We start from the raw sequence: 114933 nt of genomic DNA, 5'->3' as shown, positions 1-114933 counted from the left end.
TCCGACCAGTCACGCGCGCGTGCACACAGGTCCACGCGGGGTGTCGAGCCCACCTGGGGGAGGTGCTGCCGCACGAGCGTAGGTGTCATAGGTACGCGCCCCAATCCGCCGAGAGAAAAGCCGTGTGCCCGTCTCGCTGGAGTTGCCGGTCCTGCATGGCCCCCGTGCAGTGCGCTCGCACTGACCCCCGTATGCCAGGAAACTCCCGCCTCGGCGGTGCGTCCAGTGGAAAGCGAGCGCGGTTTGAGAGTTGGCTGTCGGACTGGCTGGATTTCACCTGCGCGCAACGTGGCCCGAACAATGTCCCGCCGACGGCGGCCGGGGCGGTGCCGGGGGAGTGCGACCGACCCGGTAACGTCCCCGTCGTCTCATGCGCTGACGAAGGTGACGGGACTCGCCGCGCGCGTGACCGAAACGGCCCTTGCGCACCGGCGAAACCCGTGGAGCGTCCCGCGTCGACATGATCTACGCGTAGGTACGTACGTACGCCTACGTCGGTCTACGCACCACCTTGTTATGAGCTGTGCGGCATTTCCGCAGATCAGCGCACCCGTCCTCGTCAGGGCGCATCAGTGGCAACTGACGGGTACGTGCAAATTATTTGGGATGCCCCGGAATCGGAACACAGCGGCACCCCGGCTCGTTGTCATTACGTGAGCACGACACAGACACCACCTGTTCTCGCCGCCGAGCTGGCGCAGGCGTGGGCCGACATTCAGCGGTACCACCCCGAGCTGCCGGACCTCGCCGCGCCGGAGTCACTGATCGGGGAGTCGTCGTCCGCGTGCGGGCACGAGCTCTCCTTCGAGCGACTGCTGCACGAAGCAGTCCATGGCATCGCCGCCGCGCGCGGCGTGCGCGACACGTCCCGGGCCGGGCGCTACCACAACCGCAGATTCCTTGCGATCGCCGAGGAACTGGGCCTGGACCACGCCGAGGAGCCGCATCCCAGCAGCGGCTTCTCGCTGGTCACGCTCAGTCCCGAGGCGAAGCGGCGCTACCGGCCCACCATCGAGCGTCTCCAGCGGGCCCTCAAGGCCCACTCGGCGGCGACCTCCTCGGGCGCCACCCGCGCCTTCCGGGGCCCGGCCGCGCGGCACGGGTCCTCGGGCGGCGGCGTCCGCGTCAAGGCGGTGTGCGACTGCGGCCGCAACGTCCGGGTCGTCCCGTCGGTCCTGGCCCAGGCACCGATCGTCTGCGGCGGCTGCGGCAAGCCGTTCCGCATCCCGGAGGTCGTGGGAGCGGCGTAACCGGGGCCGCGCGTACCGGCATCTCGTGGGTGCCGGAGCGGTCGAACAGAGGTGGGGTGCCGCCGGCCGGGGCCGGCCGGCGGCACCCCGTCACGCCGGGTTGCGCACCCGACGGCGTCACGGCGGCGCCGGGTGCCTCTCAAGCGTGCCCACGACAAGCAACCCTCGGCCGGAAGCGCCCCGCCGCGTGTGGCACAATGGCTAGCTGTACTCGACAGTCGCACAGGACCCCTCTCTCCTCCGGCTGACGCGTCCATCGGGCACTCGGGTACCGCAACCCCACGCGGCTCTCTCGCCGTGCCCAACCACGTCAAATTCAGGAGAACCCACTCCCGTGGCAGTCAAGATCAAGCTGAAGCGTCTGGGCAAGATCCGTTCGCCTCACTACCGCATCGTCGTCGCCGACTCCCGTACCCGCCGTGACGGCCGGGCCATCGAGGAGATCGGCAAGTACCACCCGACCTACAACCCGTCGGTCATGGAGGTGGACGCCGAGCGTGTGGCGTACTGGCTCTCCGTCGGCGCTCAGCCGACCGAGCCCGTGCTCGCCATCCTGAAGAAGACCGGCGACTGGCAGAAGTTCAAGGGCGAGCCCGCTCCGGCTCCGCTGCTCGTCGCCGAGCCGAAGCCCGCGCGCCCGTCGTTCGAGGCCATCGGCGGCGACGACGACAGCAAGGGTGAGGCGATCACCCAGAAGAAGAAGGCTGAGAAGAAGGACGAGGCTGCGGCTGAGTCCGAGTCGACCGAGGCCTGAGCATGCTCGAGGAGGCTCTCGAGCACCTCGTGAAGGGCATCGTCGACAACCCTGACGATGTGCAGGTGGCCTCGCGCGACCTGCGCCGCGGACGTGTGCTCGAGGTCCGGGTCCACCCGGACGACCTCGGCAAGGTCATCGGCCGTAACGGCCGTACCGCACGCGCTCTGCGCACCGTCGTGGGCGCCATCGGCGGCCGCGGTGTCCGTGTCGACCTCGTCGACGTGGACCACGTCCGCTGACGCTGTGCAGCACCGGCTCGGGCCGGGGAGGGCCACTGGGCCGTCCCCGGCCCGCAGTCGTATGACAGGAGAATGAACAGGTGCAGTTGGTAGTCGCACGGATCGGCCGTGCCCACGGGATCAAGGGTGAGGTCACCGTCGAGGTACGGACCGACGAGCCGGAACTGAGGCTCGCCCCCGGCGCCGTACTCGCCACGGAGCCCGCCTCCACCGGCCCGCTGACCATCGAGTCGGGACGCGTCCACAGCGGCCGCCTCCTGCTGCGGTTCGAGGGCGTCGCCGACCGCACCGCCGCAGAGGCGCTGCGCAACACCCTCCTGATCGCCGAGATCGACCCGGACGAGCTGCCCGAGGAAGAGGACGAGTACTACGACCACCAGCTGATCGACCTGGACGTGGTCACCGAGGACGGCACCGAGGTCGGCCGGATCACCGAGATCTCCCACCTGCCCTCCCAGGACCTGTTCATCGTCGAGCGGTCCGACGGCAGCGAGGTGATGATCCCGTTCGTCGAGGAGATCGTCACCGAGATCGACCTGGCCGAGCAGAAGGCCGTCATCGCGCCCCCGCCCGGCCTGATCGACGACCGCGCCGAGATTGCCTCGTCCCGCGAAGAGTCCGGGGACGACAAGGCATGAGGCTCGACGTCGTCACGATCTTCCCCGAGTACCTCGACCCGCTGAACGTCTCCCTCGTCGGCAAGGCACGCGCGCGTGGGCAACTGGACGTGCACCTCCACGATCTGCGGGACTGGACGTACGACCGGCACAACACCGTCGACGACACCCCGTACGGCGGCGGCCCCGGCATGGTCATGAAGACCGACCCGTGGGGCGACGCGCTCGACTCCGTGCTCGCCGACGGCTACGAGAGCGGCTCCCGTGAGCCCGCGCTCATCGTGCCCACTCCCAGCGGCCGGCCCTTCACCCAGGAACTCGCCGTCCACCTCTCCGAACGGCCCTGGCTGATCTTCACCCCGGCCCGCTACGAGGGCATCGACCGCCGCGTCATCGACGAGTACGCCACCCGCATGCCCGTGTACGAGGTGTCCATCGGCGACTACGTCCTCGCCGGCGGGGAAGCCGCCGTCCTCGTCGTCACCGAGGCCGTGGCCCGGCTGCTGCCGGGGGTCCTCGGCAATGCCGAGTCCCACCGCGACGACTCCTTCGCGCCCGGCGCCATGGCCAACCTGCTGGAAGGCCCCGTCTACACCAAGCCGCCCGCCTGGCGCGGCCGGGAGATCCCCGAGGTGCTCCTGAGCGGCCACCACGGGAAGATCGCCCGCTGGCGCCGCGACGAGGCACTGCGGCGCACGACGGCCAACAGGCCCGACCTGATCGAGCGGTGCGACCCGAAGGCCTTCGACAAGAAGGACCGCGAGATGCTGTCGATCCTGGGCTGGGAGCCCGACCCCGAGGGCGAGCCGTACGGCCGATTTTGGCGCCGGGCGGCCGGCGTGGAAGAATAGACCGCTGCTGTCCGTCCGTCCGGCGTGCGCCCCTGCCACAGGGGGACAGGACGTCCGCTCCGACCCGGGCAGCTTCCCATTGAAAGATCTAGATGCCGTTGATGACCTGTGGCATCAGCGAAGAAAGCAGACGAAATGTCGCACCTGCTCGACTCCGTCGACTCCGCGTCGCTGCGCAGCGACGTCCCGGCCTTCCGCCCGGGTGACACCGTCAACGTCCACGTCCGCGTCATCGAGGGCAACCGCTCCCGTGTGCAGCAGTTCAAGGGCGTGGTGATCCGCCGCCAGGGTGCCGGCGTGCGCGAGACCTTCACGGTCCGCAAGGTCTCCTTCTCCGTCGGCGTCGAGCGCACCTTCCCGGTGCACACCCCGATCGTGGAGAAGATCGAGCTCGTCACCCGCGGTGACGTGCGTCGCGCCAAGCTGTACTACCTGCGCGAGCTGCGCGGCAAGGCGGCGAAGATCAAGGAGAAGCGCGACAGCTGAGCGCTTTCCCGGGGTCACAGCGGGGCCGGATAGCATTCGGCCCCGATGGACACCGAAACACAGCCAACGGAGCGCGACCGCTCCTCCGAACCCGCAGCGGCGGGTGGGGAGGGACGGTCGCGTTTCGCGTTGGCGGACCGGATCGCCGCGTGGCTCCCCGGCGGTCGTATCAGCCTGACCCTGCTCGTCTGCCTGGTCTTTTTGCTGCTCCTCAACGTTTTCGTGGTGCGGCCGTTCCAGATTCCTTCCGGTTCCATGGAACCGGGGTTGAGGATCGGGGACAGGGTTCTCGTAAATGAGTTGGCATACCGTTTCGGAGCCGAGCCGCGGCGCGGGGACGTCGTCGTGTTCGACGGCAGCGACTCCTTCGGGGACGGCGACTACGTCAAGCGCGTCGTCGGTGTGGGGGGAGACCACGTGGTCTGCTGCGACCAGGAGGGGAGGATCCGGGTGAACGGCCGGTCGGTCGAGGAGTCGGCGTTCGTGTACCCCGGGGACAGCCCGTCCACGGTGACCTTCGACGTCGTGGTGCCCGACGGCCACCTGTTCGTGCTCGGCGACCACCGCGGCGACTCCAGCGACTCCCGTGACCATCTCGGCTCGCCGGGCGGCGGCATGGTGCCGGCCGGCGACGTCATCGGGCGGGCCGACTGGATCGTATGGCCCGTGGGGCATGCGACCCGGCTGGAGCGGCCGGGGGCGTACGCGCGTGTGCCGGAGGCCGTCGGCGCTGCGGTGGGCGCCGGCGGTACGGGGGGCGTGCATGGGTAACCGTGGTCGGCGGCGGGGTGCCGCCGGTGGGGGAGCGGACGATCCGCTGCCCACGGGGTCTCGGCGCGCCTCCGCTCCCAGCGGTGCGCCTGCCGGAGGTGGCCGCACGCGTGCGGAGCGGCGCAGGCTCCAGCGCAAGGTCAAGCGCAAGCGCCGACGCAGTGCCGTGAAGGAGATCCCCCTCCTGGTGGGGGTCGCCGTACTGATCGCGCTGGTGCTGAAGACCTTCCTCGTCCAGGCGTTCGTGATCCCGTCCGGCTCCATGGAGCAGACGATCCGCATCGGCGACCGGGTTCTGGTCGACAAGTTCACCCCGTGGTTCGGGTCCAAGCCCGAGCGCGGGGACGTCGTGGTGTTCAAGGACCCGGGCGGCTGGCTGAAGGACGAGCAGACGACGGTCAAGAAGGACGACCCGGTCGTGGTGAAGCAGGTCAAAGAGGGGCTGACGTTCATCGGGCTGCTGCCGTCGGACAACGAGAAGGACCTCATCAAGCGGGTGGTCGGGGTCGGTGGGGATCATGTGAAGTGCTGTGACGCGCAGGGGCGGATCACCGTCAACGGCGTTCCCCTGAACGAGGACTATCTGAACCCGGGCGACACCCCGTCCGACACGCCTTTCGACGTCACCGTTCCGCAGGGGCGGCTGTGGGTGATGGGCGACCACCGGTCCAACTCCGCGGACTCCCGCTCGCACCAGGGCACCGACTACGGCGGTACGGTCTCCGAGGACGAGGTGGTCGGACGGGCCATGGTCATCGCCTGGCCCCTCGGCCACTGGAGCACCCTGGACGAACCGTCGGCGTACGCGTCCGTGCACGACGCCGCCGGGGCCGACGTGGCGGGCGGGGCCGACGCGGAGGTGTCCGGGTCGGCCACGGCCGGCTCGCTGTCGCATAGGGTTGCCTCCGGTGATCCGGTGGATCACAAGGAAATGCTCCAGCTCCCGACCCCTGCGGAACTCCCGCTCGTTATGGGAGTGGTGGGCCTGCGTCGCGCACGGGGCAGGCAGCGACACAGAGTGAGGAGTTGGCGTGGGGGATGTGGCGGTTGGCGCTCGGTCCGGACACGACGGCGAGGAACACCGCGGACGCCCCGTGGAGTCCGCAGCCTCGACCGCGGACGGCGCCGTGACTTCGAGGACTGCAGGGAATGACCCCGACGTGATGGAGGACGGCGCGGTGCCGGGCGAGGCAGGGCGGACGGTGTCACAGGGTTCGGCGGCAGGGACCGCCGGGCCGAGGAAGCCGCGCTCCTTCTGGAAGGAACTGCCGATCCTCATCGGGATCGCGCTCGTGCTGGCGCTGCTCATCAAGACGTTCCTGGTGCAGGCGTTCTCCATCCCCTCGGCGTCGATGCAGAACACGCTGCAGGAGGGTGACCGGGTCCTCGTCGACAAGCTGACGCCGTGGTTCGGTTCCGAGCCCGAGCGCGGCGAGGTCGTCGTCTTCCACGACCCGGACAACTGGCTGGCCGGGGAGGCGACCACCGACCCCAACGCCGTGCAGAAGGTGCTCAGCTGGATCGGTCTGATGCCGTCGGCCGAGGAGAAGGACCTGATCAAGCGGGTCATCGGGGTCGGCGGTGACACCGTCGAGTGCAAGGGCACCGGGCCGCTCACGGTCAACGGCCATGCGCTGAACGAGCAGGACTACGTCTACGCCGGGAACACGCCGTGCTCCGACGACCCGGGTGGCGGGACGTTCAAGGTGAAGGTGCCCAAGGGCTACATCTGGGTCATGGGCGACCACCGGCAGGACTCGAAGGACTCGCGCTACAACCAGAACGACAGGCACCACGGCATGGTCCCGGTGAAGGACGTCGTGGGCCGCGCGATCGTCAAGGCGTGGCCGATCAACCGGTGGGGGACGCTGCCCGTGCCCGACACGTTCGGTCAGACGGGGCTGGACAAGCCGTCCTCTGCGGCCGCGGTCCTGCCCGCGGCGCCGGACGCGGTGGTGCTGGCAGGTGTCGTGCCGGTGGCTCTGTGGCGGCGTCGTCGGCCTTGAGGTTCTTCCGGCCGCCGTTCGTCCGCGGGTGAGCGCCGGCTGGTCGCGCGGTTCCCCGCGCCCATGAACGCGGCGGCCCGCGAGGCCGGGCCGTCCCTCCCACTGCCCGCCGGCCCCGGACCGGGCCGGGTGGGATCTCCCCGCCCGGCGGAGCCCACGGTAGGGTGCGGGGCCATGGGTGAGCGCATACGTGGTGGCGGCAAGGTGGGGCAGCGGGTCTCCGGGCTTGCCGTCGCGCTGGGGATGGTGTTGTTCCTGGGCGGGTTCGTCTGGGGCGCGGTCGTGTACCGGCCGTACACCGTGCCGACCCCCTCGATGACGCCGACGATCGACGTCGGTGACCGGGTGCTGGCCCATCGTGTCGACGGCAGCGACGTGCGCCGCGGTGACGTCGTCGTGTTCAACGACAAGTCGTGGGTGTCGAACGCCCCCGTGGTCAAGCGCGTGGTCGCGGTCGGCGGTGACACCGTCGCCTGCTGCACCGACGGCAAGCTGACCGTCAACGGCAAGCAGATCGACGAGCCGTATCTGGCCGCGGGCACTCCGGCCGAGATCATGAACTTCCCGAAGGTGACGGTCCCCAAGGGCCGGCTGTTCCTGCTCGGCGACGAGCGCCAGGGCTCGCTGGACTCCACCGCCCACCTCACCGACGCGGCCCGCGGCACGGTCGACGAGAGCGCTGTGACCGCGCGGGTCGACGCCGTCGTATGGCCCATGAAGGGCATGCTGGCCCGCCCCACCGGTTTCGAGCCGCTCGGGGCGCTGTCCGAGCCGGGGCCGCTGCGCTCCGTCGTCACCGTGATCGTCGCGGGCGCCTCGCTGGTACTCGCGGGCGGGGCCTACGGGCCGATCGCCAAGCGGGCGTCGCGCCGGTCCCGCCCGGCTGCGCGGACGGAGCCCGCCGGTGTCCGTTGAGGGTGCGCTGCGCAAGGTCGCGCGGGTGGTCCTGCTCGACCCCGAGGACCGGGTTCTGTTGTTGCACGGCCATGAGCCGGACGATCCGGCCGACGACTGGTGGTTCACGCCCGGCGGCGGCCTGGAGGGCGAGGAGACCCGTGAGGAGGCCGCGCTGCGGGAACTCGCCGAGGAGACGGGCATCACCGAGGTCGACCTGGGCCCGGTGCTGTGGCGGCGCACCTGCTCGTTCCCGTTCGCGGGCCGCCGCTGGGACCAGGACGAGTGGTACTACCTGGCCCGTACGACGACGACGGCGACCCGGGCACTGGCGCTGACGGAGCTGGAACGGCGCAGCGTCGCGGGAGCGAGGTGGTGGTCCTGTGCGGAACTGACCGGGACGCATGAGACGGTGTATCCGACCAGACTCGCCGAGCTGTTGCGCACTCTGCTCGACGAAGGCCCCCCGGGCCGGCCCGTGACCCTGGAGACGGAAATCGTCTAGGGGCGCGCGCGACTGGCGCACAATGGTGGGACCGCACGGCTGAAGGGGAACATGCCATGAGCGCCGAGGACCTCGAGAAGTACGAGACCGAGATGGAGCTCAAGCTCTACCGGGAGTACCGCGACGTCGTCGGTCTGTTCAAATACGTGATCGAGACCGAGCGGCGCTTCTACCTGACCAATGACTACGAGATGCAGGTGCACTCGGTCCAGGGTGAGGTGTTCTTCGAGGTGACGATGGCGGATGCCTGGGTCTGGGACATGTACCGGCCGGCTCGCTTCGTCAAACAGGTCCGCGTCCTCACGTTCAAGGACGTGAACATCGAGGAGCTCAACAAGAGCGATCTGGAGCTGCCCGGCAGCTGATGCCGCCGGTTGTGCCACCCGTGCGGGTGGCCGAGTTTTCCACAAGCGGTCAGCCGTCCACCAAGATCCACTTCTTGGTGGCGGGTGCGTGATCGTTGGCGCCGGAGGTGGTGCCGACATGAACGCACGCAGTGCCCTCGGCAAGTACGGAGAGACCCTGGCCGCCCGGCGGCTGACCGAGACCGGTCTCGCGGTCCTGGAACGCAACTGGCGGGCCGGACGGTCCGGAGAGATCGACATCGTGGCGCGGGACGGCGACGTCCTGGTCGTCTGCGAGGTGAAGACCCGCAGGGACGGCTCCTTCGAGCATCCGATGTCCGCCGTCACCCCGGAGAAGGCCGAGCGGCTGCGCGCGCTGGCCCAGCGGTGGATCCAGGCCCACGGAGGTGCCCCACCGGGCGGTGTCCGCATCGACCTCGTCGGGGTGGTCCTGCCACGGCGGGGCGCACCGGTCGTCGAGCATGTGCGGGGGGTGGCCTGACATGGGCTTCGCGCGTACGTGTTCCGTGGCCCTGGTCGGTGTCGAGGGCGTCGTCGTGGAGGTCCAGGCCGACCTCGAACCGGGCGTCGCCGCGTTCACCCTGGTCGGCCTCCCGGACAAGAGCCTGACGGAGAGCCGCGACCGGGTACGGGCGGCGGTGGTGAACAGCGGGGCCGAGTGGCCGCAGAAGAAGCTCACCGTGGGGCTCTCGCCCGCCTCGGTGCCGAAGGCGGGCAGTGGGTTCGACCTGGCCGTCGCCTGCGCCGTCCTCGGGGCCGCCGAGCGGATCGATCCCCGGGTGCTCTCCGACATCGTGATGATCGGCGAGCTGGGGCTGGACGGGCGGGTGCGGCCGGTGCGGGGCATCCTGCCCGCCGTCCTCGCCGCCGCCGACGCGGGGTACGAACAGGTGGTCGTCCCGGAATGCGCGGCCGCCGAGGCGTCGCTGGTACCGGGAGTGTCGGTCCTCGGCGTGCGCAGCCTGCGCCAGCTGATCGCCGTCCTGACCGACGAGCCCGTCCCGGAGGAGGAGCCCGACGAACTGGGCCGGCCCGATCCGCTGCTGGCCGGGCTGCGCATGCCGGGCACCGGCGCGGCCACCGGCATGCACAGCATCGGAGCGGCCCAGCAGGACACCGGTCACGACCTCGCCGACGTCGTCGGCCAGATCTCGGCGCGTACGGCGGTGGAGGTGGCCGCGGCCGGCGGGCACCACCTGTTCCTCGAGGGGCCGCCAGGAGCGGGCAAGACCATGCTCGCCGAGCGGCTGCCCGCCGTCCTGCCCCGGCTGACCCGGCAGGAGTCGCTGGAGGTCACGGCCGTGCACTCGGTGGCCGGGCTGCTGCCGCCGGGCAAGCCGCTGATCGACGTCGCGCCCTACTGCGCCCCGCACCACTCGGCCACCATGCAGTCCCTCGTCGGCGGCGGCGCGAACATCGCCCGGCCCGGCGCGGTCTCCCTCGCCCACCGGGGCGTGCTGTTCCTGGACGAGACCCCCGAGTTCCGCGGCCAGGCGCTCGACGCGCTGCGGCAGCCGCTGGAGTCGGGGCACGTCGTGATCGCGCGCAGTGCCGGCGTGGTGCGCTTCCCGGCGAGGTTCCTGATGGTGCTCGCGGCCAACCCGTGCCCCTGCGGGCGTTTCTCGCTCAGGGACAGCCTGTGCGACTGCCCGCCGTCGGTGATCCGCCGCTACCAGGCGAGGATCTCCGGCCCGCTGCTCGACCGGGTCGACCTGCGGGTGGAGGTGGACCCGGTGGGCCGGGCCGAACTCGCGCAGCGCGGTCCCGGCGGCGAGTCGACGGCGACGGTCGCCGCGCGGGTCCGGGCGGCCCGCGAGCGGGCGGCGGCCCGGCTGGAGGGCACCCCGTGGCGCACCAACAGCGAGGTACCCGGCCGGGAGCTGCGCACCCGCTGGCACGCCGCGCCGGGGGCCCTGGACGACGCCGAACGCAGCCTGGAGCGCGGGGTCCTCACGGCCCGCGGGCTGGACCGCGTGCTGCGGGTCGCCTGGACGGTCGCCGACCTCGTCGGCCACGACCGGCCCGACGCGACCGACGTGGCCCTGGCGCTGCAACTGCGCACCGGCGTTCCGCGCGGGGTCCCGATGGCCATCGGAGCGCTCGCATGACCGGCGGCCCCGGACCGGCCGAGGAACTGCTCGGCCGGGTCTTCCTCACCCGGGTCGTCGAGCCGGGGGAGGAGGCCGGAGGGCGGTGGGTGCGCCAGTTCGGGGTGGGTGAGGTCGTGCGGCGGCTGCGGGCCGGGGGACCGGCGCTGCCCGGGGTGAGCGCACAGCGCTGGGCCGGGTTGCTGGCCCGCGCCGGGCGGGCCGAGCCGGAGGCGGACCTCGCCGCCGCGCAGGCCGCCGGCGTGCGGTTCGTGGCGCCCGGCAGCTCCGAGTGGCCCGGGCAGCTCGACGACCTGGGAGACGCCCGCCCGCTCGGGCTGTGGGTGCGCGGCCGGCCCAGCCTGCGCATGTGGGCGCTGAAGTCCGTCGCCGTCGTCGGCGCCCGCGCCTGCACCGAGTACGGCGCCCACATGGCGGCCACCCTCGCCGGCGGCCTCGCCGAGCGGGGCTGGGTCGTCGTCTCCGGCGGCGCCTACGGCATCGACGGCGCCGCCCACCGCGGGGCCCTCGGCGCGGGCGGCGCCACCGTCGCCGTCCTCGCCTGCGGCGTCGACCGGCCCTACCCGCGCGGACACACCGAGCTGATCAACCGGATCGCCGACCAGGGGCTGGTGGTCGGTGAGCTGCCGCCCGGTGACCATCCGACACCGAGCCGGTTCATCCTGCGCAACCGGGTCATCGCCGCCCTGACCCGGGGCAGTGTGGTCGTCGAGGCGGCGTACCGCAGCGGCTCGCTCGTCACCGCGCGGGCCGCGCAGCGCCTCGGCCGTCACACGATAGGAGTACCCGGACCCGCCACCAGCGGTCTGTCGGCCGGAGTGCACGAACTGCTGCGCGGCGGCGCGACGCTCGTGACCGACGCGGCGGAGGTCGTCGAACTGATCGGCGACATCGGGGAGCTGGCCCCGGAGCGGCGCGGCCCGGTGCTCCCGAGGGATCTGCTGGCCCCCGGCGCCCGCCGGGTCCTGGCGGCGCTGCCCGGCCGCCGCGGAGCCCGCGCGTCCGACATCGCGCGCGACGCGCAGACCAGCCAGGACGACGCGATCGCGAGACTGTACGAACTCAGAGCCCTCGGTTACGTCGAACGACACGGCGACGACTGGAAGTTGACACGCCAGGCCGTGATGTCCGCCAGGGGCGCTCGCTCACCTGGCTGACGGCGTTCGTTCGGCCGTCCGGGGGAAGCCCGAAGCCCAGGGAAATTCCGGCGAGTTGGCGCCCCGGGCAGAGCGCGCGCGGCGAGTGCCGCGCTCCGCCGGGGCGCCCAGCGGAACGTATCTGCGGATCCTCCGGGACGCCTTCTTCGCACACCGCGATCCTTCAGTCACGCTACGCTCACAAGGATCGGCGACGACACCCCCACATTCACGCGTACGGCACAGCAGAACGGCACAAGGCGACGAATGCCCCAGCACACTTCCGGGTCCGACCGGGCGGCGATCCCCTCAGCCGCCCGTGACGGTGGCAGCGTGCGGCCGCCCGCTCCCTCGACGCTCGACGAGCTCTGGCGGTCGTACAAGGCGACCGGAGACGAACGGCTGCGGGAGCAGCTGATCCTGCACTACTCGCCGCTGGTCAAGTACGTGGCGGGCCGGGTGAGCGTGGGCCTGCCGCCCAATGTGGAGCAGGCCGACTTCGTCTCCTCCGGGGTGTTCGGGCTGATCGACGCGATCGAGAAATTCGACATCGACCGGGAGATCAAGTTCGAGACGTACGCGATCACCCGGATCCGCGGCGCCATGATCGACGAGCTGCGGGCGCTGGACTGGATCCCGCGCTCGGTGCGGCAGAAGGCGCGCAACGTCGAGCGGGCCTACGCCACGCTGGAGGCACGCCTGAGGCGCACCCCCAGCGAGCAGGAGGTCGCCGCCGAACTGGGCATCGCGGTGGAGGAACTGCACGCCGTCTTCAGCCAGTTGTCGCTGGCCAACGTCGTCGCGCTGGAGGAACTGCTGCACGTCGGCGGGGAGAGCGGCGACCGGCTGAGCCTGATGGACACGCTGGAGGACACCGCCGCCGACAACCCGGTGGAGGTCGCCGAGGACCGGGAGCTGCGGCGGTTCCTCGCGCGGGCGATCAACACGCTGCCCGAGCGGGAGAAGACCGTGGTCACGCTCTACTACTACGAGGGTCTGACGCTGGCGGAGATCGGCAACGTGCTCGGGGTGACCGAGAGCCGGGTCAGCCAGATCCACACCAAGTCGGTGCTCCAGTTGCGCGCGAAGTTGGCCGGTTTCGGGCGCTGAGCGCCGGCGAGCGGCCCGGGCCGGCAAGGGAGCGGGCCTGGCGAGTGACTCCCGTCCCGGGTGGCGCGTCCGTAAAGTGGTTGACGTGCCAAGGATTCGAGCGGCCTCCGTGGCCGAGCACCGGTCGATGCAGCGCGCCGCCCTGCTGGACGCGGCGCGTTCCCTGCTGTCCGAGGGCGGCACCGAAGCGCTGACGTTCCCTGCCCTCGCCGAGCGGACAGGACTCGCGCGATCGTCCGTGTACGAGTACTTCCGGTCGCGGGCGGCCGTGGTCGAGGAGCTGTGCGCGGTCGACTTCCCCGTCTGGGCGGCCGAGGTGTCGGCGGCGATGGCCGCGGCGAACGGGCCGCAGGCCACGGTCGAGGCGTATGTGCGCACGCAACTGGAGCTGGTGGGGGACCGGCGGCACCGGGCCGTGGTCGCCATCTCCGCGAGCGAGCTGGACGCGGGGGCCCGGGAGAAGATCCGCGCCGCCCACGGGGGACTCGTCGCGCTGATCGTCGAGGCGCTGGAGGAGATGGGGCACGGGCAGGCCCGGCTGACGGCGATGCTCGTCCAGGGGATCGTGGACGCGGCGGTGCGGCGCCTCGAGCTCGGAGCGGCGGAGGAACCCTCGGTGATCGCGGAGGCGGCCGTCGCGATGGTGCTGCGGGGCGTGCGCGGCTGAGCTCGGCTACGACAGCAGCGGAGCTGAGCTCCGCTCACGACGGCAGCGGTACTCCCAGCACCGGCAGCAGCCTCGACGTGCCCCCGTTGCGCAGGCGCGGTGGGAGCAGCAGCAGCGGGTTCAGGTAGGTCTCGGCTCTCCGCAGGCCCCAGTGCACGCACGGCAGCGCGCAGTGGGAGCCCGTCGGCTCCACCGTGCCGATCACCGCGCCCGCCGTCACCTCGTCACCCTGGCGCACCGAAGCCCGTACCGGCTCGTACGTCGTCCGCAGGGGTGGTGTCCCCGTCCCCCGCAGCTCCACCGACACCACCCCCCGGCCCGCCACCCGTCCGGCGAAGGACACCCGGCCCGCCGCCACCGTCCGCACGGCAGCCCCCGGCGTGGCCGCCAGGTCGGCTCCGCGATGGCCAGGGCCGTACGGGGAAGCGGGAGGAGACCACCCGCGGAGGATGCGCGGACGCACCCCGACCGGCCACGTCGTCGCCACCGCCGGCACCCGCGCTCGCGTACCCGAAGGCCCCGGCGGCGGCCCCTGCGCCCAGGCCAGCGGCGCCAGGACCGTCACCACCAGTCCCAGCAGCACCGCCCACATCACCCCTGCGTGTCGCTGTGTCCCCATGCCTCAGACGGTCCCGCACTCCACGCGACCTCGGCCGGGATCTGTGGACCACTGCCCGATTGTGGACAGCGGCGTCACCCGGCGCCCCGCCGGTCCCGTACACTTCTTCTGGCGATCCGGGTCACCGGGTCGACTTCGCACGCCCCGCTACGGCCACCGGAAACGGTCCGTATCAGCGCCCCTCGGTCCTTCGTGGCACGGCGCACCGCGGGCGTCAGGCGCGACCGCCGTCCGGCGGACGCGGCACAACCGAGAACTCAAGGAGATACGGCCATGGCCGTCGTCACGATGCGGGAGCTGCTGGAGAGCGGCGTCCACTTCGGTCACCAGACCCGTCGCTGGAACCCGAAGATGAAGCGCTTCATCTTCACCGAGCGCAACGGCATCTACATCATCGACCTGCTCCAGTCGCTGTCGTACATCGACCGCGCCTACGAGTTCGTCAAGGAGACCGTCGCCCACGGCGGCACGGTCATGTTCGTCGGCACGAAGAAGCAGGCGCAGGAGGCCATCGCCGAGCAGGCCACCCGCGTCGGCATGCCCTACGTCAACCAGCGCTGGCTGGGCGGCATGCTCACCAACTTCTCCACCGTCTACAAGCGTCTGCAGCGCCTCAAGGAGCTCGAGCAGATCGACTTCGAGGACGTCGCCGCGTCGGGTCTGACCAAGAAGGAGCTTCTCGTGCTCTCGCGCGAGAAGGCCAAGCTGGAGAAGACCCTCGGTGGTATCCGCGAGATGTCCAAGGTGCCCAGCGCCGTCTGGATCGTGGACACCAAGAAGGAGCACATCGCCGTTGGTGAGGCCCGGAAGCTGAACATTCCGGTCGTCGCGATCCTCGACACCAACTGCGACCCCGACGAGGTCGACTACAAGATCCCGGGCAACGACGACGCGATCCGCTCCGTCACCCTGCTCACCCGCGTGATCGCCGACGCCGTGGCCGAGGGCCTCATCGCCCGCTCCGGCGGTGGCGAGGGCAAGGGCGAGAAGGCCGCGGGCGAGCCGCTCGCGGAGTGGGAGCGCGACCTGCTCGAGGGTGAGAAGAAGGCTGACTCCTCCGAGGAAGCCGCTGCCCCGGCCGCCGAGGCTCCGGCTGCCGAGGCTCCGGCCGAGGAGGCCCCGGCTGCGGAGGCTCCGGCCGCCGAGGCCGCGCCGGCCGCCGAGGACGAGAAGGCCGCCGAGGGCGAGCAGGCCTGACCCGTCAGCGTCAGCGTTGACGGCGGGAGCGGTACTGAATCCGACGGCGCCTCCGGCGCGGTCGAGTCCGCTCCCGCCGTTCACCCGTAGGTCAGCGGCAGGGCAGCGGCCTCCGATCACATGGAGTCCGCACCCCGCAGATCTTGGATCCTCCAGACTTCGAGAAAGACTCACAGACTCATGGCGAACTACACCGCCGCCGACGTCAAGAAGCTCCGCGAGCTCACGGGCGCCGGCATGATGGACTGCAAGAAGGCGCTGGACGAGGCCGAAGGCAACGTCGAGAAGGCCGTCGAGGCGCTGCGCATCAAGGGCCAGAAGGGCGTCGCCAAGCGCGAGGGCCGCTCCGCCGAGAACGGCGCCGTGGTCTCGATCATCGCCGACGACAACTCCTCCGGTGTCCTGGTCGAGCTGAAGTGCGAGACGGACTTCGTCGCCAAGGGCGAGAAGTTCCAGGCCGTCGCCAACACGATCGCCGAGCACGTCGCCAAGACGAACCCGGCCGACATCGAGGCCCTGCTCGCCTCCGAGATCGAGCCCGGCAAGACCGTCCAGGCGTTCGTGGACGAGGCCAACGCCAACCTCGGCGAGAAGATCGTCCTGGACCGCTTCGCGCAGTTCTCCGACGGCTTCGTGCTCGCCTACATGCACCGCACGATGCCCGACCTGCCCCCGCAGATCGGTGTCCTCGTCGAGCTGGACAAGCCGAACGCCGAGGTCGCCAAGGGCGTCGCCCAGCACATCGCCGCCTTCGCGCCGAAGTTCCTCTCCAAGGACGAGATCCCGGCCGAGGTCGTCGAGTCCGAGCGCCGCATCGCCGAGGAGACCACCCGCGCCGAGGGCAAGCCCGAGGCCGCGATCGCCAAGATCGTCGAGGGTCGCCTCAACGGCTTCTTCAAGGACGCCACGCTCCTCGGCCAGCCGTACGCGCTGGACAACAAGAAGAGCGTCGAGAAGGTTCTGCAGGAGGCCGGTGTCACCCTGAAGCGCTTCTCGCGCATCAAGGTCGGCATCTGAGTCCGTACGGCGATCGACGCTCGACCCCGATAGGGTCGACATCAGTCGTCCCTGCCGTCCGCGCACGGCGTCACACGCGCGCGTGACGGACGGCAGCAGATCTGACGAGGAGGCCATTGCCGCATGGGATGTGAACCACGCCCCGCCGGCAATGGCCTTCTTCGCATGTGCACCACGTTGAAAGAGGCGGGATCCCCATGACCACCAAGCCCGACAAGAGCGATGACGGCAAAGTACGCGGCCGGTTTCTGCTGAAGCTGTCCGGAGAGGCCTTCTCCGGCGGCGGTGGGCTGGGCGTCGACCCGGACGTGGTGCACGCGATCGCCCGTGAGATCGCCGCCGTCGTGCGTGACGGCGCGCAGGTCGCCGTCGTCATCGGCGGGGGCAACTTCTTCCGCGGGGCCGAGCTGCAGCAGCGCGGCATGGACCGCGCCCGCTCGGACTACATGGGCATGCTCGGGACCGTGATGAACTGCCTCGCCCTCCAGGACTTCCTGGAGAAGGAGGGCATCGTCTCCCGCGTCCAGACCGCCATCACCATGGGCCAGGTCGCGGAGCCGTACATCCCGCTGCGCGCCGTGCGGCACCTGGAGAAGGGCCGCGTGGTGATCTTCGGCGCCGGTATGGGCATGCCGTACTTCTCCACCGACACCACCGCCGCGCAGCGCGCCCTGGAGATCGACGCCGAGGCGCTGCTCATGGGCAAGAACGGCGTGGACGGGGTCTACGACTCCGACCCGAAGGCCAACCCGGACGCCGTGAAGTTCGACTCGCTCGGCTACGGCGAGGTCATCACCCGCGACCTGAAGGTCGCCGATGCCACGGCCATCACGCTCTGCCGCGACAACAAGCTCCCGATCGTGGTCTTCGAGCTCCTGAAGGAGGGCAATATCGCCCGCGCCGTCAAGGGTGAGAAGATCGGCACGCTCGTGGGTGAACAGGGCAGCCGGGACTGACCGGAGAATCACCCCGACCCTGACCGGGGGATGGACAATGTCCTGCAGGTCGGGAACCGTGCAGGAAGAAGACGCGACGCAGCCGGCCGCCGACCACAGCCAGGAACCGCAGCCGGGCCTACTCAAGACACGCAGGAGCAAGTGGTGATCGAAGAGACCCTCCTCGAGGCCGAGGAGAAGATGGAGAAGGCCGTCGTGGTCGCCAAGGAGGACTTCGCCGCGATCCGCACCGGCCGTGCGCACCCGGCGATGTTCAACAAGATCGTGGCGGAGTACTACGGCGCGCCGACGCCGATCAACCAGCTGGCCTCGTTCTCCGTGCCGGAGCCGCGCATGGCCGTCGTGACCCCGTTCGACAAGACCGCCCTGCGCAACATCGAGCAGGCGATCCGCGACTCCGACCTGGGCGTCAACCCGAGCAACGACGGCAACATCATCCGGGTGGTGTTCCCCGAGCTGACCGAGGAGCGCCGCCGCGAGTACATCAAGGTCGCCCGCAGCAAGGGCGAGGACGCCAAGGTCTCCATCCGCTCCGTGCGCCGCAAGGCCAAGGACGCCATCGACAAGCTGATCAAGGACGGCGAGGTCGGCGAGGACGAGGGCCGCCGTGCGGAGAAGGAACTCGACGACCTGACGTCGAAATACGTCGCCCAGGTGGACGAGCTCCTCAAGCACAAGGAAGCGGAACTGCTCGAGGTCTGATGAACGACTCTTCCTGGGGGGCGCCGCCCCACGCCGGGCAAGCCGGGTACTGGGGCCCCGCCGACCAGGGGCCCGTCCCGGGCTCCGGCCCGGCGGGTCCCGCGTACGATGCGCAGGAAGCGCAGCAGACTCGCCCCATGCCCATCGTGCCCGACGGACCCGCACACGGCGGAGACCAGGATGACGACCGGGGGGCCGCTCGGCTGAGCGGCCCCTTGTTCCGCGACGAGAACGCGCGCGGCGGGAACGTCCGCGCCGGCAGCGTCCGGGACGACGACCTCCGCGACCACCGCGTCCGTACCGACACCTTCCGCCAGCAGAATCCGGAGCCCATGCCCGACGCCCCGCAGCCGGCGCCCGCCCCGCAGAAGAAGAGCGCGGGCCGCGACCTGAGCTCCGCCATAGGGGTCGGCGTCGGGCTCGGTGCGGTCATCATCGCCTCTCTGTTCATCGTCAAGGCCGTGTTCGTCGGCGTGATCGCCGTCGCCGTCGTCGTCGGCCTGTGGGAGCTGACCAGCAGGCTGCAGGAGCGCAAGGAGATCCGCGCGCCCCTGGTGCCGCTCGCGGTCGGCGGCGCCGCGATGGTGGTCGCCGGGTACGTGCGCGGCGCCGAGGGCGCGTGGGTCGCCATGGCGCTCACGGCGCTCGCGGTACTGGTCTGGCGGATGACCGAGCCGCCGGAGGGCTACCTCAAGGACGTGACGGCGGGCGTCTTCGCCGCCTTCTACGTGCCGTTCCTGGCGACGTTCGTCGCGATGATGCTCACCGCCGACGACGGCCCCTGGCGGGTGCTGACCTTCCTGCTCCTCACAGTGGTCAGCGACACCGGCGCGTACGCCGTCGGCTGGCGCTTCGGCAAGCACAAGCTCGCCCCGCGGATCAGCCCCGGCAAAACCCGCGAGGGCCTGCTCGGCGCGGTGACGTTCGCGATGGTCGCCGGCGCGCTGTCCCTGGAGTTCCTGATCGACGACGGCACCTGGTGGCAGGGACTGCTGCTCGGCCTCGCGGTCGCGGCGAGCGCCACGCTGGGCGATCTCGGCGAGTCGATGATCAAGCGGGACCTGGGCATCAAGGACATGGGCACGCTGCTCCCCGGTCACGGCGGCATCATGGACCGCCTGGACTCGCTGCTGCCGACGGCTCCGGTGGTGTGGCTGCTGCTGGTGCTGTTCGTCGGCGCCGGCTGACCGGCGCGCACGGCTGTGGAGTCCCGTCCTCCTGAGCGGAGGGCGGGGCTCGTCGTCGTACGGCCCGGCCTTCTGTCTTCTGGATGGCTGGGCGACGGATGCGGTGGGACGATTTCGGGTGTAAGCCCCGAACCGGCTCGCCCTGGAAAGGGGGCCACCATGTCCGGTTTCCACGATGAGATCGTTCTCGACTGCCGCCCCGACGAAGTGTGGACGTTCGTCACCGACCCCGCCCACCTGCCGGAGTGGCAGGCCAGCGCGGTGTCCGCCGAGCAGCTCGACGACGGCCCGTTCGGACTCGGCTCCCGGGTCCGGGTCACCCGGCACCTCGGCCGCCGCGACGTTCCCATGACGATGCAGTGCACCGAGTACGAGCCGGGCCGCTCGTGGAGCGTCCACGGGATCGACGGGCCGGTGCGCGGCACCTTCCGCGGCGAGGTCACCCCCGTCGACGAGGGCCGGCGCACCCGGCTGACCATGGACCTCGACTTCGAGGGCCACGGCCTCGGCAAGGTCCTCATTCCCCTCGTCGTACGCCCCCAGGTCCGCAAGGAGTTCCCGCGCAACGAGCAGTTGCTCAAGCAGCACCTGGAGCACACGACGGCGTAGGGCTTGCCGCGCCATTGCCGCGCCACTGACCGACGTAACGGGTGGCCGAACCGGCCGGGCAGGCCACCCGAGTCGATCTGCGACACTGGTACCACCATGCCCAAGCCCGGAGAACTTACGCTCTCTCAGAGCGAAGGGCCCCTCACCAGCAGTTCTTCCTCCTGGAAGGCGTGCCCTAGAAGGACTGGGCCGCCTGGGGGCCGTCATCCGCTGAGAGTCGGCGTCATCGTGCCTCTCGTGCAGCAGTGCAGTCGGAGTTAGCCGGCGGCAGTTCTTGCCTACGACCTGCTAGAAAGTCGTGCGCGACGAGGCGTGGCGTGGCCATACTGTCGTGGCGTGAGCCTGGACCAGAAGGAACAAGCAGCTCTCCAAGCGATGCTGCAACGCCTGGAGAGTATGAAGCCATTCGAAGCGTTGACCACGAGTAACTCCAAGGCGTGGGAGGTTGCGCCGGACAGCAGCCTTGCCCGCGATGACGCCAAGATCAATCCGTATCATCTGTCTCATTTGGCCTGGCAAGCCTTGGGGGTCGGTGTGATCACTTGCAGTGTCTCCGCTCCACTCTGGTCGGCGATCAACACCGTGCCATTAGTGGCCCCGCAGTAACTGTCGTCCTGCATATCTACGCTCAAGCGACGCTCCTGCGCGCTGCTTTCGAGAACGCTTCCCGTGCCGTTTGGCTGCTTGCCCCGTCGAACCGCTTGGTGCGGCTGCAGCGGCGGCTGTCCCTGCAAGAGGACAGCAACCATCATTCTGACCGTATGCATCAACTCTTAGGAGTAACTCCGCCTCGTGCTAGTGACGTTCGTAAGAAAGAGGTCGAGAATCTAGCAAAGGCGGCTGGCACCGCTCCCAGCGATGTCAAGAAGGCTCTGAAATTCGTTGGCTTCAAGAACGTGGTCCGGGACGCTGGGGAAAGCCTTGGCGTGGGTGCAGAGCGAGCTGAAGCGATCTGGAGTACCTGTAGCGCAATTGCGCATGGAGACGTTCACAATCTGAGCTTTCTCGCCCGCGAGATCGTTGGCACCCAGGGCAACGTGAACCTGGCGAAGCTCACCGGTGATACTAACGTTCTGCTGTGGGCAACCGACCTCTCCGTGAGGATGCTCCGCCACGGCTTCGCCCTCTACGAGCAGGCCGCGGCGAAACCGTAGGTCTAGATCGGGGCCTGCGTCGAGGCCAACACTTCATCAACAGCGCGGCGAGTTCGTTCCTGACTCGACGGCATCAGGTGCGCGTACACCCGCAGCGTCAGCCCCGGGTCGGAGTGGCCCAAGTACTCGCTCACGGCCTTGATGCTTTCGCCGGCGTCCAGGAGTACTGACGCGTAGAAGTGCCTCAGGGCGTGCATTCCGTGCTCGCGGGCGGACTGGTACTTGCCATTCTCCCCGGCCTCCGCGATCAGACCAGCCGACGCGAGGGCAGGCTTCCACTCCTGGATGTCAAGGCACCCGGCTGCGCTCGCGCTCCGCCGGGCGCGCTTCCCGGCTCCGCTGCGGGCGCCGCTCCTGCCTCCGGCCCGCTCCGCCCGCGCTGCGCCGACGCGCGCCCACGTGTGGATAGGGCCGGTGGCCATGAGTCGATCACCGCATAGCGCGGTCCCGGTCAGAACAATGCCTCCGGCGGGGGATCGGCCGGCACCGGGATGGAGGGGGCGCCGTCGCCGACTGCGAGTCCGATGTGGCGTGCGCGGGGAGCTCCCATCCCGTCCACCGTCGACCCAGGCAAAGCCGAGCAGACGCGGTCCATGGCGTCCAGGTCGTTCGTACAGTGGCGCGCTCCACCTGGACGCCATGGACCACGCCCGCTCCACGGTGTGTGGGTCGACGGCGGACGGGATGGGAGCTGGGGAGGGTGGTGGGTTGGGGAAGGGACTTTGAGCTCGGCTCAGACCCGCACGCACCCTCTACTGCTGCTGCTCTCCATAGGAGAGGTCGACACCCTTCCGCAGCTCCTCAGGGGTCTTAACCAGCGGCTCTCGGTCCCCAACTCGCAACTCATACTGAGTTGCGCCACTCGGGACCGCGGTGACCTTCAACGGCCAGGTGCAACTGTCGCCCACCACCTTGCCCGGAACGCCGCTACCGAGGCGCCCCTGCGAGAGCTCGTGTCCTGACTCATCAAGGAAGCGGACTCGGCTGCCAGGCCGCAGATCTGCGAAGTCATCCGTGCCGACGCAGCCCTCGTCCTCCTGGGCGTTGACCCACGAGTCAAAAACCGTGACCGTGCCAGTCGCCGTAAACTGGGGGCCCGAGGGCCCATCGTCGTCTCCGCTCAGGCCCCATGCAAGCCCAACAGCACCTGCCCCCACGACCACGCCCACGAGCCCGCTGGCGAGATAGGGCATCCATCTGCGCGTTGGGCGTTCTATCTCTCTGGCGCCCTTGCCGATCTGATCCTCTGACATAGAGCGATCTTGGCAACGAATAAGAGGTGTGGTCCCAGATGTGCCGAGATCGTGACCACATGCCAGTGGCGTTCCACAGCGGATGGCTTGTTGCGGTACAGCAGCGAAGTACAGCAACCGCACTGACCGCAGGCGACCATTCACAGCCCTGAGCAGCCTTGCGGCCAGCCCAGGAGACCTCAGCAACCCCCGTGCCTGTAGTTCGCATCTAGGGGCGCGGTGGCGCAAGCTTTTCGGCGTCTTTGGTGGCGCGCCCGGAGGCGGCGAGGAGCGCGAGCACCGCGAGCAGGGCCAAGAGGACGAGGACGAGCAGCAGGATCGTCAGAACTGTCGGGTGGTTCCAGAGTGCGAAGACCAAGGCCACGATCAGCAGCGCGGCCAGGGCGATCCAACGGCGGTGGGCCTGGGCCCAGGTTCCCGCTCGGCCGGTGCGGACCTGATGGGCGTACGCCCAGTGAGCCGCAGAGTCCGCGGCGCGCTCGGATGTGCCGCGGACCGCGCGCGGCAGCCGACCGGGACCGATCAGATAGGCGCCCAATGCAATGACCACACCGAGCACGATCGCCGTGCGGAGGCTGACCCGAAGGAAGTGCAGCAGCCTATCGAAGACGGCCGCGGCGGCGGCCTTCGACTGAACCTGGGGCGGGAGATGGTCCAGGTAGTAGCGGCGGGCGATGACCAGGACGATGGCGATGATCAGGCAGGCGAAGGCCGCGCCGAGAGTGGTACGGATCAGGGCTCGCCGTCGCCGGTGGGCAAGCAGCACCCCGGCGGCGCCGATCAGCATGACGATCACGGGGAACCAGTTCCCGATCGTGTCCAGCAGATGGGCGCCCTTGCGGATCTTGTCGAGTTGGTCGGACTGGAAGAGCACCATCTGCTTGTTGACATCGGGGATCTTGGAGGCCGGGGCCAGTCCGGCGTCGATGAGCGCCTGTTTGACCTGGTCGACGGCTTGGCCGACGTCCAGGGTGACGGTTCCGCCGTTCACGCCGATGGCTCCGCGGCCTTGGCCGGTCAGCGCGTGGACGACTCCGGCGTGGGCCTGTCGGTTGGCGGTCGTCCAGATTCGCTCGAAGCGGTTGCTCCGCACGAAGCGCGTGGCCACCTTCTGAACGGTGGCGTCGACCGCGGAGTCGAGCTGGGGGCCGAGCCCCTTCACGGCCTGTGCGGCCTTCGGCGGCAAGCCCTGCGCCTGGAGCCAGGCGGCGATGTCCGAGGCCGCCTTTTTGCCGTCGACCCGCACGTCGGCGGCATGGGTGATGCGCTTGATCGCCGCATCCTCGATCGCGGGGTCCGAGGCCAGCGGGGCGACCGTCGCCACGTACCGGTCGGTGTCCAGCGCGATGTCGTGCACCCACACGGTGAGCAGCGCGATCGGTACGAGGATGCAGGTGAGGACGATGAGCACCGCCGAGGCGGTGTTCCTGGCGATCCGAGCAGCCGGCGAGTCGCCCTTGTGCCCGCTCGGCGCCGCGTCACCAGTGTTCTTCTCGGCTGCACCGAATTCGGACGGCTCGTGGGGGCTGGTCATGGATGCTCCGGGACTCCTGGGCGGTTACCTGCCCCCATTGCCGCAGCTGCACGACGGAGCGGCACCCCCAGCCGGGCCATACGAGCGAGACGCGGTCAACCTCCCGAGCACGTGATCGTGCACGGCGAGACGAGCCTTTCCGATGGCGCGCGACTTGCGCACACTGCTATGGCTCCGTCGAACGAAGCTGGGTCTTGGGGATCCGTGACGTGAAGAACATCGCGAGGAGAGCGGCGAAGGCGAGGATGGCGAGTGCGGCGCACAGACCGTCGATCCCGGCGTTCGCGTTCGCGTCGAGTGCCGCCCTGTGACCTGCCTGCACTCGAAGCCCATGGCGTCCGCCTCACACAGCAGTGTTGGCGATAGCCGAGCGCCCTGGGCCGTCCCTGGGCCGTCCGAGGCCCACCAACGCTGACAGGCGACACCCACAGGTGACCGCCCCCACCCCGCTCCGGCCTGGGCTGCCGGAGTTGATCTGCGACACTGGTACCACCATGCCCAAGCCCGGAGAACTTACTTTTGTCGCGCCGCGCGGAGCCAAGACGCCGCCGCGGCATCTTGCCGATCTTTCGCCTGCCGAGCGCAAGGCGGTCATGGCCGAGATCGGGGAGAAGCCGTTTCGCGCCAAGCAGCTGTCGCAGCACTACTTCGCGCGGTACGCGCACGAGCCGGAGCAGTGGACCGACATCCCCGCCGGGGCGCGTGACAGGCTGCGGGAGGCGTTGTTCCCCGAGCTGATGACCGTCGTGCGGCATCTGTCGACCGACGAGGGGACCACGCGCAAGACGCTGTGGCGGCTGTTCGACGGGACGCTCGTCGAGTCCGTGCTGATGCGGTATCCGGACCGCGTCACCATGTGCATCAGCTCGCAGGCCGGGTGCGGCATGAACTGCCCGTTCTGTGCGACCGGGCAGGCCGGGCTGGATCGCAATCTGTCCACCGCCGAGATCGTGCATCAGATCGTCGAGGGCATGCGGGCGCTTCGGGACGGGGAGATCCCCGGTGGTGCCTCCCGGCTGTCCAACATCGTCTTCATGGGCATGGGCGAGCCGCTCGCCAACTACAAGCGGGTCGTCGGGGCCATTCGCGCGCTCACCGATCCCGCGCCCGACGGCCTCGGGCTGTCCCAGCGCGGCATCACCGTGTCGACCGTCGGCCTCGTGCCCGCCATCCACCGGTTCGCCGACGAGGGCTTCAAATGCCGGCTGGCGATCTCGCTGCACGCCCCGGACGACGAGCTGCGCGACACCCTCGTCCCCGTGAACACGCGGTGGAAGGTGCGCGAGGTGCTCGACGCCGGGTTCGAGTACGTCGAGAAGAGCGGGCGGCGGCTGTCCATCGAGTACGCGCTGATCCGGGACATCAACGATCAGGCGTGGCGCGGGGACCGGCTGGGGCGGCTGCTCAAGGGCAAGCCCGTGCACGTCAATCTCATTCCGCTCAACCCGACGCCGGGGTCCAAGTGGACCGCCTCCCGGCCCGAGGACGAGAAGGCGTTCGTCGAGGCCATCGCCGCCCATGGTGTACCGGTGACGATCCGGGACACCCGTGGGCAGGAGATCGACGGGGCATGTGGTCAGCTCGCCGCCACCGAGCGGTAATCTGACTGTCGTAACGACAACTTCATAGCCGGAACATCTTTCCGACAGGGGAGCGCCACAGCGCTGAGAGTGCGGCACCGGCCGCAGACCCTCTGAACCTCGCCCAGGTCATTCTGGGTAGGGAGATCGGTCATCACTCGAGCTGTTGCGCCCTGCCCGGGACACCCTGAGGCGTCCCGGGCAGGGCCGCGTCTCTTCCTGGTCACTCCAGGAGGAATGTCAGTGAGCATCACCAAGAGGGCCACGGTCGTGGTGGTCGGCCTCGGCCTCGTCACGCTGTCCGCGTGCGGGTCGGGCGGCAGTGAGAAGAGCGCCGCCGAGTCCAAGACCGTCACGCTCGTCAGCCACGACTCGTGGGCCGTGTCCAAGAACGTCCTCGCGGACTTCGAGAAGCAGTCCGGGTACAAGGTCAAGGTCCTCCCCGGCGGCGACGCCGGGCAGGCCGTCAACAAGGCCATCCTCACCAAGGACAACCCGCAGGGCGACGTCTTCTTCGGCGTCGACAACACCCTGCTCTCCCGCGCCCTGGACAACGGCCTCTTCCAGCCGTACGAGGCCAAGGGGCTCGGCGCCATCGGTGCCCGGTACCAGCTGGACCAGGGCAAGCACCGGGTCACCCCGATCGACTTCGGCGACATCTGCGTCAACTACGACAAGAAGTACTTCGCCGACCACAAGCTGACCCCGCCGGCTTCCTTCGACGACCTGGTCAAGCCGGAGTACAAGAACCTCCTCGTCACCGAGAACGCGTCCACCTCCTCGCCCGGCCTCGGCTTCCTGCTCGGCACCGCCGCCAAGTACGGCGACGCCGGCTGGCAGGACTACTGGAAGAAGCTCAAGGCCAACGGCGTGAAGGTGGTCGACGGCTGGGAGCAGGCCTACGACCAGGAGTTCTCCGGCTCGTCCGGCGGCAAGAAGGCGCACGGCGACCGGCCGCTGGTCGTCTCGTACGCCTCCTCGCCGCCCGCCGAGGTCGTCTTCGCCAAGCCGCAGCCGAAGACCGCGCCGACCGGCGTCGCGGCCGGCACCTGCTTCCGGCAGATCGAGTTCGCCGGGCTGCTCAGCAACGCGAAGAACACCAAGGGCGGCAAGGCGCTGATCGACTTCCTGGTCTCCAAGGAGTTCCAGCAGGACATGCCGCTGAACATGTTCGTCTACCCGGTGCTCGACGGCGCCAAGGTGCCCGCCGAGTTCACCCAGTACGGCCCCGCGGCCAAGGACCCCGAGACCCTGGCGCCGGCCAAGATCGCCGACCACCGCGACCAGTGGGTCAAGCAGTGGACCTCACTCGTACTGAAGTAGCCCGGCGCCCGGACCGCGCGGGGAGCGCGGCGCGGCTCGGCCTGATGGCCCTGCCCGTCGCGTTCTTCGCCGTGTTCTTCGCCTACCCCGTGGCCGCGATCGTCGCCCGCGGGCTCAAGGTCGACGGCGCCTGGCAGTTCGGGCGGCTCACCGACGTCCTCGGGCAGTCCGACATCCGGCACGTGCTGTGGTTCACCACCTGGCAGGCGCTGGTCTCCGCCGGGCTCACCCTGCTGCTCGGCCTGCCCGGCGCCTATGTCTTCGCCCGCTTCGACTTCCCCGGCAAGCGGCTGCTGCGGGCGGTGGTGACGGTGCCGTTCGTGCTGCCGACCGTCGTCGTCGGCACCGCCTTCCTCGCGCTGGTCGGCCGCGGCGGCCTGCTCGACCAGCTGTGGGGCGTACGGCTGGACACCACCGTGTGGGCGATCCTGCTCGCCCACGTCTTCTTCAACTACGCCGTCGTCGTGCGGACCGTCGGCGGTCTGTGGGCGCAGCTCGACCCGCGCCAGGAGGACGCGGCGCGGATGCTCGGCGCGTCCCGCTTCACCGCCTGGCGCACGGTCACCCTGCCCGCGCTCGCGCCGGCGGTCGCGGCGGCCGCGCTGATGGTGTTCCTGTTCTGCTTCACCTCCTTCGGCATCGTCCAGATCCTCGGCGGCCCCGGCTTCTCCACCCTGGAGGTGGAGATCTACCGGCAGACCGCCGACGTCTTCGACCTGTCCACCGCCGCCGTGCTGACGGTGGTCCAGTTCATCGCGGTCGGCGCGATCCTCGCCGTGCACGCCCGGACGGTACGGCACCGGGAGAGCGCCCTGAAACTGGTGGACGCGGCGACGACGGCACGCCGGCCGCGCGGCGCCGGGCAGTGGGCGCTGCTCGGCGGGGTGCTGCTCACCATCGCCGTGCTGCTCGTGCTGCCGCCCGCGGTGCTGGTGCAGCGCTCCCTGGACGGCGGCCTCGGCTACTACCGGGCGCTGACCAGCCAGGACGGCAACACCTTCCTCGTCCCGCCGATCGAGGCCATCGGCAACTCGCTGCAGTACGCCGTCGCCGCCACCGCGATCGCGCTGCTGATCGGCGCGCTCGCCGCCGCCGCGCTGACCCGCCGGGACGCCGGACGTCTGGTGCGCGGATTCGACGCGCTGCTGATGCTGCCGCTCGGCGTGTCCGCGGTGACCGTCGGCTTCGGCTTCCTGATCACCCTCGACAAACCGCCGCTGGACCTGCGCAGCTCCTGGATCCTGGTGCCGCTCGCGCAGGCGCTCGTCGGCGTTCCCTTCGTCATCCGGACCATGCTGCCCGTGCTGCGCGCGGTCGACGCACGGCTGCGGGAGGCGGCGACCGTGCTCGGGGCCTCACCGTGGCGGGTGTGGCGGGAGGTCGATCTGCCGATGGTGCGGCGGGCCCTGCTGATCGCCGCCGGGTTCGCCTTCGCCGTGTCGCTGGGCGAGTTCGGGGCGACCGTCTTCATCGCGCGGGCCGACACCCCGACGCTGCCGGTGGCCGTGGCCCGGCTGCTGGCGCGGCCCGGTGACCTCAACTACGGGCAGGCGATGGCCCTGTCGACGATTCTGATGGTGGTGTGTGCCGTGGCGCTGCTCGTCCTGGAGAGCCTGCGGGTGCCTGACCGGACGGGGGAGTTCTAGATGCTGCTCAGCCTCGACGCCGCGACCGTCCGCTTCGGCGAGCGGAGCGTCCTCGACGCCGTCGATCTCGATGTCGCCGTGCACGAGGTGGTGTGCGTGCTCGGCCCCAGCGGCAGCGGCAAGTCCACGCTGCTGCGGGCGGTCGCCGGCCTCCAGCCGCTGGACGCGGGCCGGATCCTGCTGGACGGCCACGACCAGGCGAAGGTGCCCGCGCACAAGCGGGGCGTGGGGCTGATGTTCCAGGACCACCAGCTCTTCCCGCAGCGCGACGTCGCCGGGAACGTCGCCTTCGGGCTGCGTATGCACGGCACCGGCAAGGGCGAACAGGGCGAGCGCGTCGGGGAGTTGCTGGAGCTGGTCGGTCTGCCCGGCGCCGGGCGGCGGGCCGTGGCCGCGCTGTCCGGGGGTGAGCAGCAGCGGGTCGCGCTCGCCCGGGCGCTCGCTCCGCGCCCCCGGCTGCTGATGCTGGACGAACCGCTCGGTCAGCTGGACCGTTCGCTGCGCGAGCGCCTGGTCGTCGAACTGCGGGAGCTGTTCGGCCGGTTGGGCACCACCGTGCTCGCCGTCACCCACGACCAGGGTGAGGCGTTCGCGCTCGCCGACCGGGTCGTGGTGATGCGGGACGGGCGCATCGCCCAGTCCGGCACACCCCTCGAGGTGTGGCAGCATCCGGCGGACGCGTTCGTCGCCCGCTTCCTCGGCTTCGACAACGTGGTGCCGGGGACCGTCGTCGGCGAGGCGGCCGACACTCCCTGGGGCAAGCTGCCGGTGCCCGACGGCTCCCCGCAGGGGCCGCGCGACCTGCTGGTCCGCCCGGCCGGGGTCCGGCTGACCGAGGTGGCGCAGGGCCTGCGCTGCACCGTCACCGCCCGCACCTTCCGCGGCACCCATGTCGCCGTCCGTCTCCAGCCCGAGGACGCGCCCCGTCTGGAGGCCGCCTGCGCGCTGCGCGAAGCCCCAGAGGTCGGCGCCGAGGTGGGCGTCGCCTTCGACGGGGCGGAGGTCGTCGTCCTCGGCTGAGGGACGCTTCCGGCACCGCCGCCGGGCAGGCGAACGGCCCGTCCCCGATCTTTTGGGGACGGGCCGTCGTGCGTGCGTGGGGTCAGCCGTTGTCCTTGGCCCCGCGGCGGCGCATGCCGAGGAAGACGGCGCCGCCGCCGACCACGACCAGGGCGCCCGCGATGCCGGCGATCAGACCGGTGTTGGAGTTCGCACCGGTCTCGGCGAGGTTGGAGTCACCGACCGCCGGGGACGGGGCGTTGCTCACGGTGCCCGCGGGGGCGGTGCTCGCCGGAGCCGACGGGCTCGGCGTGTCCTCGGCCGGAGCGGACGCCGACGGCTTCGGCGCCGGGCTGGCCGGCGGGGCCGGAGGCGTCGTCGGGGTGTCCTTCTTGCAGGCGGTGGGCGGCGTGGTGAGGTTCGGCGTGATGTCCTTGTCCACGATCGGGTGCTTCGTGTCGCCGGCCAGGACATGGACGCGGTAGATGGCGTTCGGCTTCCAGTCCTCGGCGAAGGTGATGGTCACACCCTGGGACGAGCCGGTGACGGTCTGCTCGCCGACCTTGTGGTCGTCGCTGCCCTTGTTCTCCAGGAAGACGGAGACGAGGGCCGGGGTGCCGGAGGCATCGACATCGGTGACGGTGATGACACCCTTGTCACCCTCGCACGCGGCCTTGGCGGAGAATTCGCTGATGTCGCAGGCGAGCGCGTTGCCGGCGACTGTGAGCGCGAGCGCCGCCGCGGCGGAGGCGACCCCGAGGGCGCGCACGGAACGGGCGGCAGTACGGCGGGATATGGACACGTTTGTCCTTACGGGATGCAACTGCGGGGGGTTGAAGGGGAGTTGCGGCGCCGAGGGGATGCGATCGCAACCGCCCGGCACCATAGCCCCCATGAGGCTCACAGGTTTATAAGCGTTCCATAAGAAGTGTCAACGCATATGCCCGCCAAGGACCTTGCCTTTGCCCTCTTATTAACCGGACAGATGTTTCAACGCCTCCGGCGCCTCCTCGATCCGGTCGACCAGCGCGATCCGGGACGCCATCGAGCGGTCCCGTGCGAGCGACTGCAGCAGCGGCCAGGCGGGCAGCCGCTCCGTCCAGTGCGCCCGGTCCACCAGCACCATCGGCGTCGCCTCGCCACGGGACCCGTAGTAGTTCGGCGTCGCGTTGTCGAAGATCTCCTGTACGGTGCCGGCCGCACCCGGCAGGAACACCACACCCGCGGTGCAGCGGGCCAGCAGGCCGTCCTCACGGGTGGCGTTGGCGAAGTACTTGGCGATGTGCGTGGCGAACGCGTTCGGCGGCTCGTGGCCGTAGAACCACGTCGGGATGCCGATCGACGTGCCGCCGCGCGGCCAGCGGGTACGCACCTCGAACGCGGCCCGCGCCCAGTCGGTGACCGAGGGCCTGAACGACGGTACCGGGGCGAGGAGTTCGAGGGCCGCGGTCAGCATGTCGTCGCCGAAGGGCGCCGTGTACGCGCCCAGGTTCGCCGCCTCCATAGCGCCGGGGCCGCCGCCCGTCGCCACGGTGAGGCCGTTGTGGGCCAGGACGCGGCCCAGGCGCGCGGCACCGGCGTACTCCCGGCTGCCGCGCGCCATCGCGTGGCCGCCCATCACCCCCACGACCCGGGCGCCGGCGAGGACTTCGTCGAGGGCGTCGGAGATTGCGTCGTCGTGGATCGAACGCAGCATGGAGGCGAATATGTCGCCGTCGGCCTTCGTCTGCTGGAACCAGGCGTAGGCGAGCGCGTCCGGGGTGGCCTCGTAGCCGCGGTCGAGGCCGGCGAAGAGTTCCTCGGCGGAGTAGACGAATCCCCGGTAGGGGTCGAAGGGCAGGCCGGGGACGGGCGGGAAGACCAGGGCGTCGGACGCCCGGACGCGGGCGGCTGCCTCGGGGGTCATCGGGCAGCCGAGGAAGACGGCGCCGGCGGTTTCCACGGACAGCAGCACGTCCGTACGGCCCGTCAGGTCCACTGCCTGGACCCGGAACCCGGCGAGAGTGCCGCGCCGGGCGACCACCTCGTCGAACCGGGCGAGGGACTCGATCTCACGGTCATGGGAGCCGTCGTACGGCTGGGCGGGTGTCGGGTGCACCCGCCCATGCTAGGCAAGGGGGTCCGTCAGCCCTGTACGGCCGCCGGGTCCATCCACATGATCTCCCAGGTGTGGCCGTCGAGGTCGTCGAAGGCACGGCCGTACATGAAGCCCATGTCCTGCGTCTTGCCGGTCGCGGTGCCGCCGATCTCGATCGCCCGGTCGACCAGCTCGTCGACCTTGTCGCGGCTCTCGGCGCTCAGGCAGATCAGCACCTCGCTGGTCGTCTTCGTGTCGGCGATCCCCTTGTCGGTGAAGGTCGCGTAGAAGGGCTTCGTCAGCAGCATCACCACGATCGTGTCGCTGATGACGACCGACGCGGCCTTCTCGTCGCTGAACTGGGGGTTGATCGTGTAGCCGAGGCCGGTGAAGAACTTCTTCGAGGCCTCGAGGTCGTTCACGGGCAGGTTCACGAAGATCATCTGCTGGGACATGGGGCCTCTTCCGTTGGTGGCGCGGTGTCGTCGAGGGGGTAGACGCCCGGACACCACGGAACTCATCGGTGGCCGGGGACACTTTTTCGCCCCGGTGTGCTCAGCGGGCGAGGGGCAGCGCGGCCAGTTCCGCCACCAGCAGCGTCAGCGGGCCGAAGACGGCCAGCAGGGCGGCCGCGCGCAGGGCCGCGGCCGAGCGCAGCATCATGGTCGGGGCGCCCAGCCGGAGCAGTGCCGCGATGGTGTCGGCCCGGTCCTGGCGCGCCTCCACGGCGGCGGTGAACAGCGTCGCCACCGCGCAGCCGGCGGTGACGAGGGCGCCCAGCGTGGTCAGCGGACCGAGCGCGGGCGAGCCGGCGTCGCGCAGGGCGGTCGTGGCGAACGCGGCCGACGCGACGGCGCAGACGACACCGAGGGGACGGCCGATGCGGGTGGCCTCCGCCATCAGCACCCGCCCGGCGAGCAGGCGCAGGGCACCCGGGCGGACGGCCTGCAGCAGGCGGCCGGTGAGGTGGGTGAGGCCGGGCCCGGCGAGGGCCAGGCCGACGGCGGTGAGCAGCCAGCCGAGGAGGACGGTGACCGGGCCGGTGGTCAGACCGCCGGGCATGGGCAGGGTCGCCGGGTCGGTGGTGCGGGTGGCGTAGGCCTCGGTGGCCAGGCCGGCGGCGAGAAGGGCGACGCCCCAGGGGAGGAGAGCGGTGGGGTGGGGCTCGGTGGGCGGTGCCGGACGGGTGCTCTCGACCGGAGTCTCCCGCGGACCGTCGGGATCGGTGGCCTCGCCCGGCGCTCGCGTGAGGACGTCCGTGTCCGCCGGTGCCGCCCCGGCGGCAGGGCCGGCCGGGGGCTGCGGCCTGCTCACCGGTTCGCTGCCCCGCAGGCGTGCGCCGAACCTGCCGTACGCCCCGAACGTCTCGCGGACCGCCGTGGTGCCGTACGCGCCGAAGCGGCCGTACGGGTGCGGGGTGGGCCGCAGGCGGGGTTCGCGGGGGCGTCGGGCGAAGGCGACCAGGGTCGAGGCGGTGACCGGCAGGACGGCGAGCAGGGTCAGCGCCGCCGGCACCGGCAGGGGCTGGTCCGCCGCGAGGAACTGGGACGCGGCGCCGTCGAACGGCATGCCGGTGAGGTCACCGCGCAGGTGCAGGAAGACCAGCAGGGCCAGCACCGAGCCCAGCACGGTGGACAGCGCCGTCGTCAGGGCCGCGATCGCCATCAGGCGGGCCGGGCCGAGGCCTACGGCGGACAGGCCGGGGCGGGGCTTGGTAGCGGGGTCGGTGCGGGCGACCGCCAGCGCGAACCACACCGTGGCGGCCAGCGGTACGACGCACCACGCCAGGCGCAGCAGCAGGGACGCCGGGGAGGCACCGGGGTGGCCCAGCGCGTAGCCGAGGGTGCACAGGAGCAGGAAGCCCGTGCCCGCCGAGGCCGCCGCCACCACCAGGCGGCGCAGATGGACGGCCGGGCGGGCACCGCGGGTCAGACGGAGAGCGACCACGCGGTCCGGCCTTCCGTCTCGGCGACCGGCGGCAGGTGCACCGTCTTCACCCGGCGCCCGTCGAGCAGCGACACGGTGCGGTCGGCGAGCGCGGCCGTCTCCGGGTCGGCGGTGGCCAGGACCACGGTGATGCCGTGCGAGCGGGCGGCCGTGGTGAGGGTGCGCAGGACGTGCGCGCGGTCGGCGCGGTGCAGGGGCGCGGTGGGCTCGTCGGCGAAGAGGACCGTGGGCGCCGGGGCGAGAGCGCGGGCGATGCAGGTGCGCTGCCGCTCGGCCTGGGTCAGCTCGTGCGGGCGCCGGCGGGCCTTGTCGCCGATGTCGACGCGCTCCAGCCACTCGGTGGCGGCGACCTTGGCGCGGCGCCGGCCGACGCCGCGCAGCATCAGCGGCAGGGCGGCGTTCTCCCACACGTTCAGCTCGGGCACCAGCAGCGGGGCGGGGTCGATCCAGCCGAAACGGTCGCGGCGCAGGCGCTCGCGGGTGACCGGGCCCATGGTGTGCAGCGGCATGCTGTTGAACCACACCTCGCCGCTCTGGGCCGGGGTGAGTCCGGACAGACAGCGCAGCAGCGTCGTCTTGCCGCTGCCGCGCGGGCCGCCGACGGCGAGGATCTCGCCCTCGCGCACGCCGAGCGAGACCCCTTGAAGCGCGGGGGAGCCGTCGCTGTGCGTGAAGTGCAGGGAGCGTGCCCAGAGCACGTCGTTGTCCGGCGGGGCCTCCATGGGCGTACACCTCGTGTCAGATCCGTAGTTCCCGTGCCATTCCCCCGTGCGGGGGAACGAAGGCAGGGCCGATCGGTCACTGGCACGCTAGGCAGCAGACGCCGGGAGCCCGGACAGCACGCGGCCCCGGGCTCCCGTTTCTCACTCGAACGGGGGCACCGGGGCCGGGATGATCATCCAGACGGAAGATCGGCCGGGGGATGACCGATCAGGACGCCGGGACGATCGGCGTTGTCGGGACGGTGAGGGCCGTCCGGACGGTCACAGCTTCGTCCACGCCTCCGTCAGCGTCGCGCGCAGGATCTGCTCGATCTCGTCGAACGTCTCCTGGGTGGAGATCAGCGGCGGGGCGAGCTGGATGACCGGGTCGCCACGGTCGTCGGCGCGGCAGTACAGGCCGTTGTCGAACAGCGCCTTGGAGAGGAAGCCGTACAGGACGCGCTCGGTCTCCTCGTCGTTGAAGGACTCCTTGGTGGCCTTGTCCTTCACCAGCTCGATGCCGTAGAAGAAGCCGTTGCCGCGGACGTCACCGACGATCGGCAGGTCGTGCAGCTTCTGCAGCGTGGAGAGGAAGGCACCCTCGTTGTCGAGGACGTGCTGGTTCAGCTTCTCCTTGTCGAACAGGTCGAGGTTGGCGAGGCCGACCGCCGCGGAGACCGGGTGGCCGCCGAAGGTGTAGCCGTGCAGGAAGGTGTTGTCGCCCTTGTAGAACGGCTCGGCGAGCCGGTCCGAGACGATGCACGCGCCGATCGGGGAGTAGCCCGAGGTCATGCCCTTGGCGCAGGTGATCATGTCCGGAACGTAGCCGAACTTGTCACAGGCGAACGTCGTGCCGAGGCGGCCGAAGGCGCAGATGACCTCGTCCGACACGAGCAGCACGTCGTACTGGTCGCAGATCTCGCGCACGCGCTGGAAGTAGCCGGGGGGCGGCGGGAAGCAGCCGCCGGCGTTCTGCACCGGCTCCAGGAAGACCGCGGCGACGGTCTCGGGGCCCTCGAAGAGGATCTCCTGCTCGATCTGGTCGGCGGCCCAGCGGCCGAAGGCCTCGGGGTCGTCGCCGAAGAGCGGGGCGCGGTAGATGTTGGTGTTCGGCACCTTGTGCGCGCCCGGTACCAGCGGCTCGAAGGGGGCCTTCAGGCCCGGCAGGCCGGTGATGGACAGAGCGCCCTGCGGGGTGCCGTGGTAGGCGACCGCGCGGGAGATGACCTTGTACTTGGTGGGCTTGCCGACCAGCTTGAAGTACTGCTTGGCGAGCTTCCAGGCGGTCTCGACGGCCTCGCCGCCGCCGGTGGTGAAGAAGACCTTGTTCAGGTCGCCCGGGGCCTCGTTCGCCAGGCGCTCGGCCAGCTCGACGGCCTTGGGGTGGGCGTAGGACCACACCGGGAAGAAGGCCAGCTCCTTGGCCTGCTTGGCGGCCGTCTCGGCGAGTTCCGTGCGACCGTGACCGGCCTGGACCACGAACAGGCCGGCGAGACCGTCGAGGTAGCGCTTGCCCTTGTCGTCGTAGATGTAGGTGCCCTCGCCCCGGACGATCGTCGGGACGGGGGAGTTCTCGTACGAGGACATGCGGGTGAAGTGCATCCACAGGTGGTCGTACGCGGACTTGCTGAGGTCCTTTGAGCTCACGGTTATCGGGTTCCCCACATGTAGGTCTGCTTCTTGAGCTTGAGGTAGACGAAGCTCTCGGTGGAGCGCACGCCGGGCAGGGCCCGGATGCGTTTGTTGATGACGTCCAGCAGGTGGTCGTCGTCCTCGCAGACGATCTCCGCGAGGATGTCGAACGAGCCCGCGGTCATCACCACGTACTCGACTTCCGACATGGCGGTCAGCGCGTCGGCCACCGCCTCGACGTCGCCCTCCACGTTGATGCCGACCATCGCCTGCCTGCGGAAGCCCACGGTGAGCGGGTCCGTGACGGCGACGATCTGCATCACGCCCTGATCGAGCAGCTTCTGGACGCGCTGGCGCACGGCCGCCTCGGAAAGGCCGACGGCCTTGCCGATGGCGGCGTACGGCCGGCGGCCGTCCTCCTGAAGCTGTTCGATGATGGCGAGGGAGACGGCGTCCAGATTCGGATTGCTGCCGTTCCTGGACTCACGAGGGGTGTCGCGGAGGGACTCGCGGGAGTCCCGTGCGTCCCTGGGGTCTGCGCTTCGACTGGCCACGACCTCACTGTGCACGACGTCTCGACAGTTGTGCAAGCCCTGATCGATGAAATTCGTTGTTTACGAGACCGAGACCGACGGATTTCGCAGAAGCGAGGGGATCAGGGGTGTTGAAAACGTGGGCGCAGCGATTAGTCTGGGCATCTCAGTGATTGGACACCGAACTTGGAGGGCCGGCAGTGAGCACCGAGCTGCGTCGTCTGCGCAACTACATCGACGGTGAGTTCCGGGACGCCGCCGACGGACGGACCACCGAGGTGGTCAACCCCGCGACGGGCGAGGCGTACGCGACCGCGCCGCTGTCCGGCCAGGCGGACGTCGACGCCGCGATGGAGGCCGCCGCGCGCGCCTTCCCGGCCTGGCGCGACACCACCCCGGCGGAGCGCCAGAAGGCCCTGCTGAAGATCGCGGACGCGTTCGAGGAGCGCGCCGAGGACCTCATCGCGGCCGAGGTGGAGAACACGGGCAAGCCGATCGGGCTGACCCGCTCCGAGGAGATCCCCCCGATGGTCGACCAGATCCGCTTCTTCGCGGGTGCGGCGCGACTGCTGGAGGGCCGCTCGGCCGGCGAGTACATGGAGGGGATGACCTCGATCATCCGCCGTGAGCCGGTCGGCGTCTGCGCGCAGGTCGCGCCGTGGAACTACCCGATGATGATGGCCGTGTGGAAGTTCGCCCCGGCGATCGCCGCGGGCAACACCGTCGTGCTGAAGCCGTCGGACACCACACCGGCCTCCACCGTGCTGATCGCCGAGATCCTCGGCGGGATCCTGCCCAAGGGCGTCTTCAACGTCGTCTGCGGTGACCGTGAGACCGGCCGTGCCATGGTCGAGCACCCGACCCCGGCGATGGCCTCCATCACCGGCTCGGTCCGCGCGGGCATGTCGGTGGCCGAGTCCGCCGCCAAGGACGTCAAGCGCGTCCACCTGGAGCTGGGCGGCAAGGCCCCGGTCGTCGTCTTCCAGGACACCGACATCGCCAAGGCCGTCGAGGACATCTCCGTGGCCGGCTTCTTCAACGCCGGCCAGGACTGTACGGCCGCCACGCGCGTGCTCGTGCACGAGTCGATCCACGACGATTTCGTCTCCGCGCTCGCCAAGGCCGCGTCCGAGACCAAGACCGGTCAGCCGGACGACGAGGACGTGCTCTTCGGCCCGCTGAACAACCCCAACCAGCTCAAGCAGGTCGAGGGCTTCATCGAGCGGCTGCCCGCCCACGCGCGCGTGGAGGCCGGCGGCAAGCGCGTCGGCGACCAGGGCTACTTCTTCGCGCCGACCGTCGTCTCCGGCCTGAAGCAGGACGACGAGATCATCCAGAACGAGGTGTTCGGCCCGGTCATCACCGTCCAGTCCTTCGCGGACGAGGACCAGGCCGTTCAGTGGGCCAACGGCGTCGAGTACGCCCTGGCCTCCTCGGTGTGGACCAAGGACCACGGCCGTGCCATGCGGATGTCGAAGAAGCTCGACTTCGGCTGCGTGTGGATCAACACCCACATCCCGCTGGTCGCCGAGATGCCGCACGGCGGCTTCAAGAAGTCCGGCTACGGCAAGGACCTGTCGGCGTACGGCTTCGAGGACTACACCCGCATCAAGCACGTCATGACGTCCCTGGACGCGTGACACCACCCCTGCGGGTGCGCTGAGGCCGACGGCCTCGGCCCACGACGCGCGGCCCCGGACGGAGGACGGACCGTCCGGGGCCGCGGTGCGTCCGGCGACGGGACGGGGGCCCGGGGCGGCGGGACGGGGAGGTCTGGGGCGGCGGCGTGTCCGGCGACGGGACGGGGGTGTCCGGGGCCGCTGTGTCCGGCGAGAGACGGGGGAACCCCGGGGCCCGCGGTGATCGACAAGGTGTCGGGCAGGCGCCGTTTCGCTCGACGCCGCGTCAATTGATCACGCGTGTCACCGGGCGGCATGCTGCGCCCATGGCCCTCCCACACCAGACCGTCTCCCGCCGTTCCCTGCTGCGCACCCTCGGCGGAACCACCGCGCTCGGTGCGCTGGCCGGCTGCGGCGTGCCCGCCGCGTACGTCCGGCCCGGCGACCGCGCAGCAGCCGACGCCTCGGCCCGCGACAGACGGCTGACCTGGGCGAACTGGCCGCTGTACATCGACACCGACGACGCCCACCCGAACCGGCGGCCCACGCTGGAGGCGTTCGAGAAGCAGAGCGGGATCGCCGTCGACTACGTCGAGGAGATCAACGACAACGACGAGTTCTTCGGCAAGATCAGCCCGGCGCTGATGAACCATCAGTCCACCGGCCGGGATCTCATCGTCATCAGCGACTGGATGTGCGCGCGGTTCGTCCGGCTGGGCTGGGTGCAGGAACTGGACCGCGCCCGGCAGCCCCATGTCGCCGAGCACCTGGACCCGCTGCTGCGTTCGCCGGCCTTCGACCCGGGCCGCAAGTTCACCGTGCCGTGGCAGTCCGGGATCACCGGCATCGCCTACAACCGCCGCAGGCTCGGCCGAGAGATACGGCACGTCGCCGACCTGTGGGCCGACGACCTGCGCGGCCGGGTCACCCTGCTCTCCGGCCTGGACGAGTCCTTCGCGCTGCTGATGCTGGGCAACGGCGTCGACATCACCCGGTGGACCGCGGACGACTTCCACCGGGTCTGCGACCAGGTCCAGACCCAGGTGCGGCGCGGCCAGATCCGCCGCTTCACCGGCAACGACTACACCAAGGACCTGGTCAGCGGCGACGTCCTGGCCTGTCAGGCCTACTCCGGTGACGTCATCCAGCTGCGCGCGGACAACCCCGACATCGAGTTCGTCGTACCGGAGGAGGGTGCCGAACTGTGGGCGGAGTCGCTCATGGTCCCGAACCTCGCCGCGCACAAGGCCAACGCCGAGCGGCTGATCGACCACTACTACCGGCCCGAGGTCGCCGCCGAACTGGCCGCCTGGGTCAACTACGTCTGCCCGGTCCCGGCGGCCCGGCACGTCCTGGCCGACTCGGACGACAAGGACACCGCGGCCCTGGCGGAGGACCCGCTGATCTTCCCGGACGCGGGCATGCGCCGCCGGCTCGCCATCGCCCGCGACATCACGGCCGAGGAGCGGGTGGATTTCGCGAAGCGGTGGAACAAGATCGCCGGGCTGTAGCAGAATCGCCCGTGTGGATAATTCATCGATCGGTGAAAACCTGTCCGCCCGGGTGACCTTCGGCCTGCTCGCGGCCTGGGCGCTCCACGACCTCGAGGAGCTGGCGGCCGGCCCGCGCTGGGTGCGGCGCAGCCTGCCCCGGCTGCGCGAGCGGTTCCCGGCCGTGCCCGAGCGGGCGTGGCGCGGGATGGAGGCCGTCGACGAGCGGGAGTTCCCGGCGGCGGTCGCGGTCGTCACCACCTTCGTCGCCGCGGCGTCCGCCGCCGGTCACGCCACGGGTGGCCGGTCGGCCTTCTACCAGGCCGCGCTGAACGGCTTCGGCCTGCACGGCCTGGTCCACATGGCGCAGGCCGCCGCCGTACGCGGCTATACCCCCGGGGTCGCCACCTCGCCGCTCCTCGTGGTGCCGTTCACCCTCTGGGCCCGCGGCCGCCTGCGCCGCGCCGGCGTACTGCGCCCGACCCGCCCCTGCGACCTCGCCGTCGGCCTGGCCACGGCGGGCGCCGTCACGGCCGTGGCACACGCGGTGGCCCGGCGGGCGGCCGGGCGGTGGCGCGGTGGGCGGTCGGGCGGTGGCGCGGTGGGCGGTCGGGCGGTGGCCTCGGCTAGCGGGTCGCCGCCGCCACGATCCGCTCGGCGACCGGGTTCGGGTCGTCGTCCTTGGCATCGGTGTCGCCGACGGAGTACACCACCACCCGGCTCAGGTCACGGGTCGCGGCGACGGCCGAGCTGTAGCCGTACCGCGCACCGGTCTTGAACCAGTAGGTGCGTCCCCCGGCCGTGTACGTCTGCAGTCCCGCGCTGTACGTGGCGCCGTCGATGCCGGCCGGCAGCGTGAACATCTCCTCCAGCTGCGGCCCCGGCACGATCCGGCCCCGGAACAGGGCGGTGATCAGCCGCTCCAGGTCGGCCGTGGTCGAGATCATGTCACCGGCCGCCCAGCGGTCCGCCTGGTTCCACTGCGTGACGTCGACCAGCGTCGTCGTCCCGTCCGGCTGCCGTACCTTCTGGTAGCCGTGGTGGTGCGGGCCGCGGATGCGCGGATCGGTGCCGGGGAAGTACGTGTCCCGCATCCCGGCCGGGCGCAGTACCAGCCGGATCGCCTCCTCGGCGTACGGGCGCCCGGTCACCTTCTCGATCAGCATCCCCAGGATCGTGTAGTTGACGTTCAGGTAGTGCTGCCGCTTCCCGGGGCCGAACTCCGGCCCCTTCGCCACCGCCGACGCGACCACCTGAGCCGGCGTGAGGGTGTCGAAGCGATGCGCGTACTGCTCGGCGAAGGAGTCCCCGAACCCGTCACCCGCCTGGACGCCGCTGGTGTGGTTCAACAACTGCCGTACCGTCACCGGCTCGTGGAACGCCGGCCCGAGCAGTCCGGGCAGATACCGCTCGACCGGCGCCCCGAGGTCGACGCGGCCCTGCGCCGCGAGCCGCAGCACGGTCGCCGCCGTCACCACCTTCGTCGTCGAGCCGGCCCGGAAGCGGGCGTCCGGATCTGCCGCCCGGCCACTGGCCAGGTCGTGCACACCCGAACTGCCGCGCCAGCGGCCGTCCGTGCCGCCGGCCCGGACCAGGGCGGCCGTGGCGTCCTCGTCGGGCAGCCCGGCGATGGCCGCCCGCAGCGCGGCGGCGTCCGGGTCGGACGTCCCCCGGGCGGCCGTCAGGGACTGCGGCGCGGGCGCGGCGACGGCCGCGGAGGCCGGCGTGGCCACCGTGACGGCGAGGGCGAGAGCGGCGGTGGCTACCAGGGTGCGGCGGCGAGGGGACATGGGCTGCTCCAGAGACCCGGACGAAGACGGTGCGTGATCATCGTCGTCGTCCGCACGGCTGCCCGGATCGTCTCCGAGGAGGGCTGCCGACCCTGGCCGGGCCCCCATCGACGCACCCGATGTGTCGGGGCACGGGTGGGGTCACCCCCTAAGGGCAGCCGCTGCCTCCGTGCCCCGCATAGCGGTCCTGCGCGGCGAGCACCTCGTCGCAGTGCTCGAAGGCCCATGCGCCGACCGCGTCGATCGGGGCGAGCAACGTCCGGCCCAGGGCGGTGAGTTCGTACTCGACACGGGGCGGCGCACCGCCGTACGCCCGGCGGGCGACCAGCCCGTTGAACTCCAGTCGGCGCAGCGTCTCGGTCAGCACCTTCTGGCTGATCCCGCCGATCAGCGCGCGCAGTTCACCGTGGCGCCGGGGGCCGGTGCCGAGGGCCCACAGCACTACCGCGTTCCAGGTGTTGGCGAGCAGGTCGAAGGCGAGGCGGGCCCGGCAGTCGGCGAGGAAGTCCTGGTCGGTGGTCACGTACCGAATGGTGCCTCAACCTCTGCCTAGCGTGGCGGTGTTGGTCGGGGAACGACGGAGGAGACGCGGATGCGCATCGGAATTCTGGGCAGCGGCGGCATGGCCGACGCGCTCGGCACACAGTGGCGGCGGGCCGGGCACGCGGTGTTCACCGGCGGCCGCTCCGGCGGGGACGGCGGCCTGCGGGAGGCGGCCCGGTTCGGCACGGACGCGGTCCTGCTGGCCCTGCCGTACGACGCCGTGGTGGACGTGGTCGTGGGGCTCGCCGACACACTGGCCGGGCGCACTGTGATCGACTGCACCAACCCGGTCGGCCCAGGATTCACCCTCCGCACGGCCGGCGGCCCCTCGGCCGCCGAACGCATCGCCGCAGCGGCACCCGCCGCGCACGTGGTCAAGGCGTTCAACCTCTGCCATGTCGACGTCTGGCGGCTGACCCCGCCCGTCTTCGGCGGTCGCCCGCTGGCGGTCCCGCTGTGCGGCGACGACGAGGACGCGCTGTCCGCTGTACGCCATCTCGTCCGCGACCTGGGGTGCGAGCCGCTGAACGCCGGGGGACTGACGGAGGCCGGTCTCGTGGAGGCCACGGCCGCGCTCCTCATCCGCCTGTGGGTGGGCGAGGGCGCGGACGCACAGGCGATCGCACCACCGCTCGCCTTCTAGGGCTGTCGTGTGGACGACGAGTGATCCGAACGACGCCCCGGGCTCTCGCGCAGGGAGTTGAGGACGTCAATGCGGTTGGTGGTGATGGAGTCGACGCCGGCGGCGATCAGGCGGCGCATGGCGCGGCGGGTGTCGGGGGTCCAGACGGACAGCAGGTAGCCGTCGCGGTGGACGCGCTCGGCCAGGGCGTGGTCCACCAGGGAGAAGCGGTAGTTCAGCCAGCGCGGCTGCACCGCCTCCAGCAGCGTGGGGCGCGGCGGCGCGAGGCTCGTCCAGGTGAGCGCGATCTCCGCGGAGGGGTCGGCGGCACGCACCGCCAGCATGGCCCGGGCCGCCGCGCAGTAGTACACGCGGTCCTGCGCGCCCGCCTCCCGGACCACGTCCACGACCCGGCGCGCTGCCCTCACGTCCGGCGTGCCGGGCAGGTCGAGCATCACCCGGCTGCCGTCCGTCGCCGCCAGCGCCGCCGCCAGGGTCGGCACCCCGCCGCCGGTCAGGCCCTCCACCTCGGCCAGCGACAGCGCGAGCAGCGGGCGGTCCTGCTCCCACAGCCGCTTCAGCGTCTCGTCGTGCAGGAGGACGGGGACGCCGTCCCGGGTGAGCCGTACGTCGATCTCCACGGCGTCCGCGCCCGCGGCGAGCGCGGAACGCAGGGAGGCGATCGTGTTCTCCCGGACGCGGTACGGGTCGCCGCGGTGCGCCACGGCCGTCAGGGTCTCCATGCGGGCCATTGTGACGGCAGCCGGTCCCCGGCCGTCGACCAAGGTCGTTCCGGGCCCGTCGACGGCAGCGGGCCGGTGATCGTCAGGCGGTGAGCCACCGCGCGGTGTACGTGTCGATCTCCTCGCGGATACGGGTCTTGCCGGCGTCGTCCAGGAAGGAGACGTCGACGGCGTTCTTCGCCAGCCCGGCGAGGCCTCGCTCGTCGAGGTCCAGCAGCCGGGCGGCGACCCCGTACTCGTTGTTCAGGTCGGTGCCGAACATCGGCGGGTCGTCGGAGTTGATCGTCACCAGGACACCGGCCCGCACGAACTCCTTGATCGGGTGCTCGTCGAGCGTGGCCACCGCGCGCGTGGCGATGTTCGACGTCGGGCACACCTCCAGCGGGATGCGGTGCTCGGCGAGGTGCGCGAGCAGCGTCGCGTCCTGCGCGGAACTCGTGCCGTGCCCGATCCGCTCCGCGCCCAGGTACGTCAGCGCGTCCCACACCGTCTGCGGGCCGGTGGTCTCGCCCGCGTGCGGCACCGAGTGCAGCCCGGCCGCGATCGCCCGGTCGAAGTACGGCTTGAACTGCGGGCGCGGCACACCGATCTCCGGCCCGCCCAGGCCGAAGGAGACCAGCCCCTCGGGGCGCACCGCGTCGTCCGTGGCGAGCCGGGTCGTCACCTCGGCCGCCTCCAGGCCGGCCTCGCCGGGGATGTCGAAGCACCAGCGCAGCACCGTGCCGAACTCGGCCTCGGCCGCCTTGCGGGCGTCCTCTATCGCCGTCATGAACGCCTGCTCGTCGATCCCGCGGCGCACGGAGGAGTACGGCGTGATGGTCAGCTCGGCGTAGCGCACCTGCTGGCGGGCCAGGTCGCGGGCCACCTCGTAGGTGAGCAGGCGGACGTCCTCCGGGGTGCGGATCAGGTCGACGACGGACAGGTAGACCTCGATGAAGTGGGCGAAGTCCGTGAACGTGAAGTAGTCGGCCAGCGCCTCGGGGTCGGTCGGGACCTTGGAGTCGGGGTGGCGGGCGGCCAGCTCGGAGACGATCCGGGGAGAGGCGGAGCCGACGTGGTGCACGTGCAGTTCGGCCTTGGGCAGACCGGCGATGAAGGCGTGCAGGTCGCGCGGGACGGGCGCGGCGGCTGCGTCGAAGTGCTCGGTCAAGGGTCCTCCCCGGGACGGCGCCCCGGCCGGCGGTGCCGGTGCCGGGACGCGGTGATCGGCTGATCGGTGATTCGGGATCATCGTAGGCCGGGACGGGGGAGGGGTGACGGGAGGTCCTGGGCGGGGGGTTCGCTCCTGTCGCTGTCGCTGTCGCTGTCGCTGTCGCCGGGCCGACCGGGGGGCTGGGGTGGGGCGTGCGGTCGCGCCGTAGCATGGCGGGACGTTCGCAGAGGGGGGATTCGCGCATGGCCGACGACACGGGGGCACCGGGGATACTGGGGACGCCTGAGAACGGGACCGCAGACCGGCCCGGCGCGGGGGAGAGCCCGAGGGTGTCGCTCGGCAAGGGCCCGGCGGCCGGGGGTGGGTCCGCCTCCGGTGACTCCCCGGCGCAGGCCACGGGCGCTGCGTCCGGTTCCGGCGGCCGTGCCGCCCCGTGGGCCGCTCCCGGCGCGGCGGAGGGGCCCGGACACGGACACGGTGTCGCCTCCTCGGGGCCGCTCGCCCCGTCACCCCTGCAGGAGCAGCAGACGTTCGCCTCCGTCCCCGGCGGCACGGACACCGCGCACTCCTGGCCCGAACCCAACCCCTTCGCCCCGCCGCCGTCGCACCACGTCGGCGGTGCCCATCCTTTCGCGCCGCCGCAGCCGGGCCATGTCACCGACGCCAACCCCTTCGCGCCCCCGGCCGTGTCCTCGTCGCCGGGTGAGCCGGTGCCGCCGCCGCCCATCGCCCCGGACGGTCCCGGCCAGGTCCCCTACGGCTACCCCGGCCCTCTCGGCTACCCGGGAGCGGCCGGCGGCGCCCATGGCCCCCAGGCCCACGGCTACCCGGCCGGCTACTACGGCTGGCCCGGCATGCAGCCCCTGCCCAGCAACGGCATGGGGACGGCGGGACTGGTGCTCGGCATCATCGGCGCCGTCATCTTCTGCGCGTGGCCGCTGGCCATCATCGCGGGTGCTCTCGGCGTGATCTTCGGCGCGATCGGCCGCAGCAAGGCCAAGCGGGGCGAGGCCACCAACCCCGGCCAGGCCCTCGCCGGCATCATCTGCGGCGCCGCGGGCATCGTCCTCGGCGTGGGCTTCCTGATCCTGGTGATCGCGACCTCCTGACACGGACGCGCATGCGAGCCGACGTCCCGGGCCGGGCGCGCAACGCCGGCCGACCCCTCATGCGAGGGGCGCCCCCCCCACGCCCCCACGCGAGCCGCCCGCCCCCTCACGCGAGCAGCGCCCGCCCACACCCCCACACGAGCCGCCCGCCGACCCTCACGCGAGCAGCGCCCGCCGACCCCTCACGCGAGCCCGTGACCCAACCGCTCCCGCGCCTCCATCAACGCGAAGCCCAGCAGGTTCGGCCCCTGCCACCGCTCCGGGTCCGTCGCCGCATCGTCGTCCGCCGCGAGGCCGATGCCCCAGACACGGTCGACCGGGCTCGCCTCGACCAGCACCCGGTCGCCCGTGTTCAGCAGGAACTCCCGCAGCTCCGGGTCGGCCGAGAACTTGTGCACGCTGCCCTCGACGACGATCCGGAACCGCTCGCGCGCCCACACCGCCTCGTCGAAGCCGCGCACCAGGCGCCCCGCCTTCTTGGCCTCGGCCGGGTGCGAGGCGGCCAGAACCCGCCGCTCCGCCTCCGCGTCGTCGAACAGCCGCGCCTTGCCGGCCATCATCCAGTGCTCGGCCGTGGCGTACCGCACGCCGTCGACCACGAACGGTGAGGACCACCACTGGCTCAGACAGCTCGCGCCGACCCGGCCGTCGGGCCGCGGCCGGTGTCCCCAGAAGCAGAGGTACTTGATCCTCGCCCCCGCGTGGACCGCCCTGACCAGGGCCTCCCGAGAATCGATCTTCGTCATGCACGCGAGTCTGGCACGCGCCACTGACACTGCGTCCGCCCTTTTCCGGTATCACTCGACACCTGGTCGACCGAATTCGTCGCGTAACCGAAAGGCAACAACGGAATCCCTTGTCCACGTCCCGGGCCTCTGTCAGGATCGGCACTCAAATCGAGCTGGAGCTACGCCACCCACCCCCCAGGGACAGCCACCCATCCCCACGGGACAGCCACCCACCTCCCTCACGGGACAGGGGTACGACGGCGGAGGAGAGCGACATGCACAACCCGGGCACCACCCCGGAGAGGTCCGCGGAATTCCCCGCACAGGAGCGTTTCGCGGACGGCGCGCAGTACATCGCGGGACGCCTCACCCGGGGCACCTCGGGCCGCACCCACGCGGTCGTCGACCCGGCCACCGGCGAGGACGTCTTCACCTACGAGCTGGCCGGCGCCGACGACGTCGACGCGGCCGTGGCCGCAGCCCGCGCGGCCTTCCCCGGCTGGGCCGGTGCCACACCCGGGGAGCGGTCCGACGCCCTGCACCGCTTCGCCGCGGTCCTCGCCGACCGGGCGGAGGACTTCGCCCGCGCCGAGTCGCTGCAGTGCGGCAAGCCGCTCAAGCTCAGCCGCGAGTTCGACGTGCCGGGGACGGTCGACAACACCGCGTTCTTCGCCGGTGCCGCCCGGCACCTGCAGGGGCAGTCGGCCGGTGAGTACTCCGGTGACCACACGTCGTACGTCCGCCGTGAGCCGATCGGTGTCGTCGGGTCCATCGCGCCGTGGAACTACCCGCTGCAGATGGCCGCCTGGAAGATCCTCCCGGCGATCGCCGCGGGCAACACCATCGTGCTGAAGCCCGCCGAGCTGACCCCGCTCACCTCGCTGCTGTTCGCCGAGGCCGCCACCGCGGCCGGTATCCCCGACGGCGTCATCAACGTCGTCACCGGGACCGGGAAGGAGGCCGGTGAGCGCCTGGTGGGTCACCCGGACGTGGCCATGACCTCCTTCACCGGCTCCACCGGGGTCGGCAAGCGGGTCGCCGAGGTCGCCACCGCCACCGTCAAGCGCCTGCATCTGGAGCTCGGCGGCAAGGCCCCCTTCGTGGTCTTCGACGACGCCGACCTGGACGCGGCCGTCAACGGCGCGGTCGCCGGCGCGCTCATCAACACCGGGCAGGACTGCACGGCCGCCACGCGCGCGTACGTACAGCGCCCGCTGTACGACGAGTTCGTGGCCCGGACAGCCGCGCTGATGGAGACGGTGCGGCTCGGCGACCCGTTCGCCCCCGGCACCGACCTCGGACCGCTGATCTCGCACGCCCAGCGCGACCGCGTGGCCGGCTTCGTCGACCGGGCGCGTGCCTACGCGCGCGTGGTCACCGGCGGGGAGGCACCCGGCGGCGAGCTGGCCAAGGGCGCCTACTACCGGCCCACCCTGGTCGCCGACGCCCCGCAGGACAGCGAGATCGTCCAGGCGGAGATCTTCGGCCCCGTGTTGGTCGTTCTGCCGTTCGACAGCGACGATGAAGGCATCCGGCTGGCCAACGACACCCCCTACGGCCTCGCCGCCTCCGCCTGGAGCCGGGACGTGTACCGGGCGAACCGGGCGACACGCGAGATCAAGGCGGGGTGCGTGTGGATCAACGACCACATCCCGATCATCAGCGAGATGCCCCACGGCGGTTACAAGGCGTCCGGCTTCGGCAAGGACATGTCATCGTACTCGTTCGAGGAGTACACGCAGATCAAGCACGTCATGTTCGACAACACGGCGGTCGTCAGGAAGGACTGGCACCGCACGATCTTCGGGGACCGATAGCCACGACGGGCCACCGACCACGGTCCACCCCTCCCGAAAGGGCAACCACGCGCATGGAGAGTTACGAGCCCGACCGCCTGACGCCGGCCCAAGCGGCCGCCATGCGGCGCAGCTTCCGCAGCGGCCGGGCCGCCCTCACCCGCCGTTCCCTGCTGCGCGCCTCCGCGGGCGGCGCGCTCGCGGTCGGCGGACTCGGGGCGCTGAGCGCCTGCGGGATCCCCGCGGCCGGCAAGACAGCGGGCGGCACGTCCGCCGAGGACCACTCGGCCCAGGAGAAGACCGTCAACTTCTCCAACTGGACCGAGTACATGGATGTCGACGACGCGGGCAAGCACCACCCGACCCTCGACCGGTTCACCCGGCGCACCGGCATCACGGTCCGCTACACCGAGGACATCAACGACAACAACGAGTTCTTCGGCAAGATCCAGCCGCAGCTCGCCGCGGGCCAGGACACCGGCCGCGATCTGATCGTCCTCACCGACTGGATGGCCGCCCGCCTGATCCGTCTGGGCTGGGTGCAGAAGCTGGACCCGGCGCACCTGCCGCACGCCTACGCCAACCTCTCGCAGCAGTTCCGCAATCCCGACTGGGACCCGGGACGGGCGTACTCCTACCCCTGGCAGGGCATCTCCACGGTGATCGCCTACAACAAGAAGGCACTGGGCGGCGTCGAGGTGAAGTCGGTCTCCGACCTGCTCGACAACCGCAAGCTCAAGGGCCGCGTCGGCTTCCTCACCGAGATGCGCGACAGCGTCGGCATGACGCTGCTGGACATGGGCAAGGACCCGGCGAAGTTCACCGACGACGACTTCGACGCGGCGATCGCCCGCCTGCAGAAGGGCGTGGACAGCGGCCAGATCCGCCGTTTCACCGGCAACGACTACACCTCCGACCTCACCAAGGGCGACCTCGCCGCCTGTCTGGCCTGGGCCGGTGACGTCGTGCAGCTGAAGGCGGACAGCCCGGACGTCGACTTCATCATCCCGGACAGCGGGTACATCACCTCGACCGACGTGATGCTGATCCCCAACAAGGCGCGTCACAAGACCAACGCCGAGCGGCTCATCGACTACTACTACGAGCCGCAGCCGGCCGCCGAGCTCGCCGCCTACATCAACTACGTCTGTCCGGTCGACGGCGTGAAGGCCGAGCTTGCAAAGATCGACAAGGATGCGGCGAACAACCCGCTGATCATCCCCGACAAGGCAATGCAGGCGAAGTCCCGCCCCTTCCGCTCCCTGACGCAGAAGGAAGAGACCGCCTACGAACAGAAATTCGCGAAGCTCACTGGGGCGTGACGATCATGACGACGACAGACAACAGCGGCGACGTCCGCCTCTCCGGGATCAGCAAGACCTACGGCGCCTTCACCGCCGTACACCCGCTCGACCTGACCGTGCCGCAGGGCTCCTTCTTCGCCCTGCTCGGCGCCTCCGGCTGCGGCAAGACCACCACCCTGCGCATGATCGCCGGCCTGGAGGAGCCCACCAGCGGCACCGTCCGCCTCGGCGACCAGGACGTGACCCGTCTGCCGCCCTACAAGCGGCCCGTGAACACGGTCTTCCAGTCCTACGCCCTCTTCCCGCACCTCGACATCTTCGAGAACGTCGCCTTCGGTCTGCGCCGGCGCGGCATCAAGAGCGTGAAGAAGCAGGTCGAGGACATGCTGGAGCTGGTCCAGCTCGGCGAGCAGGCGCGCAAGAAGCCGCACCAGCTCTCCGGCGGCCAGCAGCAGCGCGTCGCGGTCGCCCGCGCGCTGATCAACCACCCGAAGGTGCTGCTGCTCGACGAGCCGCTCGGCGCCCTGGACCTGAAGCTGCGCCGCCAGATGCAGCTGGAGCTCAAGCGCATCCAGATGGAGGTCGGCATCACCTTCGTGCACGTCACGCACGACCAGGAGGAGGCCATGACCATGGCCGACACGGTCGCCGTGATGAACGCCGGCCGCGTCGAGCAGCTCGGCGCGCCCACCGACCTGTACGAGAACCCGCAGACCACGTTCGTCGCGAACTTCCTCGGCACCTCCAACCTGATCGAGGCCGAGGTCGACACCAAGAGCGGCGACGACATCGTCCTGAAGGCGGGCGGCGGCAAGCTGGTGCTGCCACAGGCGCGCTGTTCCGCGCCCGCCACCGCCGGCGGCAAGGTGCTGGTCGGCATCCGCCCGGAGAAGATCGCGCTCACGCACGCCGACGACGCGGGCTCGATCCCGGAGGGCCGCAACCGCGTCACCGGAAAGATCGCCGACGCGAGCTTCATCGGCGTCTCCACGCAGTACGTCATCGACAGCCCCGTCTGCGACGAGCTGGCGGTGTACGTGCAGAACGTCGAGCGCGACGGCCGGCTCGTTCCCGGCGCCGACGTGGTCCTGCACTGGAGCCCCGCGCACACCTTCGGCATGGACGCGACCCAGGACATCGACGCGGGCACCGAGGAAGAGGCGGCGGCCTGATGTCGACGCTCACCGAGGCGCCCCCGCCGCTCACCCCCACCGCACCGGAGAAGAAGCCGCCGCGCAAGCGGGGCCGCCTCACGCCGTACTGGCTGCTGCTGCCCGGCCTGCTGTGGCTGATCGTCTTCTTCGCGCTGCCGATGATCTACCAGGGCTCCACGTCCGTGCAGACGGGCTCCCTGGAGACCGGCTACAAGGTCACCTGGCACTTCGCCACCTACTGGAACGCGCTCGCCGAGTACTGGCCGCAGTTCCTGCGCTCGGTCGCCTACGCGGCCGCCGCGACCGTGCTGTGCCTGCTGCTCGGCTACCCGCTGGCGTATCTGATCGCCTTCCGCGCGGGACGCTGGAAGAACCTGGTCATGATCCTGGTGATCGCGCCCTTCTTCACCAGCTTCCTGATCCGCACCCTCGCCTGGAAGACGATCCTCGCCGACGGCGGCCCGGTCGTCGGCGCACTGAACACGCTGCACGTCCTCGACGTCACCAGCTGGCTCGGCTGGACGGCCGGCGACCGTGTGCTGGCCACACCGCTCGCGGTGGTGTGCGGTCTGACGTACAACTTCCTGCCGTTCATGATCCTGCCGCTGTACACGTCCCTGGAGCGCATCGACGGGCGGCTGCACGAGGCGGCCGGCGACCTGTACGCGCGGCCGTGGACCACCTTCCGCAAGGTGACCTTCCCGCTGTCGATGCCGGGCGTCGTCTCCGGCACGCTGCTCACCTTCATTCCGGCGGCCGGCGACTACGTCAACGCCGAACTGCTCGGGTCCACCGACACCCGCATGATCGGCAACGTCATCCAGACACAGTTCCTCCGGATCCTGGACTATCCGACAGCCGCCGCGCTGTCCTTCATCCTCATGGCCGCGATCCTTCTCATGGTCACCTTCTACATCCGCAGGTCCGGGACGGAGGATCTGGTCTAAATGCCCTTCGTCAACTGGCTCAAGAAGAAGCTCGTCGTCATCGCGGGCCTGATCACGCTCGCCTATCTGCTGCTGCCGAACATCGTCGTCACGGTGTTCTCCTTCAACAAACCGAAGGGACGCTTCAACTACGAGTGGCAGCAGTTCTCCACGGACGCCTGGAAGGACCCGTGCGGCGTCGCCGACATGTGCGGCTCGCTCGGCATCAGCCTGCAGATCGCGGTGTGGGCGACCGTCGGCGCCACCCTGCTCGGCACGATGATCGCCTTCGCGCTGGTGCGCTACCGCTTCCGCGCCCGGGGCGTGGTCAACTCGCTGATCTTCCTGCCGATGGCGATGCCCGAGGTCGTCATGGCGGCCTCGCTGCTCACCCTGTTCCTCAACATGGGCGCGCCGCTGGGCTTCTGGACGATCCTGATCGCGCACATCATGTTCTGCCTCAGCTTCGTCGTCACCGCGGTCAAGGCGCGCGTGATGTCGATGGACCCGCGCCTGGAGCAGGCCGCGCAGGACCTCTACGCCGGACCGGTGCAGACGTTCGTGCGGGTCACCCTGCCCATCGCGGCGCCCGGAATCGCCGCGGGCGCGCTGCTCGCCTTCGCGCTCTCCTTCGACGATTTCATCATCACCAATTTCAACGCGGGCTCGACCGTCACCTTCCCCATGTTCGTGTGGGGTTCGGCGCAGCGCGGCACGCCCGTCCAGATCAATGTCATCGGTACGGCCATGTTCCTGGTCGCCGTCCTGTGCGTGCTGTTCGCCATGGCGGCAGGAAACCGCCGCGGCAAGCACAAGGCGTGAGTCCCTTTCCGTAAAACCCTGTAGGGAGTTGAAATCATGGCCCCGAGCGCCATGAGCCGTTGGACAGAGTCTCTTTCCGAAGCGCAGCCGGTCCCGTACTGGCTGGACGACCCCGGCAGGCCGCGTCCCGAGCCCGCGCTGACCACCGCCGAGACCTGCGACCTGCTGGTCGTCGGCGGCGGGTACAGCGGACTGTGGACCGCGCTGATCGCCAAGGAGCGCGACCCGCAGCGGGACGTGGTCCTGCTCGAAGGCCGTGAGGTGGGCTGGGCCGCCTCCGGCCGCAACGGCGGTTTCTGCGCCGCGTCCCTGACCCATGGCCTGCCCAACGGGCTGACCCGCTGGCCGGACGAGATCCAGACACTGGAGGAGTTGGGCCGGCGCAACCTCGACGAGATCGAGCAGGCCATCGCCCGCTACTCCATCGACTGCGACTTCGAGCGCTCCGGTGAGATCGACGTGGCGACCGAGCCGTACCAGGCGCGGGAACTGCGCGAGTGGTACGACGAACTGGAGGCGAAGGGTCTCGCCGAGGGCATCGAGTTCCTCGACGCCGACGCGGTGCGCGCGCAGGTGAACTCCCCGACCTTCGAGGCGGGCCTGTGGGACCGCCGGGGCGTGGCGATGCTGAACCCGGCCAAGCTGGCCTGGGGCCTCAAGCGCTCCTGCATCGACCTCGGCGTCCGCGTCTACGAGCACACCCCCGCGCTCACGCTGAAGACGTACGGCGCCGGCATGGCCGTACGCACGCCGTACGGCCAGGTCCGCGCCCGGCAGGTGGCGCTGGGCACGAACATCTTCCCCAGCCTGGTCAAGCGGGTGCGGTCCTACACCGTCCCCGTGTACGACTACGCGCTGATGACCGAGCCGCTGACGGCCGGGCAGCTGAAGTCGATCGGCTGGGAGAACCGGCAGGGCCTCGGCGACTCGGCGAACCAGTTCCACTACTTCCGGCTGTCCGCCGACAACCGGATCCTGTGGGGCGGCTACGACGCGATCTACCCCTACGGCGGCCGGGTGCGGGCCGAGTACGACGACCGCCCGGAGACCTACGCCAAGCTCGCCGGGCACTTCTTCACCTGTTTCCCGCAGCTGGAGGGCGTGCGCTTCACGCACGCGTGGGGCGGCGCGATCGACACCTGCTCGCGCTTCTCGGCGTTCTTCGGCACCGCCCACCAGGGCCGGGTGGCGTACGCGGCCGGCTACACGGGCCTCGGCGTCGGCGCGACGCGCTTCGGCGCGGACGTGATGCTGGACCTGCTGGCGGGGGAGCGCACCGAGCGCACGGCGCTGGAGATGGTCCGCAAGAAGCCGCTGCCGTTCCCGCCGGAGCCGTTCGCCTGGACCGGCATCGCCCTCACCAAGTGGTCCCTGGCCCGCGCGGACGCCCACGGCGGCCGCCGCAACCTGTGGCTGCGCACGATGGACAAGCTGGGGCTCGGCTTCGACAGCTGACCCTGTCGCATGACCCGGATCACCCCAACGGGTTGCCGCAACCCGCGTAATGCTCCCCGGAAGACCTCCCTCTCGTTCGTGACGTCCGCGACGCGCACCGCGCCGCGGCAGGTGCACGAGACAGGGAGGTCTTCTCATGGCAGCGGCGAAGACGGCGGTGGAGTGGCTGGCATCGGTGGCGCCGGATCCCGAGGCCTGCCGCTGGGAGTGGGAGCGCAATCCCCTCGGGGTCACGCTGCTGCCCGCCGGCCGGGCCTGGGACGTGCTGATCCTGCCGGGCGACCTCGGCTACCCGACGCTCGACGTCCTCACCCGCATCCTCGACCGGCCCGGGCCCGTCCTCGTCGACTTCGGCGACCACCGCATGGGGTTCTTCGTGCCGCCCGGGACCGCCGCGCGCTGGATCGGCACCGGCATCCGCAGCGCCGGGTCCGGCACCTGGATCGTGGTGCCCCACCCGGGCCGGTCCACCGGCGCGGTGCGCTGGCTGCTCCAGCCGGACGGCTCCGGCACGCTGACCGACCCGGCGCTGCTGGAACTGGCGATGCACGAGGCGGCGGCGGGCCTGGCGGCCGGGGGCGAGCAGGGGTGATCCGCCGAAAGCCTTGACAACGCGATTGGTCTGGACCAAGTTGGGCGCGCTCCACCCCTCCACTTCCCCCATGCCCGGAGGCACTTGTGGACCGCACCAGACCCCTGGCCGTCCTGATCACGGCCGCCGTCCTGGCCGTCCCCGGCATCACCGCGCTCTCGTCGGCCGCCCGCGCGGCCGACGCGAACCTCGCGGTGAACGGCGGCTTCGAGTCCGGCCTCGACGGCTGGACCTGCCCCACTGGACAGACCGTCACCTCACCGGTGCACAGCGGCAGTCACGCGCTGCAGGCCACCCCGGCCGGTAACGACAACGCCCAGTGCGCCCAGACGGTGGCCGTGCAGCCGAACGCGCAGTACACGCTGACCGGTTACGTCCGCGGCTCCTACGTCTACCTCGGCGCGAGCGGCACCGGCACCACCGACGTCTCCACCTGGACCCAGTCCGCCCCCGACTGGCAGCAGCTCACCACCACCTTCCGCACCGGCGCCGCCACGACCGCGGTCACGATCTACACCCACGGCTGGTACGGCACCGGCGCCTACCAGGCCGACGACCTCACCCTCACCGGCCCCGGCGGCACGACCGGACAGCCGCCCGCCGCTCCGGCCGCCCCGGCGATCGGCACCGTCACCTCCACCACCGTCGCCCTGTCCTGGCCGGCGGTGCCGGGCGCCACGGGATACGCCGTCTACCGCGACGGCGCGAAGGACCGGACGGTGACCGGCACGACGGCCACCGTGACGGGCCTGGCGCCGTCGACGCCGTACTCCTTCCAGGTCACCGCGGTCAACAGCGCCGGTGAGTCCGCGAAGTCGGCGGCCGTGACGGCGACGACCGGGGCGATGACGGGCGGCGGCAGCGGCGATCTCCCCGCGCACGCCCTGGTCGGCTACCTCCACGCGAGCTTCGCCAACGGCGCCGGCTACACCCGCCTCGCCGACGTCCCCGACAGCTGGGACGTCATCGACCTGGCCTTCGGCGAGCCCACCTCGGTCACCTCCGGGGACATCCGCTTCACCCGCTGCCCGCTCACCGAGTGCCCGAACGCCGAGTCCGACGCCGACTTCAAGGCGGCGATCAAGGCCAAGCAGGCGGCCGGCAAGAAGGTCCTGATCTCCATCGGCGGCCAGAACGGCCAGGTCCAGCTGACGACGACGGCGGCCCGCGACACCTTCGTCGCCTCCGTCTCCAAAATCATCGACGAGTACGGCCTCGACGGCCTCGATGTCGACTTCGAAGGCCACTCCCTGTCCCTGAACGCCGACGACACCGACTTCCGGAACCCCAAAACCCCGGTGATCGTCAACCTGATCTCCGCGCTGAAGACCCTGAAGGCGAAGTACGGCGCCAAGTTCGTGCTGACGATGGCCCCCGAGACCTTCTTCGTGCAGAACGGCTACCAGTACTACGGCACCGGCAAGTGGGGCGGCCAGGACCCGCGCTGCGGGGCGTATCTGCCGGTGATCCACGCCCTGCGCGACGACCTGACCCTGCTGCACGTCCAGGACTACAACTCGGGCCCGATCATGGGCCTGGACAACCAGTACCACTCCATGGGCGGCGCCGACTTCCACATCGCGATGACCGACATGCTCCTCACCGGCTTCCCCGTCGCCGGTGACCCCGCCCGCGTCTTCCCGCCCCTGCGCCCCGACCAGATCGCCATCGGCATGCCGGCCTCCACCAACGCGGGCAACGGCTACGTCACCCCCGCCGAGGTCACCAAGACCCTCGACTGCCTGACGAAGAAGACCAACTGCGGTTCCTACACCCCCCACGGCACCTGGCCGTCGCTGCGCGGCCTGATGACATGGTCGGTCAACTGGGACCGCTACGGCGGCGGGGAGTTCCAGCGGACGTTCGACGGCTACTTCGGCTGATCACCCGCCACAGTGCCGTCAGCAGGACGGTGGCCAGGCACCAGCTGGCCACCACGTCCAGCGGCCAGTGGTAGCCCCTGATCAGAAGTCCGGTGGACACGGCCAGGACGAGGGCCGTGCACGCGGCGACGGTGACGCGGCGGCCGGCGGGGGAGCGGAGCCAGGGCAGCACGAGCAGGGCCGTGGCGCCGTAGGCCACCGCGGCCGTCGCCGTGTGGCCGGACGGGTAGTAGCCGACGGCCGGGGGCATGACCGGGGTGGCGGGGCGGGCGGTCCAGTCCTTCAGGGGGACGACCAGGGCCGGGACCAGCGCCATGGTGAGCGCCGCCGCGGCCGGCGGGAGCCACCAGCGGTCCAGGCCGGCCAGCCGGCCGCGCCAGGCGGCGCAGCCCACCGCCAGGGCCAGCACCGGCACCGCGACCTGGACGTCGCCGAGGTCGGAGAGCAGCTCCCAGAAGCGGTCGGGGTGCACGATGTCGCCGCTGAGATGCTCGTCCACCGTGAGCAGCGGGCCGTCGGTGACGACCTGCCAGGTGACGAGGGCGAAGAGCAGGACCGGCAGGAGCAGCAGAAGCATGACGCCCATGATCCGTCAGCGGACGGCGGGCCTGCGAGAAAAGGAGGCCGGCCGCCCCGGAACAGGGGGGGCGTTCCGGGGCGGCCGAACTGACCGGAACGTCGCGCGCCCCGGGGGGTTTGGGGCGGGCGACCGTCCGATCGGTGAGGAGATCCGGAGCCCTGGGGCTCCATCTGTGTGCGCGAGGCACGACCAGGTCGAAGCTGGGGAGGCCTCGGCCTGAGATCACCCACAGTCCCCTGTGGGTGGGGGTGTATCTCTCATCTGGGTAGAACCTACGACAGCCGGTGCGTGGCGAACAGCAGGAACGGCCACCTGCCATCCACCTCGCACACGTTCTTCACACCCTCTGCCGCAGGGCCGCCGGACGTGCGCACGACGTGCGTGCGGACGTCGTACTCAGATGCGGGTGAAGGCCTGCTCGATGATGTCGAGGCCCTCGTTCAGCAGGTCGTCGCCGATGACCAGCGGCGGCAGGAAGCGCAGCACGTTGCCGTAGGTGCCGCAGGTCAGGACCAGCAGGCCCTCCTGGTGGCAGGCCTTGGCCAGGGCGGCGGCCGCCTCGGCGTTCGGCTCCTTGGTGGCGCGGTCCTTGACCAGCTCGATGGCGATCATCGCGCCACGGCCACGGATGTCGCCGATGATCTCGAACTTCTCGGCCATGGCGGTGAGGCGGGACTTCATGATCGCCTCGATGTTCTTGGCCTTGGCGTTGAGGTCGAGTTCCTTCATCGTCTCGATCGCGCCGAGCGCACCGGCGCAGGCCACCGGGTTGCCGCCGTACGTGCCGCCCAGGCCGCCCGCGTGCGCGGCGTCCATGATCTCGGCGCGGCCGGTCACCGCGGCCAGCGGCAGACCGCCGGCGATGCCCTTGGCGGTGGTGATCAGGTCCGGGACGATGCCCTCGTCCTCACAGGCGAACCACTGGCCGGTGCGGCAGAAGCCGGACTGGATCTCGTCGGCGACGAAGACGATGCCGTTGTCGTTGGCGAACTTCACGATCTCCGGCAGGAAGCCCTTGGCGGGCTCGATGAAGCCGCCCTCACCGAGCACCGGCTCGATGATGATCGCGGCCACGTTGTCCGCGCCGACCTGCTTGGTGATCTGATCGATGGCCTGCTTGGCGGCCTCGGGACCGCAGTTGTCCGCACCGGTGGGCCAGCGGTAGCCGTAGGCGACCGGGACGCGGTAGACCTCGGGGGCGAACGGGCCGAAGCCGTGCTTGTACGGCATGTTCTTCGCCGTCAGCGCCATGGTGAGGTTGGTGCGGCCGTGGTAGCCGTGGTCGAAGACGACGACGGCCTGACGCTTGGTGTACGCGCGGGCGATCTTGACGGCGTTCTCGACGGCCTCGGCGCCGGAGTTGAACAGCGCCGACTTCTTCGCGTGGTCACCAGGCGTGAGCTCGGCCAGCGCCTCGGCGACGGCCACGTAGCCCTCGTACGGGGTGACCATGAAACAGGTGTGGGTGAAGTCGGCGAGCTGCGCGGAGGCGCGGCGGACCACGGCCTCGGCGGAGGCGCCGACGGAGGTCACGGCGATGCCGGAGCCGAAGTCGATCAGGCTGTTGCCGTCGACGTCCTCGATGACGCCGCCGCCGGCGCGCGTGACGAACACCGGCAGCGTGGAGCCCACGCCCTGCGCGACCGCGGCGAGACGGCGGGCCTGAAGCTCCTGCGACTTCGGGCCGGGGATGGCGGTGACGACGCGGCGCTCCTGCGGAAGTGCGGTCATGCGGGGCTCCTGGGGGTCTTGCGGATGCTTGCCTTCTTTTCTCGCAGGCTAAGACGGGAAAGGAGGGGCGGGCATGCTCCATGTGGGCGTTGTCGGGGGTGCCCGTTGTCCGCGATGGATATACAGGTGAGGGCGGCCGGCGATGCGGGACCGGCCGCGCACTCGGTGAACTCCCTTGGCGGGGGCGTTAGATTGGCTCGCTAGTGGTCGACGGAACGGCTGGTCAGGGGGCAGGGGCGATGGAGAGCGACGGAACGCACGAGGCGCGGGACGCCGGGCCGGGTGCTCAGCCGGGCGCCCGGCCAGGCACCCACGCGAACCCGGTGCCGCGCCCGGCGGGGCCGCCGCAGGTGCCGGGGGCCGCTGGGCCCTCCGGGGCCGCCGGGGTGCCACCACGGCCGGCACACGCGCCGGGGCAGGCCCCGGTGCCCGGGCAGGTACCGGGGCAGACCCCCGCGTCCCCCGTCGCCGAGTGGCTGGACGCGCCGCGCCCGGACGCCGAGCCCGGGATCTGGCGGCTCGGCTACCGCCGCCCCGACCCCGGCACCGGCCGCGAGCGGCTCGCCCCCGTCACCCTCGTCGGCATGGCCGTCCCGCTGGTCATCGGGCTGCTGCTGTGGTCCCTGTGGCGGCACGGCAGCGTCCCCTACCAGTGGAGCCTGCTGCGCCTGGTCACCCCCGACGACTGGTGGTGGGGAGGCACCTTCGCCTCCCCCAAGGGCTGGCAGGGCGCCGAGGCCACCGTCGTCTACGGCGGCGTCTTCTTCGGCGTGCTCGTCTACGCCATGGGCCGGCTCGGCAGCTGGCCCGGTGTCGTCCGGCACATCGTGGCCCGCCGCCCGCAGCCCGCCCGCGCCCTGCTCGCGCTGCTGTTCGCCCTGGTCGCCCTGAGCTTCGTCTTCCCCAGCGCCTTCCCCGGCGTCGGCTGGGACGCGCTGCCCGTCGTAGGGCCGGTGTTCTCCCTGGTCGCGCTGGTCACCGGCGGCTACGACGTCTTCACCTCGCCCTGGGTCACCGACCTGCTCTACGCCGTCGTCACCGCGCTCGTGGTGGCGCCCTTCGCCCGCCTCGGCGCCTGGCTGCCCTACGCCAGGGAACGGCTCGGCGCCCGCCGCGAGGCGCAGACCACCGCCGTACCCGACAAGCCCGTGCCGCCCACCCAGTGGCCCGCCCTGCGCGAGGCCGGCCGGCACCAGGCCGCCGATCTGCTCACCGCCGACGTGCTCGCCGGGCGGATGAACGACGTCGACTGTGCCCGGCTGGAACACGCCTGGCGGCGGGCGCGCGGCCGGGGCCGCCTCGCCGAGTTCACCGACGCCGTCCTGCGCCACGGCTCCGCCGCGCTCACCCACCCCTCCGGCGCCCGCGACCTGCCCGCCCGCACCGCCCGGCACGACCTGCGCGCCGGGCAGGTGCGCATCGGCCGCTGGGTCGCGGGGGAGCGCACCCCGCTCGCGTACGGCGACGCCGGCGCCGCCCTGGACCCGGCCGCCCTCGGCACCTCCCTGCTGGTCGTCGGCCCCTCCGGCGCCGGCAAGACCCGGCAGGTGATCGCCCCCCTCGTCGAGTCCCTCGCCCTGCAGGCGCTGACCGGGCAGTGCGCCGTCGTCGCGGTGGGCGCCGGATGCGGACCCGACGCCTCCTTCGACGTGGTGGTCCGCATCGGCGACCCCGCCTCCGTGCACGACCTCGACCCCTACGCCGGCGCCACCGACCCCGACGAGGCCGCGTCCCTGCTCGCCGAGGCGCTCGCCGGCGACCTCGACTCCGTCGGAGCCCAGCGCGCCGCGACCGCGCTGGCCCAGCTGCTCGGCCCCTACCGGGCCGCCTACGGCGCCTTCCCCACCCTGCCCGTGCTGCGCGAACTGCTCGCCGGTGAGAGCGCGCCGCTCACCGAGCTGCGCGCGGCCCTCGCCGAGGAACGGCACGCGGTGATGCGGCGCGAGCTGGACGCCCGGGCCCGCCAGTCCGGCACCCCCGGTGACCCCGGGCTCGCGCTCGCCGACCGGCTCGCCCTGCTGGACCGGCCGGTGTTCGCGGAGTTCTTCGGCGCGGGCGACGACACGATCCGGCCGTTCTCGCTGCGCTCCCTCGCCCACCACCCGCTGCGCCTGCGCATCGACCTGCCCGAGCACGGCCACGAGGAGGCCGCCCGGCTGCTGACCCGGCTGGTCCTCGCGCAGTTCGCCGCCGTCGCCCGGGTCAGCGGCCGCGACCACTTCGCCTGCCTCGTCGTCGACGACGCCACCGGAGCCGTCACCGCCGAGTCCGTCCGCCGCATCCAGCGGCTGCGCTCGCAGAACGCCGGCGTGGTCCTCGCGCTGCGCACCGTCGCCGACGTGCCCGAGGCGCTGCACGGGCCGCTGTACGCCGCCGTCGGGTGCCGTATGGCCCTGTCGGGGGTCAGCACCTGGGACGGCAGCCGGTTCGCCGGGGCCTGGGGCACCGAGTGGGTGGAGACCCGGGACGTCGCCCAGCACACCGTCTTCGCCGACCAGCCCATGACCCGCGCCCTGCACGCGCTGCGCAAACTGGTCACCGGCAAGGCCGTCACCACGGAGGCGGTCACCGTCCGGCAGGTCGAGCGGGAGCGGTGGTCCGCGTCCGAGCTGGCGCACTCGGTGCCGCCGGGGCACGCAGTGCTCTCGCTGACCACGGTGACCGGCGAGCACGCCCCGCCGCTGCTGGTGGACCTGCGCGGCTGACATCGCTCACGGCTGACCTCACCGCTGACCGGAACTCCGGGACGGCGGCGCGCGGCGACCGTACGGTGAGGCAGAATCGACATAGGTCGTTCATACGTGGCGGCCAAAGGATCACAGCGATCACAGCGCTCCCACGACATCCGCAGACCTGCCGCAGACCTGAAGGCCCCATGCCCCTGACGCTCGCCTCCCTCGTCCACCACTCGGCGCTCAAGCTGACCGTGCGGGCGGGCGAGGACCGCCTGGACGTGCCCGTGCGCTGGGCGCACGTCAGCGAGCTCGCCGACCCCGTCCCGTACATGGACGGCGGGGAGCTGCTGCTGATCACCGCGCTGAAGCTGGACGCCGAGGACCCGGAGGCGATGCGGCGGTACGTGCGGCGGCTGGCCGGCGCGGGCGTGGTCGGCATCGGCTTCGCCGTCGGCGTCAACTACGAGGAGACCCCGAAGGCCCTGGTCGACGCCTGCGCCGACGAGGGCCTGCCGCTGCTGGAGGTGCCGCGCCGCACGCCCTTCCTGGCGATCAGCAAGGCCGTGTCCGCCGCGATCGCCGCCGAGCAGTACCGGGCCGTCACCGCCGGCTTCGCCGCCCAGCGCGAGCTGACGAAGCAGGCCCTGAACTCCGGCCCCGAGGGGCTGCTCGCCGCGCTCGCCGCGCAGGTCGACGGCTGGGCGGCGCTGTACGACGCCTCCGGTGCCGTCGTCGCCACCGCGCCCGACTGGGCCGTACGCCGGGCGGCCCGGCTCACCCCCGACGTGGAGCGGCTGCGCGAGCGGCCCGCCCCCGCCTCCTCCGTGGTCGGCGGCCCGGACCACGAGGACCGCGTCGAACTGCACTCCATCGGCACCGGCCGCCGCCCCCGCGCCGCCCTCGCCGTCGGCACCGCCGCCACCCTCGGCACCGCCGAGCGCTACGCCGTGCACTCCGCGATCGCGCTGCTCACCCTCACCACCGAGCGCTCCCGCTCGCTGCACGCCGCCGAGCAGCGGGTCGGCACCGCCGTGCTGCGCATGCTGCTCGCCGGGGAGCCCGACCACGCGCGGGCCGTCGCCGGGGATCTGTACGGGACGCTGCTGGACGCGCCGTTCCGGGTGATCGTCGCCGAGTCGGCGTCCGCCTCCGCCGCCCGGGCCCATGCCGACGCCCACGCGCACGTGACGGCGACGAAACCGGCCCCCGCCGGGCCCGCGGCCGCCGTCGACTCCTCGGGCGACCCGCTCGGCGGCCTCGCCGAGACCGTCGAGGCGGCCGCCGCCCGCGCCGGTGAGGCCGTGCTCGTCGTCCCCGACGGGGAGCGGCTCGTGGTGCTCGCCACCGACGGCGGCGCGGCCGTCGGCGCCTGCACCGCGTACGCGGCGGCCCTGGAGGCGGGACGCACCACGGAGCCGCACGAGCAGGCCGGCGGCGAGGACGACGAACTGATCGTGGGCCTGTCCGCGCCGTCCGGGCCGATCGCGGCCGCCGCCGCGTACAAGCAGGCCGAACAGGCGCTGTCGGTGGCCCGCCGGCGCGGCAGGGTGTGCGTCGAGCACGAGCATCTGGCGTCCGGGTCGGTGCTGCCGCTGCTCGCCGACGACGCGGTCAAGGCGTTCGCCGACGGCCTGCTGCGGGCGCTGCACGAGCACGACGCGACGGGCCGCGGCGACCTGGTGGCCTCCCTGCGCGCCTGGCTGTCCCGGCACGGACAGTGGGACGCGGCCGCCGCCGACCTGGGCGTGCACCGGCACACCCTGCGCTACCGGATGCGCCGCGTGGAGGAGATCCTCGGCCGCTCCCTGGACGACCCGGACGTCCGTATGGAGCTGTGGCTGGCGCTGAAGGCGACATCGGCCGAATAGTCGTACGCCAAAGCGGCGTACGCGCGCCGCCGACTGCTACGGGTCGGACAAACGACCCCTGCCCGCCCCGGCCCTACCGTGGTCTCGAAAGCACGCTCACCCCCTACGCGGAAGGGCCGGGACTCGCACATGACTTCCACCCACGCCTTCTGGCTCGCCGGCCGCCAGGCCACCGGCGACGACACCTTCGACGTCACCTCCCCGTGGGACGGCCGGCTCGTCGGCACGGTCGCCGTGCCCACCGAGGCGCAGGTCGAGGAGGCCGTGGCCGCCGCGTACGCCGTGCGGGACGAGTTCGCCGCCACCCCGGCGCACGTGCGCGCCGCCGCTCTGGACCACGTCAGCAGGCGGCTCGTCGAGCGCACCGAGGAGATCGCCCAGCTGATCTCCGCCGAGAACGGCAAGCCGATCAAGTGGGCCCGCGGCGAGGTCGGCCGTGCCGTGTCCGTGTTCCGCTTCGCGGCCGAGGAGGCCCGCCGCTTCAACGGCGGCGACGGCCAGCGCCTCGACACCGACGCCGGCGGCCAGGGCCGTCTGGCGATCACCCGCCGCTTCCCGAAGGGCGTCGTGCTCGGCATCGCGCCGTTCAACTTCCCGCTGAACCTGTGCGCCCACAAGGTCGCCCCCGCGATCGCCGCAGGCGCCCCGATCATCCTGAAGCCGGCCCCCGCCACCCCCCTGTCGGGCCTGATCCTCGGCGAGCTGCTGGCCGAGACGGACCTGCCGGCCGGCTCCTGGTCGATCCTGACGGTCCCGAACGACCGCATGCCCGCCCTGGTCAAGGACGAGCGCCTGCCGGTCATCTCCTTCACCGGCTCCGACAAGGTCGGCTACGCCATCATGGACTCGGTGCCGCGCAAGCACTGCACCCTGGAGCTGGGCGGCAACGGCGCGGCCGTCGTGCTCGGCGACTGGGCGAGCGACGAGGACCTGGACTGGGCCGCGACCCGCATCGCGACCTTCTCCAACTACCAGGGCGGCCAGTCCTGCATCTCGGTGCAGCGCGTGATCGCCGACGCGTCGGTGTACGACCGCCTGCTGCCGCGCATCGTCGCGGCCGTCGAGGCGCAGGTCACCGGTGACCCGTCCGACGACAAGGTGGACGTCGGCCCGCTGGTCAGCGAGGACGCCGCCAAGCGCGTCGAGTCCTGGGTCGACGAGGCGGTGGCGGCCGGCGCGAAGCTGCTCGCGGGCGGCAATCGCGACGGTGCCTCCTACGCGCCGACCGTCCTCGCCGAGGTCCCGGCCGACGTCACGATCGCCTGCGAGGAGGTCTTCGGGCCGGTCCTCACCGTGCACAAGGTCGACGGCGAGGCCGAGGCGTTCGCCGCGGTCAACAGCTCCAAGTTCGGCCTCCAGGCGGGCATCTTCACGCACGACCTGCAGACCGCCTTCCGCGCCCACCGCGCCCTCGAGGTCGGCGGCGTCGTCATCGGCGACGTCCCCTCCTACCGCGCCGACCAGATGCCGTACGGCGGCGTGAAGCAGTCCGGCGTGGGCCGCGAGGGCGTGCGGTTCGCGATGGACGACTACACCTACGAGCGGGTCCTGGTCCTGACGGGCATCGCCCTCTGACCGACCCCTCCCCAGGCCAACGGCCCGAGCTCACTGTGCGGGAGCTCGGGCCGTTGTCGTACCCGCCCTCTCAGCCGGAGAAGCCGAGGCGCGCGAGCCGTAGCGTGCCGCGCACGGTGACGCGCAGGTCGCGGACGCCCTGGACCACGCACCCCGTGGTGACCCGCGTGTAGGCGTACGGATCACTGCCCTCCGCGGTGAGTACGGCCGGCCCCCGGCCCCCGTCCACCGAGATTTCCAGTGTCCCCTCGCCGGCGACCTCCGCCGTCACCGCCGTCACGCCCCCGCCGAAGTCGCAAGCACGGAACATCAGTTCCGCCGTCCTGCCCGGCGCCGGTGTCACCGCGTCCCCGGAGACCTTCGTCCGGTCGACGATCTCCGCGCTGCTGTGCTCGTCGAAGTCGGCCGCGGCCAGGCCGCGTTCGCGGACCGGGCGGGGGGCCGATGGCTCGCCGTCGAGCTCCAGCGTCGTCCGCAGCCGGATGTCCTCGCTGGAGGCGCCGGCCAGGACCTCGTACGGTCCCGGTTCGCGGCGCCACCGGCCGTGCGCCACGTCCCAGAACGCGAAGGCGGACAACGGGACGGTGAAGCGCACCTTTGCCGTTTCGCCCGGGGCCAGGGGGAGACGGCGGTGCGCCAGCAACTCCCGCCGCGGCCGCGGCACCGACGGCTTCACCGCCCGCGCGTACAACTGGGCCACCTCGTCCGCCGGGCGCGCCGACGTGTTGGTCACCGTGAACGACACGTGCAGGGTGCCGGCCTCGACGCGCGTGCGCAGTTCGTCGTAGGCGAAGGCGGCGTAGGACAGGCCGTGGCCGAAGGGGAACAGCGCGGTGCCCTCGAAGTAGAGGTAGGTCTGGCGGGAGCCGATCACGTCGTAGTCCAGCAGGTCGGGCAGGTCGGCGTCGTCGGCGTACCACGTCTGCGGGAGGCGGCCCGCGGGGGAGACGTCACCGGCCAGGACGCGGGCCAGCGCGGTGCCCGCCGCCTGGCCGCCGTGCGCCGTCCACAGCACCGCCGGCAGCCGCTCCGCGTCCACCGCGTACGGGTACGCCGACACCAGCGCGAGCACCGTGCGCGGATTGGCCTCCCGGGCCGCGCGCAGCAGCCGTTCCTGGTGGGCGGGCAGCCTGAGCGTCGTGCGGTCCTCGGTCTCGCGGCCGTTGATGTGGGGATCGTTGCCGGCCACCAGTACGACCACGTCGGCCCGTGCCGCGGCCCGGGCCACCGCGTCCTCGCCCCGCTCGGTGACGACCACCGTGAAGATCTCCGCGTTCTCCTCGGCAACCTTCACGCCGTCGGCGGCGACCGTGACATGGCGACCCGTCCCCAGGTGACGGAGGAGGTGACCGTCGCCATGCGGTTCCAGGCGGAATGTCTCCTGGACGACCCAGCCGCCGGGCTGGTCGGCGGAGGCGCGGAGGTAGCCGTCCCCGGCGACGGACAGGTAACGGCCGTCGGCCGCGCGCAGCGTCAGCACGCCCTCGCCCCAGTCGACGAGGGCCAGTTCGCTGCCCTCCGGGGACGTGGTCAGGGGCGGCAGGTCGGTTCGGCCGGCCAGCAGCGCCGGGTCCAGCGCACCCTCGGCGCCGCGCGCCTGCTCGGGGGTGTGCCCGGCAGGCGGGATGTGCAGGAACGTACCGGCGCTGGTCTTCAGCAGGACCCGGTCCACGCCCTCCGCGAATTCCACCCGGTCCGCCCCGAACCGCTCGTACAGGCCCTCCAGCGGAGTGGACCGGTGCAGGAGGGTGCCGCTGTACCAGTCGAGCTTGCACTCGTCGGCGAGCAGTCCCACCACCGCGATCCGGGTACCGGCGGCCAGCGGCAGCAGCCCGTCGTTGCGCAGCAGCACGATCGCCTGCTCGGCCGCCTCCCGCGCCAGCTCCCGGTGGACCGGTGTGTCGAAGGCGCCCGCGTCCTCGTACCCGTCGAACTCCCCGAGCCGGAACCGGACCGAGAGCCGGCGGCGGACGGCCGTGTCGATGTCCGCTTCCGTCAGCAGCCCTTGCGCATACGCCTTCTCCACCCGCGCCACGATCTGCGTCGCGTCCGTGCCGTGGTCGGTGAAGCTGTCGACGCCCGCCTTCAGCGCGGCTGCCGTCGCCTCTTCGTGGGTGGCGAAGTAGCGCTCCGAGTCGACCAGGTTGGACGGCGCGCCCGCGTCGGAACAGACCAGCAGTTCCTCGTCCGTCCAGCGCCGCAACTGCTCGTTCAGATACGGCGATACGTGGTTGGGGCGGCCGTTGACCAGGTTGTACGCCGGCATCACCCCGGCCACCGCGCCCGCCTCGACCGTCTCGCGGAAGGCGCGCAGGTCGTATTCGTGCAGCACGCGCGGCCGCACCGAGCTGGAGGTGGTGTCCCGCCGTGTCTCGTTGTTGTGGGCGAGCCAGTGCTTGAGGACGGGCGCGGTGCGCCAGTACACCGAGTGGTCACCGCGCAGGCCGTGGGTGTAGGCGGTGGCGATGGCGGAGGTGAGTTTCGGATCCTCCGAGTAGCCCTCCTCGCCCCGGCCCCACAGCGGGTGGCGCAGCAGATTGACGGTCGGCGCCCAGACGTTGAGGCCGACGCGCTCGTCACGGGCGCGCATCGCCCGTACCTCCTTGGACACCGCCTCGCCGACCCGGCGCACCAGCTCGGGGTTCCAGGTCGCGCCGAGGCCGACGGCCTGCGGGAACACCGTCGCCGGGCCCATCCAGGCCACGCCGTGCAGTGCCTCCTGCCCGGTGCGGAACGCGGTGACGCCGAGGCGCGGCACGGCGGGCGCGAACTGGTGCAGGAAGGAGATCTTCTCGTCGAGGGTGAGGCGGCCCAAAAGGTCCTCGACGCGCTTGCCCATCGGCAGCCGCGGGTCGCGGAAGGGCAGGGCGGGAGTGGTGTCTGCGGTCACGTGAAGTCCCCTTCTTCGAAGCGCTTCGATGCTCATCGGCGGGGTCACCCGCTGTCAAGAGACCGCGACACGACTCTTGTGCGCCCTCGGGCCGTCACTTAACCTCGCTGCAACATCGAAGCGCTTCGACGCCGTGTGGTCCGCTGCGAAGTCCGCTTCCGCCTCAGCCAGTTCAACCGGTTCACGCAGTTCCCTGAAGGGTTGACGCAATGACGCCGAACGCCGCCTCCGCTGCCTCCGGGACCAGCCGGAGAAGCTTCCTCGCCTCCACCGCGGTCGCCACCGCAGCGGTAGCCGGGGGCATGCCGCTCCTCGCCGCCTGCGGCGGTTCGGACAGCGGCTCGCGCGAGGGAACCACGTCGGGCAAGAACGCCGGGAAGATACTTCCGGCGTATGTCGCCGGCAGCGTGGTGGCGCCCGACATCCCCTCCAAGAACGGCTCCGCGATCGGCTTCACCGGCAAGCTCGACCTGGCCGGGCTGAAGACGTCGGTGCCCAAGAAGCTCGGCAAGGGCGGCAAGGTCACCGTCATGTCGCCGTTCTGGGGCTCCCCGCCGAAGAACGACAACGCCTACTACCGGGCGATGAACGACCTGATCGGCGTCGACGTCCGGTGGCAGAACCAGGACGGCAACACCTACGAGCAGAAGCTCGGCGCGGTCCTCGCCTCCAGCGACGTCCCGGACGTGGTCGTCGTCCCCGGCTGGAACATGAACGGCAAGATCCCGAGCGCCGTCATCAGCAAGTTCGCCGACCTCGGCCCTTACCTGTCCGGGGACGCCGTCAAGGACTACCCCAACCTCGCCGCGATCCCCACGGACGCCTGGCAGCGCTCCCTCTTCGGCGGCAAGCTGCGCGCTCTGCCCATGCCCGCCTCCTACGTGCCCAACATCGTTCCTCTCTACCGCAAGGACATCTTCGACAAGGAGGGCTACGAGATCCCGCGCTCGGCGGACGAGTTCCTGGCGCTGGCCAAGGAGATCACCAACGCCAAGGCCAAGCGCTGGGCCTGCCTCGACATGAAGTGGACCGCCTTCCAGGCCTTCGGCGTGCTCTCCGGCGGCGAGAAGCCGCTCGGCTGGAACCTGGTCGACGGCAAGCTGATCAACCGCATCGAGACCGAGGAGTTCCTCGAAGCCCTGGAGTGGACCCGCAAGCTCTTCGCCGCCGGGGTCGTGCACCCCGACGCCCGGCTGGGCAAGAGCCAAGCCACCGACCCGGGACCCAAGTTCGCGGCGGGCGAGTTCCTCGTCTACGCCAACGACATCTCGCAGTGGTGGAGCCGCACCGCCGAACAGGCCAAGCAGAACCCGGACTTCCGGATCTGGGGCATGGACGTCTTCGGCCATGACGGCGGCCGTCCCACCCTGTGGGCCACGCAGCCGGCCAACATCTTCGCCTTCGTCAACAAGAAGGCGTCCGAGTCGGTCGTCCGCGACGTGCTGGCCCTCGCCAACGTCACCGCGGCGCCGTACGGCACCAAGGAGTACATGCTCACCAACTACGGCGTCGAGGGCACCCACTACACGGTGAGGGACGGCACCCCGGTCAAGACCGACCAGGGCAACATCGACGTGATGAACGCCTACGTGATGGTCGCGAGCCCCGCCGCGACCATCGCCCACCCCGACTTCCCCGACGTCGCCAAGGGACAGGTGGAGTGGCAGCAGCGGATGGGCGCCTTCACCAGGAAGTCGTCCTTCTACGGCATGCAGATCACCGAGCCCGGCCGCTACACCAGCCTCGGCAACGACTTCGAGCAGCTGGAGGACGACATCGTCCGCGGCCGCAAGAAGATCGGCGACATGCAGCAGGCCGTCTCCGACTGGAAGAGCAAGGGCGGCGACAGACTGCGCGACTGGTACAAGAAGATCCTCGACGAGAACGGCCCGGCCAACTGACCCGCCGCCTTCAGGCAAGGAGATCGGCCGTGTCCCACAGCACGGTGCCTCGGAGCAGGTCCGAGGCCGACACAACGGCGCACACGTCGGTGACGGCCCGTGGCGCCACCGGGTCCGGGGGCAAGCGCCCCTCGGGAAAGGCGGGATTCGGGGCCAGGTTCCGCCGCGACCGTCTGCTGCTCCTGATGACGCTCCCGGCCCTGGTGCTGGTACTGCTCTTCAACTACGTACCGATCCTCGGCAATGTCGTCGCCTTCCAGGACTACGACCCCTACATCAGCGACAACGGCGTCGTCTCCATCCTCCACAGCCCCTTCGTCGGCCTGGAGAACTTTCAGCGGATCTTCGAGGACCCGGACTTCTGGAGCGCGGTCCGCAACACCCTGGTGCTGTTCGCGCTCCAGCTCGTGCTGTACTTCCCGGTCCCCATCCTGCTCGCGCTGCTCATCAACAGCGTGGTCAGGCCCCGGGTGCGGGCCGTCGCGCAGGCCGTGCTCTACCTGCCGCACTTCTTCTCGTGGGTGCTCGTCATCGCCGTCTTCCAGCAACTGCTGGGCGGCGCGGGGCTGCTGTCCCAGCTGTTGCGCCAACACGGCTACGACGGCCTCGACATCATGAGCGACCCGAGCACGTTCAAGTTCCTCATCACCGCGCAGGGCGTGTGGAAGGACGCCGGCTGGGGGATCATCGTCTTCCTCGCCGCCCTCGCCTCCGTCAGCCCCGATCTGTACGAGGCCGCCGCGATGGACGGCGCCGGCCGCTGGCGCCGCATCTGGCACGTCACGCTGCCCGCGCTGCGCCCGGTGATCGCCCTGCTGCTGGTGCTGCGGGTCGGTGACGCGCTGACCGTCGGCTTCGAGCAGATCCTGCTGCAACGCGATGCGGTCGGACCGGGGGCGTCGGAGGTGCTCGACACCTTCGTGTGGTGGAACGGCGTGCGCAACCAGGACTTCGGCTACGCGGCCGCCGCCGGACTGGTCAAGGGCGTCGTCAGCATCGGCCTGGTCCTCGCCGCGAACAAGGTGGCCCATCTCATGGGCGAGCAGGGGGTGTACAAGAAATGACCGCCGTCCTCGACGACCCCGGGTCCCGGCCGGTGGACCGGAAGCGCCGGTGGGCCGCGCCGCCCCGTCCGGTGTGGGAGGAGACCCCGACCCGGGCCGGACTCGCCGGCAAGGGCCTGGTGCTCTCCCTCGCCTGCCTGGGCGTCCTCTTCCCGTTGTGGATCGTCGTCGTCACCAGCCTGTCCTCCCGGCAGACCATCGACGAGGCCGGCGGCCTGGTCATGATCCCCAGGAGCGTCACCTTCGTCGCCTACCGGGAACTGCTCAGCGGCGGCCAGGTCACCCGGGCCGCGGTCATCAGCGTCCTGGTCACCCTCGTCGGCACGCTGCTCTCGATGACCGTGTCCGTGCTGTGCGCCTACGGCCTGTCCCGCAGCGGGTCGCTCGGCCACCGCTGGGTGCTGATGGTGCTGATGGCCACCATGTTCTTCAGCGCCGGCCTGATCCCCACCTACCTGCTGGTGCAGACGCTCGGCCTGACCGACACCTACCTCGCGCTGATCCTGCCGAGCGCGGTGAGCGTGTTCAACATCCTGGTGCTGCGCGGCTTCTTCATGGGCATCTCGCCGGAACTCATCGACAGCGCACGGATCGACGGGGCCGGTGACGTCCGCATCCTGTGGCAGATCGTCATGCCCCTGTCCCGCGCGGTCCTCGCGGTGATCACGCTGTTCTACGCCGTGGGCTACTGGAGCGCCTGGTTCAACGCCTCGCTGTACCTGAACGACCAGGACATGATGCCGCTGCAGAACGTCATGATCCAGCTGGTGCAGAAACAGGAGGCACCGGTCGGGCTGGGCCAGGCCATCAAGACGGGCGAGCTGTCCGGGCTCGCGGTGCAGATGGCGGTCATGGTCATGGCGCTGCTCCCGGTGGCCGTTCTCTCGCCCTTCGTCCAGAAGCACTTCAAGAAGGGCATGCTCACGGGCGCGGTCAAGGGCTGACCCCGAGACCCGCGCCCCCCCGGATCCGCCGCGGCCGACCTGAGCCAGCCCCGCGGTCGGCCGCGGCGACCCACGCCCCGTCCCTCCAGAGCCGCACCGAACGAGGTATGTCATGCACGTGACCTGTCCGAGCTGCCGGGCCTCTCTCCAGTACGGGGAGCCCGCATGACACCGCGGCGCAAGGGACCGGCCCTCGCCGACGCCACGCGGGGCCGCCTTCTCTTCGGCGGCGACTACAACCCCGAGCAGTGGCCCGAGGAGACCTGGCAGGACGACGTGCGGCTGATGCGCGAGGCCGGCGTCAACTCCGTCACCGTCGGCGTCTTCTCCTGGGCGAAGCTGGAACCGGAGCCCGGTGCACGGGAGTTCGGCTGGCTGGACCGGCTCATGGACCTGATGCACGACCACGGCATCGGCGTCGTCCTCGCCACCCCCACCGCCTCACCACCGCCCTGGCTGGGCCGTCTGCACCCGGACACCCTGCCCCGCGACGCCGACGGCCGCGTCGAGTGGTGGGGCGGCCGCCAGCACTTCTCGCACTCCAGCCCCACCTACCGCCGCTACGCCGCCGCCGTCACCGAGGACCTGGCCGCCCGCTACGGCACCCACCCGGCCCTCACCATGTGGCACATCAACAACGAGTACTGCACCGTCGACCACGGCGACGAGGCAGCCGCCGCCTTCCGCCGCTGGCTGCGCGAGCGGTACGGCACCCTCGACGCCCTCAACGAGGCCTGGGGCACCGCCTTCTGGAGCCAGGGCTACGACACCTGGGACGGCATCCTGCCCTCGCGCCACGCCCACTACCTGAAGAACCCCACCCAGGTGCTGGACTTTCGCCGCTTCACCTCCGACATGCTCCTGGAGTGCTTCACCGCGGAGCGCGACATCGTCGCCCGGCACACCCCGCACCTCCCGGTCACCACCAACTTCATGCCGCTGTGGGCCGGGCAGGACGCCTGGCGCTGGGCCCAGGAGGAGGACGTCGTCTCCGTCGACCTCTACCCCGACCCGCGCGACCCGCTCGGCGGCGCCCGCCACGGGGCGCTCGTGCAGGACATGACCCGCTCGCAGGCCCGCGGACCGTGGATGCTGATGGAGCAGGCGGCCGGAGCCGTCAACTGGCGCGGTGTGAACCACCCCAAGCCGCGCGGCCTGAACCGGCTGTGGACCTTGCAGGCCGTGGCGCGGGGCGCGGACGCCGTCTGCTACTTCCAGTGGCGCCAGTCCCGGCAGGGCGCCGAGAAGTTCCACTCCGCGATGGTCGGCCACGCGGGGGAGGAGGGCCGGACGTACCAGGAGGTCAGACAGCTCGGCGCGGAGCTGGCCCGGCTCGGCCCGCACGTCACCGGCACCCCAGTCACGGCCGAGATCGCCGTCCTGCACGACTGGCACTCCTGGTGGGCCGGCGACCAGGAGGCCCGCCCGTCCACCCGCTTCGCCCTGCCCGACCTGCTGCACGCCTGGCACCGCGCTCTCGGCGAGGCCCACCTCACCACGGACGTCGTCCACCCCGAGCACGACCTGTCCGGGTACAAGGCGGTGTTCGTCCCGCAGCTCTACCTGCTCGCCGACGCCGCGATCGAGAACCTCCTCGCGTACGTCCGCCGGGGCGGCACCCTGGTCTGCGGCTTCCACACCGGCGTCGCCGACCGGGACGACCGGATCCGCCCCGGCGGCATGGACGCCCGGCTGCGCGAGCTGTTCGGCATCCGCGTCCTGCACGAGTGGTGGCCGCTGGAGACGGGGGAGACCGTCACCTGCGCGGGCTTCACCGGCGCCCCGGGGCCGGGGAGCAGCCTCGCCCGCGGGGACTTCGCCGGCACCCTGTGGTCGGAGGAGATCGAACCCGCCGACCCCGACGAGACGATGCCCTACAAGGGAGGCGAGCTGGACGGCCTGCCCGCCGTGCTGCGCCGGGGCCGCGCCTGGTATCTCTCCACGCTCCCCGAGCCCGACGCGCTGCGCGCCCTGCTGGCACGCATCGCCGCCGACGCCGGCGTCCGCCCGGTCCTGGACGGCCTCCCGGCGCACGTGGAGGCCGTACGCCGCGGTGAGCTGCTGTTCCTGCTCAACCACAGCCGCGAGCCGGTCACCGTCGCCGTCCCCGGCACCCACGGCGAACTGCTGACCGGCGCGAGCGTCACCGGCGAGGTCACTCTCGGGCGCTACGGAGCGGCGGTGCTGAGGCGATGAGCGGCACCCCGGTCCACGGCACCTGGGAGAGCGAGCCCGCCGCCCGCTGGGAGGACGCCTTCCTGACCGGCAACGGCCGGCACGGGGCCCTGGTGCACGGCGATCCCGGCGACGACCGGATCATCGTCACCCACCACACCCTCGTCCGCCCGGGCGGCGGCGAGCGCGCCCGCCCACCGCGCCTCGCCGACCGGCTCCCCTCCCTCCAGGACCGGCTGCTGGCCGGTGACACCACCGCCGCCGAGGACTTCACCGACGGGCGGCCCCTGCAATGGGTGCAGCCCTTCCACCCCGCCTTCGCGATACGGCTGCGCAGCAGCGTGGGCGACCGGCGCAGCTACCGGCGCCGGCTCGACTTCACCACCGGCGAGGCCATCGCGCGGTGCGCCGACCGGACCAGCCGCGTCTTCGTCTCCCGCGCCGACGACGTGATCGTCCAGCATCTGACCGCGGCCGGACTCACCGTCGACGTCCACCTCGACCCGTGTCTCCCCGGCGCCCCCGCCACCCTGGCCGTCGGCCACGGCGCACTCCTCACCCCGCAGGGCGCCGACCTCAGCCTGCGCGCCCGCTATCCCGGCAGCGACCGGGCCTGTACCGGCGTCACCGTCCTCGCCGTCACCGGCGGCCGCACCACCCTCACTTCGCCCGGCGTCCGTATCGAGGGCGCCGACGCCGTCCTGCTGCTCACCCGGGTCCGGCGGCACCGCGGCGAGCTGGACGTCACCGCCGAGACACGGGCCCTGCGCGAGCTGCCGTCGTCGTACGACGTCCTGCTCGGCCGGCATCTCGAGCGGCACCGCACCGCCTACACCCGGGTCACCCTCGACCTGGGCGCCGACCCGGCCGAACGCGCGCTGCCCGGCTCCGCGCTGCTCGCCCGCCCGCACAGCCCGGCCCTGCTGGAGCGCCTGTTCGCCGCCGGCCGCTACCACCTGCTGTCCTCCAGCGGCCTCAACCCGCCCCGCCTGACCGGCCTGTGGACCGGCACCTGGGACACGGCGTGGTCGGGGGCGTTCACCCACGACGCCAACCTCCCCCTGCAGACCGCCTCCGCCCCGGCCGCGGCGCTCCCCGAAGTGACCGACGCTCTCGCCTCACTGATACATCGTCAGCTGCCGTACTGGCGGGAGAACGCCCGCGCGGTCTTCGGCGCCCGTGGCGTGGTCGCGCCCGCGCACAGCGACGGTGAGTCGGGACACTCGTACCACTTCAGCCGGGAGTACCCGCTGCACCTGTGGACCGCGGGCGCCGACTGGCTGCTCAAGGCCCTCGTCGACCACGACGACATCCACGGCGGGCGCGATGCGCGCACCGGCGCGGTCCTCGCCGAAGTGGCCCGCTTCTACGAGGACTTCCTCACCCGCACGGACGCCGACGGGCACCTGGTCGTCGTCCCGTCCTACTCGCCCGAGAACCGGCCCGCCAACGCGAGCTGGGGCGCGATCAACGCGGCCATGGACCTCTCCGCGGCCCGGCACGCCCTGCGCACGGCCGCCGCCTACCACCCGGGCACCGCCGACGCCGAGCGATGGCTCGCCCTCGCCGACCGGCTGCCCCGGCACCGGGTCAACGCTGACGGCGCGCTGGCGGAGTGGGCCTGGCCGGGGCTGGAGGACGCCTACGACCACCGCCACCTCAGCCACCTCTACGCCGTCTGGCCGCTGGACGAGATCAATCCCTACGACGCGCCCGGCCCGGCCGCAGCCGCCCACCGCGCCCTCGCCCTGCGCGGCGCCGAGAACGACTCCGCGCACGGGTATCTGCACCACGCGTTGATCGCGGCCCGGCTGCGCGACGCCGACCGGGTCGGCCGGGCCCTGGCCGCCGTCCTCGGCGGCGACTTCTTCCACACCTCCCTCATGAGCGCGCACTACCCGCACCGCGACGTGTACAACGCCGACGCCGCGCACACCCTGCCCGCCGTGCTCATCGAGGCGCTGGTGCAGTCCACGCCCGATCGGCTGGTCCTGCTCCCGGCGGTGCCGCCGAGCTGCCCGCAGGGCGAACTGCGCGGCGTGCGCACCCGGTTCGGCGCCCGGGTCGACCTCGCCTGGTCACCCGACGGAGCCCGGGCCGTCCTCACGCCGACCCGCACCGTCCGCGTCGAACTACGGACTTGCTCCGGCACCGAGCCGCTCGACCTGGTCGTCGGGGAAGACCGCGTCCTCACCCTGGGGACGTGGTGACCCGCAATCCCCCCCCGTAGATCCCCCCACCCATGGAAGGGACACCATGGCCACACGTACAACGCGCCGGATCACCCGGGGCCTCCTCGCCCCCGCGCTGGCCCTCGGCGCCACCGTCGGACTCGCCGCCGCCCCCGCCTCGGCCGCCGTCTGGAACTCCTGCGACCAGTGGGGCAACACCGCCCTGAACGGCTACACCCTCTACAACAACATCTGGGGCTCCGGCGCCGGCAGCCAGTGCGTCTGGGCCAACTCCGGCACCGACTGGGGCGTCTGGGCGAACCACCCCGACACCGGCGGCATCAAGTCCTACCCCAACGCCAAGAAGGTGATCAACAAGCCGATCACCTCGCTGTCCTCGCTCACCAGCAGCTACCACGTCACCGTCCCGTCGGCCGGCGCGTACAACACCTCGTACGACATCTGGGACACCGACCACGCCTACGAGATCATGCTCTGGGTCAACAGGACCGGAGCCGTCGGCCCGCTCGGCACCTCGCAGGGCAACGTCACGCTCGGCGGGCACACCTGGACGGTCTACAAGGGGAACAACGGCGCCAACGAGGTGTTCTCCTTCGTCCGCACCGCCAACTCCACCTCCGGCACGGTGAACATCCTTCCGATCCTGAAGTGGATCAAGGACACCAAGGGCTGGTTCGGCAACGAGACCATCGGGGACGTGCAGTTCGGCTACGAGATCACCTCGTCCTCGGGCGGCCTCGACTTCGTCACCGACAACCTGACGGTGAGCGGCGGCTGACCGAAGGGTGCGGCCGGTCCCTCCCCTACGGGGCCGGCCCCACGGCTCAGGAAGGCGCCGGCCCCGAACTCGCCCGGACCGTCAGCTCCGGCGCGATCAGCACGACGTCGTCGCTGCCGCGTCCGTCCAGCTTGGCGACCAGCTGCTCGACGGCGTTGCGCCCCATCTCCTGCGCGGGCACGGCCACGGACGTCAGCCGCACCGAGCCCTGCGTCGCGACCTGGTCGGGGCAGATGGCCACCACCGACACGTCCTCCGGTACGGCACGGCCCTGCTGGCGCAGCAGCGCGAGCAGCGGCTCCACCGCCGCCTCGTTCTGCACCACGAAGCCGGTGGTGCCGGGCCGCTCGTCGAAGATCCGGGCGAGCGTGGCTGCCATCGCGTCGTACCCGCCCTCGCTCGGGCGGTGCAGCACGCGCAGGCCCAGCTCGCGGGCGCGTGAACGCAGCCCGTCCAGGGTGCGCTCGGCGAAGCCGGTGTGCCGTTCGTAGACGGCCGGTGCCTCGCCGATGACGGCGATGTCACCGTGGCCGAGCGTCGCCAGATGCTGAAGGCACAGCGCGCCCGTCGCGCCCCAGTCCAGGTCGACGCAGGTCAGGCCGGTGGTGTCGGCGGGCAGACCGATCAGCACAGTGGGCTGTCCGCTCCCGCGCAGCAGCGGCAGCCGCTCGTCCTCCAGCTGGACGTCCATCAGGATCATCGCGTCGGCGAGCCCGCTGCCGGTGACGCGGCGCACGGCGTCGGGGCCCTCCTCGCCCGTGAGCAGCAGCACGTCGTACCCGTGGGTACGGGCGGTGGTGGCGACCGCGATGGCGATCTCCATCATCACCGGCACGTACATGTCGGTGCGCAGCGGGATCATCAGCGCGATGATGTTCGAGCGGCTGCTGGCCAGGGCGCGCGCTCCGGCGTTCGGGTGGTAGCCCAGCTCCCGGATGCTCTGCTCGACGCGCTGCCGGGTGGTCGCGGAGATGGACCGCTTGCCGCTGAGGACATAGCTCACCGTGCTCGCCGAGACTCCGGCGTGCTGGGCGACCTCGGCGAGGGTGACCATCCGGTTCTCCAAGCGATGTGAAGCGCTTCGACGGCGCTCGCGGTGGGCAGGTGTAATCAGGGCGCTTCGACCCTAGTCTGCCTCGGAGTCCGGTGTCCAGACGCGGTGTCGAAGCGCTTCGACGCCAGATCGTACCCGCAGCTCAGTCGGCCTCCTGCCGCACCTGCCCCGAAGGTACCGGCATCGGCTGAACGGACGCGCGAGGACTGGTGAGGACGTCCGCTTTCGGGTACCAACGATCCAGTAGCACTGGTCGGTAACGAACGGTCCCCGAACATCCCTCTTCGCGGCGAGGTGACCCTCATGTCCGCCCCCACCACTCCCTCCTCCTCTCCCTCCACCCCACCGCCCTCCCGGCCCGCCGTCAGCGAGCGCGAGGCCCGTGAAGTGGCGGAGGCCGCCCGCGAACAGCACTGGCGCAAGCCCAGCTTCGCCAAGGAGCTGTTCCTCGGCCGCTTCCGGCTCGACCTCATCCACCCGCACCCGCTGCCCGCCGACGACGCCGTCCAGCGCGGCGAGGCCTTCCTCGCCAAGCTGCGCGACTTCGTCGAGACCCGGGTCGACGCGGCCCGCATCGAGCGCGAGGCCCGCATCCCCGACGAGGTGATCGACGGCCTCAAGGAACTCGGCGCGCTCGGCATGAAGATCGACCCCAAGTACGGCGGGCTCGGCCTCACCCAGCTGTACTACAACAAGGCGCTCGCCCTGGCCGGCTCGGCGTCCCCCGCGATCGGCGTGCTGCTCTCCGCGCACCAGTCGATCGGCGTGCCCCAGCCGCTGAAGATGTTCGGCACCCAGGAGCAGAAGGAGAAGTTCCTGCCGCGCTGCGCGCGCACCGACATCAGCGCCTTCCTGCTCACCGAGCCCGACGTCGGCTCCGACCCGGCCCGGCTCGCCACCACAGCCGTACCCGACGGGGACGAGTACGTCCTCGACGGGGTGAAGCTGTGGACCACCAACGGGGTGGTCGCCGACCTGCTCGTCGTCATGGCCCGGGTGCCACGCGGCGAGGGCCACAGGGGCGGCATCACCGCCTTCGTCGTGGAGAGCGACTCGGCCGGCATCACCGTCGAGAACCGCAACGCCTTCATGGGCCTGCGCGGCATCGAGAACGGCGTCACCCGCTTCCACCGGGTCCGCGTCCCCGCCGCGCACCGCATCGGCGAGGAGGGCCAGGGTCTGAAGATCGCCCTGACCACCCTCAACACCGGCCGGCTCTCCCTGCCCGCCTCCTGCGTCGCCGCGGGCAAGTGGTGCCTGAAGATCGCCCGCGAGTGGTCGGCGGCCCGCGAACAGTGGGGCAAGCCCGTCGCCCAGCACGAGGCGGTCGGCGCGAAGATCTCCTTCATCGCCGCCACCACCTTCGCCCTGGAGGCCGTCACCGACCTCGCCTCCCAGATGGCCGACGAGGACCGCAACGACATCCGCATCGAGGGCGCGCTCGCCAAGCTGTACGCCTCCGAGATGGCCTGGCTGATGGCCGACGAACTGGTCCAGATCCGCGGCGGCCGCGGCTTCGAGACCGCCGCGTCCCTGCGCGCCCGCGGCGAACGCGCGGTCCCCGCCGAGCAGCTGCTGCGCGACCTGCGCATCAACCGCATCTTCGAGGGCTCGACGGAGATCATGCACCTGCTGATCGCGCGGGAGGCCGTCGACGCCCACCTGTCGGTGGCGGGCGACCTCATCGACCCCGGAAAGTCCCTGTCCGACAAGGCGAAGGCGGGCGCGAACGCCGGCGTCTTCTACGCCAAGTGGCTGCCGAAACTGGTCGCCGGACCCGGCCAGCTGCCCACCGCCTACGCCGAGTTCAAGCGCGAGGTGGACCTCTCGCCGCACCTGCGCTACGTCGAGCGCACCGCCCGCAAGCTCGCCCGCTCCACCTTCTACGGCATGTCCCGCTGGCAGGGCCGCATGGAGTCCAAGCAGGGCTTCCTCGGCCGTATCGTCGACATCGGCGCCGAACTGTTCGCGATGAGCGCCGCCTGCGTGCGTGCCGAGCTGCTGCGCGCCCAGGGCCGCAACGGCCGCGAGGCCTACCAGCTCGCCGACGCCTTCTGCCGCCAGTCCCGGCTGCGCGTCGAGGAACTCTTCGGCCGCCTGTGGAACAACACCGACGACCTGGACCGCACGGTCGTCAAGGGCGTCCTCACGGGCACGTACGCGTGGCTGGAGGACGGCATCATCGACGCCTCCGGCGACGGCCCCTGGATCGCCGACACCACCCCCGGCCCGAGCACGAAGGAGAACGTGCACCGCCCGATCCGGTGACATCCCGCGCTTCCCGCCCCGGCGCGTGTGCACAATCGTCGACCATTCGACCGACGGCACACGACCACAGGGGTGGGGATGCTCGGGGCACGGGCACGACACACGGCGGCCGCCGCGCTCGCGGCGGCCGTCCTCATGGCCACGGCCGCGTGCGGCGCACACGACGCCGGCCGGACGGCCGCCGCCTCACCGGCCGTCTCCTCGCCCGCCCCACCGGCCGCCGCCCCGGCCGGACCCGAGCCGCTGACCCGGACACAGCTGCTGGCCGCCGCGCTCTCCGAGGAGGACGACGCCGGGGCGTACACGGCGGAGGAACCCGTCGGCGGCGAGCCGCCCGCCGGCGACACGTACACCGCCGAACCGGACGTCTGCCAGCCGCTCGTCAGCCTCACCAAGGGCGCCACACCGCACGACCCCGCCGCCGAGATCGTCCGCACCGTCTGGGACCCGGACGCCGAAAGGGGCGTCGACATCGACCTCCGTCTGCGCTCCTACACCGCCGCCGACGCCGCCGCCGTGATGAGGGCCCTCGGCAGGGCGGGCCGGGAGTGCGCGCACGGCTTCACCGAGGAACGGGTGCTCGGCGACGCGAAGGTGGTGCGGGTGGAGACCCTGCGGCCGCCCGACGCGGGCGACGAGGCGTACGCCTTCCGCATCACCACACAGGACGTCGAGGACACGCGCGTGGAGCTGTACGAGTACCTCACCGTCATCCGCGCCGGTTCCACCACCCTCTCCTTCCGGGCCGACACGCACAGCACCGAGGACGTCGGCGGCGTACCGCAGGACGTGGTGGACGCGCAGTGGCGGAAGTTCCGGCGCGCGACCCCGTGAACACCTCCCGGGCCCCGGAGGGGCAAGAATGGGGGTCATGAGTGACAGTCCCGCACCCCTCGCCGATCCGCACCTCGTCTACGACCCGGTGACCGCGGACGGCCCGAAGGACGTCGTGATCCTCGGCTCCACCGGCTCGGTCGGCACCCAGGCCGTCGACCTCGTGCTGCGCAACCCCGGCCGGTTCAGGGTCACCGGCCTGTCCGCCAACGGCGGCCGCGTCGCCCTCCTCGCCGAGCAGGCCCGCCGGCTGAGGGTGCGCGCCGTCGCGGTGGCCCGCGAGGACGTCGTACCGCACCTGCGCGAAGCGCTCGCCGGGCAGTACGGCGCCGGGGAGCCGCTGCCCGAGATCCTCGCCGGGCCCGACGCGGCCACGCAGCTCGCCGCCTCCGACTGTCACACCGTCCTCAACGGCATCACCGGCTCCATCGGTCTCGCGCCGACCCTCGCCGCCCTGGAGGCGGGCCGCACCCTCGCGCTCGCCAACAAGGAGTCGCTCATCGTCGGCGGCCCGCTGGTCAAGGCGCTGGCCAAGCCCGGCCAGATCATCCCGGTCGACTCCGAGCACGCCGCGCTCTTCCAGGCGCTCGCCGCCGGCACCCGCGCGGACGTGCGCAAGCTCGTCGTCACCGCCTCCGGCGGCCCCTTCCGCGGCCGCACCAGGGCCGACCTCGCCCACGTCACCGTCGAGGACGCCCTCGCCCACCCCACCTGGGCCATGGGACCCGTCATCACGATCAACTCCGCGACCCTCGTCAACAAGGGTCTGGAGGTCATCGAGGCACACCTGCTGTACGACATTCCCTTCGACCGCATTGAGGTCGTCGTGCACCCGCAGTCGTATGTCCACTCGATGGTGGAGTTCACGGACGGATCGACGATGGCCCAGGCGACGCCCCCCGACATGCGGGGCCCGATCGCCATCGGCCTCGGCTGGCCCGAACGCGTCCCCGGCGCCGCGCCCGCCTTCGACTGGAGCAAGGCCTCCACGTGGGAGTTCTTCCCGCTGGACAACGACGCCTTCCCCTCCGTGAACCTCGCCCGGCACGTGGGTACGCTCGCGGGCACCGCCCCGGCGGTGTTCAATGCCGCCAACGAGGAGTGCGTGGACGCGTTCCTGCGCGGCGCGCTGCCGTTCAACGGGATCATGGACACCGTCATCCGGGTGGTCGAGGAACACGACACGCCGGTCACGGGAACTTCACTCACCGTGCCGGACGTCCTCGAAGCGGAGACCTGGGCAAGGGCCCGGGCCAGGGAACTGACAGCGAAGACCGCGGAGGCCCGTGCATGACGACCCTGATGATGATCCTCGGCATAGTGGTCTTCGCGGTCGGCCTGCTCGTCTCGATCGCCTGGCACGAGCTGGGGCATCTGTCCACGGCCAAGCTGTTCGGCATCCGCGTGCCGCAGTACATGGTCGGCTTCGGCCCGACCATCTGGTCGCGGAAGAAGGGCGAGACCGAGTACGGCGTCAAGGCCGTCCCCTTCGGCGGCTACATCCGCATGATCGGCATGTTCCCACCCGGCGACGACGGCCGGATCACCGCCCGCTCCACCTCCCCGTGGCGCGGCATGATCGAGGACGCCCGCTCGGCGGCCTTCGAGGAACTGCAGCCCGGTGACGACTCACGCCTCTTCTACACGCGCAAGCCGTGGAAGCGGGTCATCGTGATGTTCGCGGGCCCCTTCATGAACCTGATCCTCGCCGTCGCCCTCTTCCTCGTCGTGCTCATGGGCTTCGGCATCCAGCAGCAGACCACCGCCGTCAGCTCCGTCTCGCCCTGCGTCATCTCGCAGAGCGAGAACCGCGACACGTGCAAGAAGTCCGACCCCCCCTCCCCGGCGGCGGCCGCGGGCATGAAGGCAGGCGACAAGATCGTCGCCTTCGGCGGCCGGCGCACCGACGACTGGAACACGCTGTCCGACCTCATCCGCGACAGCGCCGGCAAGACCGTGCCGATCACCGTCGACCGGGGCGGCCGGGAAGTGACCCTGCACGCGAAGATCGCCACCAACATGGTCGCCAAGAAGGACGGCTCCGGCGCCTACGTCCGGGGCGAGTACGTCAAGGCAGGCTTCCTCGGCTTCAGCGCCGCCACCGGCGTCGTCAAGCAGGACTTCGGCCAGTCCGTCACGTGGATGACCGACCGGGTCGGCGACGCGGTCGACTCCCTCGCCGCCCTCCCGGCCAAGATCCCCGCCCTGTGGGACTCCGCCTTCCACGGCGCGCCCCGCGCCCCCGACTCGCCCATGGGCGTCGTCGGCGCGGCCCGTGTCGGCGGTGAGATCTTCACCCTGCACATCCCGCCCACCCAGCAGCTCGGCATGGCCCTGATGCTGGTCGCCGGCTTCAACCTCTCCCTGTTCCTGTTCAACATGCTCCCGCTCCTCCCGCTCGACGGCGGGCACATCGCGGGCGCCCTGTGGGAGGCCCTGCGCCGCCACCTCGCGAAGGTGCTGCGCCGCCCGGACCCCGGCCCGTTCGACGTGGCGAAGCTGATGCCGGTGGCCTACGTGGTGGCCGGGATCTTCATCTGCTTCACCGCCCTGGTCCTGATCGCGGACGTGGTCAACCCGGTGAGAATCTCGTAGTCGCGTGTGCTTTCCGGCGGCCGGGCACCCCAGGGCGCCCGGCCGCTCTCTTCGAGTGGGTTGTGCGGGTGGGATGTGCCCGCTCGATCGCCCGTGCCGTAATCTCGAAACCCGGAGCCCGCCGCTGACGGGACCGGGACCTTGATCCACGACTTGGGGTTGCACAGCAGATGACTGCGATTTCTCTCGGCATGCCGTCCGTTCCGACCAAGCTCGCCGAGCGCCGGAAGAGCCGGCAGATCCAGGTCGGATCCGTGGCCGTCGGGGGAGACGCCCCCGTCTCGGTGCAGTCGATGACCACGACCCGCACGTCCGACATCGGCGCCACCCTCCAGCAGATCGCCGAGCTGACCGCCTCCGGATGCCAGATCGTGCGAGTGGCCTGCCCCACCCAGGACGACGCCGACGCCCTCGCCACGATCGCCCGCAAGTCGCAGCTCCCGGTCATCGCCGACATCCACTTCCAGCCGAAGTACGTCTTCGCCGCGATCGAGGCCGGCTGCGCCGCGGTCCGCGTCAACCCCGGCAACATCAAGCAGTTCGACGACAAGGTCAAGGAGATCGCCAAGGCCGCCAAGGACCACGGCACCCCGATCCGCATCGGCGTCAACGCCGGCTCCCTGGACCAGCGCCTGCTCAAGAAGTACGGCAAGGCGACCCCCGAGGCCCTGGTGGAGTCGGCCCTGTGGGAGGCGTCCCTCTTCGAGGAGCACGACTTCCGCGACATCAAGATCTCCGTCAAGCACAACGACCCGGTCGTCATGATCGAGGCCTACCGCCAGCTCGCCGAGCAGTGCGACTACCCCCTCCACCTCGGCGTCACGGAGGCCGGCCCCGCCTTCCAGGGCACGATCAAGTCGGCGGTCGCCTTCGGCGCCCTGCTCTCCCAGGGCATCGGCGACACCATCCGCGTCTCCCTCTCGGCCCCGCCCGTCGAGGAGGTCAAGGTCGGTCTGCAGATCCTGCAGTCCCTCGGCCTGCGCCAGCGCGGCCTGGAGATCGTCTCCTGCCCGTCCTGCGGCCGCGCCCAGGTCGACGTCTACAAGCTCGCCGAGGAGGTCACCGCCGGCCTCACCGGTATGGACGTCCCGCTGCGCGTCGCCGTCATGGGCTGCGTCGTCAACGGCCCCGGCGAGGCCCGCGAAGCCGACCTCGGCGTCGCCTCCGGCAACGGCAAGGGCCAGATCTTCGTCAAGGGCGAGGTCATCAAGACCGTCCCCGAGTCCAAGATCGTCGAGACCCTGATCGAAGAGGCGATGAAGCTCGCCGAGCAGATGCAGTCCGAGGGCACCGAGTCCGGCGAACCGTCGGTGACGGTAGCGGGCTGAACACCCGGGCGCCGGGCGGATCAAGCGCCCAAAAAAGGCGTGGGGAACGGCGCGACCAGCCACAACGCACCCGCAGCTGCCCGCGACCGGTCACCCCTGATCGAAAAGGCGCCCGGCGACACAGCGCAGCTATAGTGCGGAGATCAGTGCACACCCGACCGTGAGGCCCCACCCGTGCTGACCCAGACCACCTCACGGGTCCTCGAACCGAGCGACCTGGACGCCGCGCTCGCCGTCCTGCACCGCGAGCCGGTCACGAACGCCTTCGTGACCTCGCGCGTCCAGGTCGCGGGCCTCGACCCGTGGCGGCTCGGCGGCGAGATGTGGGGCTGGTACGAGGACGGCATGCTCACGTCCCTGTGCTACGCGGGCGCCAACCTCGTGCCGATCTGCGCCACCCCGCGCGCGGTGCGGGCCTTCGCCGACCGCGCCCGGCGGGCCGGCCGCCGCTGCTCCTCGATCGTCGGCCCCGCCGGCCCCACCGCGGAGCTGTGGCGCCTCCTCGAACCCCACTGGGGCCCGGCCCGCGACGTGCGCGCCCACCAGCCCCTGATGGTCACCGACCGCATGCCCGACGACATCGCCCCGGACCCCTACGTCCGCCGCGTCCGCAAGGACGAGATGGAGACGATCATGCCGGCCTGCGTGGCGATGTTCACCGAGGAGGTCGGCGTCTCCCCGATAGCCGGCGACGGCGGCCTGCTCTACCAGGCCCGGGTCGCCGAACTCGTCGGCTCGGGCCGCTCCTTCGCCCGCGTCGACGAACACGGCAAGGTGATGTTCAAGGCGGAGATCGGCGCGGCGACCCCGCAGGCCTGCCAGATCCAGGGCGTGTGGGTGGACCCCGCATACCGCGGCAAGGGCCTCGCGGCCCCCGGCATGGCGGCCGTCCTGCGTTACGCGCTCGCCGACGTGGCACCCGTCGTGAGCCTGTACGTCAACGACTTCAACACCCCGGCACGCAGGACGTACCGGCGCGTCGGCTTCCGGGAAGTCGACGAATTCATGAGCGTGCTTTTCTGATCCCCTCGCACAGGCCCCCCTGTAGGCTCCCGGCATGGATGTCGTGATCGGCCCGCTGGACCTGTCCGCCCACGTCGACGAGGCACTGGCCGTCCAGGCCCTCGCCTTCGGACTGGGCGCCGACGAGGTGGCCGTACGCCGTCAGATCGTCATCCGCCACATGACCCACCCGGGTGCCCGCGCCCTCGGCGCCACCGTCGAAGGCCGCCTCGTCGGCTTCGTCTACGGCATGCCCAACGACCGCGCCCACTGGTGGTCCACGGTCGTCGAGCCCTACCTGCGCGCCCAGGGGCACGAGGAGTGGCTCGACGACTCCTTCGTGATCACCGAGCTGCACGTCCACCCCGACCACCAGAACCGGGGCATCGGCCGCAGCCTGATCACCACGATCACCGACAGCGCCACCGAACGCCGCTCGATCCTCTCCGCGATCGACACCGAGAGCCCGGCCCGCGCCCTGTACCGCTCCCTCGGCTACCGCGACCTGGCCCGCCAGGTGCACTTCCCGAGCGCCCCCAAGCCGTACGCCGTGATGGGCGCCCCCCTGCCGCTGCGCCGCCCGTGAAACGGATTTCCGGCGACGGCGGCCGCCCGGCTAACCTCCTAGCCATCACCTACACGTAGCGGGAGTAAGAGAGCCATGGCGAACGCACCGGTCCAGCGCATGTCCCAGTTGATGGCGAAGACGCTGCGCGACGACCCGGCGGACGCCGAGGTCCTCAGCCACAAACTCCTCGTCCGCGCCGGCTACGTCCGCCGCACCGCCGCCGGCATCTGGACCTGGCTGCCGCTCGGCAAGAAGGTCCTCGCCAACGTCGAGCGGATCGTGCGCGAGGAGATGGACGCCATCGGCGCCCAGGAGGTGCTCCTGCCCGCCCTGCTGCCCCGCGAGCCCTACGAGGCGACCGGCCGCTGGGACGAGTACGGCGCCGAGCTGTTCCGCCTGCAGGACCGCAAGGGCGGCGACTACCTGCTCGGCCCGACCCACGAGGAGATCTTCACCCTCCTGGTGAAGGACCAGGCGTCCTCCTACAAGGACCTGCCGGTGATCCTCTATCAGATCCAGACGAAGTTCCGCGACGAGGCCCGCCCCCGCGCTGGCATCCTGCGCGGCCGCGAGTTCCTGATGAAGGACTCCTACTCCTTCGACACGGAGGACGAGGGCCTGGCGAAGTCCTACGCCCTGCACCGCGAGGCCTACCAGCGCATCTTCGCCCGCCTGGGCCTGGACTACCGCATCTGCGCCGCGACGGCCGGCGCGATGGGCGGCTCGAAGTCGGAGGAGTTCCTCGCACCGGCCGAGGCCGGCGAGGACACCTTCGCCGACTGCCCCAACTGCGACTTCGCGGCCAACACCGAGGCGATCACCTACGAGCTGAAGCCGGTGGACGCCACCGGTGTCCCCGCCGCCGAGGACATCCCCACCCCCGCCACGCCCACCATCGAGACCCTGGCCGCCCACCTCGGCGTCCCGGCCTCCGCCACCCTCAAGAACCTCCTCGTCAAGGTGGACGGCGAGATCGTCGCCGTCGGCGTGCCCGGCGACCGCGAGGTCGACATGGGCAAGGTCGAGGCGCACTTCGCCCCGGCCACGGTCGAGATGGTCAGCGAAGAGGACTTCGCGACCCGCACCGACCTCGTCCGCGGCTACGTCGGCCCGCAGGGCCTGGACAAGGTGAAGTACATCGCCGACCCGCGCGTCGCCCCCGGCACCGCGTGGATCACCGGCGCGAACAAGGCCGACACGCACGCCAAGAACGTCGTCGCCGGACGTGACTTCGAGGTCGACGAGTACGTCGACGTCGTGGTCGTCCAGGAGGGCGACCCCTGCCCGAAGTGCGGCACCGGCCTCAAGCTGGACCGCGCCATCGAGATCGGCCACATCTTCCAGCTGGGCCGCAAGTACACCGACGCCCTCAAGCTGGACGTCCTCGGCCAGAACGGCAAGCCGGTCCGCGTCACCATGGGCTCCTACGGCGTCGGCGTCTCCCGCGCGGTCGCGGCCCTCGCCGAGCAGACCGCCGACGACAAGGGCCTGTGCTGGCCCCAGGAGGTCGCCCCGGCCGACGTCCACGTGGTCGCCGCGGGCAAGGCCCTGCAGACCGAGCTGGCCCTCGACGTCTCCGAGCAGCTCGCCGCGGCCGGCGTCCGCGTCCTCGTCGACGACCGCGCGGGCGTCTCCCCGGGCGTTAAGTTCACCGACGCGGAACTGATCGGCGTTCCCTGGATCCTGGTCGCGGGCCGCCGCGCGGCCGAGGGCGTCCTCGAACTGAAGAACCGCCGCACGGGAGAGCGCGAGGAACTCCCCGCAGCGGAGGCGATCACCCGCCTCACGGCCTGACACAAAGAAAACGCCGGGCGCGTTTCCCTACGCGCCCGGCGCTCTGCCGGTTGGAGGCACTCGCCACAGCATCGCCCCACCCGCGTACGGCGGGAAGGGGCCGGGGTGGGGGGTGTCCGCCCGCAGCGGCCGGCACCGGCACACGGTGAGGCCGTCGGGTACGGGCGGCCGGACCGAGGACGGACACCCCCCACCCCGGCCCCGACTCGCGACGCACCGCAGGCGCCAGGCACGCCACGACGCACCGCAACGGGCCGCCGCAGGCATCAAAGGGGCGCGGGGAACGGCGCGACCAGCCACGACGCACCCGCAGACGAACGACAAGCCGGCGCCGCAGGCACAGTCACCCACACAGGCGCCGCAGGCCCCGTCACAACCACCCCGCAAACTCCAACAACAACTCCGCATCCCCCTCCCGCCCCACCCGCCGGGCCCGCACCCCCGACTCCACGGCCCGGAACAGCGTCCACCCCCGCAACCGCTCCTGATCGACCTCCAGCGACTCCGCAAGCCGCTTCACCCGCCGCCGCGTGGTCGTCGCCCCCGACGGCGAGGCGATCAGATCCTCCACCCGGTCCCGCACCAGCCGCGCCAGATCGAAGGCGCACTCGCCCACCACCGGATCCGGCCCCACCGCGAGCCACGGCATCCGATCCCCGGCCAGCACCTTGCTCTGCCGGAAGGTCCCGTGCAGCAACCGCCGCTCCGGCGGAGCCTCCACCAGCGCGTCCCGCGCGGCCAGCGCCTCCGCCACCAACGGCGCGACCTCGGCATCCCGCTCGGCGCTCGCCCGCATCGCCTCAGCCTGCCGCCCGGTCCGCTCGGCCACCGTCTCGAACGCGTACTCCGCAGGCGGCTCGACCCACAGCCGCCGCAACGTCCCCGCCGCCTCCAGCAGCGCCCGCGCCTCCGGCAACGACCGCACCGACACCTCCGGATGCAACCGCTCGAGCAGCAGCGCCCCCGCCGTACCGGAGTCCTCCACCAGCTGCACGGCCCCCCGACCGCCCCAGTGCGCCAGCGCCGCCCGCTCAGCCTCGGGCCGGGCCCGCGGAGGCGCCAGCTTCAGCACGGCAGGCGTCCCGTCCGCGCACCGCACGAGCAGCACCAGGCTGCTGCGACCGCCCGGCACCTGCACCCGCTCGACGGTCAACTCGCGTAGCGCGACGGCCCGCGCCACGGCTTCCGGCAGCCTTTCCAGCCACTCGTCACCGCCCGGTGCCGTCTCACCCAGCGCCCTCACCAGACGCCGCGGCGGTTCGAAAGCCATACGCGAGCCGCTCCTTCCTTCGCTACGCCGTGGGCGTCCCGCCCCGTTCGGCGAGCCCAGGGAAGGCTACGCTCCCGCCGCGCCACCGCACCGCCCGGACCGCCGCCTCCCGCAGCGCGCCGGCCGCCTCCCGCCGCCGTTCCCCGGCACTGGCCCGCACCAGGTCGGAGTACACCCCGGCGACACGTTCCTCCAGGTCGGCGGCGAGCCGCACCGCCGCGTCCGCGTCCGGTACCGGGAACGGCAGCGCGTACCCGGCCGCCGCGGCGGCCGGCCGCGCGCCCCGGTCGCGCACCTCGCGCACTAGTGCGTCACGCCGCGCCCGGTGGGCGTCGTACGCCGCTCGCGCCTCCGCGCGCCGGGCGGTGCCCATCCGGCCGCCGACGACGCCATAGCCGTACACGGCGGCGTGCTCGGCGGCCAGCGCCGCCTGCAGCGCCCGGATCACCTCGGTATCGCTCGTGTCGCTCATGCGGCCCCCTCGGTCAGCAGGAACGCGTGCGCGGCCCCGGCCGCCGCCACGGAGGCCAGCAGCCGCGCCAGCTCACCGTCGACGCCGACCAGCTCGGCGGTGCGCCGGTCGGCCAGCTCCCGCTCGGCGGCGGCCAGCTGCGCCAGCGCCTCTCTCACCGTCCCGGGAACGACACCGGGCGCGAGGGACACCGACGCGGAAGGAGAAGCCGACACCGAAGCCGACACCGAAGCTGCCACCGAAGCCGACACCGAAGGAGACCCCGACGGACTCCCCGCAGCCGCGGACGCGCCCCCCGCACCCCCCGTCCCCCCGAACGCCTCCACATGCCGTACGACCTCCGCCCGCAGCGGCCGGAGCCGCCCGGCAAGCGGCGGATGAACGGCCAGCACGGCGTCGTACCGCGCCACCAGTCCCGCGCTGTCCCGCGCCGCACGCGCGCGTGTCCGCTCGGTCGCCGACGGACTGCTGCCCGGGCCTCCGCCACCGTCCCCGGGACCGCCGGAGCAGCCGGTGACGAGCAGGGCGCCCGCGGCGGAGGCGACGAGCAGGGTTCTTCGGCGCGGCCCCGAGGGCAGGCGCGGCGGCGGAGGGAACGGCACGGCAGTCGTCCTCAGGGAACTCGTACGAGCGGGACCGGCGGGCACACGGCCCGTGATCACCGTACCCGCGCCCATGTCGACCACCACTCAGCGGCACCACCCACCACCCATCGGCACCCGCCGGTCCCCCCACCACGCACCGGCACCGCCCGTACACAGGTGGACGGCATCACCGCCTGGGACCGGATACCCTTTGACCTGACACGCGACCCATCCCACAACAGCACACGCGGCCGAGGAGTCACCCGGATGAGCACCACCCACAACGAGAGGCTGCGGGAACTGCTGGAACCGCTCGTCACCTCCCAGGGCCTCGATCTCGAAGAGATCGCCGTGGACTCCGTCGGACGCAAGCGTGTGCTGCGCGTCGTCGTGGACTCCGACACCGGAGCCGACCTGGATCAGATCGCCGATGTGAGCCGCGAGCTCTCGGCGAAGCTCGACGAGACCGACGCGATGGGCGAGGGGGAGTACACCCTCGAGGTCGGCACCCCGGGCGCGGAACGCCTCCTCACCGAGCACCGGCACTACGTGCGTGCCACGGGCCGGCTGGTGAAGTTCCAGCTGGCCGAGGGCGGCGAGCTTCTCGCGCGGATCCTGCAGGTCGACGACGAGGGACTCGACCTCGAGGTTCCCGGGGTCAAGGGACGCAAGGCCACCACCCGCCGAGTCGTCTTCCCGGAGATCGAGAAGGCGCGCGTGCAGGTGGAATTCAGCCGCAAGGACAAGAACGAGAACGCAGAGGAGGCGTAGCCGTGGACATCGACATGAGTGCCCTGCGGGGCTTGGTCCGGGAGAAGGAGATCTCCTTCCCCCTGCTGGTCGAGGCGATCGAGGCGGCCCTCCTCATCGCCTACCACCGCACCGAGGGAAGCCGCCGACACGCGCGCGTGGAGCTCAACCGGGAGACCGGGCATGTGACCGTGTGGGCGAAGGAGGACCCGGACGACCTCGAGGAGGGCCAGGAGCCCCGCGAGTTCGACGACACCCCCTCCGGCTTCGGCCGGATCGCCGCGACCACCGCGAAGCAGGTGATCCTGCAGCGCCTTCGGGACGCGGAGGACGACGCGACGCTCGGCGAGTACGCCGGCCGCGAGGGCGACATCGTCACCGGCGTGGTCCAGCAGGGCCGCGACCCGAAGAATGTGCTGGTCGACATCGGCAAGCTGGAGGCCATCCTGCCGGTGCAGGAGCAGGTTCCGGGCGAGACCTACCCGCACGGCCTGCGCCTGAGGTCGTACGTCGTCCGGGTGGCGAAGGGCGTGCGCGGTCCGTCCGTCACGCTCTCGCGCACCCACCCGAACCTGGTGAAGAAGCTGTTCGCGCTGGAGGTCCCGGAGATCGCCGACGGATCCGTCGAGATCTCCGCGATCGCCCGTGAGGCCGGCCACCGCACCAAGATCGCCGTCCGCTCCACCCGCTCGGGCCTGAACGCCAAGGGCGCCTGCATCGGCCCGATGGGCGGCCGGGTGCGCAATGTCATGGGCGAGCTGAACGGCGAGAAGATCGACATCGTCGACTGGTCGGACGACCCGGCCGAGATGGTGGCGAACGCGCTGTCACCCGCACGGGTGTCGAAGGTCGAGATCGTCGACATGTCGACCCGTTCCGCCCGGGTGACCGTCCCCGACTACCAGCTGTCGCTGGCGATCGGCAAGGAAGGGCAGAACGCCCGGCTCGCGGCCCGGCTCACCGGCTGGCGGATCGACATCCGGCCGGACACCGAGCAGGCCGCTCAGCCGGATGAGCAGGCCCGCGGGGAATAAATACCGGCCGCGCGTCGCTGAGATCACGACAGGTTGGTGTACGGCAACTGTTCGAACCCTGCCCCAAAGGGGTGAGGTGCGTACGGGGAGGTAGACTTAAGGGTGTCTGGCCGGACACGGGACCGAGCATGCCCTGAACGCACCTGTGTGGGGTGCCGGAAACGAGCGGCCAGGACGGAGCTGCTGCGCATCGTGGCGATCAAGGGCGAGTGCGTCCCTGATCCACGCGGTACGCTGCCCGGCCGGGGTGCGTACGTGCACCCCACCCTGGTCTGTCTCGATCAGGCGGTACGCCGCCGGGCGTTCACGAGGGCACTGCGCGCCCCGGGAGCGCTCGACACAAAGGCGTTGCGCCAGTACGTCGAGCAGGCAACAGTTGCCGAGCAGGCAACACGGTAAGAAGACGTGCCGCACGGCACCCCGTGCGGTGTAGGTACCTCGCGAGTCGAAAGCAGGTCGAGATTGCGATGAGCACTCGATGAGTACGCGATGAGTACGCCCATGAACTAGCGACGGTCCGGCTTCAACCCGGACCTCAAAGGAGCGAAGTGGCTAAGGTCCGGGTATACGAACTCGCCAAGGAGTTCGGTGTCGAGAGCAAGGTCGTCATGGCCAAGCTCCAGGAACTCGGTGAATTCGTCCGTTCGGCGTCTTCGACGATCGAAGCGCCGGTGGTACGCAAGCTGACCGACGCCTTCCAGGGAGGTGGCTCCGGCAAGTCCGGCAAGCCCGCCGCCCCGAAGAAGGCCGCCCCCAAGCCCGCGCCGTCTCCGGCGCAGGCGGCACGTCCGGCTGCCCCGAAGCCGCCGGCCGCCCCCAAGCCCGCGGCCGAGCAGCCCGCGGCTCCCTCGGCTCCGGCCGCGCAGGCCCCCGGCCCGCGCCCGGTGCCCGGCCCCAAGCCCGCGCCGCGTCCGGCTCCGGCCGCCCCGGAGTTCACCGCTCCGCCGGCCGCTCCCGCCGCCCCGCAGACTCCGGCCGCCCAAGGCCCGCGCCCCGGCGCGCGTCCCGGTGCCCCCAAGCCCGGTGGCGCCCGTCCTGGCGCTCAAGGTCAGGGCCAGCAGGGCCAGCGTCCCGCCGCCGCTCAGGGTGGCGCGCGTCCCGGCGGCGGTTCGTCGCGTCCGGGCGCCCGTCCGGCCGGTCCGCGTCCGGGCAACAACCCCTTCACCTCCGGCGGCAACGCCGGCATGGCGCGTCCGCAGGCTCCCCGCCCGCAGGGCGCCCCGCGTCCCGGCGGTCCCGGTGGTGCTCCCGGCGGCGGTCCCCGTCCGCAGGGCTCCGGCGGCCAGGGCGGCGGTCCTCGTCCGCAGGCTCCGGGCGGCGCCCGTCCGACCCCGGGCGGCATGCCTCGCCCGCAGGGCGCAGGTCCCGGCGGCCCGCGTCCCGGCGGTCCCCGTCCCAACCCCGGCATGATGCCGCAGCGTCCCGCTGCCGGCCCGCGTCCCGGTGGCGGCCCCGGCGGTCGCGGTCCGGGCGGTGCGGGTCGTCCCGGCGGTGGCGGCGGTCGTCCCGGCGGCGGCGGCTTCGCCGGTCGTCCCGGTGGTGGCGGTGGCGGCGGCTTCGCCGGTCGTCCCGGTGGTCCCGGTGGCGGTGGCGGCGGCTTCGCCGGTCGTCCCGGCGGTCCCGGTGGCGGCGGTGGCCGTCCCGGCTTCGGTGGCCGTCCCGGCGGTCCCGGTGGCCGTGGTGGCACGCAGGGCGCCTTCGGCCGTCCCGGCGGTCCCGCGCGTCGCGGTCGCAAGTCGAAGCGGCAGAGGCGCCAGGAGTACGAGGCCATGCAGGCCCCGAGCGTCGGCGGCGTGATGCTGCCGCGCGGCAACGGCGAGGCCATCCGTCTCTCCCGCGGCGCGTCGCTCACCGACTTCGCGGAGAAGATCAACGCCAACCCGGCGTCGCTCGTCGCGGTCATGATGAACCTCGGCGAGATGGTCACCGCCACGCAGTCCGTCTCCGACGAGACCCTGCAGCTCCTCGCCGACGAGATGAACTACACGGTTCAGATCGTCAGCCCGGAGGAGGAGGACCGCGAGCTGCTCGAGTCCTTCGACATCGAGTTCGGCGAGGACGAGGGCGACGAGGAGGACCTGGTGGTCCGTCCGCCGGTCGTCACCGTCATGGGTCACGTCGACCACGGTAAGACCCGACTGCTCGACGCCATCCGCAAGACGAACGTCATCGCGGGCGAGGCCGGCGGCATCACCCAGCACATCGGTGCCTACCAGGTCTCGACCGAGGTCAACGACGAAGAGCGCAAGATCACCTTCATCGACACCCCGGGTCACGAGGCGTTCACTGCCATGCGTGCCCGTGGTGCGAAGTCGACCGACATCGCGATCCTGGTCGTCGCGGCCAACGACGGCGTCATGCCGCAGACGGTCGAGGCGCTCAACCACGCCAAGGCGGCCGACGTGCCGATCGTGGTCGCGGTCAACAAGATCGACGTCGAGGGTGCCGACCCGACCAAGGTGCGCGGTCAGCTGACCGAGTACGGCCTGGTGGCCGAGGAGTACGGCGGCGACACGATGTTCGTCGACATCTCCGCCAAGCAGGGTCTGCACATCGACTCGCTGCTGGAGGCCGTGGTCCTCACGGCCGACGCCTCGCTCGACCTGCGGGCCAACCCGAACCAGGACGCGCAGGGCATCTCGATCGAGTCCCGCCTCGACCGCGGCCGCGGTGCCGTGGCGACGGTCCTCGTCCAGCGAGGCACCCTGCGGGTCGGCGACACGATGGTGGTGGGCGACGCCTACGGCCGCGTACGCGCCATGCTCGACGACAACGGCAACAACGTCGCCGAGGCGGGCCCGTCGACGCCGGTCCAGGTCCTGGGCCTGACCAACGTCCCGGGTGCGGGCGACAACTTCCTGGTGGTCGACGAGGACCGTACGGCCCGTCAGATCGCCGAGAAGCGCGCCGCCCGCGAGCGCAACGCCGCGTTCGCCAAGCGCACGCGCCGTGTCTCGCTGGAGGACCTGGACAAGGTGCTCAAGGCCGGCGAGGTCCAGCAGCTGAACCTGATCATCAAGGGTGACGCTTCTGGTTCCGTCGAGGCGCTCGAGTCCTCCCTGCTCCAGCTGGACGTCGGCGAAGAGGTCGACATCCGCGTCCTGCACCGCGGCGTCGGTGCGGTCACGGAGTCCGACATCGACCTGGCGATGGGCTCCGACGCCATCGTGATCGGCTTCAACGTCCGTGCGGCCGGCCGCGCGGCGCAGATGGCCGAGCGCGAGGGTGTGGACGTCCGGTACTACTCGGTCATCTACCAGGCGATCGAGGAGATCGAGGCGGCCCTCAAGGGCATGCTCAAGCCGGAGTACGAAGAGGTCGAGCTCGGTACGGCGGAGATCCGCGAGGTCTTCAAGTCGTCCAAGCTGGGCAACATCGCGGGTGTTCTCATCCGCTCCGGCGAGGTCAAGCGCAACACCAAGGCGCGCCTGGTCCGCGATGGCAAGGTCATCGCGGAGAACCTCAACATCGAGGGTCTGCGTCGCTTCAAGGACGACGTCACCGAGATCCGCGAAGGCTACGAGGGTGGTATCAACCTCGGAAACTTCAACGACATCAAGGTCGACGACGTCATCGCGACGTACGAGATGCGCGAGAAGCCGCGGGTGTAACACCCACGGAGCGTGCCGGCCGACGGGACTTCGGTCCCGTCGGCCGGTGCGCCGTTTGCGGCCCGTTCCCACGGTCCACGGAGGGTAATATCCGTCGATCGTGCGGGCCGCTTCGTTGTACGGTTCTTGATGTCCCCGGCCACACGGTTGCGGGCCATCGATCCCGTACCGGCGGGTGAACCGGTTACACACATGTACGTGGGGACGCTGTCCTTCGACCTCCTCCTCGGCGACGTCCACTCGCTCAAGGAGAAGCGCTCCGTCGTCCGCCCGATCGTCGCCGAACTCCAGCGCAAGTACGCGGTGAGTGCGGCAGAGGTGGACCACATCGACCTCCACCGGCGGACGATCATCGGCCTCGCCGCGGTCTCCGGTGACGCGGGGCACCTCACCGACGTACTCGACCGGTGTGAACGGCTGGTCGCCGGCCGCCCCGAGGTGGAGCTGCTGTCCGTACGACGGCGGTTCCACGGCGAAGACGACGACTGACCACAGAACGCAAGCAGAGAAGAAAGAACGGGAGACGGACCAGTGGCCGACAACGCGCGGGCGAAAAGGCTGGCGGACCTCATCCGAGAGGTGGTGGCCCAGAAGCTGCAGCGCGGGATCAAGGACCCGCGGCTCGGTTCGCACGTCACCATCACGGACACCCGGGTCACGGGTGACCTGCGGGAGGCGACCGTCTTCTACACGGTGTACGGCGACGACGAGGAGCGCCAGGCCGCGGCCGCCGGCCTGGAGAGCGCCAAGGGCGTCCTCCGCTCGGCCGTCGGGGCGGCCGCCGGCGTGAAGTTCACGCCGACCCTCACCTTCGTGGCCGACGCCCTTCCGGACACCGCCCGGAACATCGAGGACCTGCTCGACCGGGCCCGTCAGTCCGACGAGAAGGTGCGCGAGGTCTCCGCCGGAGCCACGTACGCCGGTGAGGCGGACCCGTACCGCAAGCCGGGCGAGGACGACGACGAGACGGACGACGCCGCCGAATGACCAGCAAGCCCACCCCGCCCGACGGCCTCGTCATCGTCGACAAGCCGTCGGGCTTCACTTCGCACGACGTGGTCGCCAAGATGCGCGGGATCGCCAGGACCCGCCGCGTCGGCCACGCCGGCACCCTCGACCCGATGGCGACCGGTGTGCTCGTCCTCGGCATCGAGAAGGCCACCAAGCTCCTCGGTCACCTCGCGCTGACCGAGAAGGAGTACCTGGGCACCATCCGCCTCGGGCAGACCACGATCACGGACGACGCCGAGGGGGAGATCACCTCCCACGCCGACGCCTCCGGCATCACCCGGGACGCCATCGACGCCGGCATCGCCAAGCTGACCGGCGAGATCATGCAGGTGCCGTCCAAGGTCAGCGCCATCAAGATCAACGGCGTGCGCTCCTACAAGCGGGCCCGCGAGGGCGAGGAGTTCGACATCCCGGCCCGCCCGGTGACCGTCTCCTCCTTCGCGGTGTACGACGTCCGCGACGCCGTCGCCGAGGACGGCACCCCGGTGCTCGACCTGATCGTCTCCGTGGTCTGCTCCTCCGGCACCTACATCCGCGCCTTGGCCCGCGACCTCGGCGCCGACCTCGGCGTCGGCGGCCACCTCACCGCCCTGCGCCGCACCCGGGTCGGCCCCTACAAGCTGGACGCGGCCAAGACCCTGGACGAGCTCCAGCAGGAGCTGACCGTGATGCCGATCGCCGACGCGGCCGCCGCCGCCTTCCGCCGCTGGGACGTGGACGCGAGGCGCGCCCGCCTGCTTGCCAACGGCGTACGCCTGGAGATGCCGGACGAGTACGCGGACGCCGGTACCGTGGCCGTCTTCGGCCCGGAGAACCGGCTGCTCGGCCTCGTCGAGTCGCACAAGGGCAAGGCCAAGAGCCTCGCGGTCTTCGCCTGACCGAGGGGACCTGCCCGTGGAGCGGCGGTCACGGGGTACTCGCTGCCGCCGCTCCACGGTCCCCCCTCGGTTCCCCCACCCCTAGGGTGTACACAGCACCCCCACTCCATTCACCCGTCCGGGCAGGCGCTCGGAGTGAACCGGGGGAGTGCAGGGGGGCGCGTTTCACCACACCGTCTGTCCCGCCGATCACCCCGCGCCTACCGTCGAGGCAAGAGGCACACGCGGGAGGTACGACGATGGCGGGACGGGGCCCGCGGGACCGTTCCCGGCACCTGCCCGACACTCCACCCCCGACCGGCCCCGACGCGGCCCTCGTCCGCATCCGCGACCTGGCCGGCCGCCCCCGCGGCCTCGGCTTCGCCGCCGACCACCACGGCACCGTCGTCACCAGTCACGAGGCCGTGGACGGCCTCGCTCGCCTCGCGCTGTACGGCACGGACGACCGCAGCTGCGTCGTCACCGCCGACGCGGTCACCCCGCTGCCCGAACGCGGTCTCGCCCTCGTGCGCACCGACGGCCTCGGCACCGAACTGCTCCCCCTCACGGTCCGGGACCGCGTCGAACTCCTCCTCGTCCGCACCCCGAGGGCGCCGCCCGCTACGACCGCGCCCTGGTCGACCTGGCCCGCCACGTCCGCGGCTTCGCCACCCGCCTGACCGGCTGGCTCACCGCGGCCCCGGCCGGCTGGGCCGCCCTCGTCGGCCCCAGCGCCCGCCGCACGATCGAGCAACTGGCCGGTGTCCGGGTCCCCGCGTGACCGCTCGGTCGGAAAAGGCCCCGTCTGTCGGAACAGGTCCCGTCTGTCGGAACAGGCGGCCTCGTCAGTCGGAACAGGTCCCGGCCACCCGCCCGAAACGGCCCCGGACCGCCCCCGGCGGCGTGCAGCCGGTCACAGCGATGATGCCGATGCAGGCAGGGCGGGCGCGGCATGGCACCCTTAGACCTGCGTAAGAACGTAGACACGGACACGGGTTCGAGGAGCGGTCACAGTGCAGCGCTGGCGTGGCTTGGAGGACATCCCCCAGGACTGGGGGCGCAGCGTCGTCACCATCGGCTCCTACGACGGAGTACACCGGGGCCATCAGCTGATCATCCGGCACGCCGTGGACCGCGCCCGCGAGCTGGGCGTCCCCGCCGTCGTGGTCACCTTCGACCCGCACCCCAGCGAGGTCGTCCGCCCCGGCAGCCACCCGCCGCTGCTCGCCCCGCACCACCGCCGCGCCGAGCTGATGGCCGGCCTGGGCGTGGACGCGGTGCTGATCCTGCCCTTCACGACGGAGTTCTCGAAGCTCTCGCCCGCCGACTTCGTCGTCAAGGTCCTGGTGGACAAGCTGCACGCAAAGGCGGTCGTCGAGGGCCCCAACTTCCGCTTCGGCCACAAGGCCGCGGGCAACGTGGAGTTCCTCGTCGAGCAGGGCAAGGTGTACGACTTCGAGGTCGAGGTCGTCGACCTGTACCTGTCGGGCGAGGTGGCCGGCGGGCAGCCGTTCTCCTCCACGCTGACCCGGCGCCTGGTCGCCGAGGGCGACGTGGCGGGCGCCGCCGAGATCCTCGGCCGCCCGCACCGGGTGGAGGGCGTGGTCGTACGCGGCGCCCAGCGCGGCCGCGAACTCGGCTTCCCCACGGCCAATGTCGAGACCCTCCCGCACACCGCGATCCCGGCCGACGGCGTCTACGCCGGCTGGCTGCACGCGAACGGTGAGGCGATGCCGGCCGCGATCTCCGTGGGCACCAACCCCCAGTTCGACGGGACCGAGCGCACGGTGGAGGCGTACGCCATCGACCGCGTCGGGCTCGACCTGTACGGCCTGCACGTGGCCGTCGACTTCCTGGCCTTCGTGCGCGGGCAGGCGAAGTTCGACACGCTGGACGCGCTGCTGGTGCAGATGGCGGAGGACGTGAAGCGCTGCCGTGAGCTGGTCGCGGGGTCGCAGCCGCCGAGCTGACCTTCCCTTACGACGCCGAAGGGCGGCCGGTGCCTGAGGGGCACCGGCCGCCCTTCCGTATGGCTGGCCTGAGGCTACTGCTGGGGCGGGGCCGGGGGGTACCCCGGCTGCCCCGTGTGCTCCGGCTGTCCCGGCTGTCCCGTGTGGGACTGCGGGTAGCCGTAGCCGGCGGGCGGGTAGCCGGGCTGCTGGGCGGGCTGGCCCGGCTGGCCCTGCTGGGCCGCCTGCGGATCGGGCTGCTGGGCGGGCACCGCGGGCTGCCCGGGCGGGGGGGCGGCCTGGGGGTACGGCTGTCCGGGCTGGGGAGCGGCCTGCGGGTAGGGCTGTCCGGGCTGGGCGGCGGCCTGCGGATACGGCTGCGCCGGCTGGGCGGTGGCCTGCGGGTAGGGCTGTCCCGGCTGCGGGGCCGCCTGGGGGTACGGCTGACCGTGGAACGGCTGGCCCGGCGCAGGCTGCCCCGCGGCCGGCTGCCCGGGCATCGGCTGGCCGGGGAAGGGCTGACCAGGGAAAGGCTGACCCGCGGCCGGCGGCTGGCCGGGGTAGGGCTGGCCAGGAGCAGGCTGACCCGGATACGACTGGTCGGGAGCCTGCTGACCCGGGTACGGCTGCCCGGGGGCCTGCTGGCCCGGGAACGGCGGGGCGGCCACCGGCGGCGGGTTGCCGTCGCTGGTCCACAGGCCGTGCGACTGCTGGTGCCGGACGAAGTCCTCGGCGACCATCGCCGCGAGGTTGAAGTACGCCTCCCGCACCTTGGGCCGCATCATGTCGAGGTCGACCTCGGCACCGGCGGACAGATGCTCGTCGAACGGCACCACGATCACCCCGCGGCAGCGGGTCTCGAAGTGCGACACGATGTCCTCGACCTTGATCATCTTGCCGGTCTCGCGGACCCCGGAGATGACGGTGATGGACCGGGAGACCAACTCGGCGTACCCGTGCGCGGACAGCCAGTCCAGCGTCGTACTGGCGCTGCTCGCACCGTCCACGGACGGCGTCGAGATGATGATCAGCTGGTCGGCGAGGTCGAGCACACCGCGCATCGCGCTGTACAGCAGGCCGGTACCGGAGTCGGTGAGGATGATCGGGTACTGCTTGCCGAGGACGTCGATGGCGCGCCGGTAGTCCTCGTCGTTGAACGTGGTCGACACAGCCGGGTCGACGTCGTTGGCGATGATCTCCAGACCGGACGACGCCTGCGAGGTGAACCGCCGGATGTCCATGTAGGAGTTGAGGTACGGGATCGCCTGGACGAGGTCACGGATGGTGGCCCCGGTCTCCCGGCGCACCCGGCGCCCGAGGGTGCCCGCGTCCGGGTTGGCGTCGATCGCGAGGATCTTGTCCTGTCGCTCGGTGGCGAGGGTCGAACCCAGCGCGGTGGTCGTGGTCGTCTTGCCCACGCCGCCCTTGAGACTGATGACCGCGATCCGGTAGCAGGAGAGCACCGGCGTGCGGATCAGATCGAGCTTGCGCTGCCGTTCGGCCTCCTCCTTCTTGCCGCCCAGCTTGAACCGCGAACCGCCGCCGACCGGACGGCTGCTCTTCGCCTTCTGTTTCTTGGAGTTGAGCAGCCGGTCGGAGGACAACTCCACGGCGGCCGTGTAACCGAGAGGCGCCCCCGGATTGGTGGGCTGCCGCTGGTCATGCTGCATGGGCTGCGGCCAGGCGGCACCGAGCCGAGGATCGACCGGAGGCTGGGGGGCTTGGGGGGCCTCGGGAGCCTGCGGGGCATGCGGGGTGTCCGGCGCGCCGGGGTACGCCTGCGCGGGCTGGCCGGGGTGTCCGGGCTGGCCCGGGTGGGCGGGCGGCTGCGGGAGTCCGTAACCACCGGGCTGCACAGGGGCGTTGGGCGCGGCGGACTGCTCCGGCTGCGCACCGGGGTGCGGGAAGCCGTACCCGGCGGGCGGGTTCGGCGCGGAGGCGGGCGCACTGTTCTGCGGGAAGCCGTAACCGCCGCCGGGCTGTTCGGGGGCGTTGGGCTGCGGGTTCGGTGCGGACGGCGTGGGCTGCGCGTGGGGCGCGGGCGTGCCGGGCTGGGGGAAGCCGTAGCCGCTGGGAGCCTGCGGCGGTGTCGGTGCAGGGGCTGCCGCGGGCTGCGGGAAGCCGTAACCGGCGGGCTGTTCGGGGGCGTTGGCCTGCGGGTTCGGGGCAGGCTGCGCGTTCGGTGCGGGCGGCGGGAAGCCGTAACCGGCGGGCGGGTACGGCTGGCCCGGCTGCGGCGCGGCGGGAGTGTTCCAGCCGGCCGGCGCGGGCTGCGGCGCCTGCGGCTGGAACGGGGGCTGCTCCTGCGGGGCGGCGGCCGGGGGCTCCGGCTGCGACTGCGCGGGCCACTGAGCGGCCGGGGCGGGCGCGGCAGGCTGATACGACGGCGGCAGCGGAGGAACCCCGGCCGGGGGAGCCGGCGGGGTGTTCCAGCCGGCGGGCGGCGCATTCTGCGGCTCCGGGGCCGCGGCGGGAACGGCGTCCCGCGGCTCGTCGGCCACCTCGGCGGCCGGTACGGCGTCGGCGGGCTCCTCGGCGGAGGGCGCGGTGCCAGCAGGCTCGGCCTCCGCCTCCTGCTCGGGAGCCTTGGTGGGGGAGTCGTGGCCGGACTCACCGGGGTCGTCGGAGCCGGCCGGTTCGACGTCCGCGGCGGCCTCGTCGGTCGACTGGGCGGACGCGGCAGATTCAGGGGACTCCTCGGCGGGCGCAGGCGTCTCGTCGTCGCTCTCCCCGGCGACGGCGTCAGAGTCGTCCTGCGCCTCTTCCGCGACCGACGACTCGGACTGCTCGGCCTCGGCGTCCGCAGAGTCGTCCTCGTCAGCGGTCACGCCGGCGCTCTCGTCAGCCGCTGCGGCGCCCTCACCCGAGGCGTCCTCGCGACCCTCGCCGCGTTCCTCACCTTCGGACCTGTCATCGGCCTTGGCCTCGACCTCGGGCTCAGCCCCGGCCTCGGGCTCAACCTCGGCCTTGGTCTCGGCCTCCTCCTGGACCGACGCGGCATGCTCGGCGATCTGCCGCTTCAACGCGACCGCCGAGAAGCGCATGGTGGCACCGCTCTCGATGTCCCCATTACCGGACTCGCCACCGACGTCACCGCCGGAGGAGGAAGGCGCGTCAGCCGAACCGGCCGCGTCCACCGAACCCGCCGCAGGAGCCACCGCGGCCCCCCACTGCCCCTGGAACCCCGGAACGGGAACGTTCGGCACAGCGGTCGGTGAAGTGGGGTCAGCCGACGGCGCCGGAGCAGCGGTCGCCGTCTCTGGCCGCGCCTGCTCCGCTTCCTGCGCAGCCTGAGGCCGCTGCGGCTCGAACCCGCTCCCCACCGGAAGCTTGGGCACGGCGACAGGGCTGCCGCTGGGCGGCGGAGGCGGCGTGTACGCAGCCCCCGGAGCCGGAGCCGGAGCCGGAGCCGGAGCCGGAGCCGGAGCCGGAGCCGGAGCCGACGTGGGCGGAGTGTAGGGCGCCGGAGGAGGCGGAGCGAAGGACGCACCGGACCCACCGGCCGCGTGCGGCGGCGGCGTCAGCCCGGGCAGCGGAACGTTGGGAACGGCCGCGGGCCCCGAGGCCGTACCGCCTCCCGAATCCCCCTCCGAACCGGAACCGGACGCACCGGCCCCCGACCCAGACCCGGAGCCCCCGGACGCGTTCTGCGTGTACCAGGCAGGCGGCGCGTAGTCGATGGTGAACTCGCCCGTCGTCTCGATGGCGGACTCCGCGTCGGGCTGGTCGTCGCCGGGCGTGGCCCAGCCCCCGCGGTTCCCGTCCCGATCGCTGCTCACAATTCCTCCTGGTGTGGTCGAGCACCCTCGAGCCGTGCCGGGGCGACCCTGACTTGTCGTTCGAGTGGTCCGAAGTGAAACGAGGTCGTCCGATCAGCGGCCCTCCCCCTGTGACGCAGACGCCGGTTCCACGGGTTCTGACGTCGCGCCGGTCCCAGCCTAATCACCAGGTACCCCACCTCGTCAGGCCCGTCCACCGCTTCGCACCGGCGCGGGACGCCGACACGGTGGCGAAATCACCTTATGTGAACGTCTTTCGTCCAGAAACCGGCCAACACGCCCTGCATGTCAGGTGCTTGATACGCCGGAAAAGAAAGGCAGGCACCCAAAGGGGAAGGCGCGGCACAACAAAGGGGCGGCACCCACGAGTGCCGCCCCGCATCGCTCACCGTCACCCGGCGTCCGCCCCACCACCCCCCCGCGTAGGCTCCAGGTCGAACTCGCCGTCCCGTGCGCCCAGGACGAACGCGCGCCACTCCGCCTCCGTGTACCGCAGCACGGTGTCCGGGTCGAGGGAGGAGCGCATGGCCACGGCTCCGCCCGGGAGGTAGGCGATCTCGACGCGCTCCTCGTGCTCCTCGGTGCCCGGCGCGCTGTGCCACTCGGCGCCGGAGATGTCGAGCGCGTACAGCTCGTCCCGCTCCCGCTCCTTGCGCGCCTTGATCTCTTCTGCCGACTCGGCCATGCCCCACCGGCCCCTTCGTAGAGGTAGGAACGATCAGTGGCCCTCACCCTAGTGGCCGAGCCCCCTCCGTCCGGGCGGTTCCGGGACCTGGTGAAAGGCGCCTGCTCGTGCCTGGTACCCTGGCTGACGGCCGTATGTGTACGCACCCCCGGAAGCCCTCGCGGGCCCTGGTGGTCGCGCCCAGCGGATCCCCGCCTCCCGAGTTGTGGAAGCTCCCCCGAGACGTAGACCGGGGGCACTCGGCGGCAATCACAGTATTGAGGAGTACGCGTGTCGCTCGACGCCGCTACGAAGAAGCAGATCATCGCCGAGTTCGGTCAGAAGGAGGGCGACACCGGCTCCCCCGAGGTCCAGGTCGCCATGCTCTCGCGCCGGATCTCGGACCTGACCGAGCACCTCAAGACCCACAAGCACGACCACCACTCCCGTCGTGGTCTGCTGATCCTGGTCGGTCAGCGTCGTCGCCTGCTGCAGTACCTGGCCAAGAAGGACATCCAGCGCTTCCGTGCGCTGGTCGACCGCCTCGGCATCCGCCGCGGTGCGGCGGGCGCCAAGTAAGACGCCGTGAAGGGAGCGGTTCCCTGGGAAAAGGGGGCCGCTCCCTTTGCTGTACGTGCGCACTGTCACTGCCCCTTTGTAGTGTGGTAGCACAACGCAATACGTACGACACCGCGTGATAAGGCCCGCCCACGGAGGGTAGAGGCTGACGCGTAAGACGAAGAGGAGAAGCGCACCACGCCGCCGCCGGTCCTCGGTAGTGGCCCCCGGGACAGTGAATCCCGGGTGCTTCGATCGAAGACCGGCCCGCACCGCACGGAGCGCTTCTCCGCCACCGTCCCCCCGCCACACGGGCGAGGAGGGACGAGGACGAGGAGAAAACACTAGTGGAGAACGAGACCCACTACGCCGAGGCCGTCATCGACAACGGCGCCTTCGGCACCCGCACCATCCGTTTCGAGACGGGCCGCCTGGCCAAGCAGGCCGCCGGCTCCGCCGTGGCGTACCTGGACGACGACACCATGGTGCTGTCGGCCACCACCGCCTCCAAGAACCCCAAGGACCAGCTCGACTTCTTCCCGCTGACGGTCGACGTCGAGGAGCGGATGTACGCCGCCGGCAAGATCCCCGGCAGCTTCTTCCGCCGTGAGGGCCGGCCGTCGGAGGACGCGATCCTCACCTGCCGCCTCATCGACCGCCCGCTGCGCCCGTCCTTCAAGAAGGGCCTGCGCAACGAGATCCAGGTCGTCTGCACGATCATGGCGCTCAACCCCGACCACCTGTACGACGTCGTGGCGATCAACGCCGCGTCCGCGTCCACGCAGCTGGCCGGCCTGCCCTTCTCCGGCCCGATCGGCGGCGTCCGCGTCGCGCTGATCCGCGGCCAGTGGGTGGCCTTCCCGACGCACACCGAGCTCGAGGACGCCGTCTTCGACATGGTCGTCGCGGGCCGCGTCCTGGAGGACGGCGACGTCGCGATCATGATGGTCGAGGCCGAGGCCACCGAGAAGACCATCAAGCTGGTCGAGGGCGGCGCCGAGGCGCCCACCGAGGAGGTCGTCGCCGCCGGTCTGGACGCCGCGAAGCCCTTCATCAAGGTGCTCTGCAAGGCCCAGTCGGACCTGGCGTCCAAGGCCGCCAAGCCGGTCGGCGAGTTCCCGATCTTCCTGGACTACCAGGACGACGTGTTCGAGGCGCTCACCGCCGCCGTCAAGCCCGAGCTCGCCCAGGCGCTCACCATCGCCGGCAAGCAGGAGCGCGAGTCCGAGCTGGACCGCGTCAAGGGCCTGGCCGCCGAGAAGCTCCTGCCGGAGTTCGAGGGCCGCGAGAAGGAAATCTCCGCCGCGTACCGCGCGCTGACCAAGCAGCTGGTCCGCGAGCGCGTGATCAAGGAGAAGAAGCGCATCGACGGCCGTGGGGTGACGGACATCCGTACCCTGGCCGCCGAGGTCGAGGCCATCCCGCGGGTGCACGGCTCCGCGCTGTTCGAGCGTGGCGAGACCCAGATCCTGGGCGTCACCACCCTCAACATGCTCCGCATGGAGCAGCAGCTGGACACCCTCTCGCCGGTGACCCGCAAGCGCTACATGCACAACTACAACTTCCCGCCGTACTCCACCGGTGAGACCGGCCGCGTCGGCTCCCCGAAGCGCCGCGAGATCGGCCACGGCGCCCTCGCCGAGCGCGCGCTCGTGCCGGTGCTGCCGACGCGCGAGGAGTTCCCCTACGCGATCCGCCAGGTGTCCGAGGCCCTCGGCTCCAACGGCTCGACGTCCATGGGCTCGGTCTGCGCCTCCACCATGTCGCTGCTGAACGCCGGTGTGCCGCTGAAGGCCCCCGTCGCCGGTATCGCCATGGGTCTGATCTCCCAGGAGATCGAGGGCGAGACGCACTACGTCACCCTCACCGACATCCTCGGTGCCGAGGACGCCTTCGGTGACATGGACTTCAAGGTCGCCGGCACCAAGCAGTTCGTGACCGCCCTCCAGCTCGACACCAAGCTGGACGGCATCCCGGCCTCCGTCCTGGCCGCGGCCCTCAAGCAGGCCCGCGACGCCCGCCTCCACATCCTCGACGTGATGATGGAAGCGATCGACACGCCGGACGAGATGTCCCCGAACGCGCCGCGGATCATCACCGTGAAGATCCCCGTCGACAAGATCGGTGAGGTCATCGGCCCCAAGGGCAAGATGATCAACCAGATCCAGGAGGACACGGGCGCCGACATCACGATCGAGGACGACGGCACGATCTACATCGGCGCTGTCGACGGTCCCTCGGCCGAGGCCGCCCGCGCCACGATCAACGGCATCGCCAACCCGACGATGCCCGAGGTCGGCGAGCGCTACCTGGGTACGGTCGTGAAGACGACCACCTTCGGTGCGTTCGTCTCCCTGCTGCCCGGCAAGGACGGTCTGCTGCACATCTCGCAGATCCGCAAGCTGGCCGGCGGCAAGCGCGTGGAGAACGTCGAGGACGTCCTCGGTGTGGGCCAGAAGGTCCAGGTCGAGATCGCCGAGATCGACTCCCGCGGCAAGCTCTCCCTCGTTCCCGTGATCGAGGGCGAGGACGGCGACGAGAACGCGAAGGACGACGCCGACCAGTGACGTCCCGTGGCTTCAAGGCGACGGCCCGCACCTCTTCGGAGGCGCGGGCCGTCGCCCGTACCCAAACCCTCATCAAGGGCGAGAACGGCATCGGCACGGTCCGCAGGACCACCCTCCCCGGCGGTCTGCGCATCGTCACCGAGACCCTGCCGTCGGTCCGCTCCGCCACCTTCGGCATCTGGGCGCACGTCGGCTCCCGCGACGAGACCCCGGCCCTGAACGGCGCCACGCACTACCTGGAGCACCTGCTCTTCAAGGGCACCTCCCGGCGCAGCGCCCTGGACATCTCCTCGGCCCTCGACGCCGTCGGCGGCGAGATGAACGCGTTCACGGCCAAGGAGTACACGTGCTACTACGCGCGTGTGCTCGACGCCGACCTGCCGCTCGCCATCGACGTGGTCTGCGACATGCTGACCGGCTCCCTGATCCTCGAGGAGGACGTCGACGTCGAGCGCGGCGCGATCCTCGAAGAGATCGCGATGACCGAGGACGACCCGGGCGACTGTGTGCACGACCTGTTCGCGCACACGATGTTCGGCGACAACCCCCTCGGCCGCCCCGTCCTCGGCACGGTCGACACGGTCAACGCCCTCACCGCCGACCGCATCCGCCGCTTCTACAAGAAGCACTACGACCCCACCCACCTGGTCGTCGCCTGCGCCGGCAACATCGACCACAACAAGGTCGTACGCCAGGTCCGCGCCGCCTTCGAGAAGGCCGGCGCCTTCCGCGGCGAGGACGCCGAGCCGATCGGCCCGCGTGCCGGCAGCCGGACCATCCGCGCGGCCGGCAAGCTCGAACTGCTGAACCGCAAGACCGAGCAGGCGCACGTGGTCCTCGGCATGCCCGGCCTGGCCCGCACCGACGACCGCCGCTGGGCGCTCGGCGTGCTCAACACCGCCCTCGGCGGCGGCATGTCCTCCCGCCTCTTCCAGGAGGTCCGCGAGAAGCGCGGCCTGGCCTACAGCGTGTACTCCTACACCTCCGGCTTCGCCGACTGCGGCCTGTTCGGCGTGTACGCCGGCTGCCGGCCCTCGCAGGTGCACGACGTGCTGCGGATCTGCCGCGACGAGCTGGACCAGGTCGCCGAGCACGGTCTGTCCGACGACGAGATCGAGCGGGCCATCGGCCAGCTGCGCGGCTCCACCGTGCTCGGCCTGGAGGACACGGGTGCGCTCATGAACCGCATCGGCAAGAGTGAGCTGTGCTGGGGCGAGCAGATGTCCGTCGACGACATGCTGGCCCGGATCGCGGCGGTCACCCCGGACGAGGTCCGCTCCGTCGCCCGCGACATCCTGGGCCGGCGTCCGTCGCTGTCGGTCATCGGCCCGCTGAAGGACAAGCAGGCCGCGCGGCTGCACGACGCGGTCGCGTAAGTCACTCCGTTAAGGAAGCAACAGATGAGCAAGCTGCGCGTGGCGGTCCTCGGTGCCAAGGGCCGGATCGGGGCCGAGGCGGTCAAGGCCGTCGAGGCCGCCGAGGACATGGAGCTGGTGGCCGCCCTCGGCCGCGGTGACAAGCTGGAGACGCTGGCGGAGACCGGCGCCCAGGTCGTGGTCGAGCTGACCACCCCGGCCTCGGTCATGGGCAACCTGGACTTCTGCGTCCGGCACGGCATCCACGCCGTCGTCGGTACCACGGGCTGGACCGACGAGCGCCTCGCGCAGCTGAAGGGCTGGCTCGCCCAGTCCCCGGAGACGGGCGTCCTCATCGCCCCGAACTTCTCCATCGGCGCCGTGCTGACCATGAAGTTCGCGCAGATCGCGGCCCCGTACTTCGAGTCCGTCGAGGTCGTCGAGCTGCACCACCCGAACAAGGTGGACGCCCCCTCCGGCACCGCCACCCGCACCGCCCAGCTGATCGCCGAGGCCCGTGCCAAGGCGGGCTCGGCTCCGGCGCCGGACGCCACGGTGACCGCCCTGGACGGCGCCCGCGGCGCGAACGTCGACGGTGTGCCGGTGCACGCGGTCCGGCTGCGCGGCCTGCTGGCCCACCAGGAGGTGCTGCTCGGCGGCGAGGGCGAAACTCTCACGGTCCGGCACGACTCGCTGCACCACAGCAGCTTCATGCCGGGCATCCTGCTCGGCGTGCGCCGCATCGTGAGCACCCCGGGCCTGACCTTCGGCCTGGAACACTTCCTGGACCTGAACTGAGCCTCTGACCCTCATGCGCGCGAAGATCACCTACCTCGTCACGGCCGCCGTCCTCGTCTTCTACTTCGTCCTGGTCGGCAGCCGCGGCGTCATGCTCATCCAGTCCGGCACCCCGCTGACCGTCACCTTCGGGATCGCGGTGCTGATCCTGCCGGTGATCGGCCTGTGGTTTCTGTGGAAGAACACCGAGTTCGTCCGCAAGGCCAACGCCCTCGCCGCGGAACTCGAGGCCGAGGGCGGCCTGCCGGTCGACGAGCTGAAACGCCTGCCCAGCGGCCGCATCGACCGTGACTCGGCGGACGAGGTCTTCGCCAGGCGCAAGGCCGAGACCGAGGCTTCCCCGGACGACTGGCGCTGCTGGTTCCGCCTCGCCGTCGCCTACCACGACGCCCGCGACACCCCGCGCGCCCGCAAGGCGATGCAGCGGGCGATAGCCCTCCACGAAGGCCGCCCGGTCCAGGTCTGACCCGGTCGTACGCCGAAGGGGCCGGTCCGCGTCCACACGCGGGCCGGCCCCTTCGCGCTGCGTCGTACGGGGGTGCCGGCGTCCGGGACCGCTCTCAGCCCCGGCGGTACTCCGCGGCCCACGCCTCCACCGCATCCGCCGCGCGGTCGAAGGCCTCGGCGCGGCTCAGGAAGTCCGCGTTGTGCGTGGTCAGCAGCGGGGGTACGGCGTCGCCGGCGCGGTCGGCACGCGCCAGGAGCAGCGCCTGCCCCTGCACCGTGCGCGGCAGCCCCAGCCAGCGCACCGGCTGCTGCACCGTGCGCACATTGACCACGCGCTCCCACCGCACCGTGCGCGTGACGAAGAAGCCCACGTGCCGCAGCCCGCGCGCGCTCACCCACACGCCCATGCGCAGCAGCCGTACCGCACCGGCGACGATCAGCAGCGCGACGCCGAAGACGGCGGCGGCTCCGCCGGCCGTGCCCGTCAGCGCGATGATCACGGCAGCGCTCAGCACGTACGAGGCCAGCAGCAGACAGAGCGCCGCCGTGCCGACCCGCCAGGGGCCGGGCCGGTAGGGGCGCCGCCAGCGGTCCCGGTCGTCATGCGGCAGGGCGACATCGTCGGCTGCCTCTGTGTCGAACGCGCGGTCGGCCGTCAGGAAGGGCAGGGGCACGGCTGGTCCTCACTCGATCCCGGCATCTGCTGTGCCCGGTGAGGCTATCCGGCCGCGCCCTGGCTCTCCAGCATTGGGGGCCATGGCGGCGCTGCACGCCCACGCCCTGACGGCCGTGGGTGAGCATCAGTGCCCTTGAGACGCCTGCGAGTGCTGGGGCGAGGTGGAGGAGTGATCCAGGCTCAGCGCCGGCATCCCCACCATCAGCGAGCCGACCAGCGCGGCGACGATGGTCAGCCCCAGCAGCAGCCGGCTGGTCAGCTGACCGGCGGACGCACGCTGAGGGGGCGGAGGAGTGACATTACTGCGGAACCTGTCGGCGTCGGCTATGAAGGCGAACGGGACGGGTTCACGCGGACCGGACATCGGGGGCGGGTCTCCTTTCGGGGACAGAACGGATCTTTGTCATCCGTAGAGACGAACGAACCGCCTCAAAGGTGCCCCGTTTCACCGACTTCTTGCAGGGCGGCGGCAAACCCGCCACTGGGTAGAGTGGCGTGGCCATACGACGAGACGGGAAGGCCCACCCAAACCGTGATCCCCGAGGATGACATCAAGATCGAGTTCCGCAGCGACGTCACGGTGGAGCTGGTGAAACACAGCGCGGCCGACTCCGACGTGCTGTTCGCCGCCCGGGTGTCCACGCTCGGTGAGCAGTCGCTGGACGAGCTGCAGAAGGACCCGGAGCGCTCCAAGGGCCTGATCAACTACCTCATGCGCGACCGGCACGGCAGCCCGTTCGAGCACAACTCCATGACGTTCTTCATCAGCGCCCCGATCTTCGTCTTCCGCGAGTTCATGCGGCACCGGGTCGGCTGGTCGTACAACGAGGAGTCCGGCCGCTACCGCGAGCTCCAGCCGGTCTTCTACGTCCCCGACGCCTCCCGCAAGCTGGTCCAGGAGGGCCGTCCGGGCAAGTACCGCTTCGTCGAGGGCACGCCCGAGCAGCACAAGGTCATGAGCGAGTCGATGGAGGAGTCCTACCGCCAGGCGTACCGCACGTACCAGGAGATGCTCGCCGCCGGTGTCGCCCGCGAGGTCGCCCGCTCGGTGCTGCCGGTCGGCCTGTTCTCCTCCATGTACGCCACCTGCAACGCGCGCTCGCTGATGCACTTCCTCGGCCTGCGCACCCAGCACGAGCTGGCGAAGGTGCCGTCCTTCCCGCAGCGGGAGATCGAGATGGTCGGCGAGAAGATGGAGGCCGAGTGGGCCGAGCTGATGCCGCTCACCTACGCCGCCTTCAATACGAACGGGCGTGTGGCGCCGTAACGGACCCCCGTTCCCCCGCTCGGTACACATGTACGGGTCAGCCTTGCGAAGTGTCCGTATTGCGGGGGTAAGAGAAGTTCATCTAGCCTGATCAAACGGACCCGGCACTGCTTGAACCCCCGAGCAGGCAGTGCCGGGCTCCTCTTTTGTCCTGACTTGCCCGGACCCCCGAGGGAAGACCCCATGGTGAGCAACGAGTAGCGTGTAACCCATGGCTCCGACCTCCACTCCGCAGACCCCCTTCGGGCGGGTCCTCACCGCCATGGTCACGCCCTTCACGGCGGACGGCGCACTCGACCTCGACGGCGCACAGCGGCTCGCCACCCACCTGGTGGACGCAGGCAACGACGGCCTGATCATCAACGGCACCACCGGCGAGTCGCCCACTACGAGCGACGCGGAGAAAACGGATCTCGTACGAGCGGTCCTGGAGGCCGTCGGCGACCGGGCCCACGTGGTGGCCGGCGTCGGCACCAACGACACCCACCACAGCATCGAGCTGGCCCGCGCCGCCGAGAAGACCGGCGCCCACGGCCTCCTCGTCGTCACGCCGTACTACAACAAGCCCCCGCAGGAGGGCCTGTACCGGCACTTCACGGCGCTCGCCGACGCCACCGAGCTGCCGGTCATGCTCTACGACATCCCCGGCCGCAGCGGCGTCCCGATCAACACCGAGACGCTCGTCCGCCTCGCCGAGCACCCCCGGATCGTCGCCAACAAGGACGCCAAGGGCGACCTCGGCCGCGCCAGCTGGGCCATCGCCCGCTCCGGCCTCGCCTGGTACTCCGGCGACGACATGCTGAACCTGCCGCTCCTCTCCGTCGGCGCGGTCGGCTTCGTCTCGGTCGTCGGCCACCTCGTCACCCCGGACCTGCGCGCCCTCGTCGACGCGTACGTCTCCGGCGACGTCGTCAAGGCCACCGAGATCCACCAGAAGCTGCTCCCGGTCTACACCGGCATGTTCCGCACCCAGGGCGTGATGACCACCAAGGCCGCGCTCGCCCTGAAGGGCCTGCCCGCCGGGCCGCTGCGCGCGCCCATGGTGGAGTGCTCGCCCGAGGAGATCAGGCAACTCAAGATCGATCTTGCCGCCGGCGGGGTACAGCTCTGACAACAGACTTCGCGCGGCCGTGCACACCCGCCCGCGCACCTGAGCTTCACAACTGAATAAGCAGGCCACCGGTGCCTGCGACACGACAACAACAACTGCTTCTGCACGAACGTCACACGCGCCACGTGCCCGACCGGTACGTGGCGTGCGTGGTGAGGAGAGTCTTTTGAGTCATCCGCATCCTGAACTGAGCCCGCCCCCGCCGCTCCCCGAGGGCGGCCTGCGGGTCACCCCGCTCGGCGGCCTCGGCGAGATCGGCCGGAACATGACGGTCTTCGAATACGGCGGCCGTCTGCTGATCGTCGACTGCGGCGTGCTCTTCCCCGAGGAGGAGCAGCCCGGCATCGACCTGATCCTTCCGGACTTCACGTCCATCAGAGACCGCCTCGACGACATCGAGGGCATCGTCCTCACCCACGGCCACGAGGACCACATCGGCGGCGTCCCCTTCCTCCTGCGCGAGAAGCCGGACATCCCGCTGATCGGCTCCAAGCTGACCCTCGCCCTGATCGAGGCCAAGCTCCAGGAGCACCGCATCCGCCCGTACACCCTCGAGGTGTCGGAGGGGAACCGCGAGCGCCTCGGCCCCTTCGACTGCGAGTTCATCGCGGTCAACCACTCCATCCCGGACGCGCTGGCCGTCGCCATCCGCACCCCCGCGGGCATGATCGTGCACACCGGCGACTTCAAGATGGACCAGCTCCCGCTGGACAACCGCCTCACGGACCTGCACGCCTTCGCGCGGCTGAGCGAGGAGGGCATCGACCTCCTGCTCGCCGACTCCACGAACGCCGAGGTCCCCGGCTTCACCGCACACGAGCGGGACATCTCCAACGTCCTGCGGCAGGTCTTCGCCGGCGCCCGCAAGCGGATCATCGTGGCGAGCTTCGCCAGCCACGTCCACCGCATCCAGCAGATCCTGGACGCGGCCCACGAGTACGGCCGCCGGGTCGCCTTCGTCGGCCGCTCGATGGTCCGCAACATGGGCATCGCGCGTGACCTCGGCTATCTGAGGGTCCCGCCGGGTCTGGTGGTGGACGTCAAGACGCTCGACGACCTCCCGGACCACGAGGTGGTCCTGGTCTGCACGGGTTCCCAGGGCGAACCGATGGCGGCCCTGTCCCGCATGGCAAACCGGGACCACCAGATCCGCATCGTCGACGGCGACACCGTGATCCTGGCGTCCTCGCTGATCCCCGGCAACGAGAACGCGGTCTACCGCGTGATCAACGGCCTGACGCGCTGGGGCGCGAACGTGATCCACAAGGGCAACGCCAAGGTGCACGTCTCCGGCCACGCGTCCGCGGGCGAGCTGCTGTACTTCTACAACATCTGCCGCCCGAAGAACTTGATGCCGGTCCACGGCGAATGGCGCCACCTGCGCGCCAACGCCGAGCTGGGCGCCCTCACCGGCGTCCCGCACGATCACATCGTCATCGCCGAGGACGGCGTGACCGTCGACCTGGTCGAGGGCAAGGCCAAGATCTCCGGCAAGGTCCAGGCGGGCTATGTCTACGTCGACGGTCTGTCGGTCGGCGACGTCGGCGAGCCGGCCCTCAAGGACCGCAAGATCCTGGGCGAGGAGGGCATCATCTCGGTCTTCGTGGTGATCGACTCCTCCACGGGCAAGATCACCGGTGGGCCGCACATCCAGGCACGCGGCTCCGGCATCGAGGACCCGGCCTTCGTGGACATCCTCCCCAAGGTCACCGAGGTGCTCGAGCGCTCGGCCCAGGACGGGGTCGTCGAGCCCCACCAGCTGCAGCAACTGGTCCGCCGGACCCTGGGCAAGTGGGTCTCGGACAACTACCGGCGCCGGCCGATGATCCTGCCGGTCGTGGTGGAGGTTTGACGCCCGGCCAAGCGTGAACCCGGAGCGGGGCGCCTCGATTTGCATCGAGGCGCCCCGCTCCAGTACGTTTACGGCTCCACCTCGACGGGAACCCGATCGCTTCATGCGCCGGGCAGCCCCCGAAGGGGGTGGGAAATCCGGCTCAGAATCTCTGATAAAGTCGGATGCGCCGGAAAGGGAAACGCGAGAGCGGGAACCTGGAAAGCACCGAGGAAATCGGATCGGAAAGATCTGATAGAGTCGGAAACGCAAAACCGAAGGGAAGCCCGGAGGAAAGCCCGAGAGGGTGAGTACAAAGGAAGCGACCGTTCCTTGAGAACTCAACAGCGTGCCAAAAGTCAACGCCAG

At 71.3% G+C, this 114933-nt stretch carries 99 protein-coding genes, 4 pseudogenes and 1 riboswitch (1 of these 104 only partly in view); of the genes and pseudogenes, 76 read left to right on the top strand and 27 right to left on the bottom strand.

Going from position 1 to position 114933, the window contains the following annotated elements:
* Positions 1-89, bottom strand: partial view of an SAM-dependent methyltransferase gene (locus AB0J12_RS24875; RefSeq protein ID WP_363266592.1) — the 5' portion only. It extends 757 nt beyond the left edge of the window; 89 of the gene's 846 nt are visible here — the first part of the coding sequence; it begins with the start codon at positions 87-89; its stop codon lies beyond the left edge, outside the window.
* Between the two features lie 564 nt (positions 90-653).
* On the opposite strand from AB0J12_RS24875, the gene AB0J12_RS24870 reads away from it, so the two are divergent.
* From AB0J12_RS24870 to AB0J12_RS24790, 17 genes are all read left to right on the top strand, one after another.
* Positions 654-1250 carry a hypothetical protein gene (locus AB0J12_RS24870; protein WP_363266591.1) on the top strand — a complete coding sequence of 199 codons (597 nt, stop codon included), beginning with the start codon at positions 654-656 and terminating at the stop codon, positions 1248-1250.
* 334 nt (positions 1251-1584) lie between these two features.
* On the top strand, positions 1585-2004 hold the full coding sequence (rpsP, locus tag AB0J12_RS24865) for a 30S ribosomal protein S16 (RefSeq protein WP_363266590.1): 420 nt from the start codon (positions 1585-1587) through the stop codon (positions 2002-2004).
* Positions 2005-2006: 2 nt separating this feature from the next.
* A complete protein-coding gene (locus tag AB0J12_RS24860) occupies positions 2007-2246 on the top strand; it encodes an RNA-binding protein (protein ID WP_005479813.1) in 240 nt (79 codons plus the stop codon).
* A gap of 80 nt (positions 2247-2326) precedes the next feature.
* Positions 2327-2884 (top strand): ribosome maturation factor RimM, encoded by a 558-nt coding sequence (gene rimM, locus AB0J12_RS24855; protein ID WP_363266589.1) that lies wholly within the window; start codon positions 2327-2329, stop codon positions 2882-2884.
* Positions 2881-3714 (top strand): tRNA (guanosine(37)-N1)-methyltransferase TrmD, encoded by an 834-nt coding sequence (trmD, locus tag AB0J12_RS24850; RefSeq protein ID WP_363266588.1) that lies wholly within the window; start codon positions 2881-2883, stop codon positions 3712-3714. Before rimM ends, trmD begins: the two co-directional genes overlap by 4 nt.
* Before the next feature lie 135 nt (positions 3715-3849).
* Positions 3850-4200: a 50S ribosomal protein L19 gene (gene rplS, locus AB0J12_RS24845; protein WP_030866123.1), complete on the top strand. Its 351-nt coding sequence runs from the start codon at positions 3850-3852 to the stop codon at positions 4198-4200.
* A gap of 45 nt (positions 4201-4245) precedes the next feature.
* The gene (gene lepB, locus AB0J12_RS24840) at positions 4246-4971 is read left to right on the top strand and encodes a signal peptidase I (protein ID WP_363266587.1); all 726 of its coding nucleotides are present in this window, start codon (positions 4246-4248) and stop codon (positions 4969-4971) included.
* On the top strand, positions 4964-6124 hold the full coding sequence (gene lepB / locus AB0J12_RS24835) for a signal peptidase I (RefSeq protein ID WP_363266586.1): 1161 nt from the start codon (positions 4964-4966) through the stop codon (positions 6122-6124). Before lepB (AB0J12_RS24840) ends, lepB (AB0J12_RS24835) begins: the two co-directional genes overlap by 8 nt.
* A complete protein-coding gene (gene lepB / locus AB0J12_RS24830) occupies positions 6066-6977 on the top strand; it encodes a signal peptidase I (RefSeq protein ID WP_363266585.1) in 912 nt (303 codons plus the stop codon). The genes lepB (AB0J12_RS24835) and lepB (AB0J12_RS24830) overlap by 59 nt, the downstream gene beginning before the upstream one ends.
* A 174-nt stretch (positions 6978-7151) precedes the next feature.
* Positions 7152-7892, top strand: a complete 741-nt coding sequence (gene lepB / locus AB0J12_RS24825; protein ID WP_363266584.1) for a signal peptidase I — start codon at positions 7152-7154, stop codon at positions 7890-7892.
* Positions 7882-8376, top strand: coding sequence for an NUDIX hydrolase (locus tag AB0J12_RS24820; protein ID WP_363266583.1), 495 nt, complete (start codon positions 7882-7884; stop codon positions 8374-8376). Before lepB (AB0J12_RS24825) ends, AB0J12_RS24820 begins: the two co-directional genes overlap by 11 nt.
* Positions 8377-8432: 56 nt before the next feature.
* Positions 8433-8741 carry a DUF2469 domain-containing protein gene (locus AB0J12_RS24815; RefSeq protein ID WP_006139554.1) on the top strand — a complete coding sequence of 103 codons (309 nt, stop codon included), beginning with the start codon at positions 8433-8435 and terminating at the stop codon, positions 8739-8741.
* A 118-nt stretch (positions 8742-8859) separates the two neighbouring features.
* Positions 8860-9222, top strand: coding sequence for a YraN family protein (locus tag AB0J12_RS24810; RefSeq protein ID WP_363266582.1), 363 nt, complete (start codon positions 8860-8862; stop codon positions 9220-9222).
* Between the two features lies 1 nt (position 9223).
* Positions 9224-10849 carry a YifB family Mg chelatase-like AAA ATPase gene (locus AB0J12_RS24805; protein WP_363266581.1) on the top strand — a complete coding sequence of 542 codons (1626 nt, stop codon included), beginning with the start codon at positions 9224-9226 and terminating at the stop codon, positions 10847-10849.
* Positions 10846-12006, top strand: coding sequence for a DNA-processing protein DprA (gene dprA / locus AB0J12_RS24800; RefSeq protein ID WP_363266580.1), 1161 nt, complete (start codon positions 10846-10848; stop codon positions 12004-12006). Before AB0J12_RS24805 ends, dprA begins: the two co-directional genes overlap by 4 nt.
* Before the next feature lie 246 nt (positions 12007-12252).
* Positions 12253-13095: an RNA polymerase sigma factor WhiG gene (whiG, locus tag AB0J12_RS24795; protein WP_363266579.1), complete on the top strand. Its 843-nt coding sequence runs from the start codon at positions 12253-12255 to the stop codon at positions 13093-13095.
* Positions 13096-13204: 109 nt separating this feature from the next.
* Positions 13205-13762, top strand: coding sequence for a helix-turn-helix domain-containing protein (locus AB0J12_RS24790; protein ID WP_363266641.1), 558 nt, complete (start codon positions 13205-13207; stop codon positions 13760-13762).
* Between the two features lie 34 nt (positions 13763-13796).
* Here the strand turns inward: AB0J12_RS24790 and AB0J12_RS24785 are convergent, their stop codons facing one another.
* The gene (locus AB0J12_RS24785) at positions 13797-14381 is read right to left on the bottom strand and encodes a M23 family metallopeptidase (RefSeq protein WP_363266578.1); all 585 of its coding nucleotides are present in this window, start codon (positions 14379-14381) and stop codon (positions 13797-13799) included.
* Between the two features lie 273 nt (positions 14382-14654).
* Between AB0J12_RS24785 and rpsB the strand changes: the two genes are divergently transcribed.
* The 8 genes from rpsB (at position 14655) to AB0J12_RS24745 (ending at position 21203) form a co-directional block, all read left to right on the top strand.
* Complete coding sequence (gene rpsB, locus AB0J12_RS24780) at positions 14655-15578, top strand: 30S ribosomal protein S2 (protein ID WP_363266577.1); 924 nt, start codon at positions 14655-14657, stop codon at positions 15576-15578.
* Positions 15579-15758: 180 nt separating this feature from the next.
* The gene (tsf, locus tag AB0J12_RS24775) at positions 15759-16595 is read left to right on the top strand and encodes a translation elongation factor Ts (protein ID WP_363266576.1); all 837 of its coding nucleotides are present in this window, start codon (positions 15759-15761) and stop codon (positions 16593-16595) included.
* Positions 16596-16792: 197 nt separating this feature from the next.
* A complete protein-coding gene (gene pyrH / locus AB0J12_RS24770; RefSeq protein WP_361627557.1) occupies positions 16793-17551 on the top strand; it encodes a UMP kinase in 759 nt (252 codons plus the stop codon).
* A gap of 144 nt (positions 17552-17695) precedes the next feature.
* Entirely contained in the window at positions 17696-18253 is a 558-nt protein-coding gene (gene frr / locus AB0J12_RS24765) for a ribosome recycling factor (RefSeq protein WP_363266575.1), read from the top strand.
* Positions 18253-19440, top strand: a complete 1188-nt coding sequence (locus AB0J12_RS24760) for a phosphatidate cytidylyltransferase (protein ID WP_363266574.1) — start codon at positions 18253-18255, stop codon at positions 19438-19440. The genes frr and AB0J12_RS24760 overlap by 1 nt, the downstream gene beginning before the upstream one ends.
* A gap of 159 nt (positions 19441-19599) precedes the next feature.
* A complete protein-coding gene (locus AB0J12_RS24755) occupies positions 19600-20049 on the top strand; it encodes an SRPBCC family protein (protein WP_363266573.1) in 450 nt (149 codons plus the stop codon).
* A 336-nt stretch (positions 20050-20385) separates the two neighbouring features.
* Entirely contained in the window at positions 20386-20655 is a 270-nt protein-coding gene (locus tag AB0J12_RS24750) for a hypothetical protein (RefSeq protein ID WP_363266572.1), read from the top strand.
* A gap of 155 nt (positions 20656-20810) precedes the next feature.
* Positions 20811-21203, top strand: coding sequence for a hypothetical protein (locus AB0J12_RS24745; protein WP_363266571.1), 393 nt, complete (start codon positions 20811-20813; stop codon positions 21201-21203).
* 2 nt (positions 21204-21205) lie between these two features.
* Here the strand turns inward: AB0J12_RS24745 and AB0J12_RS24740 are convergent.
* Positions 21206-21493, bottom strand: a pseudogene (locus AB0J12_RS24740) (tyrosine-type recombinase/integrase); the annotation flags it as partial.
* Positions 21494-22664: 1171 nt separating this feature from the next.
* On the bottom strand, positions 22665-23990 hold the full coding sequence (locus AB0J12_RS24735; protein WP_363266570.1) for a hypothetical protein: 1326 nt from the start codon (positions 23988-23990) through the stop codon (positions 22665-22667).
* 494 nt (positions 23991-24484) lie between these two features.
* Here AB0J12_RS24735 and rlmN point away from each other — a divergent pair, with 494 nt between their 5' ends.
* From rlmN to AB0J12_RS24715, 4 genes are all read left to right on the top strand, one after another.
* Positions 24485-25591 (top strand): 23S rRNA (adenine(2503)-C(2))-methyltransferase RlmN, encoded by a 1107-nt coding sequence (gene rlmN, locus AB0J12_RS24730; protein WP_363266569.1) that lies wholly within the window; start codon positions 24485-24487, stop codon positions 25589-25591.
* Between the two features lie 36 nt (positions 25592-25627).
* A riboswitch (TPP riboswitch) is annotated at positions 25628-25733 on the top strand.
* 74 nt (positions 25734-25807) lie between these two features.
* Complete coding sequence (locus tag AB0J12_RS24725; protein WP_363266568.1) at positions 25808-26893, top strand: thiamine ABC transporter substrate-binding protein; 1086 nt, start codon at positions 25808-25810, stop codon at positions 26891-26893.
* 44 nt (positions 26894-26937) lie between these two features.
* Positions 26938-28539, top strand: a complete 1602-nt coding sequence (locus tag AB0J12_RS24720) for an iron ABC transporter permease (protein ID WP_363266567.1) — start codon at positions 26938-26940, stop codon at positions 28537-28539.
* Positions 28540-29559: an ABC transporter ATP-binding protein gene (locus AB0J12_RS24715; protein ID WP_363266566.1), complete on the top strand. Its 1020-nt coding sequence runs from the start codon at positions 28540-28542 to the stop codon at positions 29557-29559.
* Positions 29560-29641: 82 nt separating this feature from the next.
* Here the strand turns inward: AB0J12_RS24715 and AB0J12_RS24710 are convergent, their stop codons facing one another.
* From AB0J12_RS24710 to AB0J12_RS24680, 7 genes are all read right to left on the bottom strand, one after another.
* Entirely contained in the window at positions 29642-30340 is a 699-nt protein-coding gene (locus AB0J12_RS24710; RefSeq protein WP_363266565.1) for an LAETG motif-containing sortase-dependent surface protein, read from the bottom strand.
* 171 nt (positions 30341-30511) lie between these two features.
* Positions 30512-31636 carry a Rossmann fold nucleotide-binding protein gene (locus AB0J12_RS24705; protein ID WP_363266564.1) on the bottom strand — a complete coding sequence of 375 codons (1125 nt, stop codon included), beginning with the start codon at positions 31634-31636 and terminating at the stop codon, positions 30512-30514.
* Between the two features lie 26 nt (positions 31637-31662).
* Entirely contained in the window at positions 31663-32070 is a 408-nt protein-coding gene (locus AB0J12_RS24700; protein ID WP_363266563.1) for a VOC family protein, read from the bottom strand.
* Positions 32071-32170: 100 nt separating this feature from the next.
* Complete coding sequence (locus AB0J12_RS24695; protein ID WP_363266562.1) at positions 32171-33562, bottom strand: hypothetical protein; 1392 nt, start codon at positions 33560-33562, stop codon at positions 32171-32173.
* Positions 33544-34284 carry an ATP-binding cassette domain-containing protein gene (locus AB0J12_RS24690; RefSeq protein ID WP_363266561.1) on the bottom strand — a complete coding sequence of 247 codons (741 nt, stop codon included), beginning with the start codon at positions 34282-34284 and terminating at the stop codon, positions 33544-33546. The genes AB0J12_RS24695 and AB0J12_RS24690 overlap by 19 nt, the downstream gene beginning before the upstream one ends.
* Positions 34285-34545: 261 nt before the next feature.
* A complete protein-coding gene (locus AB0J12_RS24685; RefSeq protein WP_363266560.1) occupies positions 34546-35910 on the bottom strand; it encodes an aspartate aminotransferase family protein in 1365 nt (454 codons plus the stop codon).
* A 2-nt stretch (positions 35911-35912) separates the two neighbouring features.
* Complete coding sequence (locus AB0J12_RS24680; protein WP_363266640.1) at positions 35913-36464, bottom strand: Lrp/AsnC family transcriptional regulator; 552 nt, start codon at positions 36462-36464, stop codon at positions 35913-35915.
* Between the two features lie 164 nt (positions 36465-36628).
* Between AB0J12_RS24680 and AB0J12_RS24675 the strand changes: the two genes are divergently transcribed.
* From AB0J12_RS24675 to AB0J12_RS24665, 3 genes and pseudogenes are all read left to right on the top strand, one after another.
* Complete coding sequence (locus AB0J12_RS24675; protein ID WP_363266559.1) at positions 36629-38068, top strand: gamma-aminobutyraldehyde dehydrogenase; 1440 nt, start codon at positions 36629-36631, stop codon at positions 38066-38068.
* 305 nt (positions 38069-38373) lie between these two features.
* Complete coding sequence (locus AB0J12_RS24670) at positions 38374-39558, top strand: extracellular solute-binding protein (RefSeq protein WP_363266558.1); 1185 nt, start codon at positions 38374-38376, stop codon at positions 39556-39558.
* Between the two features lie 40 nt (positions 39559-39598).
* Positions 39599-40096: pseudogene (locus tag AB0J12_RS24665) on the top strand (HXXEE domain-containing protein); the annotation flags it as partial.
* A 67-nt stretch (positions 40097-40163) separates the two neighbouring features.
* Here the strand turns inward: AB0J12_RS24665 and AB0J12_RS24660 are convergent.
* Together AB0J12_RS24660 and AB0J12_RS24655 are read right to left on the bottom strand one after the other, a co-directional pair.
* Entirely contained in the window at positions 40164-41327 is a 1164-nt protein-coding gene (locus AB0J12_RS24660) for a serine hydrolase domain-containing protein (RefSeq protein ID WP_363266557.1), read from the bottom strand.
* A gap of 148 nt (positions 41328-41475) precedes the next feature.
* Positions 41476-41850, bottom strand: a complete 375-nt coding sequence (locus AB0J12_RS24655) for a helix-turn-helix domain-containing protein (protein ID WP_363266555.1) — start codon at positions 41848-41850, stop codon at positions 41476-41478.
* A 69-nt stretch (positions 41851-41919) separates the two neighbouring features.
* Between AB0J12_RS24655 and AB0J12_RS24650 the strand changes: the two genes are divergently transcribed.
* Positions 41920-42513 carry an NADP oxidoreductase gene (locus AB0J12_RS24650; RefSeq protein ID WP_363266554.1) on the top strand — a complete coding sequence of 198 codons (594 nt, stop codon included), beginning with the start codon at positions 41920-41922 and terminating at the stop codon, positions 42511-42513.
* Here the strand turns inward: AB0J12_RS24650 and AB0J12_RS24645 are convergent.
* Both AB0J12_RS24645 and AB0J12_RS24640 read right to left on the bottom strand, forming a co-directional pair.
* On the bottom strand, positions 42510-43235 hold the full coding sequence (locus AB0J12_RS24645) for a glycerophosphodiester phosphodiesterase (RefSeq protein ID WP_363266553.1): 726 nt from the start codon (positions 43233-43235) through the stop codon (positions 42510-42512). The two genes, AB0J12_RS24650 and AB0J12_RS24645, sit on opposite strands and share 4 nt — an antisense overlap.
* 82 nt (positions 43236-43317) lie before the next feature.
* Positions 43318-44456, bottom strand: a pseudogene (locus AB0J12_RS24640) (adenosine deaminase).
* Between the two features lie 174 nt (positions 44457-44630).
* Here AB0J12_RS24640 and AB0J12_RS24635 point away from each other — a divergent pair.
* Positions 44631-45497, top strand: coding sequence for a DUF4190 domain-containing protein (locus tag AB0J12_RS24635; RefSeq protein WP_363266552.1), 867 nt, complete (start codon positions 44631-44633; stop codon positions 45495-45497).
* 182 nt (positions 45498-45679) lie between these two features.
* On the opposite strand, the gene AB0J12_RS24630 is transcribed toward AB0J12_RS24635, so the two are convergent.
* On the bottom strand, positions 45680-46243 hold the full coding sequence (locus AB0J12_RS24630) for an NADAR family protein (RefSeq protein ID WP_363266551.1): 564 nt from the start codon (positions 46241-46243) through the stop codon (positions 45680-45682).
* Between the two features lie 257 nt (positions 46244-46500).
* On the opposite strand from AB0J12_RS24630, the gene AB0J12_RS24625 reads away from it, so the two are divergent.
* From AB0J12_RS24625 to AB0J12_RS24590, 8 genes are all read left to right on the top strand, one after another.
* Complete coding sequence (locus tag AB0J12_RS24625) at positions 46501-48042, top strand: gamma-aminobutyraldehyde dehydrogenase (protein WP_363266550.1); 1542 nt, start codon at positions 46501-46503, stop codon at positions 48040-48042.
* Positions 48043-48095: 53 nt separating this feature from the next.
* Positions 48096-49343 carry a spermidine/putrescine ABC transporter substrate-binding protein gene (locus tag AB0J12_RS24620; protein ID WP_363266549.1) on the top strand — a complete coding sequence of 416 codons (1248 nt, stop codon included), beginning with the start codon at positions 48096-48098 and terminating at the stop codon, positions 49341-49343.
* A 5-nt stretch (positions 49344-49348) separates the two neighbouring features.
* Entirely contained in the window at positions 49349-50497 is a 1149-nt protein-coding gene (locus AB0J12_RS24615) for an ABC transporter ATP-binding protein (RefSeq protein WP_363266548.1), read from the top strand.
* A complete protein-coding gene (locus AB0J12_RS24610) occupies positions 50497-51426 on the top strand; it encodes an ABC transporter permease (RefSeq protein ID WP_363266547.1) in 930 nt (309 codons plus the stop codon). The genes AB0J12_RS24615 and AB0J12_RS24610 overlap by 1 nt, the downstream gene beginning before the upstream one ends.
* Complete coding sequence (locus tag AB0J12_RS24605; RefSeq protein ID WP_363266546.1) at positions 51427-52227, top strand: ABC transporter permease; 801 nt, start codon at positions 51427-51429, stop codon at positions 52225-52227.
* Between the two features lie 36 nt (positions 52228-52263).
* Positions 52264-53682 (top strand): FAD-dependent oxidoreductase, encoded by a 1419-nt coding sequence (locus AB0J12_RS24600; protein ID WP_363266545.1) that lies wholly within the window; start codon positions 52264-52266, stop codon positions 53680-53682.
* A gap of 136 nt (positions 53683-53818) precedes the next feature.
* On the top strand, positions 53819-54274 hold the full coding sequence (locus tag AB0J12_RS24595; RefSeq protein ID WP_363266544.1) for a hypothetical protein: 456 nt from the start codon (positions 53819-53821) through the stop codon (positions 54272-54274).
* 86 nt (positions 54275-54360) lie between these two features.
* A complete protein-coding gene (locus AB0J12_RS24590; RefSeq protein ID WP_363266543.1) occupies positions 54361-56157 on the top strand; it encodes a glycoside hydrolase family 18 protein in 1797 nt (598 codons plus the stop codon).
* Here the strand turns inward: AB0J12_RS24590 and AB0J12_RS24585 are convergent.
* A complete protein-coding gene (locus AB0J12_RS24585) occupies positions 56096-56734 on the bottom strand; it encodes a phosphatase PAP2 family protein (protein WP_363266541.1) in 639 nt (212 codons plus the stop codon). The two genes, AB0J12_RS24590 and AB0J12_RS24585, sit on opposite strands and share 62 nt — an antisense overlap.
* Positions 56735-57133: 399 nt before the next feature.
* On the bottom strand, positions 57134-58468 hold the full coding sequence (gene gabT / locus AB0J12_RS24580; protein ID WP_363266540.1) for a 4-aminobutyrate--2-oxoglutarate transaminase: 1335 nt from the start codon (positions 58466-58468) through the stop codon (positions 57134-57136).
* A gap of 239 nt (positions 58469-58707) precedes the next feature.
* Here gabT and AB0J12_RS24575 point away from each other — a divergent pair, with 239 nt between their 5' ends.
* The 3 genes from AB0J12_RS24575 to AB0J12_RS24565 all read left to right on the top strand — a co-directional run bounded on the left by AB0J12_RS24575 (position 58708) and on the right by AB0J12_RS24565 (position 64586).
* Positions 58708-61173, top strand: a complete 2466-nt coding sequence (locus tag AB0J12_RS24575; protein WP_363266539.1) for an ATP/GTP-binding protein — start codon at positions 58708-58710, stop codon at positions 61171-61173.
* A 170-nt stretch (positions 61174-61343) separates the two neighbouring features.
* Complete coding sequence (locus AB0J12_RS24570; RefSeq protein WP_363266538.1) at positions 61344-63011, top strand: PucR family transcriptional regulator; 1668 nt, start codon at positions 61344-61346, stop codon at positions 63009-63011.
* Between the two features lie 129 nt (positions 63012-63140).
* Positions 63141-64586, top strand: coding sequence for an aldehyde dehydrogenase family protein (locus tag AB0J12_RS24565; protein WP_363266537.1), 1446 nt, complete (start codon positions 63141-63143; stop codon positions 64584-64586).
* 70 nt (positions 64587-64656) lie between these two features.
* Here the strand turns inward: AB0J12_RS24565 and AB0J12_RS24560 are convergent, their stop codons facing one another.
* Complete coding sequence (locus AB0J12_RS24560) at positions 64657-67476, bottom strand: glycoside hydrolase family 3 C-terminal domain-containing protein (RefSeq protein ID WP_363266536.1); 2820 nt, start codon at positions 67474-67476, stop codon at positions 64657-64659.
* A 209-nt stretch (positions 67477-67685) separates the two neighbouring features.
* Here AB0J12_RS24560 and AB0J12_RS24555 point away from each other — a divergent pair, with 209 nt between their 5' ends.
* From AB0J12_RS24555 to AB0J12_RS24530, 6 genes are all read left to right on the top strand, one after another.
* Complete coding sequence (locus AB0J12_RS24555; RefSeq protein ID WP_363266535.1) at positions 67686-69377, top strand: extracellular solute-binding protein; 1692 nt, start codon at positions 67686-67688, stop codon at positions 69375-69377.
* A 29-nt stretch (positions 69378-69406) separates the two neighbouring features.
* Entirely contained in the window at positions 69407-70441 is a 1035-nt protein-coding gene (locus AB0J12_RS24550; protein ID WP_363266534.1) for an ABC transporter permease subunit, read from the top strand.
* Positions 70438-71385, top strand: coding sequence for a carbohydrate ABC transporter permease (locus tag AB0J12_RS24545; protein WP_363266533.1), 948 nt, complete (start codon positions 70438-70440; stop codon positions 71383-71385). The genes AB0J12_RS24550 and AB0J12_RS24545 overlap by 4 nt, the downstream gene beginning before the upstream one ends.
* 165 nt (positions 71386-71550) lie before the next feature.
* The gene (locus tag AB0J12_RS24540; RefSeq protein WP_363266532.1) at positions 71551-73581 is read left to right on the top strand and encodes a beta-galactosidase; all 2031 of its coding nucleotides are present in this window, start codon (positions 71551-71553) and stop codon (positions 73579-73581) included.
* On the top strand, positions 73578-75770 hold the full coding sequence (locus tag AB0J12_RS24535; RefSeq protein ID WP_363266531.1) for a glycoside hydrolase N-terminal domain-containing protein: 2193 nt from the start codon (positions 73578-73580) through the stop codon (positions 75768-75770). Before AB0J12_RS24540 ends, AB0J12_RS24535 begins: the two co-directional genes overlap by 4 nt.
* Positions 75771-75816: 46 nt before the next feature.
* Positions 75817-76530 (top strand): hypothetical protein, encoded by a 714-nt coding sequence (locus AB0J12_RS24530; protein WP_363266530.1) that lies wholly within the window; start codon positions 75817-75819, stop codon positions 76528-76530.
* 46 nt (positions 76531-76576) lie between these two features.
* Here the strand turns inward: AB0J12_RS24530 and AB0J12_RS24525 are convergent, their stop codons facing one another.
* Positions 76577-77584, bottom strand: coding sequence for a LacI family DNA-binding transcriptional regulator (locus AB0J12_RS24525; protein WP_363266529.1), 1008 nt, complete (start codon positions 77582-77584; stop codon positions 76577-76579).
* A gap of 303 nt (positions 77585-77887) precedes the next feature.
* On the opposite strand from AB0J12_RS24525, the gene AB0J12_RS24520 reads away from it, so the two are divergent.
* The 8 genes from AB0J12_RS24520 to AB0J12_RS24485 all read left to right on the top strand — a co-directional run bounded on the left by AB0J12_RS24520 (position 77888) and on the right by AB0J12_RS24485 (position 87973).
* On the top strand, positions 77888-79852 hold the full coding sequence (locus tag AB0J12_RS24520) for an acyl-CoA dehydrogenase family protein (protein WP_363266528.1): 1965 nt from the start codon (positions 77888-77890) through the stop codon (positions 79850-79852).
* A gap of 78 nt (positions 79853-79930) precedes the next feature.
* Entirely contained in the window at positions 79931-80686 is a 756-nt protein-coding gene (locus tag AB0J12_RS24515) for a hypothetical protein (RefSeq protein WP_363266527.1), read from the top strand.
* A 37-nt stretch (positions 80687-80723) separates the two neighbouring features.
* The gene (gene dxr / locus AB0J12_RS24510; RefSeq protein WP_363266526.1) at positions 80724-81980 is read left to right on the top strand and encodes a 1-deoxy-D-xylulose-5-phosphate reductoisomerase; all 1257 of its coding nucleotides are present in this window, start codon (positions 80724-80726) and stop codon (positions 81978-81980) included.
* The gene (locus tag AB0J12_RS24505) at positions 81977-83281 is read left to right on the top strand and encodes a site-2 protease family protein (RefSeq protein WP_363266525.1); all 1305 of its coding nucleotides are present in this window, start codon (positions 81977-81979) and stop codon (positions 83279-83281) included. Before dxr ends, AB0J12_RS24505 begins: the two co-directional genes overlap by 4 nt.
* Before the next feature lie 170 nt (positions 83282-83451).
* Complete coding sequence (gene ispG, locus AB0J12_RS24500) at positions 83452-84609, top strand: flavodoxin-dependent (E)-4-hydroxy-3-methylbut-2-enyl-diphosphate synthase (protein WP_363266524.1); 1158 nt, start codon at positions 83452-83454, stop codon at positions 84607-84609.
* A 174-nt stretch (positions 84610-84783) separates the two neighbouring features.
* The gene (locus AB0J12_RS24495; protein ID WP_363266523.1) at positions 84784-85632 is read left to right on the top strand and encodes a GNAT family N-acetyltransferase; all 849 of its coding nucleotides are present in this window, start codon (positions 84784-84786) and stop codon (positions 85630-85632) included.
* Between the two features lie 34 nt (positions 85633-85666).
* Positions 85667-86197, top strand: a complete 531-nt coding sequence (locus AB0J12_RS24490; protein WP_363266522.1) for a GNAT family N-acetyltransferase — start codon at positions 85667-85669, stop codon at positions 86195-86197.
* A 75-nt stretch (positions 86198-86272) separates the two neighbouring features.
* On the top strand, positions 86273-87973 hold the full coding sequence (locus tag AB0J12_RS24485; RefSeq protein ID WP_363266521.1) for a proline--tRNA ligase: 1701 nt from the start codon (positions 86273-86275) through the stop codon (positions 87971-87973).
* Between the two features lie 370 nt (positions 87974-88343).
* Here AB0J12_RS24485 and AB0J12_RS24480 read toward each other — a convergent pair whose 3' ends face one another.
* From AB0J12_RS24480 to AB0J12_RS24470, 3 genes are read right to left on the bottom strand one after another with little or no spacing between them, the layout of a single operon-like run.
* The gene (locus tag AB0J12_RS24480) at positions 88344-89243 is read right to left on the bottom strand and encodes an aminoglycoside phosphotransferase family protein (RefSeq protein WP_363266520.1); all 900 of its coding nucleotides are present in this window, start codon (positions 89241-89243) and stop codon (positions 88344-88346) included.
* 22 nt (positions 89244-89265) lie between these two features.
* The gene (locus AB0J12_RS24475) at positions 89266-89715 is read right to left on the bottom strand and encodes a ferritin-like domain-containing protein (RefSeq protein WP_363266519.1); all 450 of its coding nucleotides are present in this window, start codon (positions 89713-89715) and stop codon (positions 89266-89268) included.
* Complete coding sequence (locus AB0J12_RS24470; protein ID WP_363266518.1) at positions 89712-89873, bottom strand: hypothetical protein; 162 nt, start codon at positions 89871-89873, stop codon at positions 89712-89714. The genes AB0J12_RS24475 and AB0J12_RS24470 overlap by 4 nt, the downstream gene beginning before the upstream one ends.
* A 693-nt stretch (positions 89874-90566) precedes the next feature.
* On the opposite strand from AB0J12_RS24470, the gene rimP reads away from it, so the two are divergent.
* The 9 genes and pseudogenes from rimP to AB0J12_RS24425 all read left to right on the top strand — a co-directional run bounded on the left by rimP (position 90567) and on the right by AB0J12_RS24425 (position 99532).
* On the top strand, positions 90567-91070 hold the full coding sequence (gene rimP / locus AB0J12_RS24465) for a ribosome maturation factor RimP (RefSeq protein WP_363266517.1): 504 nt from the start codon (positions 90567-90569) through the stop codon (positions 91068-91070).
* A gap of 2 nt (positions 91071-91072) precedes the next feature.
* Positions 91073-92083, top strand: a complete 1011-nt coding sequence (gene nusA, locus AB0J12_RS24460) for a transcription termination factor NusA (protein ID WP_363266516.1) — start codon at positions 91073-91075, stop codon at positions 92081-92083.
* Between the two features lie 102 nt (positions 92084-92185).
* Entirely contained in the window at positions 92186-92482 is a 297-nt protein-coding gene (locus AB0J12_RS24455; protein WP_363266515.1) for a YlxR family protein, read from the top strand.
* A 149-nt stretch (positions 92483-92631) separates the two neighbouring features.
* A complete protein-coding gene (infB, locus tag AB0J12_RS24450; protein ID WP_363266514.1) occupies positions 92632-95694 on the top strand; it encodes a translation initiation factor IF-2 in 3063 nt (1020 codons plus the stop codon).
* A gap of 192 nt (positions 95695-95886) precedes the next feature.
* Positions 95887-96183, top strand: a complete 297-nt coding sequence (locus AB0J12_RS24445; protein WP_361638706.1) for a DUF503 domain-containing protein — start codon at positions 95887-95889, stop codon at positions 96181-96183.
* Between the two features lie 42 nt (positions 96184-96225).
* A complete protein-coding gene (rbfA, locus tag AB0J12_RS24440; protein WP_363266513.1) occupies positions 96226-96681 on the top strand; it encodes a 30S ribosome-binding factor RbfA in 456 nt (151 codons plus the stop codon).
* A complete protein-coding gene (gene truB / locus AB0J12_RS24435) occupies positions 96678-97583 on the top strand; it encodes a tRNA pseudouridine(55) synthase TruB (protein WP_363266512.1) in 906 nt (301 codons plus the stop codon). The genes rbfA and truB overlap by 4 nt, the downstream gene beginning before the upstream one ends.
* 239 nt (positions 97584-97822) lie before the next feature.
* Positions 97823-98146: pseudogene (locus tag AB0J12_RS24430) on the top strand (hypothetical protein); the annotation flags it as partial.
* 429 nt (positions 98147-98575) lie between these two features.
* A complete protein-coding gene (locus tag AB0J12_RS24425) occupies positions 98576-99532 on the top strand; it encodes a bifunctional riboflavin kinase/FAD synthetase (protein WP_363266511.1) in 957 nt (318 codons plus the stop codon).
* A 74-nt stretch (positions 99533-99606) separates the two neighbouring features.
* Here the strand turns inward: AB0J12_RS24425 and AB0J12_RS24420 are convergent, their stop codons facing one another.
* Positions 99607-103290, bottom strand: a complete 3684-nt coding sequence (locus tag AB0J12_RS24420; RefSeq protein WP_363266510.1) for an SCO5717 family growth-regulating ATPase — start codon at positions 103288-103290, stop codon at positions 99607-99609.
* A gap of 391 nt (positions 103291-103681) precedes the next feature.
* Positions 103682-103975, bottom strand: a complete 294-nt coding sequence (locus tag AB0J12_RS24415) for a DUF397 domain-containing protein (protein ID WP_363266509.1) — start codon at positions 103973-103975, stop codon at positions 103682-103684.
* A gap of 270 nt (positions 103976-104245) precedes the next feature.
* Between AB0J12_RS24415 and rpsO the strand changes: the two genes are divergently transcribed.
* The 5 genes from rpsO to AB0J12_RS24390 all read left to right on the top strand — a co-directional run bounded on the left by rpsO (position 104246) and on the right by AB0J12_RS24390 (position 109698).
* Positions 104246-104533, top strand: a complete 288-nt coding sequence (gene rpsO, locus AB0J12_RS24410; protein WP_055632174.1) for a 30S ribosomal protein S15 — start codon at positions 104246-104248, stop codon at positions 104531-104533.
* Positions 104534-104859: 326 nt separating this feature from the next.
* Positions 104860-107079 (top strand): polyribonucleotide nucleotidyltransferase, encoded by a 2220-nt coding sequence (locus AB0J12_RS24405; protein WP_363266508.1) that lies wholly within the window; start codon positions 104860-104862, stop codon positions 107077-107079.
* Entirely contained in the window at positions 107076-108455 is a 1380-nt protein-coding gene (locus AB0J12_RS24400; RefSeq protein ID WP_363266507.1) for a pitrilysin family protein, read from the top strand. The genes AB0J12_RS24405 and AB0J12_RS24400 overlap by 4 nt, the downstream gene beginning before the upstream one ends.
* Positions 108456-108479: 24 nt before the next feature.
* Positions 108480-109232, top strand: a complete 753-nt coding sequence (gene dapB / locus AB0J12_RS24395) for a 4-hydroxy-tetrahydrodipicolinate reductase (RefSeq protein WP_363266506.1) — start codon at positions 108480-108482, stop codon at positions 109230-109232.
* 13 nt (positions 109233-109245) lie between these two features.
* The gene (locus AB0J12_RS24390; protein WP_363266505.1) at positions 109246-109698 is read left to right on the top strand and encodes a tetratricopeptide repeat protein; all 453 of its coding nucleotides are present in this window, start codon (positions 109246-109248) and stop codon (positions 109696-109698) included.
* Between the two features lie 94 nt (positions 109699-109792).
* On the opposite strand, the gene AB0J12_RS24385 is transcribed toward AB0J12_RS24390, so the two are convergent.
* Both AB0J12_RS24385 and AB0J12_RS24380 read right to left on the bottom strand, forming a co-directional pair.
* On the bottom strand, positions 109793-110353 hold the full coding sequence (locus AB0J12_RS24385; protein ID WP_363266504.1) for a hypothetical protein: 561 nt from the start codon (positions 110351-110353) through the stop codon (positions 109793-109795).
* 126 nt (positions 110354-110479) lie between these two features.
* Complete coding sequence (locus tag AB0J12_RS24380) at positions 110480-110719, bottom strand: hypothetical protein (RefSeq protein ID WP_363266503.1); 240 nt, start codon at positions 110717-110719, stop codon at positions 110480-110482.
* A gap of 168 nt (positions 110720-110887) precedes the next feature.
* Between AB0J12_RS24380 and thyX the strand changes: the two genes are divergently transcribed.
* The 3 genes from thyX to AB0J12_RS24365 all read left to right on the top strand — a co-directional run bounded on the left by thyX (position 110888) and on the right by AB0J12_RS24365 (position 114585).
* Entirely contained in the window at positions 110888-111622 is a 735-nt protein-coding gene (gene thyX / locus AB0J12_RS24375; protein ID WP_363266502.1) for an FAD-dependent thymidylate synthase, read from the top strand.
* A gap of 211 nt (positions 111623-111833) precedes the next feature.
* The gene (gene dapA, locus AB0J12_RS24370; protein ID WP_363266501.1) at positions 111834-112733 is read left to right on the top strand and encodes a 4-hydroxy-tetrahydrodipicolinate synthase; all 900 of its coding nucleotides are present in this window, start codon (positions 111834-111836) and stop codon (positions 112731-112733) included.
* A 166-nt stretch (positions 112734-112899) separates the two neighbouring features.
* On the top strand, positions 112900-114585 hold the full coding sequence (locus AB0J12_RS24365) for a ribonuclease J (RefSeq protein WP_363266500.1): 1686 nt from the start codon (positions 112900-112902) through the stop codon (positions 114583-114585).
* Positions 114586-114933 lie beyond the last annotated feature (348 nt).

Origin of the sequence: Streptomyces sp. NPDC049915 (assembly GCF_040656475.1) — a bacterium.
In the GTDB taxonomy this organism is placed as follows: Bacteria; Actinomycetota; Actinomycetes; order Streptomycetales; family Streptomycetaceae; genus Streptomyces.
Note: the sequence above shows the minus strand (reverse complement) of the source record. Positions and strands in the feature narration are given on the sequence as shown.

Excerpts from the sequence above, each read along its gene's own strand:
- AB0J12_RS24860 (WP_005479813.1), top strand. The coding sequence starts at position 2,007 with ATGCTCGAGGAGGCTCTCGAGCACCTCGTGAAGGGCATCGTCGACAAC.
- trmD (WP_363266588.1), top strand. The coding sequence starts at position 2,881 with ATGAGGCTCGACGTCGTCACGATCTTCCCCGAGTACCTCGACCCGCTG.
- rplS (WP_030866123.1), top strand. The coding sequence starts at position 3,850 with ATGTCGCACCTGCTCGACTCCGTCGACTCCGCGTCGCTGCGCAGCGAC.
- lepB (WP_363266587.1), top strand. The coding sequence starts at position 4,246 with ATGGACACCGAAACACAGCCAACGGAGCGCGACCGCTCCTCCGAACCC.
- lepB (WP_363266586.1), top strand. The coding sequence starts at position 4,964 with ATGGGTAACCGTGGTCGGCGGCGGGGTGCCGCCGGTGGGGGAGCGGAC.
- lepB (WP_363266584.1), top strand. The coding sequence starts at position 7,152 with ATGGGTGAGCGCATACGTGGTGGCGGCAAGGTGGGGCAGCGGGTCTCC.
- AB0J12_RS24815 (WP_006139554.1), top strand. The coding sequence starts at position 8,433 with ATGAGCGCCGAGGACCTCGAGAAGTACGAGACCGAGATGGAGCTCAAG.
- AB0J12_RS24810 (WP_363266582.1), top strand. The coding sequence starts at position 8,860 with ATGAACGCACGCAGTGCCCTCGGCAAGTACGGAGAGACCCTGGCCGCC.
- AB0J12_RS24805 (WP_363266581.1), top strand. The coding sequence starts at position 9,224 with ATGGGCTTCGCGCGTACGTGTTCCGTGGCCCTGGTCGGTGTCGAGGGC.
- dprA (WP_363266580.1), top strand. The coding sequence starts at position 10,846 with ATGACCGGCGGCCCCGGACCGGCCGAGGAACTGCTCGGCCGGGTCTTC.
- whiG (WP_363266579.1), top strand. The coding sequence starts at position 12,253 with ATGCCCCAGCACACTTCCGGGTCCGACCGGGCGGCGATCCCCTCAGCC.
- AB0J12_RS24785 (WP_363266578.1), bottom strand. The coding sequence starts at position 14,381 with ATGGGGACACAGCGACACGCAGGGGTGATGTGGGCGGTGCTGCTGGGA.
- rpsB (WP_363266577.1), top strand. The coding sequence starts at position 14,655 with ATGGCCGTCGTCACGATGCGGGAGCTGCTGGAGAGCGGCGTCCACTTC.
- tsf (WP_363266576.1), top strand. The coding sequence starts at position 15,759 with ATGGCGAACTACACCGCCGCCGACGTCAAGAAGCTCCGCGAGCTCACG.
- pyrH (WP_361627557.1), top strand. The coding sequence starts at position 16,793 with ATGACCACCAAGCCCGACAAGAGCGATGACGGCAAAGTACGCGGCCGG.
- AB0J12_RS24760 (WP_363266574.1), top strand. The coding sequence starts at position 18,253 with ATGAACGACTCTTCCTGGGGGGCGCCGCCCCACGCCGGGCAAGCCGGG.
- AB0J12_RS24755 (WP_363266573.1), top strand. The coding sequence starts at position 19,600 with ATGTCCGGTTTCCACGATGAGATCGTTCTCGACTGCCGCCCCGACGAA.
- AB0J12_RS24745 (WP_363266571.1), top strand. The coding sequence starts at position 20,811 with ATGCATCAACTCTTAGGAGTAACTCCGCCTCGTGCTAGTGACGTTCGT.
- AB0J12_RS24735 (WP_363266570.1), bottom strand. The coding sequence starts at position 23,990 with ATGACCAGCCCCCACGAGCCGTCCGAATTCGGTGCAGCCGAGAAGAAC.
- rlmN (WP_363266569.1), top strand. The coding sequence starts at position 24,485 with ATGCCCAAGCCCGGAGAACTTACTTTTGTCGCGCCGCGCGGAGCCAAG.
- AB0J12_RS24725 (WP_363266568.1), top strand. The coding sequence starts at position 25,808 with ATGTCAGTGAGCATCACCAAGAGGGCCACGGTCGTGGTGGTCGGCCTC.
- AB0J12_RS24720 (WP_363266567.1), top strand. The coding sequence starts at position 26,938 with ATGGCCCTGCCCGTCGCGTTCTTCGCCGTGTTCTTCGCCTACCCCGTG.
- AB0J12_RS24715 (WP_363266566.1), top strand. The coding sequence starts at position 28,540 with ATGCTGCTCAGCCTCGACGCCGCGACCGTCCGCTTCGGCGAGCGGAGC.
- AB0J12_RS24700 (WP_363266563.1), bottom strand. The coding sequence starts at position 32,070 with ATGTCCCAGCAGATGATCTTCGTGAACCTGCCCGTGAACGACCTCGAG.
- AB0J12_RS24690 (WP_363266561.1), bottom strand. The coding sequence starts at position 34,284 with ATGGAGGCCCCGCCGGACAACGACGTGCTCTGGGCACGCTCCCTGCAC.
- AB0J12_RS24670 (WP_363266558.1), top strand. The coding sequence starts at position 38,374 with ATGGCCCTCCCACACCAGACCGTCTCCCGCCGTTCCCTGCTGCGCACC.
- AB0J12_RS24660 (WP_363266557.1), bottom strand. The coding sequence starts at position 41,327 with ATGTCCCCTCGCCGCCGCACCCTGGTAGCCACCGCCGCTCTCGCCCTC.
- AB0J12_RS24650 (WP_363266554.1), top strand. The coding sequence starts at position 41,920 with ATGCGCATCGGAATTCTGGGCAGCGGCGGCATGGCCGACGCGCTCGGC.
- AB0J12_RS24645 (WP_363266553.1), bottom strand. The coding sequence starts at position 43,235 with ATGGAGACCCTGACGGCCGTGGCGCACCGCGGCGACCCGTACCGCGTC.
- AB0J12_RS24635 (WP_363266552.1), top strand. The coding sequence starts at position 44,631 with ATGGCCGACGACACGGGGGCACCGGGGATACTGGGGACGCCTGAGAAC.
- AB0J12_RS24630 (WP_363266551.1), bottom strand. The coding sequence starts at position 46,243 with ATGACGAAGATCGATTCTCGGGAGGCCCTGGTCAGGGCGGTCCACGCG.
- AB0J12_RS24625 (WP_363266550.1), top strand. The coding sequence starts at position 46,501 with ATGCACAACCCGGGCACCACCCCGGAGAGGTCCGCGGAATTCCCCGCA.
- AB0J12_RS24620 (WP_363266549.1), top strand. The coding sequence starts at position 48,096 with ATGGAGAGTTACGAGCCCGACCGCCTGACGCCGGCCCAAGCGGCCGCC.
- AB0J12_RS24615 (WP_363266548.1), top strand. The coding sequence starts at position 49,349 with ATGACGACGACAGACAACAGCGGCGACGTCCGCCTCTCCGGGATCAGC.
- AB0J12_RS24610 (WP_363266547.1), top strand. The coding sequence starts at position 50,497 with ATGTCGACGCTCACCGAGGCGCCCCCGCCGCTCACCCCCACCGCACCG.
- AB0J12_RS24605 (WP_363266546.1), top strand. The coding sequence starts at position 51,427 with ATGCCCTTCGTCAACTGGCTCAAGAAGAAGCTCGTCGTCATCGCGGGC.
- AB0J12_RS24600 (WP_363266545.1), top strand. The coding sequence starts at position 52,264 with ATGGCCCCGAGCGCCATGAGCCGTTGGACAGAGTCTCTTTCCGAAGCG.
- AB0J12_RS24595 (WP_363266544.1), top strand. The coding sequence starts at position 53,819 with ATGGCAGCGGCGAAGACGGCGGTGGAGTGGCTGGCATCGGTGGCGCCG.
- AB0J12_RS24585 (WP_363266541.1), bottom strand. The coding sequence starts at position 56,734 with ATGCTTCTGCTGCTCCTGCCGGTCCTGCTCTTCGCCCTCGTCACCTGG.
- gabT (WP_363266540.1), bottom strand. The coding sequence starts at position 58,468 with ATGACCGCACTTCCGCAGGAGCGCCGCGTCGTCACCGCCATCCCCGGC.
- AB0J12_RS24575 (WP_363266539.1), top strand. The coding sequence starts at position 58,708 with ATGGAGAGCGACGGAACGCACGAGGCGCGGGACGCCGGGCCGGGTGCT.
- AB0J12_RS24570 (WP_363266538.1), top strand. The coding sequence starts at position 61,344 with ATGCCCCTGACGCTCGCCTCCCTCGTCCACCACTCGGCGCTCAAGCTG.
- AB0J12_RS24565 (WP_363266537.1), top strand. The coding sequence starts at position 63,141 with ATGACTTCCACCCACGCCTTCTGGCTCGCCGGCCGCCAGGCCACCGGC.
- AB0J12_RS24555 (WP_363266535.1), top strand. The coding sequence starts at position 67,686 with ATGACGCCGAACGCCGCCTCCGCTGCCTCCGGGACCAGCCGGAGAAGC.
- AB0J12_RS24545 (WP_363266533.1), top strand. The coding sequence starts at position 70,438 with ATGACCGCCGTCCTCGACGACCCCGGGTCCCGGCCGGTGGACCGGAAG.
- AB0J12_RS24540 (WP_363266532.1), top strand. The coding sequence starts at position 71,551 with ATGACACCGCGGCGCAAGGGACCGGCCCTCGCCGACGCCACGCGGGGC.
- AB0J12_RS24535 (WP_363266531.1), top strand. The coding sequence starts at position 73,578 with ATGAGCGGCACCCCGGTCCACGGCACCTGGGAGAGCGAGCCCGCCGCC.
- AB0J12_RS24530 (WP_363266530.1), top strand. The coding sequence starts at position 75,817 with ATGGCCACACGTACAACGCGCCGGATCACCCGGGGCCTCCTCGCCCCC.
- AB0J12_RS24525 (WP_363266529.1), bottom strand. The coding sequence starts at position 77,584 with ATGGTCACCCTCGCCGAGGTCGCCCAGCACGCCGGAGTCTCGGCGAGC.
- AB0J12_RS24520 (WP_363266528.1), top strand. The coding sequence starts at position 77,888 with ATGTCCGCCCCCACCACTCCCTCCTCCTCTCCCTCCACCCCACCGCCC.
- AB0J12_RS24515 (WP_363266527.1), top strand. The coding sequence starts at position 79,931 with ATGCTCGGGGCACGGGCACGACACACGGCGGCCGCCGCGCTCGCGGCG.
- dxr (WP_363266526.1), top strand. The coding sequence starts at position 80,724 with ATGAGTGACAGTCCCGCACCCCTCGCCGATCCGCACCTCGTCTACGAC.
- AB0J12_RS24505 (WP_363266525.1), top strand. The coding sequence starts at position 81,977 with ATGACGACCCTGATGATGATCCTCGGCATAGTGGTCTTCGCGGTCGGC.
- ispG (WP_363266524.1), top strand. The coding sequence starts at position 83,452 with ATGACTGCGATTTCTCTCGGCATGCCGTCCGTTCCGACCAAGCTCGCC.
- AB0J12_RS24490 (WP_363266522.1), top strand. The coding sequence starts at position 85,667 with ATGGATGTCGTGATCGGCCCGCTGGACCTGTCCGCCCACGTCGACGAG.
- AB0J12_RS24485 (WP_363266521.1), top strand. The coding sequence starts at position 86,273 with ATGGCGAACGCACCGGTCCAGCGCATGTCCCAGTTGATGGCGAAGACG.
- AB0J12_RS24480 (WP_363266520.1), bottom strand. The coding sequence starts at position 89,243 with ATGGCTTTCGAACCGCCGCGGCGTCTGGTGAGGGCGCTGGGTGAGACG.
- AB0J12_RS24475 (WP_363266519.1), bottom strand. The coding sequence starts at position 89,715 with ATGAGCGACACGAGCGATACCGAGGTGATCCGGGCGCTGCAGGCGGCG.
- rimP (WP_363266517.1), top strand. The coding sequence starts at position 90,567 with ATGAGCACCACCCACAACGAGAGGCTGCGGGAACTGCTGGAACCGCTC.
- AB0J12_RS24445 (WP_361638706.1), top strand. The coding sequence starts at position 95,887 with ATGTACGTGGGGACGCTGTCCTTCGACCTCCTCCTCGGCGACGTCCAC.
- truB (WP_363266512.1), top strand. The coding sequence starts at position 96,678 with ATGACCAGCAAGCCCACCCCGCCCGACGGCCTCGTCATCGTCGACAAG.
- AB0J12_RS24415 (WP_363266509.1), bottom strand. The coding sequence starts at position 103,975 with ATGGCCGAGTCGGCAGAAGAGATCAAGGCGCGCAAGGAGCGGGAGCGG.
- dapB (WP_363266506.1), top strand. The coding sequence starts at position 108,480 with ATGAGCAAGCTGCGCGTGGCGGTCCTCGGTGCCAAGGGCCGGATCGGG.
- AB0J12_RS24390 (WP_363266505.1), top strand. The coding sequence starts at position 109,246 with ATGCGCGCGAAGATCACCTACCTCGTCACGGCCGCCGTCCTCGTCTTC.
- AB0J12_RS24380 (WP_363266503.1), bottom strand. The coding sequence starts at position 110,719 with ATGTCCGGTCCGCGTGAACCCGTCCCGTTCGCCTTCATAGCCGACGCC.
- dapA (WP_363266501.1), top strand. The coding sequence starts at position 111,834 with ATGGCTCCGACCTCCACTCCGCAGACCCCCTTCGGGCGGGTCCTCACC.